This window comes from Actibacterium lipolyticum, from assembly GCF_900184935.1.
In the GTDB taxonomy this organism is placed as follows: domain Bacteria; phylum Pseudomonadota; class Alphaproteobacteria; order Rhodobacterales; family Rhodobacteraceae; genus Actibacterium_A; species Actibacterium_A lipolyticum.
In genome coordinates, this window is sequence record NZ_FXYE01000001.1 from 114,150 (window position 1) to 222,682 (window position 108,533).

General features: G+C 56.9%; 127 protein-coding genes and 2 tRNA genes (2 of these 129 cut by a window edge). 91 read left to right on the forward strand and 38 right to left on the reverse strand.

The window, feature by feature from the left end:
* On the forward strand, nucleotides 1-215 hold the 3' portion of the coding sequence (locus COL8621_RS00530; RefSeq protein ID WP_093965227.1) for a VOC family protein. 184 nt of this gene lie to the left of the window's left edge; 215 of the gene's 399 nt are visible here — the last part of the coding sequence; its start codon lies beyond the left edge, outside the window; the stop codon is at nucleotides 213-215.
* On the opposite strand, the gene COL8621_RS00535 is transcribed toward COL8621_RS00530, so the two are convergent.
* A complete protein-coding gene (locus COL8621_RS00535) occupies nucleotides 212-742 on the reverse strand; it encodes an NADPH-dependent FMN reductase (protein WP_235823670.1) in 531 nt (176 codons plus the stop codon). The genes COL8621_RS00530 and COL8621_RS00535 overlap by 4 nt on opposite strands.
* A 124-nt stretch (nucleotides 743-866) precedes the next feature.
* Between COL8621_RS00535 and COL8621_RS00540 the strand changes: the two genes are divergently transcribed.
* Nucleotides 867-2,522 carry a thiamine pyrophosphate-binding protein gene (locus COL8621_RS00540; protein ID WP_093965230.1) on the forward strand — a complete coding sequence of 552 codons (1,656 nt, stop codon included), beginning with the start codon at nucleotides 867-869 and terminating at the stop codon, nucleotides 2,520-2,522.
* Here COL8621_RS00540 and COL8621_RS00545 read toward each other — a convergent pair.
* The gene (locus COL8621_RS00545; RefSeq protein ID WP_093965233.1) at nucleotides 2,519-2,986 is read right to left on the reverse strand and encodes a GNAT family N-acetyltransferase; all 468 of its coding nucleotides are present in this window, start codon (nucleotides 2,984-2,986) and stop codon (nucleotides 2,519-2,521) included. The two genes, COL8621_RS00540 and COL8621_RS00545, sit on opposite strands and share 4 nt — an antisense overlap.
* Nucleotides 2,987-3,187: 201 nt before the next feature.
* On the opposite strand from COL8621_RS00545, the gene COL8621_RS00550 reads away from it, so the two are divergent.
* Nucleotides 3,188-3,478, forward strand: a complete 291-nt coding sequence (locus COL8621_RS00550) for a hypothetical protein (RefSeq protein WP_093965236.1) — start codon at nucleotides 3,188-3,190, stop codon at nucleotides 3,476-3,478.
* Here COL8621_RS00550 and COL8621_RS00555 read toward each other — a convergent pair.
* Nucleotides 3,471-3,944, reverse strand: a complete 474-nt coding sequence (locus COL8621_RS00555) for a GNAT family N-acetyltransferase (RefSeq protein WP_093966844.1) — start codon at nucleotides 3,942-3,944, stop codon at nucleotides 3,471-3,473. The genes COL8621_RS00550 and COL8621_RS00555 overlap by 8 nt on opposite strands.
* A 242-nt stretch (nucleotides 3,945-4,186) precedes the next feature.
* Between COL8621_RS00555 and COL8621_RS00560 the strand changes: the two genes are divergently transcribed.
* From COL8621_RS00560 to COL8621_RS00570, 3 genes are all read left to right on the forward strand, one after another.
* The gene (locus COL8621_RS00560) at nucleotides 4,187-7,642 is read left to right on the forward strand and encodes an AAA family ATPase (RefSeq protein ID WP_093965239.1); all 3,456 of its coding nucleotides are present in this window, start codon (nucleotides 4,187-4,189) and stop codon (nucleotides 7,640-7,642) included.
* Nucleotides 7,643-7,841: 199 nt separating this feature from the next.
* Nucleotides 7,842-8,027 (forward strand): hypothetical protein, encoded by a 186-nt coding sequence (locus tag COL8621_RS00565; protein ID WP_093965242.1) that lies wholly within the window; start codon nucleotides 7,842-7,844, stop codon nucleotides 8,025-8,027.
* Between the two features lie 184 nt (nucleotides 8,028-8,211).
* Entirely contained in the window at nucleotides 8,212-8,463 is a 252-nt protein-coding gene (locus COL8621_RS00570) for a PEP-CTERM sorting domain-containing protein (protein WP_093965244.1), read from the forward strand.
* Between the two features lie 55 nt (nucleotides 8,464-8,518).
* On the opposite strand, the gene COL8621_RS00575 is transcribed toward COL8621_RS00570, so the two are convergent.
* The 3 genes from COL8621_RS00575 to COL8621_RS00585 form a co-directional block, all read right to left on the reverse strand.
* Complete coding sequence (locus COL8621_RS00575) at nucleotides 8,519-9,070, reverse strand: MOSC domain-containing protein (protein ID WP_093965247.1); 552 nt, start codon at nucleotides 9,068-9,070, stop codon at nucleotides 8,519-8,521.
* Complete coding sequence (locus COL8621_RS00580; protein WP_093965249.1) at nucleotides 9,070-10,245, reverse strand: lytic murein transglycosylase; 1,176 nt, start codon at nucleotides 10,243-10,245, stop codon at nucleotides 9,070-9,072. Before COL8621_RS00580 ends, COL8621_RS00575 begins: the two co-directional genes overlap by 1 nt.
* A 62-nt stretch (nucleotides 10,246-10,307) precedes the next feature.
* A complete protein-coding gene (locus COL8621_RS00585) occupies nucleotides 10,308-11,297 on the reverse strand; it encodes a glutathione S-transferase family protein (protein ID WP_093966845.1) in 990 nt (329 codons plus the stop codon).
* A 178-nt stretch (nucleotides 11,298-11,475) separates the two neighbouring features.
* On the opposite strand from COL8621_RS00585, the gene COL8621_RS00590 reads away from it, so the two are divergent.
* Nucleotides 11,476-11,823, forward strand: a complete 348-nt coding sequence (locus tag COL8621_RS00590; RefSeq protein WP_093965251.1) for a hypothetical protein — start codon at nucleotides 11,476-11,478, stop codon at nucleotides 11,821-11,823.
* 4 nt (nucleotides 11,824-11,827) lie between these two features.
* On the opposite strand, the gene COL8621_RS00595 is transcribed toward COL8621_RS00590, so the two are convergent.
* A complete protein-coding gene (locus COL8621_RS00595; RefSeq protein ID WP_093965254.1) occupies nucleotides 11,828-12,364 on the reverse strand; it encodes a L,D-transpeptidase family protein in 537 nt (178 codons plus the stop codon).
* The gene (locus COL8621_RS00600) at nucleotides 12,361-13,533 is read right to left on the reverse strand and encodes a MalY/PatB family protein (RefSeq protein ID WP_093965257.1); all 1,173 of its coding nucleotides are present in this window, start codon (nucleotides 13,531-13,533) and stop codon (nucleotides 12,361-12,363) included. The genes COL8621_RS00595 and COL8621_RS00600 overlap by 4 nt, the downstream gene beginning before the upstream one ends.
* A gap of 97 nt (nucleotides 13,534-13,630) precedes the next feature.
* Between COL8621_RS00600 and def (COL8621_RS00605) the strand changes: the two genes are divergently transcribed.
* Genes def (COL8621_RS00605) through COL8621_RS00620 form a run of 4 tightly spaced genes read left to right on the forward strand, consistent with a single transcriptional unit; the run spans nucleotide 13,631 to nucleotide 15,825 of the window.
* On the forward strand, nucleotides 13,631-14,152 hold the full coding sequence (gene def / locus COL8621_RS00605; protein ID WP_093965259.1) for a peptide deformylase: 522 nt from the start codon (nucleotides 13,631-13,633) through the stop codon (nucleotides 14,150-14,152).
* Nucleotides 14,149-14,649 (forward strand): peptide deformylase, encoded by a 501-nt coding sequence (gene def / locus COL8621_RS00610; protein ID WP_093965262.1) that lies wholly within the window; start codon nucleotides 14,149-14,151, stop codon nucleotides 14,647-14,649. The genes def (COL8621_RS00605) and def (COL8621_RS00610) overlap by 4 nt, the downstream gene beginning before the upstream one ends.
* Complete coding sequence (gene fmt / locus COL8621_RS00615; protein ID WP_093965264.1) at nucleotides 14,649-15,548, forward strand: methionyl-tRNA formyltransferase; 900 nt, start codon at nucleotides 14,649-14,651, stop codon at nucleotides 15,546-15,548. Before def (COL8621_RS00610) ends, fmt begins: the two co-directional genes overlap by 1 nt.
* A gap of 37 nt (nucleotides 15,549-15,585) precedes the next feature.
* The gene (locus COL8621_RS00620) at nucleotides 15,586-15,825 is read left to right on the forward strand and encodes a GlsB/YeaQ/YmgE family stress response membrane protein (RefSeq protein ID WP_093965267.1); all 240 of its coding nucleotides are present in this window, start codon (nucleotides 15,586-15,588) and stop codon (nucleotides 15,823-15,825) included.
* A gap of 4 nt (nucleotides 15,826-15,829) precedes the next feature.
* Here COL8621_RS00620 and rnhA read toward each other — a convergent pair whose 3' ends face one another.
* From rnhA to COL8621_RS00640, 4 genes are all read right to left on the reverse strand, one after another.
* Entirely contained in the window at nucleotides 15,830-16,282 is a 453-nt protein-coding gene (gene rnhA, locus COL8621_RS00625; RefSeq protein WP_093965270.1) for a ribonuclease HI, read from the reverse strand.
* A 33-nt stretch (nucleotides 16,283-16,315) separates the two neighbouring features.
* The gene (locus COL8621_RS00630; protein ID WP_093965273.1) at nucleotides 16,316-16,765 is read right to left on the reverse strand and encodes a DUF3429 domain-containing protein; all 450 of its coding nucleotides are present in this window, start codon (nucleotides 16,763-16,765) and stop codon (nucleotides 16,316-16,318) included.
* On the reverse strand, nucleotides 16,762-17,712 hold the full coding sequence (gene ispH, locus COL8621_RS00635) for a 4-hydroxy-3-methylbut-2-enyl diphosphate reductase (protein WP_093965276.1): 951 nt from the start codon (nucleotides 17,710-17,712) through the stop codon (nucleotides 16,762-16,764). Before ispH ends, COL8621_RS00630 begins: the two co-directional genes overlap by 4 nt.
* A gap of 146 nt (nucleotides 17,713-17,858) precedes the next feature.
* Entirely contained in the window at nucleotides 17,859-18,431 is a 573-nt protein-coding gene (locus COL8621_RS00640; protein ID WP_093965278.1) for a LabA-like NYN domain-containing protein, read from the reverse strand.
* Nucleotides 18,432-18,539: 108 nt separating this feature from the next.
* Here COL8621_RS00640 and folK point away from each other — a divergent pair, with 108 nt between their 5' ends.
* The 11 genes from folK to recO all read left to right on the forward strand — a co-directional run bounded on the left by folK (nucleotide 18,540) and on the right by recO (nucleotide 27,293).
* Nucleotides 18,540-19,166 (forward strand): 2-amino-4-hydroxy-6-hydroxymethyldihydropteridine diphosphokinase, encoded by a 627-nt coding sequence (gene folK, locus COL8621_RS00645; RefSeq protein ID WP_093965281.1) that lies wholly within the window; start codon nucleotides 18,540-18,542, stop codon nucleotides 19,164-19,166.
* Nucleotides 19,167-19,237: 71 nt separating this feature from the next.
* Entirely contained in the window at nucleotides 19,238-19,591 is a 354-nt protein-coding gene (gene rpoZ, locus COL8621_RS00650; RefSeq protein WP_093965283.1) for a DNA-directed RNA polymerase subunit omega, read from the forward strand.
* Between the two features lie 30 nt (nucleotides 19,592-19,621).
* On the forward strand, nucleotides 19,622-21,748 hold the full coding sequence (locus tag COL8621_RS00655) for a RelA/SpoT family protein (protein ID WP_093965286.1): 2,127 nt from the start codon (nucleotides 19,622-19,624) through the stop codon (nucleotides 21,746-21,748).
* Between the two features lie 22 nt (nucleotides 21,749-21,770).
* Complete coding sequence (locus COL8621_RS00660) at nucleotides 21,771-22,418, forward strand: DUF2062 domain-containing protein (RefSeq protein WP_093966846.1); 648 nt, start codon at nucleotides 21,771-21,773, stop codon at nucleotides 22,416-22,418.
* Nucleotides 22,419-22,458: 40 nt separating this feature from the next.
* Nucleotides 22,459-23,226: a pyridoxine 5'-phosphate synthase gene (locus COL8621_RS00665; protein WP_093966847.1), complete on the forward strand. Its 768-nt coding sequence runs from the start codon at nucleotides 22,459-22,461 to the stop codon at nucleotides 23,224-23,226.
* Between the two features lie 124 nt (nucleotides 23,227-23,350).
* Nucleotides 23,351-23,752, forward strand: coding sequence for a holo-ACP synthase (gene acpS, locus COL8621_RS00670; RefSeq protein ID WP_093965289.1), 402 nt, complete (start codon nucleotides 23,351-23,353; stop codon nucleotides 23,750-23,752).
* A 58-nt stretch (nucleotides 23,753-23,810) separates the two neighbouring features.
* The gene (gene lepB, locus COL8621_RS00675) at nucleotides 23,811-24,599 is read left to right on the forward strand and encodes a signal peptidase I (RefSeq protein ID WP_093965291.1); all 789 of its coding nucleotides are present in this window, start codon (nucleotides 23,811-23,813) and stop codon (nucleotides 24,597-24,599) included.
* Nucleotides 24,596-25,285 carry a ribonuclease III gene (gene rnc / locus COL8621_RS00680; RefSeq protein WP_093965294.1) on the forward strand — a complete coding sequence of 230 codons (690 nt, stop codon included), beginning with the start codon at nucleotides 24,596-24,598 and terminating at the stop codon, nucleotides 25,283-25,285. Before lepB ends, rnc begins: the two co-directional genes overlap by 4 nt.
* Complete coding sequence (gene era / locus COL8621_RS00685) at nucleotides 25,278-26,192, forward strand: GTPase Era (RefSeq protein ID WP_093965297.1); 915 nt, start codon at nucleotides 25,278-25,280, stop codon at nucleotides 26,190-26,192. The genes rnc and era overlap by 8 nt, the downstream gene beginning before the upstream one ends.
* Nucleotides 26,189-26,518, forward strand: a complete 330-nt coding sequence (locus tag COL8621_RS00690; RefSeq protein ID WP_093965300.1) for a DUF1491 family protein — start codon at nucleotides 26,189-26,191, stop codon at nucleotides 26,516-26,518. The genes era and COL8621_RS00690 overlap by 4 nt, the downstream gene beginning before the upstream one ends.
* A 49-nt stretch (nucleotides 26,519-26,567) precedes the next feature.
* Nucleotides 26,568-27,293 (forward strand): DNA repair protein RecO, encoded by a 726-nt coding sequence (recO, locus tag COL8621_RS00695; protein WP_093965303.1) that lies wholly within the window; start codon nucleotides 26,568-26,570, stop codon nucleotides 27,291-27,293.
* On the opposite strand, the gene COL8621_RS00700 is transcribed toward recO, so the two are convergent.
* Together COL8621_RS00700 and COL8621_RS00705 are read right to left on the reverse strand one after the other, a co-directional pair.
* Nucleotides 27,284-27,700, reverse strand: a complete 417-nt coding sequence (locus COL8621_RS00700; RefSeq protein WP_235823671.1) for an META domain-containing protein — start codon at nucleotides 27,698-27,700, stop codon at nucleotides 27,284-27,286. The two genes, recO and COL8621_RS00700, sit on opposite strands and share 10 nt — an antisense overlap.
* Nucleotides 27,701-27,770: 70 nt before the next feature.
* Nucleotides 27,771-29,462, reverse strand: a complete 1,692-nt coding sequence (locus COL8621_RS00705; RefSeq protein WP_176438410.1) for an acyl-CoA dehydrogenase family protein — start codon at nucleotides 29,460-29,462, stop codon at nucleotides 27,771-27,773.
* 167 nt (nucleotides 29,463-29,629) lie between these two features.
* On the opposite strand from COL8621_RS00705, the gene COL8621_RS00710 reads away from it, so the two are divergent.
* A complete protein-coding gene (locus COL8621_RS00710) occupies nucleotides 29,630-30,400 on the forward strand; it encodes a sulfite exporter TauE/SafE family protein (protein ID WP_093965308.1) in 771 nt (256 codons plus the stop codon).
* A gap of 59 nt (nucleotides 30,401-30,459) precedes the next feature.
* Here COL8621_RS00710 and COL8621_RS00715 read toward each other — a convergent pair whose 3' ends face one another.
* On the reverse strand, nucleotides 30,460-32,058 hold the full coding sequence (locus COL8621_RS00715; RefSeq protein ID WP_093965310.1) for a phosphoenolpyruvate carboxykinase: 1,599 nt from the start codon (nucleotides 32,056-32,058) through the stop codon (nucleotides 30,460-30,462).
* Nucleotides 32,059-32,409: 351 nt separating this feature from the next.
* On the opposite strand from COL8621_RS00715, the gene COL8621_RS00720 reads away from it, so the two are divergent.
* The 7 genes from COL8621_RS00720 to COL8621_RS00750 are packed head-to-tail and all read left to right on the forward strand — an operon-like array spanning nucleotide 32,410 to nucleotide 37,809.
* Complete coding sequence (locus COL8621_RS00720) at nucleotides 32,410-33,111, forward strand: response regulator transcription factor (protein WP_093965313.1); 702 nt, start codon at nucleotides 32,410-32,412, stop codon at nucleotides 33,109-33,111.
* A 33-nt stretch (nucleotides 33,112-33,144) separates the two neighbouring features.
* Nucleotides 33,145-34,839 carry a sensor histidine kinase gene (locus tag COL8621_RS00725; RefSeq protein WP_370804539.1) on the forward strand — a complete coding sequence of 565 codons (1,695 nt, stop codon included), beginning with the start codon at nucleotides 33,145-33,147 and terminating at the stop codon, nucleotides 34,837-34,839.
* A 24-nt stretch (nucleotides 34,840-34,863) separates the two neighbouring features.
* Complete coding sequence (locus COL8621_RS00730) at nucleotides 34,864-35,292, forward strand: HPr kinase/phosphorylase (protein ID WP_093965318.1); 429 nt, start codon at nucleotides 34,864-34,866, stop codon at nucleotides 35,290-35,292.
* Nucleotides 35,289-36,218, forward strand: coding sequence for an RNase adapter RapZ (gene rapZ, locus COL8621_RS00735; protein ID WP_093965321.1), 930 nt, complete (start codon nucleotides 35,289-35,291; stop codon nucleotides 36,216-36,218). Before COL8621_RS00730 ends, rapZ begins: the two co-directional genes overlap by 4 nt.
* Nucleotides 36,215-36,607 (forward strand): PTS sugar transporter subunit IIA, encoded by a 393-nt coding sequence (locus COL8621_RS00740; RefSeq protein ID WP_093965324.1) that lies wholly within the window; start codon nucleotides 36,215-36,217, stop codon nucleotides 36,605-36,607. The genes rapZ and COL8621_RS00740 overlap by 4 nt, the downstream gene beginning before the upstream one ends.
* A gap of 9 nt (nucleotides 36,608-36,616) precedes the next feature.
* Complete coding sequence (locus COL8621_RS00745) at nucleotides 36,617-36,886, forward strand: HPr family phosphocarrier protein (protein ID WP_093965327.1); 270 nt, start codon at nucleotides 36,617-36,619, stop codon at nucleotides 36,884-36,886.
* Nucleotides 36,887-36,942: 56 nt separating this feature from the next.
* On the forward strand, nucleotides 36,943-37,809 hold the full coding sequence (locus tag COL8621_RS00750) for a lysophospholipid acyltransferase family protein (RefSeq protein ID WP_093966849.1): 867 nt from the start codon (nucleotides 36,943-36,945) through the stop codon (nucleotides 37,807-37,809).
* Here COL8621_RS00750 and COL8621_RS00755 read toward each other — a convergent pair.
* Complete coding sequence (locus COL8621_RS00755) at nucleotides 37,806-38,681, reverse strand: 3-hydroxybutyryl-CoA dehydrogenase (protein WP_093965330.1); 876 nt, start codon at nucleotides 38,679-38,681, stop codon at nucleotides 37,806-37,808. The genes COL8621_RS00750 and COL8621_RS00755 overlap by 4 nt on opposite strands.
* A gap of 167 nt (nucleotides 38,682-38,848) precedes the next feature.
* Here COL8621_RS00755 and COL8621_RS00760 point away from each other — a divergent pair, with 167 nt between their 5' ends.
* Complete coding sequence (locus tag COL8621_RS00760; RefSeq protein ID WP_093965333.1) at nucleotides 38,849-39,673, forward strand: DUF6473 family protein; 825 nt, start codon at nucleotides 38,849-38,851, stop codon at nucleotides 39,671-39,673.
* Between the two features lie 6 nt (nucleotides 39,674-39,679).
* On the opposite strand, the gene COL8621_RS00765 is transcribed toward COL8621_RS00760, so the two are convergent.
* From COL8621_RS00765 to COL8621_RS00795, 7 genes are all read right to left on the reverse strand, one after another.
* On the reverse strand, nucleotides 39,680-40,369 hold the full coding sequence (locus COL8621_RS00765) for a DUF4336 domain-containing protein (protein WP_093966850.1): 690 nt from the start codon (nucleotides 40,367-40,369) through the stop codon (nucleotides 39,680-39,682).
* A gap of 154 nt (nucleotides 40,370-40,523) precedes the next feature.
* Nucleotides 40,524-41,450, reverse strand: coding sequence for an electron transfer flavoprotein subunit alpha/FixB family protein (locus COL8621_RS00770; RefSeq protein ID WP_093965336.1), 927 nt, complete (start codon nucleotides 41,448-41,450; stop codon nucleotides 40,524-40,526).
* Complete coding sequence (locus COL8621_RS00775) at nucleotides 41,450-42,208, reverse strand: electron transfer flavoprotein subunit beta/FixA family protein (protein ID WP_093965338.1); 759 nt, start codon at nucleotides 42,206-42,208, stop codon at nucleotides 41,450-41,452. The genes COL8621_RS00770 and COL8621_RS00775 overlap by 1 nt, the downstream gene beginning before the upstream one ends.
* A gap of 170 nt (nucleotides 42,209-42,378) precedes the next feature.
* Nucleotides 42,379-42,951, reverse strand: coding sequence for a cob(I)yrinic acid a,c-diamide adenosyltransferase (locus COL8621_RS00780; RefSeq protein ID WP_093965340.1), 573 nt, complete (start codon nucleotides 42,949-42,951; stop codon nucleotides 42,379-42,381).
* Between the two features lies 1 nt (nucleotide 42,952).
* Complete coding sequence (locus COL8621_RS00785; RefSeq protein WP_093965343.1) at nucleotides 42,953-43,159, reverse strand: twin transmembrane helix small protein; 207 nt, start codon at nucleotides 43,157-43,159, stop codon at nucleotides 42,953-42,955.
* A 72-nt stretch (nucleotides 43,160-43,231) separates the two neighbouring features.
* Nucleotides 43,232-44,062 carry an SDR family oxidoreductase gene (locus COL8621_RS00790; RefSeq protein ID WP_093965345.1) on the reverse strand — a complete coding sequence of 277 codons (831 nt, stop codon included), beginning with the start codon at nucleotides 44,060-44,062 and terminating at the stop codon, nucleotides 43,232-43,234.
* Nucleotides 44,063-44,126: 64 nt separating this feature from the next.
* Nucleotides 44,127-44,669 (reverse strand): SH3 domain-containing protein, encoded by a 543-nt coding sequence (locus COL8621_RS00795; protein WP_093965347.1) that lies wholly within the window; start codon nucleotides 44,667-44,669, stop codon nucleotides 44,127-44,129.
* A gap of 139 nt (nucleotides 44,670-44,808) precedes the next feature.
* Between COL8621_RS00795 and COL8621_RS00800 the strand changes: the two genes are divergently transcribed.
* The 4 genes from COL8621_RS00800 to COL8621_RS00815 all read left to right on the forward strand — a co-directional run bounded on the left by COL8621_RS00800 (nucleotide 44,809) and on the right by COL8621_RS00815 (nucleotide 49,833).
* A complete protein-coding gene (locus COL8621_RS00800) occupies nucleotides 44,809-47,121 on the forward strand; it encodes a DNA topoisomerase IV subunit A (protein ID WP_093965349.1) in 2,313 nt (770 codons plus the stop codon).
* 36 nt (nucleotides 47,122-47,157) lie between these two features.
* Nucleotides 47,158-47,787, forward strand: a complete 630-nt coding sequence (locus COL8621_RS00805) for a hypothetical protein (protein ID WP_235823672.1) — start codon at nucleotides 47,158-47,160, stop codon at nucleotides 47,785-47,787.
* Nucleotides 47,788-47,876: 89 nt separating this feature from the next.
* Nucleotides 47,877-49,052, forward strand: a complete 1,176-nt coding sequence (gene tuf / locus COL8621_RS00810; RefSeq protein ID WP_093965351.1) for an elongation factor Tu — start codon at nucleotides 47,877-47,879, stop codon at nucleotides 49,050-49,052.
* A 148-nt stretch (nucleotides 49,053-49,200) separates the two neighbouring features.
* The gene (locus COL8621_RS00815) at nucleotides 49,201-49,833 is read left to right on the forward strand and encodes a LysE family translocator (RefSeq protein ID WP_093965353.1); all 633 of its coding nucleotides are present in this window, start codon (nucleotides 49,201-49,203) and stop codon (nucleotides 49,831-49,833) included.
* A 6-nt stretch (nucleotides 49,834-49,839) separates the two neighbouring features.
* Here COL8621_RS00815 and COL8621_RS00820 read toward each other — a convergent pair whose 3' ends face one another.
* Nucleotides 49,840-50,682: a hypothetical protein gene (locus tag COL8621_RS00820; RefSeq protein ID WP_093965355.1), complete on the reverse strand. Its 843-nt coding sequence runs from the start codon at nucleotides 50,680-50,682 to the stop codon at nucleotides 49,840-49,842.
* 99 nt (nucleotides 50,683-50,781) lie between these two features.
* Here COL8621_RS00820 and COL8621_RS00825 point away from each other — a divergent pair.
* The 9 genes from COL8621_RS00825 (at nucleotide 50,782) to rpoC (ending at nucleotide 63,560) form a co-directional block, all read left to right on the forward strand.
* A tRNA-Trp gene (locus COL8621_RS00825) sits at nucleotides 50,782-50,857 on the forward strand.
* 450 nt (nucleotides 50,858-51,307) lie between these two features.
* Entirely contained in the window at nucleotides 51,308-51,505 is a 198-nt protein-coding gene (gene secE / locus COL8621_RS00835) for a preprotein translocase subunit SecE (protein ID WP_093965359.1), read from the forward strand.
* Nucleotides 51,506-51,689: 184 nt separating this feature from the next.
* Entirely contained in the window at nucleotides 51,690-52,223 is a 534-nt protein-coding gene (nusG, locus tag COL8621_RS00840) for a transcription termination/antitermination protein NusG (RefSeq protein ID WP_093965362.1), read from the forward strand.
* Between the two features lie 103 nt (nucleotides 52,224-52,326).
* Nucleotides 52,327-52,755 (forward strand): 50S ribosomal protein L11, encoded by a 429-nt coding sequence (gene rplK / locus COL8621_RS00845; RefSeq protein WP_093965364.1) that lies wholly within the window; start codon nucleotides 52,327-52,329, stop codon nucleotides 52,753-52,755.
* 5 nt (nucleotides 52,756-52,760) lie between these two features.
* Nucleotides 52,761-53,459 (forward strand): 50S ribosomal protein L1, encoded by a 699-nt coding sequence (gene rplA, locus COL8621_RS00850; RefSeq protein WP_093965367.1) that lies wholly within the window; start codon nucleotides 52,761-52,763, stop codon nucleotides 53,457-53,459.
* Nucleotides 53,460-53,926: 467 nt separating this feature from the next.
* On the forward strand, nucleotides 53,927-54,445 hold the full coding sequence (gene rplJ, locus COL8621_RS00855) for a 50S ribosomal protein L10 (RefSeq protein WP_093966851.1): 519 nt from the start codon (nucleotides 53,927-53,929) through the stop codon (nucleotides 54,443-54,445).
* Nucleotides 54,446-54,515: 70 nt separating this feature from the next.
* On the forward strand, nucleotides 54,516-54,893 hold the full coding sequence (gene rplL / locus COL8621_RS00860) for a 50S ribosomal protein L7/L12 (RefSeq protein WP_093965370.1): 378 nt from the start codon (nucleotides 54,516-54,518) through the stop codon (nucleotides 54,891-54,893).
* A gap of 238 nt (nucleotides 54,894-55,131) precedes the next feature.
* Entirely contained in the window at nucleotides 55,132-59,265 is a 4,134-nt protein-coding gene (gene rpoB, locus COL8621_RS00865; RefSeq protein ID WP_093966852.1) for a DNA-directed RNA polymerase subunit beta, read from the forward strand.
* Between the two features lie 47 nt (nucleotides 59,266-59,312).
* Entirely contained in the window at nucleotides 59,313-63,560 is a 4,248-nt protein-coding gene (gene rpoC, locus COL8621_RS00870; protein ID WP_093965373.1) for a DNA-directed RNA polymerase subunit beta', read from the forward strand.
* 116 nt (nucleotides 63,561-63,676) lie between these two features.
* On the opposite strand, the gene COL8621_RS19240 is transcribed toward rpoC, so the two are convergent.
* Nucleotides 63,677-64,294 carry a HupA family protein gene (locus COL8621_RS19240; protein ID WP_207652068.1) on the reverse strand — a complete coding sequence of 206 codons (618 nt, stop codon included), beginning with the start codon at nucleotides 64,292-64,294 and terminating at the stop codon, nucleotides 63,677-63,679.
* A gap of 472 nt (nucleotides 64,295-64,766) precedes the next feature.
* Here COL8621_RS19240 and rpsL point away from each other — a divergent pair, with 472 nt between their 5' ends.
* The 26 genes from rpsL (at nucleotide 64,767) to rpmD (ending at nucleotide 79,949) form a co-directional block, all read left to right on the forward strand.
* Nucleotides 64,767-65,138 (forward strand): 30S ribosomal protein S12, encoded by a 372-nt coding sequence (gene rpsL / locus COL8621_RS00880; protein WP_035253348.1) that lies wholly within the window; start codon nucleotides 64,767-64,769, stop codon nucleotides 65,136-65,138.
* Nucleotides 65,139-65,150: 12 nt separating this feature from the next.
* Nucleotides 65,151-65,621 (forward strand): 30S ribosomal protein S7, encoded by a 471-nt coding sequence (rpsG, locus tag COL8621_RS00885; RefSeq protein ID WP_093965379.1) that lies wholly within the window; start codon nucleotides 65,151-65,153, stop codon nucleotides 65,619-65,621.
* A gap of 21 nt (nucleotides 65,622-65,642) precedes the next feature.
* Nucleotides 65,643-67,760, forward strand: coding sequence for an elongation factor G (gene fusA, locus COL8621_RS00890; RefSeq protein WP_093965381.1), 2,118 nt, complete (start codon nucleotides 65,643-65,645; stop codon nucleotides 67,758-67,760).
* Between the two features lie 63 nt (nucleotides 67,761-67,823).
* Complete coding sequence (gene tuf, locus COL8621_RS00895) at nucleotides 67,824-68,999, forward strand: elongation factor Tu (protein WP_093965351.1); 1,176 nt, start codon at nucleotides 67,824-67,826, stop codon at nucleotides 68,997-68,999.
* A gap of 77 nt (nucleotides 69,000-69,076) precedes the next feature.
* Complete coding sequence (gene rpsJ, locus COL8621_RS00900) at nucleotides 69,077-69,385, forward strand: 30S ribosomal protein S10 (protein WP_037209276.1); 309 nt, start codon at nucleotides 69,077-69,079, stop codon at nucleotides 69,383-69,385.
* Nucleotides 69,386-69,400: 15 nt separating this feature from the next.
* Complete coding sequence (rplC, locus tag COL8621_RS00905) at nucleotides 69,401-70,120, forward strand: 50S ribosomal protein L3 (RefSeq protein ID WP_093965384.1); 720 nt, start codon at nucleotides 69,401-69,403, stop codon at nucleotides 70,118-70,120.
* Nucleotides 70,117-70,734, forward strand: coding sequence for a 50S ribosomal protein L4 (rplD, locus tag COL8621_RS00910; protein ID WP_093965387.1), 618 nt, complete (start codon nucleotides 70,117-70,119; stop codon nucleotides 70,732-70,734). Before rplC ends, rplD begins: the two co-directional genes overlap by 4 nt.
* On the forward strand, nucleotides 70,731-71,027 hold the full coding sequence (locus tag COL8621_RS00915) for a 50S ribosomal protein L23 (RefSeq protein WP_093965390.1): 297 nt from the start codon (nucleotides 70,731-70,733) through the stop codon (nucleotides 71,025-71,027). Before rplD ends, COL8621_RS00915 begins: the two co-directional genes overlap by 4 nt.
* 179 nt (nucleotides 71,028-71,206) lie before the next feature.
* Nucleotides 71,207-71,743 carry a hypothetical protein gene (locus COL8621_RS00920; RefSeq protein ID WP_093965392.1) on the forward strand — a complete coding sequence of 179 codons (537 nt, stop codon included), beginning with the start codon at nucleotides 71,207-71,209 and terminating at the stop codon, nucleotides 71,741-71,743.
* A gap of 264 nt (nucleotides 71,744-72,007) precedes the next feature.
* Complete coding sequence (gene rplB, locus COL8621_RS00925) at nucleotides 72,008-72,850, forward strand: 50S ribosomal protein L2 (RefSeq protein ID WP_093965395.1); 843 nt, start codon at nucleotides 72,008-72,010, stop codon at nucleotides 72,848-72,850.
* Between the two features lies 1 nt (nucleotide 72,851).
* Nucleotides 72,852-73,130, forward strand: coding sequence for a 30S ribosomal protein S19 (gene rpsS / locus COL8621_RS00930; protein WP_035261069.1), 279 nt, complete (start codon nucleotides 72,852-72,854; stop codon nucleotides 73,128-73,130).
* A gap of 3 nt (nucleotides 73,131-73,133) precedes the next feature.
* Nucleotides 73,134-73,514: a 50S ribosomal protein L22 gene (gene rplV / locus COL8621_RS00935; RefSeq protein ID WP_093965398.1), complete on the forward strand. Its 381-nt coding sequence runs from the start codon at nucleotides 73,134-73,136 to the stop codon at nucleotides 73,512-73,514.
* The gene (gene rpsC / locus COL8621_RS00940) at nucleotides 73,514-74,221 is read left to right on the forward strand and encodes a 30S ribosomal protein S3 (RefSeq protein ID WP_093965401.1); all 708 of its coding nucleotides are present in this window, start codon (nucleotides 73,514-73,516) and stop codon (nucleotides 74,219-74,221) included. The genes rplV and rpsC overlap by 1 nt, the downstream gene beginning before the upstream one ends.
* Nucleotides 74,222-74,235: 14 nt before the next feature.
* Nucleotides 74,236-74,649 carry a 50S ribosomal protein L16 gene (rplP, locus tag COL8621_RS00945; protein WP_093965403.1) on the forward strand — a complete coding sequence of 138 codons (414 nt, stop codon included), beginning with the start codon at nucleotides 74,236-74,238 and terminating at the stop codon, nucleotides 74,647-74,649.
* A 122-nt stretch (nucleotides 74,650-74,771) separates the two neighbouring features.
* Entirely contained in the window at nucleotides 74,772-75,392 is a 621-nt protein-coding gene (locus COL8621_RS00950) for a 2OG-Fe(II) oxygenase family protein (RefSeq protein ID WP_093965406.1), read from the forward strand.
* A 282-nt stretch (nucleotides 75,393-75,674) separates the two neighbouring features.
* Complete coding sequence (gene rpmC / locus COL8621_RS00955) at nucleotides 75,675-75,878, forward strand: 50S ribosomal protein L29 (RefSeq protein WP_093965408.1); 204 nt, start codon at nucleotides 75,675-75,677, stop codon at nucleotides 75,876-75,878.
* Between the two features lie 12 nt (nucleotides 75,879-75,890).
* Nucleotides 75,891-76,121 carry a 30S ribosomal protein S17 gene (rpsQ, locus tag COL8621_RS00960; protein WP_093965411.1) on the forward strand — a complete coding sequence of 77 codons (231 nt, stop codon included), beginning with the start codon at nucleotides 75,891-75,893 and terminating at the stop codon, nucleotides 76,119-76,121.
* A gap of 62 nt (nucleotides 76,122-76,183) precedes the next feature.
* Nucleotides 76,184-76,552 carry a 50S ribosomal protein L14 gene (gene rplN, locus COL8621_RS00965; RefSeq protein ID WP_005621870.1) on the forward strand — a complete coding sequence of 123 codons (369 nt, stop codon included), beginning with the start codon at nucleotides 76,184-76,186 and terminating at the stop codon, nucleotides 76,550-76,552.
* A 1-nt stretch (nucleotide 76,553) separates the two neighbouring features.
* On the forward strand, nucleotides 76,554-76,859 hold the full coding sequence (rplX, locus tag COL8621_RS00970) for a 50S ribosomal protein L24 (RefSeq protein ID WP_093965413.1): 306 nt from the start codon (nucleotides 76,554-76,556) through the stop codon (nucleotides 76,857-76,859).
* Entirely contained in the window at nucleotides 76,859-77,422 is a 564-nt protein-coding gene (gene rplE / locus COL8621_RS00975) for a 50S ribosomal protein L5 (protein WP_093965415.1), read from the forward strand. Before rplX ends, rplE begins: the two co-directional genes overlap by 1 nt.
* A 20-nt stretch (nucleotides 77,423-77,442) precedes the next feature.
* Nucleotides 77,443-77,748 carry a 30S ribosomal protein S14 gene (rpsN, locus tag COL8621_RS00980; RefSeq protein ID WP_093965418.1) on the forward strand — a complete coding sequence of 102 codons (306 nt, stop codon included), beginning with the start codon at nucleotides 77,443-77,445 and terminating at the stop codon, nucleotides 77,746-77,748.
* A 12-nt stretch (nucleotides 77,749-77,760) separates the two neighbouring features.
* Nucleotides 77,761-78,159, forward strand: a complete 399-nt coding sequence (rpsH, locus tag COL8621_RS00985) for a 30S ribosomal protein S8 (protein ID WP_093965420.1) — start codon at nucleotides 77,761-77,763, stop codon at nucleotides 78,157-78,159.
* 12 nt (nucleotides 78,160-78,171) lie between these two features.
* A complete protein-coding gene (gene rplF / locus COL8621_RS00990) occupies nucleotides 78,172-78,705 on the forward strand; it encodes a 50S ribosomal protein L6 (protein ID WP_093965423.1) in 534 nt (177 codons plus the stop codon).
* Nucleotides 78,706-78,716: 11 nt separating this feature from the next.
* Nucleotides 78,717-79,076, forward strand: coding sequence for a 50S ribosomal protein L18 (gene rplR / locus COL8621_RS00995; RefSeq protein ID WP_093965425.1), 360 nt, complete (start codon nucleotides 78,717-78,719; stop codon nucleotides 79,074-79,076).
* A 111-nt stretch (nucleotides 79,077-79,187) separates the two neighbouring features.
* The gene (gene rpsE / locus COL8621_RS01000; RefSeq protein ID WP_093966853.1) at nucleotides 79,188-79,748 is read left to right on the forward strand and encodes a 30S ribosomal protein S5; all 561 of its coding nucleotides are present in this window, start codon (nucleotides 79,188-79,190) and stop codon (nucleotides 79,746-79,748) included.
* A gap of 12 nt (nucleotides 79,749-79,760) precedes the next feature.
* Entirely contained in the window at nucleotides 79,761-79,949 is a 189-nt protein-coding gene (gene rpmD / locus COL8621_RS01005; RefSeq protein ID WP_093965427.1) for a 50S ribosomal protein L30, read from the forward strand.
* A 73-nt stretch (nucleotides 79,950-80,022) separates the two neighbouring features.
* On the opposite strand, the gene COL8621_RS01010 is transcribed toward rpmD, so the two are convergent.
* Nucleotides 80,023-80,334 (reverse strand): hypothetical protein, encoded by a 312-nt coding sequence (locus tag COL8621_RS01010; RefSeq protein WP_093965429.1) that lies wholly within the window; start codon nucleotides 80,332-80,334, stop codon nucleotides 80,023-80,025.
* Between the two features lie 217 nt (nucleotides 80,335-80,551).
* Between COL8621_RS01010 and rplO the strand changes: the two genes are divergently transcribed.
* From rplO to COL8621_RS01095, 17 genes are all read left to right on the forward strand, one after another.
* Nucleotides 80,552-81,025: a 50S ribosomal protein L15 gene (rplO, locus tag COL8621_RS01015; protein ID WP_093965432.1), complete on the forward strand. Its 474-nt coding sequence runs from the start codon at nucleotides 80,552-80,554 to the stop codon at nucleotides 81,023-81,025.
* A 104-nt stretch (nucleotides 81,026-81,129) separates the two neighbouring features.
* Entirely contained in the window at nucleotides 81,130-82,488 is a 1,359-nt protein-coding gene (gene secY, locus COL8621_RS01020; RefSeq protein WP_093965434.1) for a preprotein translocase subunit SecY, read from the forward strand.
* Nucleotides 82,485-83,132 carry an adenylate kinase gene (locus COL8621_RS01025; RefSeq protein WP_093965436.1) on the forward strand — a complete coding sequence of 216 codons (648 nt, stop codon included), beginning with the start codon at nucleotides 82,485-82,487 and terminating at the stop codon, nucleotides 83,130-83,132. Before secY ends, COL8621_RS01025 begins: the two co-directional genes overlap by 4 nt.
* A gap of 196 nt (nucleotides 83,133-83,328) precedes the next feature.
* Complete coding sequence (rpsM, locus tag COL8621_RS01030; protein ID WP_093965438.1) at nucleotides 83,329-83,697, forward strand: 30S ribosomal protein S13; 369 nt, start codon at nucleotides 83,329-83,331, stop codon at nucleotides 83,695-83,697.
* A gap of 14 nt (nucleotides 83,698-83,711) precedes the next feature.
* Entirely contained in the window at nucleotides 83,712-84,101 is a 390-nt protein-coding gene (gene rpsK, locus COL8621_RS01035; RefSeq protein ID WP_093965441.1) for a 30S ribosomal protein S11, read from the forward strand.
* Nucleotides 84,102-84,212: 111 nt separating this feature from the next.
* Entirely contained in the window at nucleotides 84,213-85,229 is a 1,017-nt protein-coding gene (locus COL8621_RS01040) for a DNA-directed RNA polymerase subunit alpha (protein ID WP_093965444.1), read from the forward strand.
* Nucleotides 85,230-85,371: 142 nt separating this feature from the next.
* Nucleotides 85,372-85,791, forward strand: a complete 420-nt coding sequence (rplQ, locus tag COL8621_RS01045) for a 50S ribosomal protein L17 (RefSeq protein WP_093965446.1) — start codon at nucleotides 85,372-85,374, stop codon at nucleotides 85,789-85,791.
* Between the two features lie 340 nt (nucleotides 85,792-86,131).
* A complete protein-coding gene (locus tag COL8621_RS01050; RefSeq protein ID WP_093965449.1) occupies nucleotides 86,132-86,743 on the forward strand; it encodes a helix-turn-helix transcriptional regulator in 612 nt (203 codons plus the stop codon).
* A 60-nt stretch (nucleotides 86,744-86,803) separates the two neighbouring features.
* Nucleotides 86,804-87,391, forward strand: coding sequence for an acyl-homoserine-lactone synthase (locus tag COL8621_RS01055; RefSeq protein WP_093965452.1), 588 nt, complete (start codon nucleotides 86,804-86,806; stop codon nucleotides 87,389-87,391).
* Between the two features lie 95 nt (nucleotides 87,392-87,486).
* Nucleotides 87,487-88,869, forward strand: a complete 1,383-nt coding sequence (locus tag COL8621_RS01060; RefSeq protein WP_093965454.1) for a trypsin-like peptidase domain-containing protein — start codon at nucleotides 87,487-87,489, stop codon at nucleotides 88,867-88,869.
* A 23-nt stretch (nucleotides 88,870-88,892) separates the two neighbouring features.
* Nucleotides 88,893-90,209, forward strand: coding sequence for a replication-associated recombination protein A (locus tag COL8621_RS01065; protein WP_093965456.1), 1,317 nt, complete (start codon nucleotides 88,893-88,895; stop codon nucleotides 90,207-90,209).
* A gap of 31 nt (nucleotides 90,210-90,240) precedes the next feature.
* A complete protein-coding gene (crcB, locus tag COL8621_RS01070) occupies nucleotides 90,241-90,618 on the forward strand; it encodes a fluoride efflux transporter CrcB (RefSeq protein ID WP_093965458.1) in 378 nt (125 codons plus the stop codon).
* On the forward strand, nucleotides 90,615-91,658 hold the full coding sequence (locus tag COL8621_RS01075; protein WP_093965460.1) for an RluA family pseudouridine synthase: 1,044 nt from the start codon (nucleotides 90,615-90,617) through the stop codon (nucleotides 91,656-91,658). The genes crcB and COL8621_RS01075 overlap by 4 nt, the downstream gene beginning before the upstream one ends.
* Nucleotides 91,655-92,320: an HAD-IA family hydrolase gene (locus COL8621_RS01080; protein WP_093965463.1), complete on the forward strand. Its 666-nt coding sequence runs from the start codon at nucleotides 91,655-91,657 to the stop codon at nucleotides 92,318-92,320. Before COL8621_RS01075 ends, COL8621_RS01080 begins: the two co-directional genes overlap by 4 nt.
* 3 nt (nucleotides 92,321-92,323) lie before the next feature.
* A complete protein-coding gene (locus tag COL8621_RS01085) occupies nucleotides 92,324-93,049 on the forward strand; it encodes an ATP12 family chaperone protein (protein WP_093965466.1) in 726 nt (241 codons plus the stop codon).
* 209 nt (nucleotides 93,050-93,258) lie between these two features.
* On the forward strand, nucleotides 93,259-94,275 hold the full coding sequence (locus COL8621_RS01090; RefSeq protein ID WP_093965468.1) for an amino acid ABC transporter substrate-binding protein: 1,017 nt from the start codon (nucleotides 93,259-93,261) through the stop codon (nucleotides 94,273-94,275).
* A 131-nt stretch (nucleotides 94,276-94,406) separates the two neighbouring features.
* Nucleotides 94,407-95,198 (forward strand): amino acid ABC transporter ATP-binding protein, encoded by a 792-nt coding sequence (locus COL8621_RS01095; RefSeq protein WP_093965470.1) that lies wholly within the window; start codon nucleotides 94,407-94,409, stop codon nucleotides 95,196-95,198.
* Nucleotides 95,199-95,215: 17 nt separating this feature from the next.
* Here the strand turns inward: COL8621_RS01095 and COL8621_RS01100 are convergent, their stop codons facing one another.
* The 11 genes from COL8621_RS01100 to rpmH form a co-directional block, all read right to left on the reverse strand.
* On the reverse strand, nucleotides 95,216-95,728 hold the full coding sequence (locus COL8621_RS01100) for a SixA phosphatase family protein (protein WP_093965472.1): 513 nt from the start codon (nucleotides 95,726-95,728) through the stop codon (nucleotides 95,216-95,218).
* Nucleotides 95,725-96,378 (reverse strand): ferredoxin, encoded by a 654-nt coding sequence (locus tag COL8621_RS01105; protein WP_093965475.1) that lies wholly within the window; start codon nucleotides 96,376-96,378, stop codon nucleotides 95,725-95,727. The genes COL8621_RS01100 and COL8621_RS01105 overlap by 4 nt, the downstream gene beginning before the upstream one ends.
* A gap of 6 nt (nucleotides 96,379-96,384) precedes the next feature.
* Complete coding sequence (gene argB / locus COL8621_RS01110) at nucleotides 96,385-97,254, reverse strand: acetylglutamate kinase (protein WP_093965478.1); 870 nt, start codon at nucleotides 97,252-97,254, stop codon at nucleotides 96,385-96,387.
* A gap of 81 nt (nucleotides 97,255-97,335) precedes the next feature.
* Nucleotides 97,336-97,986 carry a ribosome biogenesis GTP-binding protein YihA/YsxC gene (gene yihA, locus COL8621_RS01115; protein WP_093965481.1) on the reverse strand — a complete coding sequence of 217 codons (651 nt, stop codon included), beginning with the start codon at nucleotides 97,984-97,986 and terminating at the stop codon, nucleotides 97,336-97,338.
* Nucleotides 97,986-98,720, reverse strand: a complete 735-nt coding sequence (locus COL8621_RS01120) for an MOSC domain-containing protein (protein WP_093965483.1) — start codon at nucleotides 98,718-98,720, stop codon at nucleotides 97,986-97,988. Before COL8621_RS01120 ends, yihA begins: the two co-directional genes overlap by 1 nt.
* Nucleotides 98,720-100,531 carry a membrane protein insertase YidC gene (gene yidC / locus COL8621_RS01125; RefSeq protein ID WP_093965485.1) on the reverse strand — a complete coding sequence of 604 codons (1,812 nt, stop codon included), beginning with the start codon at nucleotides 100,529-100,531 and terminating at the stop codon, nucleotides 98,720-98,722. Before yidC ends, COL8621_RS01120 begins: the two co-directional genes overlap by 1 nt.
* 90 nt (nucleotides 100,532-100,621) lie before the next feature.
* Nucleotides 100,622-102,157 carry a putative bifunctional diguanylate cyclase/phosphodiesterase gene (locus tag COL8621_RS01130; protein ID WP_093965486.1) on the reverse strand — a complete coding sequence of 512 codons (1,536 nt, stop codon included), beginning with the start codon at nucleotides 102,155-102,157 and terminating at the stop codon, nucleotides 100,622-100,624.
* A 79-nt stretch (nucleotides 102,158-102,236) separates the two neighbouring features.
* Nucleotides 102,237-103,106: a tRNA 2-thiocytidine(32) synthetase TtcA gene (gene ttcA, locus COL8621_RS01135; RefSeq protein WP_093965488.1), complete on the reverse strand. Its 870-nt coding sequence runs from the start codon at nucleotides 103,104-103,106 to the stop codon at nucleotides 102,237-102,239.
* A gap of 77 nt (nucleotides 103,107-103,183) precedes the next feature.
* Entirely contained in the window at nucleotides 103,184-103,444 is a 261-nt protein-coding gene (gene yidD, locus COL8621_RS01140; RefSeq protein WP_093965489.1) for a membrane protein insertion efficiency factor YidD, read from the reverse strand.
* Nucleotides 103,441-103,863: a ribonuclease P protein component gene (gene rnpA, locus COL8621_RS01145; protein ID WP_093965490.1), complete on the reverse strand. Its 423-nt coding sequence runs from the start codon at nucleotides 103,861-103,863 to the stop codon at nucleotides 103,441-103,443. The genes yidD and rnpA overlap by 4 nt, the downstream gene beginning before the upstream one ends.
* A gap of 24 nt (nucleotides 103,864-103,887) precedes the next feature.
* On the reverse strand, nucleotides 103,888-104,022 hold the full coding sequence (gene rpmH / locus COL8621_RS01150) for a 50S ribosomal protein L34 (protein WP_093965492.1): 135 nt from the start codon (nucleotides 104,020-104,022) through the stop codon (nucleotides 103,888-103,890).
* Nucleotides 104,023-104,326: 304 nt separating this feature from the next.
* Between rpmH and COL8621_RS01155 the strand changes: the two genes are divergently transcribed.
* The 4 genes from COL8621_RS01155 (at nucleotide 104,327) to COL8621_RS01170 (ending at nucleotide 108,092) form a co-directional block, all read left to right on the forward strand.
* The gene (locus COL8621_RS01155; RefSeq protein WP_093965494.1) at nucleotides 104,327-105,058 is read left to right on the forward strand and encodes a TVP38/TMEM64 family protein; all 732 of its coding nucleotides are present in this window, start codon (nucleotides 104,327-104,329) and stop codon (nucleotides 105,056-105,058) included.
* 1 nt (nucleotide 105,059) lies between these two features.
* Entirely contained in the window at nucleotides 105,060-106,475 is a 1,416-nt protein-coding gene (locus tag COL8621_RS01160) for a dihydrolipoyl dehydrogenase family protein (protein WP_093965495.1), read from the forward strand.
* 19 nt (nucleotides 106,476-106,494) lie between these two features.
* Complete coding sequence (locus COL8621_RS01165; RefSeq protein ID WP_093965498.1) at nucleotides 106,495-107,901, forward strand: sensor histidine kinase; 1,407 nt, start codon at nucleotides 106,495-106,497, stop codon at nucleotides 107,899-107,901.
* 114 nt (nucleotides 107,902-108,015) lie between these two features.
* Nucleotides 108,016-108,092 (forward strand) — tRNA-Arg (locus COL8621_RS01170).
* A gap of 184 nt (nucleotides 108,093-108,276) precedes the next feature.
* Here the strand turns inward: COL8621_RS01170 and COL8621_RS01175 are convergent.
* Nucleotides 108,277-108,533 carry the 3' portion of a MerR family transcriptional regulator gene (locus COL8621_RS01175; protein WP_093965500.1) on the reverse strand. It continues 160 nt past the right edge of the window, so only the last 257 of its 417 coding nucleotides appear in the window; its start codon lies beyond the right edge, outside the window; its stop codon occupies nucleotides 108,277-108,279.

The window sequence follows — 108,533 nt, forward strand, 5'->3', positions numbered from 1 at the left end:
AATACGACCCCAAGGCGGCGCATCCCGGCCCCGGCACCGCGGATTTGTGTTTCCTTAGCGATACGCCGCTGGATGACTGGCTGACCCATCTGGGTGGCTGGGGAATCGCGATTGAGGAAGGGCCGGTGAAGCGCACAGGCGCCATGGGGCCGATCACTTCAATCTATATCCGCGACCCCGACCGTAACTTGATCGAGATCGCGAACCCGGCTTAGCCTTTCGCGGCTTCGCGCAGCGCGTCCATCAATTGCTGCAAGAACTTAATGCTGGTCTCATTTGTCAGACGGCCATCTTCCCCGAATGCTTTTGGAGCATTGCCGATGGTGACTTCCGGCCCCATCAACAGCTGGGGGCGAAAGGACACCATGCAGTGACGCAGTGCGAACTGCGTGCGTGGGCCGCCTGCCATTCCAGATGTCGCCGATAGGATCGCGACGGGTTTGTCGTGCCACGGGTTACCTTCGACGCGGCTGACCCAATCCAATGCGTTTTTCAGCACGCCAGAGATGGATTTGTTGTATTCCGGCCCGGAAATCACCACCGCATCCGCCGCGGCGATTTGGTCTGCCAAGGTTTGGACTTCGGCCGGGATGCCCTGTGCCTCTAGGTCGCCGTCATAAAGAGGAAACCGCAGGTTGCCTTCGATGAATTCCGTCGGAGCGAACAGGCGCGCGGCCTCGTGTACAAGTTTGCGGTTGTACGACTCTTGGCGCAGGGAACCCGAAATGCCCAGTAGTTTCATATTTTCATCCTTCATCCAGTCACTTGCCAAATAGCGCAGTGCCATCAAAGGACAAAGGGTTCCTTGCCTTGCGCCGACGCTTGGCGCAGGTTGCGCAACAGATATATTAGTTGAGGGCGGGCGAATGGCGCGGCACGGCGGGCGAATTCTGGTGGATCAATTGGTGATTCAGGGCGTGAAACGGGTGTTTTCCGTTCCGGGCGAAAGTTTTCTGGCGGCGCTGGATGGGCTGCACGATGTCGGCATCCAAAATGTCGTCTGTCGCCAAGAAGGCGGTGCCGCCATGATGGCCGAGGCGCAGGGTAAGATGACCGGACAGCCGGGTGTTTTGTTCGTGACGCGGGGGCCGGGGGCAACGAACGCGTCTGCCGGTCTTCATGTTGCGATGCAGGACAGCACGCCGATGGTTGTGTTCGTCGGGCAAATCGCTCGCGGCCACCGTGACCGAGAGGCGTTTCAGGAAGTCGATTATCGCGCGTTCTTTGGCCCGCTGGCGAAATGGGCGACAGAGGTGGATGATACCGACCGGCTGCCTGAATACATCTCGCGTGCGTTTCATGTGGCCACGTCTGGCCGCCCCGGCCCCGTCGTTCTGGCCCTGCCAGAGGATATGCTAAGCGCCTTTTCAGACACACCGGATATCGCGGCCCCCGTGCCGATGCCGACAGGGGTGAGTGAGGCGCAAATCGCGGCGGTGCTGGATGCGCTTTCCACCGCTAAGCGGCCGCTGATCGTTGCGGGTGGGGCGGGCTGGTCTAGGGACGCTGCTACCAATCTGGAACGGTTCGCTGAACGGTTTGCGCTGCCTGTGGCGGTCACGTTTCGTCGGCAGGGACATATGGACAACCGGCACCCGAATTACATCGGTGATCTTGGCGTCGGGATGAACCCAAAGCTGGGTCAGCGGTTGCAGGCGGCGGATCTTGTGATCGCGCTTGGCACGCGGTTGGGGGATATCGCGACGAACGGCTATACCCTGATTGACCCGGCCCAGCCGGACAAACGGATTGTGCATATCCACCCCGACCCCGATGAGCTTGGGCGCGTCTATCGCCCTGACCCCGGTATCGCGGTAAGCGCGTCGCAGATGATTGCAGCGTTGGCGCAGGTCAATGCGCCTGAGGTCAGCCGCGGCGATTGGGTGACATCCGCGCGCGCAGAATATGATGCGTGGCGGGCCCCAAAGGAAACGCCTGGAACGGTGAAGATGGAGCGTGTCGTCAGCTGGCTTTCCGACAACCTGCCCGAGGATGCGGTGCTGACCAACGGCGCCGGAAACTATGCGGCGTTCTTACATCGTTATTATCAGTTCAAACTCTTCGGAACGCAGCTTGCCCCGACCTCTGGCTCTATGGGATATGGCTTTCCGGCAGCGATTGCCGCCAGCATCGAACACCCGGATCGCACGGTTGTCTGCATGGCGGGCGATGGGTGTTTCCAAATGACCGTTAACGAGTTTTCAACGGCTGTTCAGCATGGTGCCAAACCTATCGTGGTGGTTGCCAACAACGGGCGGTATGGGACCATCCGCATGCATCAAGAACGCCACTATCCCGGGCGCGTCAGCGGCACCGATCTGGCCAATCCTGACTTTGCGGCGCTTGCGCGTGCCTATGGCGGCCATGGAGAGGTTGTGGAGCGTACGGATGATTTCGCCGCAGCCTTTGGGCGCGCGCAAAGCTCTGGCCTGCCAGCGGTCATCGAATTGCGCCTTGACCCAGAGGCGCTTTCGACCGGCCTTACCCTAAGCGAAACGCGCGCCTTGGGGGAAGCAGGCTAAACCGCTTTGCGAAAGGTCAGGCTGGTGGGCTGTGTAAAGCCGGGGTGGGCGGTCGCGCCGGTTTGCACGAACCCCATCGCGGTAAACGCGGAATGGTTTTCCAACAGCTCAACCCGTGACTGAAGTTCTAGCGCGTGCAGGTTCAGATCGCGCGCGCGGGTTACTGCGGTTTCGACCAAGCGTCGGGCGTGGCCCGCTGCACGATGGCTTTGCGCGACGGTCAGTTTGCCAACGTAAAGCACGTCGTCGCGCGGCGTCAGAAAGATACAGGCGATGGGCTGGTTGTTTTGCTCAATCACCCACACCTCCCCATTACTGGCCTGCGCTGCGATGGCGTCGGCCGTTAGGTTCAGCATGGATGATGGCGGATCAATGCGCCCTTCCATGTACGAAAAATTCGCCCGTATCAGCCGAAGCAATGCGGGCCAATCATATGGCGCGGTCACACGGCGAAGCTTGGTCATTGTTCAACAGCCCGCCGACCGAAGTTGGATTTGTAGATACAGGTTTTCTTCACGTTTGCGAAAATGCCCGTTGTGGTGTGAGTGTCCAAGGATGGTAACAATCGGGGCGGCGGGATCAAGTCTTTCGGCATGAGGGCGTTAACCCTTGGTTTACCAATCGGGTCACATAACTTGCGTAACTTATGCGCGAAGGTGTCTGAAATGCGGATCTGGATTGCACTGATACTGTTGGCGGCCTGTGACAGTCCAAGCGTGGGTCTGATCAATGCGCCGTCCCGTCAGGTGCAAATCGAAAACAGCACGTTTGTGGTTCACTTCAACGGCGAACGGGCCGAAGCGATACGTACCAATTTCGAATTCGGAAAAGAGGCCCGTGGGGTCATGGGGCGCGGCTATCGGGCCATTGAGTTGGCAACCGGGTGCCAGATTGTTCCGCGCAGCTTTGAGGGTGATCCTGCGCTGATGAAAGCCAAGCTTGCCTGCGTCAGCTGATTGTCACCTCAATCCCGACGGCTTTTTCCATAAACAGGTTTGACGCGATATCGGGGTAATCACCGAAGGCACCGCGATCCGTGTAACCCAGCGAACGGTAAAGGCTGACCGCCTCTGCCAGTTGTTCCCCGGTTTCAAGCCTAAGATGCGTCAGGCCGATATCTTCGGCGGCGGATTCCAGCGCGATCATCAACGCTCGCGCAACTCCAATGCCGCGGGCTTTGGGAGAAACGAACAGGCGCTTTATTTCACCGTATTTGATTTGATCCACCAAAGCGACGCAGCCCATCGCGCGGCCATCAATGCGAGCCACAAGGAACTGGGTGTTCGGGGTGTCTAACTCTTCGGCCGAAAAGCTAAAGCATTCGTCGGGTGGGAATGCCTCTAGCAGTGCCGCCTGACTGGCGTCGATCAGGTTGCGACTGTCTGGCGCGATTGCGCTTTCGGTACGAATTTCGATGGCCATAACCAACTGCCCCCCAACAGGCATGTGATTCATTTTTCTGGCCTATCTCGTTAATTGTTAACCAGATGGTCAACTGGAAATTTGCGCGTGCCGGGGGCGATGGGACGGTGACAATATACAGGTTTCAGGGCGATATATTGTGGATAACTGCCGGTATTGGCGCATATTGTGTGGTCTGTGCTTGACTCATTGCCGTTCAGGCCGAAGGATTTAAGACCTATTGGAATCACGGCAGGCAAATTTTGCGCTTTAATCGGCTAAGACTGAACGGCTTCAAAAGCTTTGTTGACCCCACTGATCTTGTGATCGCCGAGGGGCTGACAGGCGTGGTTGGGCCAAACGGTTGTGGCAAGTCCAATCTGCTAGAGGCGCTGCGCTGGGTCATGGGCGAAAACCGCCCGACCGCGATGCGTGGCGGCGGGATGGAGGATGTGATCTTTGCCGGTGCGGCCACGCGGCCCGCGCGCAACTTTGCCGAAGTCAGCCTGACCATCGATAACACCGACCGGTTGGCCCCCGCCGGCTTTAATGATCAAGACATGCTTGAGGTGGTGCGCCGCATCACGCGCGATGCAGGTTCGGCCTATAAGGCGAACACCAAAGACGTGCGCGCCCGCGATGTGCAGATGTTGTTCGCTGATGCCTCGACCGGGGCGCATTCGCCTGCGCTTGTCCGGCAAGGTCAGATCTCAGAGCTGATCAACGCCAAGCCGAAAAACCGCCGCCGGATTCTGGAAGAAGCCGCCGGTATCTCCGGCCTGTACCAGCGTCGCCATGAGGCCGAACTAAAGCTGAAGGGTGCCGAAGCCAATTTGGGTCGCGTCGATGATGTCATCGAACAGCTGGCCAACCAGCTTGGCCAATTGGCCCGTCAGGCGCGCCAAGCCGCGCGGTACCGTGAAATCGGCACAGAACTGCGCCGGGCTGAGGGGATGCTGCTGTATCGCCGTTGGAAAGAAGCGGATGAAACGCGAGCCCAGACTCAGGCAGACCTGACAGAGCGTACCAAGGCCGCGGCGCAAGCTGAAACAGCCGCCCGGCAGGCCGAAAAAGCTCGGGTTGAGGCCGACGAAAAGCTGCCCCCCCTGCGTGAGGAAGAGGCGATTGCGGCCGCTGTTCTCCAACGTCTTCAGGTGCAGCGTGATACGCTGGCCGATCAAGAATCGCGCGCAAAGCAGACGATTCAGACCCTGACCGCGCGAATCGATCAGCTGACCCATGACATGGAACGCGAAGCTGGCCTGAACCGAGATGCGGGCGAAACGATTGAGCGGCTGGAGTGGGAACAGGCGCAGATCGCCAAGGCCAACGAAGGCCACGACGACGGGTTAGAGGCCGCAACCGCCGCCGCGCATGATGCCGCGCAGGTCTTGCAAGACCGCGAGACGACACTGTCGGAACTGACCGAAGATGTGGCCCGTCTGGCGGCACGCCATCAGTCCGCCCAACGTCTGCTAGAGGACGCCTCCAAGACCCTGTCCAAGAACGAGTCAGAAGCCGAACGCGCACGCATCACGGTGACCGAGGCCAGGCAGGCGCTTGAAAAACTGTCGGGCGATGTAGAAACGGCCGAGGCCGCGCAAGAACATGCGGTTCAGACCGCCGAAAACGCCGAAGATGCGTTGGTTGAGGCGGACGAGGCCCGCGCCGACGCCCAAACGCGTGAGGCGGACGCCCGCGCCGAACATTCCGAAGCCGAAGGTGAGGCCAGTGCCCTTAGGGCCGAAGTTGGCGCGCTTTCCCGATTGGTCGAACGCGACACCGCCGAAGGTGGCCAATTGCTTGACAATCTGCGGGTTGAGGCGGGTTACGAAAAGGCGCTTGGCGCGGCGCTGGGCGACGATTTGCGCAATCCGGAAATTACGGGCGACGCACCGTCCGGGTGGGCGTCGCTGCCTGGGTATTCACCGGCGCAAACTTTGCCAGATGGGATTCCCGCGCTTACCAATTATGTCTCTATGCCGGCGGTTATGACCCGTCGCATGGGTCAGATCGGGCTGATCGACGCGGCCGATGGCAACCGTTTGCAGCCGCTGCTAAAGCCCGGCCAGCGCCTTGTCAGCATCGAAGGTGACCTGTGGCGCTGGGACGGTTTTCGCGCCGGGGCCGAAGATGCACCTTCGGCGGCCGCGCTGCGATTGCAGCAGTTGAACCGGCTGGTCGAACTGAAGCGCGATCTGGAAGAGGCAAACGCCCGCGCGGTCGGCGCTGCGCAGGCGCATCAGGTTCTGACCATGCGTCTGGCGGATTTGACCGAGGCAGACAAACTTGCGCGTCAGGCGCGCCGTGATGCGGACCGTCTGGTCGCCGATACCGGTCGTGCCCTATCACGTGCCGAAGCGGACCGCTCGATCGCTGAAACCAAGTTGGAAAGCGCGCAACTGGCCGTGAACCGCCACGAAGAAGAGGCCCTTGCCGCCCGGACACGCCAGAAAGAGGCGCAGGCTGCGATGGCGGATCTTGGCGATCTGAACGCAGCACGTGCCGAGGTTGAAGACGTCAAAATGACTGTCGAGGCCGCGCGGATGACGATGCTGGCCAAACGCTCCGCCCATGATGAACTGCGCCGCGAGGGCGAGGCCCGGACGAAGCGGCGTCAGGAAATCATGAAAGAGGTCAGCGGCTGGCGGCACCGTTTGGAAACCGCCGAAAAGCGTATTAGCGAACTGGCCGAACGCAAAGAAACCTCGCAAGAGGAACTGGCAGAGGCCGCGGCGGCACCTGAAGAGATTGCCGAAAAGCGCGAAGAGTTGGTGGAGGCGATCGAAGCCGCTGAAACGCGCCGTCGTGCGTCGGCTGATGCGTTGGCCTTGGCCGATACGGCCTTGCGCGACGCGGTACAGGCGGAACGCGATGCAGAGCGCGCGGCGTCGGAAGCCCGCGAAGCACGCGCGGGCGCCGAAGCGCGTTCAGACGCGGCGCGCGAAACTGTTGCAGCCGCCGCTGAACGCATTCAGGAAGAGCAAGAAGTCACACCCGACGCATTGCTGGAAAGCCTTGGCGCGGACCCTGACAAGATGCCGCCTGCGGAAACCATCGAACATGACGTGAACCGCCTGAAACGGCAGCGCGATGCATTGGGGGCGGTGAACCTGCGGGCCGAAGAGGACTCAAAAGAGGTTCGCGAAGAGCACGAAACGCTGGTCAACGAAAAGAACGATCTGGAAGAGGCGATCAAGGCGCTTCGTACCGGTATCGCCAGCCTGAACCGCGAAGGGCGCGAGCGGCTTTTGACCGCGTTCGAACAGGTGAACAGCAACTTCTCTCTTCTATTTACGCACCTGTTTGGCGGCGGCGAGGCGAAGCTGGTTCTGGTGGAATCTGACGACCCGCTGGATGCCGGATTGGAAATCATGTGCCAGCCACCCGGCAAAAAGCTTTCGACGCTTTCGCTGTTGTCAGGTGGTGAACAGACGCTGACGGCGATGGCGCTGATCTTTGCAGTGTTCCTTGCCAACCCAGCCCCGATTTGTGTGCTGGACGAGGTGGATGCGCCATTGGACGACGCCAACGTCACGCGGTTCTGTGACTTGTTGGATGAAATGACCCGCCGCGCCAACACGCGCTTCCTGATCATCACGCACCACGCGGTTACGATGGCGCGGATGGATCGTCTGTTTGGGGTGACCATGGCAGAGCAAGGCGTTAGTCAGCTTGTTTCCGTGGACCTTAAGAAGGCCGAACAGATGGTGGCTTAAGCGCCTTGATCGCTGACCGTTGATGCCATTCAGGCAGCAATAGCACCGCTTAGCTTCCATTGTTTCAGAAATTTGGCTGTGTTGAAAAAAGCATAGCAAAGAATGGCTCGCCACATTAATGACACAATTGGGTGTGGGGCAAATGCCAGCCAGATGGCCAACGTATTTGCTTCAAAGAAATTGGTGGAGAGTCAGAAACATGACAACGAAGTTGGGCATTGCTGCCCTGACGGCTGCAACGATCTTGGGTGTGAGCGCAGCTAGCGCCGCGACAACGTCAATCGCGTTTGGCCCCGAATATACCACAACGACTGGGCCGTCCGGGCCAAGTATTAGTTTTGATGTTGCGGTTGCGACCGATGCGACCCTGCTGACGGGTTTTTGATCTGACAACGCAAGGCGATCTAAGCTGGAACGGCGGTTCAGGCTACCTCCCAGAATCACTGACGATTTCGGTAGATGGTATCGTTCTAGGTACGATCCTTGATGGTATTGACAGCAACGACCCCTTCGCATTTTCGGGCGATACGGGGAATGACTTTGGGCCCCTTCTTTCCAGCAGCGCCACGTTGGCGACTGATATCTCTGGGGCAGCGGCTGATGGGTTCCTTACGCTGACATTCCAAGGCACCTCAGAGATCAACTTCACGAACGGTGGTACCGGGGTGTTCGCCTCGCTTCCTGCGTTCTACATCGCTGTTGCGGGTGAGCTGACGTATGAAACGGCAACTGTGCCGCTTCCAGCGACTTTGCCACTTTTAGGTGGTTCGCTGGGTCTGTTCGGCCTGTGGTCGCGCCGTAAGGCAAAATCGCAAGGCTAAGCATCTGCGCGGCAAGACATTCAAGGGCGGTCCAACGGGGCCGCCCTTTTCGTTCCTAGGCTTTGCGGATCACATCATCCTTCCGGATGACTCCGGCCTGTTCCACGGCGCACAGCAACCCGCGCAGTCGCAGCGGCACGTGTTCCGGTTCCACCAGCCAATCCTTCGCCGCGTCGCCATTGCGTTTGCGCCATTTCACACAGCCGTCGTTGAACACCTCGGACACGCGCAGTACTGCCGTGCCGATTTGCAGGCGGGTGCCGGTGGGCATGTTTGACTGGGTCGTATCAAGGTCTGCGATGATCGTGTCACCGGGGTGGATGTTGCCCGCTGTGCCGCCCACGGCGGCCTTAAACACCCGCGCGCCAAGGATAGAGACCTGGATGCCGGGATGCCCGCTGCCATCGGGGTTGCGCAGCCAGGCGTGGTTCGCCCACCGTTCCCCTATGATCCCGCGATCGGGGCACAGTTCGATCTGATCGGGATAGGTGCGTTCGCTATAGCCGGGGCGAAAGCACAGGATGTCGATGGGCGCGTTGTCCTTCGGTGCATCAAGAATATGTGGCAGCGCGGCCATCAATTCATCGCGGGTCGGGTGGAAGGGCATCAAAGCTTGCCCAACAGTGCCTTTGTTGGCCACGCATCAGCGGGAAGGCCAAGGCGCTTTTGTTCGGCCTGAACCGCCGCGCGGGTTTTGGCGCCAAGGATGCCATCAACCTTGCCCACGTCATGCCCGCGTGCCCTAAGCTTTTGCTGAAGCTGCTTCATCTGCCCACCGCTTAGGCCGGGTTCAGCGTTACCCGCGTTATAAACGGGGGCACCTTCCAAACGGGTTGCGAAATAGGCGGCGGTGGTGACGTAGACGAAGCTTTTGTTCCATTCGAAATAAATATCGAAGTTCGGATAGGCGAGGAACGCTGGCCCCTTACGCCCCATCGGCAACAAGACGGACGCAGGCAGGTTACCCGCACCCAGCCCACCGGCGCGGGGTTTCACGCCCAACTTTGCCCAATCGCTGACACGCATCTTCGTGTGCAGCCCGGTTTTCGACCAGTCGAGGTTTTGAGGGACGACGATTTCCTGCAACCACGGCTCGCCCGCGCGCCAGCCCAGATCACGCAACATATTCGCGCCAGACATCAGCGCATCAGGCGGAGAGGTCTTGAGGCTGACCTTGCCATCCCCATCGCCATCGACGCCGTTTTCAAGGATGTCGCCGGGCAGCATCTGAACCATGCCAATTTCGCCTGCCCATGCGCCTGTGGTGCGGGCGGGGTCGAAGCTGCCTTTTTCGAAAAGCTCCAGCGCGGCGAAGACCTGCGGGCGGAAAAGGTCGGGGCGGCGGCAATCATGTGAAAGCGTCAACAGGGCGTTCAGCGTGTTGAAATCGCCCTGTACCGCGCCATAGTCGGTTTCCAGCGCCCAGAATGCCAACAGCACCCCACGCGACACACCATAGTTCCGTTCGATATAGTCAAAAACTTTGTCGTATTTTTTCGAGTTTCGGCGGCCGTTATCAACGCGGTTCTGGCTGATCACCCGGCGCGAGAACGTCACGAAATCAAGCTGAAACACCCCTTGGGATCGGTCGGCCTTGATCACTTTGGGATCTTGGCGCGCGGAAGACAGGAACCGATCAACCGTTGCGGGCGCGTGGCCTTTGGAAACGGCCTCTTTCTTGATGCCTGACAGGAACGAACCGAACGTGCCGCCACAGGGCGCTTTGGCCTCTGCGACAGGGGCAAGCAACAGGCTTGCGACAAGGGGCAGGGCGAAACGCATGAACAACCTCCGAAAAACAAACTCGGGCGGACAGTAACAGCCCTACGGCGGCTGGCAACCGTTCAGGCAGCTTTCAGGTGTGCCCGGCCATGTGGCGCCCACCAGTCGATTTCTGGGTTGATCGGAATAATCCGGTTCGGGCTGATCGTGTCATGGCTGTAATGATAATGGCGCACGATATGGTCGAATTTCACCGTGTCGGCCACGCCCGGCCATTGGTAAAGTTCGCGGGTATAACCCCACAGGTTGGGGTAATCGATCAGCCGCTTTTTGTTGCATTTGAAATGCAGATGATAAACCAGATCGAACCGCGCAAGGGTTGTGAACAGCCGCCAATCAGCCTCGGTCAACTGATCGCCCAGCAGATAGCGGCGCGTGCTTAGGCGTTCCTCCAACCAATCTAGGGTGTCGAACAGTGCGGTCACGGCCTCGTCATAGGCGTCTTGTTTGGTGGCGAACCCGGCTTTGTAAACACCGTTATTCACGTTGTCATAGACGCGGGCGTTCACCTCTTCGATTTCGTCGTGCAAAGCGTTAGGCCAGAAATCCTGCGTGTCACCGGTTAGCCCATTGAACGCGCTGTTGAGCATGCGGATGATTTCCGAGGACTCGTTGGACACGATCGTTTCGCGCTTTTTGTCCCACAGGACAGGCACGGTGACCCGGCCGGAAACATCTGGAACCGCCTTGGTATAGACATCGCGCATGAATGGCAGGCCATAGAGCGTATCACCCGTCGCGCCGGGGAAATCTGTTTCAAACGTCCAGCCGTCATTCAGCATGTCGGGATGCACGGCGGAAACGCTGATATGTTCTTCCAGCCCTTTCAGTGCACGGAAAATCAGGGTGCGGTGCGCCCAAGGGCAGGCGTATGAAACGTAAAGGTGGTAACGCCCGCTTTCCGCTGGGAAGCCGCCTTCGCCAGTTGGCCCGGCGCTTCCGTCTGCGGTGATCCAATTGCGAAAGCCCGCAGTGGTTCGTTGGAACCGTCCGCCGCTTTTCTTCGTGTCGTACCACGCATCATCCCAGACGCCGTTTACCAGTTGGCCCATCATGCTCTCCTTCGGTTGCTACGTGACCTAGGGCCAATGCGGGCACATAGGTAGGGATTTCTGCGCGCAGAATATATGCAGGAACGCACTATGCATAAAAACGCTTGCGCGACGAAAGGTTAGCTTGACGGTAACTTTGATCCAATTAGTTTCGGGGCAGGGAAGGGGAGTGTCTGCCATGTCTGAATTTTTGCCAAAAGAGGTCCGTGAAGGCTTGGAAAAAGCGCGCAAAGCCGCGCTGCGCAGAAAGAATCGGCTGCGTGTGCGGGCGGGCGAAGACATGTACCCGGTGTTGCGATTCTGGTCGGGCGGGTTTGCCCTTGATGCGGAAACGGCACCCCATCTGCGTGGTTTGGTCGATGTGTTTGATGGATCGCGCCACCTGTATCAGGCGCTGATCATGGCGTCGTCCGAAGAGGGCGGCGAACTGATCTTTGAATTCAAACGAAACACCGCGGCAGTCGACAAAGCGCCGCTTGATTTCGTGCGTGACAAAGACGCGCCGATTGCGCTGTTGCCGCGTTAAGCGGTTAGGGGCGAATTTCAACCTCGGTTCCAACGGGGGTTGCGGCCCAGATTTCGTTGATCACCTCATTGGCCACGGCAATGCAGCCCGCAGTCCAGTCATTGGGCAGCGTGGCGATACGGCCCAGACCGTTGGGTTGGCCATGAATGAAGATGTCCCCGCCGGGGTCGACGCCACGCGCGGCGGCTTGTTGTCTGTCTTGGGCGCGGGGATAGTCCAACCCAAGGGATAGGTGATATTTGCTGCGCGGGTTACGCCGGTCGATCTTATAAACCCCTTCTGGCGTGCGCCCATCGCCCTGCTCTGTCTTGTGCCCGGCAGGTGCGAAGCCAAGCGCAATTTTGTATTCGCGCACGGGCGTGCCGTTCTGGAACAGCGTCATTCTGCGATTGGCTTTTTCGATCAGAATCTTGTCGATCTGACCAGTGATGGGCGCAAGGGGCGGCGGTGGTGGCAGGCGGCTTTGAAGATAGATCGCCCCGGCCACCAGCAAAGTAACCAGTGTTAGTGCCGAAAACAGCCGCCCCAGCAACTTTGTCATTGAAGGTCGGCGAAGGCTTCTTGCAAACGCTCAACCGCCTCGGCCACGACGGATTTGGGCGTGGCAAAGTTGAAGCGCAGGAAGTTTTCGCCCCCCTTGCCGAAAGTCGGGCCGTGGTTCGCGGCGATCTTGGCCGTGCTTTGCACGCGGCGGGTCGTTTCGGCCATATCCATGCCCGTGCCGGAAAAATCGACCCAAGACAGATAGGTCGCCTGCAGCTGCATCGCCTTGACCCCGGGGATGGCGTTCACGCCGTTTTCAAACAGGCGGCGGTTTTCATCAAGATAGCTGACAAGCCCGTCCACCCACGCGGCACCATCTGGGGAATAGGCGGCTGTGGCCATGAACACCCCAAACGAATTGGCCGAAATCCCAAGGGCGGCCATACGCGCCGCGAATTTCGCGCGCAGCTTTTCGTCGGCGATAATCACGTTTCCGGAATGGCTTCCTGCGATGTTGAAGGTCTTTGTCGTGGCCGTCATCATGACCAGCCGATCATGGATGCTTTCGTCAACCAGCGGCATCGGAAGGTGCGTTTGGCCGGGGAACACCAGATCATGGTGAATTTCATCCGACACCAAAATCAGATCATGGCGTTTGCAGAAGTCAGCGACGCCCTGAAGTTCGTCCCGTGTCCATACGCGCCCGCCGGGATTGTGGGGGGAGCAAAGGACAACCATCTTTTCCGCCCCGGTCATCTGTGCGTCGTAGGCTTCGAAATCCATTTCATAGCGGCCATCGTTGTTGACCAGCTCGCATTCCACGATGTTTCGACCGGCGGCTGAAATGACGCGGGCGAAGGCATGATAGACGGGTGTGAACAGGACCACGCCATCACCGGGGGCGGTGAATGCATCCACGCACATGGCGGTGCCGTTGACCAAGCCGTGTGTGGTAAAGATCCATTCCGGTTCCACGACCCAGCTGTGGCGCGTGCCCATCCACCACCGGATCGCCTCTTTGTAGGCTTTGTCGTCACCGAAATAGCCATAGACGCCGTGATCAACCATCGCCTGAACCGCATCGGAAACGCATTGCGGCGGGCGGAAGTCCATATCGGCGACCCACATCGAAATGCCATCGTCCGCGGAAACGCCATACAGCTTTTCCATCATGTCCCATTTTGCTGAATGGGTGCCACGGCGGTCGATGACTTCGTCGAAATTCATGCGGGTCTCCTTTTTTCGTCAGGCTAACCAACCGCAAGCCGGGTGCAAGCATTAAGGAACGTTGCGAAACAGCGCGCCTTGGCCTAAATGCCATGGCATGACAATTCGACCGATCCTGATACACCCCGACCCGCGCCTGAAAAAGGCAGCAGAGCCCGTAGGCGACATCACTGATGAGATGCGCGCGCTGGCCGATGACATGCTGGAAACCATGTATGACGCGCCGGGCATCGGCCTTGCCGCGCCGCAGATTGGCGTGATGCTGCAGCTTCTGGTCATGGATTGCGTCAAGGAAGAGGGCGAAGCGCACCGCCCGATGGCCATGTTCAACCCGGAAATCATCTGGGCGTCTGACGAAATGAGCACCTACGAAGAGGGCTGCCTTTCCATCCCCGATCAATACGCAGAGGTGGATCGCCCCGCGGAAGTTGACGTGCGTTGGACCGACGTCAACGGCGAGGTCCAGGAAGAGCGGTTCAAAGACCTGTGGGCGACCTGCGTCCAGCACGAGATTGACCACCTGAACGGCAAGCTGTTCATCGATTATCTGAAGCCGCTAAAGCGCCAGATGATCACGCGGAAAATGCAAAAGCTGAAACGCGAAAGGGCGCGGGCGTGACGACCCGTCCTTTTGTCGCGTATCCCGACAAGCGCCTGAAAACGGCCGCCGCCCCAGTGGATGAAATCACTGACGAGGTTCGCGGCATTTGGAACGATATGGTTGAAACCATGGATGCGATGCCCGGCTACGGCCTTGGTGCGCCGCAGATTGGTGTGATGCTGCGCCTTGCCGTTGTGGATTGTTCCGATGAACGTGGGCAGGCTGTGAAAATGGCCAATCCCGAAATCCTTCATGCCTCTGCTCAGATGCGCGAACACGAAGAGGCAAGCCCGAACCTGCCCGGTGTTTCGGCTGTGGTGGAACGCCCCCGCGCTGTGACGGTTCGTTTCTTGAACGAACAGGGAGAGGTTGAGGAACGTGATTTCGTAAGTCTGTGGGCCACCTCTGTTCAGCACCAGATCGATCATCTGAATGGCAAAATGTATTTCGATAACCTGTCAAAGCTAAAGCGCGACCGGTTGCTAAAGCGCGCCGCCAAGTTAGGGGGCCGCTGATGCGTATCGTCTTTATGGGAACGCCAGAGTTTTCGGTGCCCGTTCTGGACGCGCTGGTTGATGCTGGTCATGACATCGCATGTGTCTATTGCCAGCCCCCCCGCCCGGCGGGCCGTGGCAAGAAAGAGCGCCCCAGCCCAGTTCAAGCCCGCGCCGAGGCGCTGGGCCTGCCTGTGCGTTATCCCGTTAAGCTGCGTGATGCAGAGGCGCAGGCCGAATTCGCTGCGCTGAACGCCGATGTCGCGGTGGTGGTGGCCTATGGCCTGATCCTGCCGCAACCCGTGCTGGACGCCCCGAAACACGGCTGCCTGAACATCCACGCATCGCTTTTGCCGCGGTGGCGGGGTGCGGCACCTATTCACCGGGCGATTATGGCGGGCGATGCGGAAACCGGCGTCTGCATCATGCAGATGGAAGCCGGGCTGGATACCGGCCCTGTGTTGCTGCGCGAAGCGACACCTATTGGCGCCGAGGAAACGACCGCCGTGCTCCATGATCGGCTTTCGGATATGGGCGCGCGTCTGATCGTAACGGCGCTGGGTCAATTGGACGAACTGGAGCCGACCTCGCAGCCCGACGATGGCGTCACCTATGCCGAAAAGATAGACAAGGCCGAGGCGCGCATCGACTGGGCGGAACCGGCAACTGTGGTTGATCGGAAAATTCGCGGCTTGTCTCCGTTCCCGGGCGCATGGTGCGAGGTGGGCGGAGAGCGTGTGAAACTGCTCGCTTCGCGTATCGGTGCAGGAAGCGGCGCGCCGGGGCAGGTTCTGAACGGGCTAACGATTGCCTGTGGCGAAGGTGCGGTTGAGGTGCTTAAGGCGCAGCGGCAGGGCAAGCGCGCGATGGATGCCGAAGAGTTTTTGCGCGGCACCGAATTGCCCGACGTTCTAAGCTGACTTCCCAAATGGAATTCCACCGGGCATAGTCGGGCCTATGCATGTAATATTTCTTATCATTATTGGGGCTGCTGCCGGGTTCATCGCGACGCGCATGATGAAGGTCGAAGCCAACGTCGTTGTCACCATCGCGATCGGCATCGCCGGTGCGTTGATCGGCGGGTTTGTCCTGCGGTTCCTGTTGGTCCTTACCGGCGTCGCCGCCGGATTTGTTGGGGCGATCCTTGGGGCGGTTTTGCTGATCTGGCTGTACCAGACCTATATCGCCAAATCCTAAACCGTTATGGTTTAAACGGTGCCATACCGGCACGTGCCAATTCGTCGGCCCGTTCGTTTTCCGGATGACCCGCGTGGCCCTTTACCCATTTCCAAGTGACCTGATGGCGCTTTTGCGCCTCGTCCAGCCGCTGCCACAGCTCAACATTCTTAACGGGCTTCTTGTTGGAGGTTTTCCAACCGTTCCGCTTCCACCCGTGAATCCAGCTGGTGACACCGTTCTTCACATATGCGCTGTCCGTGACGACTGTGATCGTGCTGGGGCGGGCCAAGCTTTCAAGTGCGTGAATAGAGGCTAACAGCTCCATGCGGTTGTTGGTGGTGTCGGCCTCTCCGCCCTTAAGCTCGCGCTCTTTGATGACGGTTTCGCCCTCAATCGCTTGCAGCAACGCGCCCCACCCGCCGGGGCCGGGGTTTCCACTGCAGGCACCATCGGTATAGGCGTATAGATCAGGCATAGACACTCGCGCAGTTAAGATGTTTCGCCCGGCTTAAAGCAGGCTGAGGGCAAGGGAAAGCACGACAACCCCGGTCAGGCCAGCACGTAAGGGCAACCACCAGCGTGGGGCAAGCCCGCGCGACCAAAACAGCCAGTCGATCCCCAACAGGCCAAGAAAGCCAGCGATCAGGTAAATGATCGCGCTGGTCGGGCCGCCGCCGACAAAGAAAAAGGCCCAGATGGCGGGCACGACACTTAGCACATAGCCAAGCGATGCAACGGGTTCATCCGCCTTGGCCGCGAACCCCCACAAAACGCCGGACATGAACGACAGGATCACGGTGCCATAGAAGATCTGGACATATGGCCCAATATAACGCGGGCCAAATTGGGCGACGCCGAAACCTGCCGCGCTTTCAGACATCAGCGTGACTGTTCCCCAGACAAAGGGCACAAGACCCGCAACGCCAAGCCAAAGCGCGGTACGTGGGATTTGCGTCATGCGGTTTCGCGCAACACGCGCGGGACTTTGAACTCAACGTTCTCTTTCGCGGTCTCAACGATTTCCAGCGTCACGTCGAAACGGTCGCGGAAGGCATCGATGACCTCGTTGATCAGAACCTCGGGGGCGGATGCGCCCGCTGTCAGGCCAAGTGCGCGGATGCCTTCCAGCGCGCGCCAATCGATTTCGGCGGCGCGTTGCACCAGCTGTGAATACTTGCACCCCTCGGCGCTGGCGACTTCGACCAAACGGCGCGAGTTGGAAGAGTTCGGCGCGCCGATCACCAGCATCGCATCGACGTTAGGCGCAATCGCCTTGACCGAGGCCTGCCGGTTCGTGGTCGCATAACAGATGTCTTCTTTATGCGGGCCAACAATTGCGGGGAAGCGCGCCTTTAGCGCGGCGACGATGCCAGCCGTGTCATCGACCGAAAGTGTGGTCTGCGTAATGAAGGCCAGTTTCGCCGGATCACGCACATCCAGATCGGCAACGTCATCGGCTGTTTCCACCAACAACACCTCGCCGTCGGGCAATTGCCCCATCGTGCCGATTGTTTCGGGGTGGCCAGCGTGACCAATCATGACCATTTGCAGCCCGTTCTGATGGTGGCGTTCTGCTTCGATGTGGACCTTGCTGACCAGCGGGCAGGTCGCATCAACATAAATCATCTCGCGCCGCGCGGCCTCTGCGGGTACGGCTTTGGGCACGCCATGGGCGGAAAAGATCACCGGACGATCGTCAGGGCATTCTTCCAGTTCTTCGACAAACACCGCGCCTTGTTCGCGCAGGGCGTCCACCACGAATTTGTTGTGCACAATCTCGTGCCGTACAAAGACGGGGGCGCCCCATTTCTGCAGGGCCATCTCGACGATCTTGATCGCACGGTCCACGCCCGCGCAAAAACCGCGCGGCGCAGCAAGGTATAGGGTAAGGGGCGGCTTTTGCATCGGCACTCTCCTGTCTGCAGAGAGGTAAGACGAAGCGCGCGCGGCGTCTACCCCCAGCCAAAGATCATCAGATGTTCAACTGTGCGTGTGAATATCACGCGGGGCAGTGCGCCAAAAAAAACCGGAGCACTTGGCTCCGGCTTTTATCATTCGTCTGTCGCGTATTCCATCGGCTGGTCAGCACGTGGTTCACGCGGCGGGCGGCCAAGAACATCTTTCAACTCGTCCAGTTCGATGAAGTTATCGGCCTGGCGGCGAAGTTCGTCGGCTATCATAGGAGGCTGAGAGCGGATCGTCGAAACGACGGATACGCGCACGCCTTGGCGCTGCAGGCTTTCGACAAGCGGGCGGAAATCACCGTCGCCAGAGAAAAGCACAATGTGGTCCACATGTGGGGCAAGCTCCATGGCATCGACGGTAAGTTCGATATCCATGTTACCTTTTACTTTACGCCGGCCTTGGCTGTCTGTGTATTCCTTGGCCGGTTTCGTCACCATGGTGAAGCCGTTGTAGTGCAGCCAGTCAACCAGTGGGCGAATTGGAGAGTAATCGTCATTCTCCAATAGTGCGGTGTAGTAAAAAGCACGAAGAAGCTTGCCACGACGCATGAATTCCTGTCGAAGCAATTTGTAATCGATGTCGAAGCCGAGCGCTTTTGCCGCTGCATAAAGGTTCGAACCATCAATGAACAGCGCCAGCCGTTCGTCTCTGTAGAACATTAATAATCCTTCCGGTAATGCGTTCTGCGATGCGTGAGTGGTGTTTGTGAGTGGTGTAAGAAGTAGTATTTACACGCAGAACACACCTGAGTTAGGGGAATTTTTGGCATGTCGCAACCCTCGCGCCGTCACCAAAACGACATACTATCCAATGGAAATTTAGACCTATCCTTAATAGCTATAGGTTCTAACGTAACGTCACTACTTGGCAATCCCGAAGATTTGGTTTTAGGCGCCGTGACTTCCCTTCCGTCAGATTCTATCCGTCTGATTGCCATCAGCTCCCTCTACACAACCCCAAGCTTTCCGGCGGGCTCTGGCCCCGATTTTGTGAACGCGGCCGCAGTGATCGAGTCGGATTTATCCGCGCATGAACTCCTTTTGCGGTTGCACGAAGTTGAACATAATTTTGGCCGATCAAGGGATGTTCGATGGGGCGCGCGAACGATTGATATGGACCTACTGGCTTGTGGTTCTTCGGTTTTTCCCGATGTTGAAACCGTCCGCAAGTGGCAGGACATGCCGTTGGAAGAACAGATGACAGTTGCCCCTTCGGAACTGATTCTCCCTCATCCGCGGATGCAGGATCGGGGGTTCGTTTTGGTGCCTTTGGCCGAAATTGCACCCGATTGGGAGCACCCAATACTGCATCGCAGCGTGTCTCAGATGCTTGATGCGCTTCCAGATAGGGAAAAAGCGCCTATTCGCAGGCTTTCATCGGCTAATTTGGGCTAATCTGCCCTTGTCAAGAAGTTTGCGACTCAATAGATAGAGCTTTCCACCTTCCAGATGGATTGGAGAATTTCATGGCCCGCGTGACGGTTGAAGATTGCGTTGACAAGGTTCCTAACCGGTTTGAACTGGTTATGCTTGCCGCCCATCGGGCGCGTGAGATCGCTGCTGGTGGGGCGCTCACCGTAGATCGTGATAACGACAAAAACCCTGTCGTTTCCCTGCGTGAGATTGCGGATGAAACACAGTCGGCTGACGAACTGCGCGAGCGCATGATCGAAAGCAACCAGACCCAGATCGAAGTTGACGAGCCTGAAGAAGACTCGATGGCACTTCTTATGGGTGGTGAAGCTGACAAACCCGCCGATGACGATATGTCGGAAGAGAAACTGCTGCGCGCTCTGATGGAAGCGCAGGGGCAAAAGTAAGGGGTTAACCCCCGATTGGATGCGGACCGAATGCCGAGGATCGATGTCGAAGACCTGATCTCGCTGGTCCGCAACTATAACCCAAAGACAAACGAACAGTTGCTGCGCACCGCCTATGACTATGGCGAGCGCATGCATGACGGCCAGCTTCGTCAATCGGGTGAGCCGTATTTCACCCACCCTGTCGCTGTCGCTGCTATTCTGACGGAAATGCAGCTGGACGATGCGACGATCATCACCGCGCTTCTGCACGACACGATCGAAGATACCAAATCCACCTACAGTGAAATCGCCTCCATGTTTGGGGACGAGGTTGCCGAACTGGTGGATGGTGTTACTAAGCTGACCAACCTTCAGCTGTCTTCGTCCGAAACTAAGCAGGCCGAAAATTTTCGTAAGCTGTTCATGGCGATGTCCAAAGACCTGCGGGTGATTTTGGTGAAGCTGGCGGACCGTCTGCACAACATGCGCACGATCAAATCGATGCGCGCGGAAAAGCAGGCGCAAAAGGCGCGCGAGACGATGGATATCTACGCCCCGCTTGCCGGGCGCATGGGTATGCAGTGGATGCGCGAAGAGCTGGAAGATCTGGCCTTTCGCGTGCTGAACCCAGAAGGGCGCAATTCGATCATCCGCCGCTTTATCACGCTTCAGCGCGAAACCGGCGATGTGGTTCACCAGATTACTCAGGACATCCGGACAGAGCTGGAAAAGGCCGGGATCGACGCCGACGTGTTTGGCCGCGCGAAAAAGCCTTATGCGATCTGGCGCAAGATGCAGGAAAAGAACCAAGGCTTTTCCCGTCTGTCCGACATCTATGGCTTCCGGGTGATTACGCGGAACGAAACTGACTGTTATCGTGTGTTAGGCTCTATTCACCGCCGCTGGCGTGCTGTGCCCGGCCGGTTCAAGGATTACATCAGCCAACCCAAGACCAACGGCTATCGTTCGATCCACACAACTGTTTCGGGTCGTGACGGTAAGCGGGTAGAGGTGCAGGTTCGCACCCGTCAGATGCACGAAGTTGCCGAAGCTGGCGTTGCCGCGCATTGGTCATACCGTGATGGTGTGCGCGCTGAAAACCCGTTTGCGGTTGATCCGGCGAAATGGTTGGCGGCCCTGAACGAACGGTTTGGCAACGCTGAAGACCATGATGAGTTTCTGGAACACGTCAAACTAGAGATGTATTCCGATCAGGTCTTTTGCTTCACCCCAAAAGGCGACGTGGTGAAGCTGCCCAAGGGGGCGACGCCGCTGGATTATGCCTATTCGATCCACACGCGGATCGGCGACAGTTGCGTCGGGGCTAAGGTCGATAACATCCGGGTTCCCCTGTGGACCCGTCTGAAAAACGGCCAGTCGGTCGAGGTTATCACGGCCGAAGGTCAGCGGCCTCAGGCCACTTGGATCGACATCGTGGTGACCGGGCGTGCCAAGGCGGCGATCCGCAAGTCCCTGCGCGAAGAAGACCGCGAGCGGTTTATTAAGCTGGGCCGTGAACTTGCCCGGGTCGCATTTGAACATGTGGGCAAAAAGGCGACCGACAAGGCGCTGAAAACCGCCGCCAAGACGCTGGGTATTGAAGACGCGTCCGAGATTTTGGCGCGGCTTGGCAGCGCAGAAATGCGTGCGCAAACCGTCGTTCAGGCGCTTTATCCTGATCTTGTCGCCAATACCGATGACGAGGTGGACGCGGAACGGGCCGTTGTTGGCCTTTCCTCGGATCAAAGTTTTACGTTGGGCAAGTGTTGCCAACCCGTCCCGGGCGAGCGCATCGTGGGAATCACCTACCGCGGCCGTGGCGTTGTTGTGCATGCTATCGATTGCCCCGGTCTTGCAGAATACGAAGAACAGCCAGATCGCTGGGTCGACCTTCATTGGGATGCGGGGAAACATTCCGCGTCTCATACCGTTACAATGAACGTGACGATCCGTAATGATGCGGGTGTGTTGGGGCGAATCTGTACCCTGATTGGCGAGCAGAAAGCCAACATTTCCGATCTGCACTTTGCGGATAGAAAACCGGATTTTTACCGCCTGTTGATCGACGTCGACTTAAGAGATGTGGAGCACCTGCACACGGTCATGACCGCGCTTGAGGCCGACACTGATGTCGCGGCCATCGAACGCTTCAGGGATGCGGATCGCAAGCTCTGAACTGCCAAAAGGAACCTATGGCTTGGTATTCAAGCGCCGAAATAAACCCTCTTTGATGCAATCCGTTCTGGGTTTCATCTATCCGCGCGGCGGATGGGGGCGGGCGTTTCATTACATTCGGCATAGGGTTCATCGGTTGCCAGACAGCCCCGAACGCATCGCGCGTGGCATTTTTGCCGGGGTCTTCACCGCATTCACGCCGTTCTACAGTCTGCATTTTCTGGTTGCCGCTGTGATTGCACGGCTGATGAACGGGAATATCCTTGCGGCGCTTGCGGGGACGTTTTTTGGAAACCCGCTGACCTATCTTCCGATCGGGGTGGTGTGCCTTAAGGTTGGTCACTTCATGCTGGGAACCGAGTTTGAGGGGGAATTGGACGAATCCCTGATCGACAAGTTCTTTGGCGCGGCGGATGACCTGTTTGAGAATTTCTTGGCGCTGTTCACCGACGCAGAGGCGAACTGGTCCAACCTGTCACGCTTTTATGACGAGGTGTTCATGCCCTATCTGGTGGGCGGCATCATACCGGGCATCGTTGCGGGGCTGATTGCGTATTACCTTAGTGTGCCGGTGATCACGGCCTATCAAAAACGTCGTCGCGGTCGCATCAAACAAAAGCTTTCCGAGCTGCGCGAAAAAGCAGCCGGGAAGGTTGATGAAGGCGCGTGAACCCTGTCTAACTGCGCGGGCAACGGTAGGGGCTGGGAAGATGGCTGAAAACGTAAAAGCGCCGCTTGGGCAATTGCGCCTTGGGGTGAATATCGATCACGTCGCAACGGTACGTAACGCACGGGGAAGCGAATATCCCGATCCCGTGCGCGCCGCAAAGATCGCAGAGCAGTCGGGTGCTGATGGTATCACGGCGCATTTGCGCGAAGATCGCCGGCACATCTCGGACGCGGATATCGAAGCACTGATGGATGCGCTGACCCTGCCGCTGAACTTTGAAATGGCGGCGACGGCGGAAATGCAGGCCATTGCGCTGCGCCACAAACCTCATGCGGTGTGCATCGTCCCCGAACGCCGTGAAGAGCGTACGACCGAAGGTGGGCTAGAGGTCGCGCGCGAAGAAAACAGTCTTGCGCATTTCATCGCCCCCTTGCGCGATGCGGGGTGCCGGGTTTCCATCTTTATTGCCGCCGATCAAAGCCAGATCGAAGCGGCCGCCCGTATTGGTGCTGCGGTGATTGAGCTGCATACAGGCGCGTATTGCGATGCCCATGCCGAAGGCCGGTTTGATGATCGTGATAACGAACTGGCACGCTTGCGCGACATGTCGGCCTTTGCGCATTCCCTTGGGTTGGAGGTCCACGCAGGCCACGGCCTGACCTATGATACGGTCAAGCCAATCGCGGCGATCCCCGAGGTGATGGAGCTGAACATCGGTCACTTTCTAATCGGAGAGGCGATCTTTCTGGGGCTTACCCCGGCCATTCATGAAATGCGTCGTCTTATGGATGAGGCGCGGGCAGAATAAGCGCCGCGCGGGTGCACGGGCCGGTCTGCCTTGCGATGGTTTGCCCAAGCTGGCAGTTTGCACGATGAAATCAGGCGAATGCTGACACTCGTTGAACGGCGGCCTCTGTGGGAAACATCCTTTTATGATCCTTGGTATCGGCACCGATCTGGCGAACATCGAACGTATTCAGCGTGTGCTTGACCGACATGGCGACAGGTTCCGCAATCGTGTGTTCACCGACGAAGAACAGCGCAAGGCTGAACGCCGTGCCGATACTGCGGGAACCTATGCCAAGCGGTGGGCCGCGAAAGAGGCGTGCTCTAAGGCGCTTGGCACGGGGCTTCGCATGGGGATTGCGTGGAAAGACATGGCAGTGTCGAACCTAGAAACCGGTCAGCCTGTGATGGCGGTAACCGGCTGGGCGGCAGAGCGTTTGGCGGAAATGACGCCCGCGGGCCACGAAGCCATTGTTCACGTCACTTTGACGGACGATCACCCATGGGCACAGGCATTTGTGGTGATCGAAGCACGGCCGCTTACTTGACTCCCTACCGCTGCCCGCTCATGTAGCGGGGAACATCTAATTTGTCAGGGCAGGGTTCATGACCAGCGATGAAAAGACGGACGGCGGTATCGTCGAAACGATTAAGACGGTTGTCTATGCTCTGCTGATTGCAGGCATCTTTCGCACGCTGTTTTTTCAACCCTTCTGGATTCCGTCTGGCTCGATGAAAGACACCCTGTTGGTCGGTGACTTTCTGTTCGTGAACAAGATGGCCTATGGCTATTCCCAATACTCTTGCCCGTTCAGCGTTTGCCCCATCGAAGATCGCCTGCTTGGCTCAGAACCAGAGCGCGGCGATGTCGTTGTGTTCCGTCACCCGGTGAACGGATCTGACTTTATCAAGCGCCTGATCGGTCTGCCCGGTGACACGATCCAGATGATCGACGGTGTGCTGAACATCAACGGAGAGCCGGTGAAGATGGTGGCCGAAAGCCCATTCATCGAAACCTTCACCAAGCAGGGGCCGCTTGGGTACTATCCCAAATGTTCCAACGGGCCCGTTGGGGAAGGCGGCACTTGCGAAAAAGAACGCTTTACCGAAACGCTTCCAAACGGCGTAAGCCACAGCACCCTTAACGTTCGCGATGGTCTGTTTTCCGACAACACCAAGGTGTTTTCGGTTCCCGAAGGCCACTATTTCTTCATGGGTGATAATCGCGACAATTCAGAAGATAGCCGGTATTCCCAAGTCAGTGGTGGCGTCGGCTTTGTGCCTGCGAAGTATCTGATTGGCCGCGCTGATCGTATCATGTTCTCGTCCGCCGGGCGTTCGCTGTTCTATTTCTGGACGTGGCGCGCGGACCGTTTCTTCAAGGCTGTTGAGTGAAACTATCTGCCGATCTTCAAGACTTCGCCAAACGGCTTGGGCATCGCTTTGCGAAGCCTGAACTGTTGGTGCGTGCGGTAACGCATTCGTCCATCTCATCCCCCACGCGGCCCGATAACCAGCGGCTGGAATTTCTGGGCGACCGGGTGCTTGGTCTTGTGATGGCCGAGGCGCTTTTGGTCGCTGACACTGGTGCCAGCGAAGGGCAACTTGCACCGCGGTTCAACGCGTTGGTACGCAAAGAAGCCTGTGCCGAGGTCGCGCGCGAGATTGACCTTGGTGCCGTGCTAAAGCTGGGCCGTTCAGAAATGATGTCGGGTGGTCGCCGCAAAGAGGCGCTTCTTGGTGACGGGATGGAGGCAGTGATTGCCGCCGTCTATCAAGACGCTGGGTTTGAGGCGGCGCGTGATGTTATCCTAAAGCTGTGGGGCCAGCGGGTAACCACCGTTGATGCCGACGCACGAGACGCAAAGACCGCGTTACAGGAATGGGCACAGGCGCGGGGCCAACAGCCGCCGCGCTATGTCGAAGTTTCGCGCGAAGGGCCGGATCATGCTCCGGTTTTCCAAATTGCGGCGCGGCTGGAATCTGGCGAAGAGGCGCAAGCCTCTGCTGGGTCAAAGCGCCAAGCAGAACAAGCCGCGGCAAAAGCGCTGCTGGATAGAATGGAGGCCGGGAATGGCTGACACACGCGCGGGCTTTGTTGCCCTGATTGGTGAGCCGAACGCAGGCAAATCCACCCTTTTGAACCGCATGGTCGGGGCGAAGGTTTCAATCGTTACGCATAAGGTGCAAACCACGCGGGCCCGTATTCGCGGCGTCGCGATGGAAGGCGATGCGCAAATCGTGTTTGTCGACACGCCGGGCCTGTTCCGCCCGCGCCGCCGGCTTGATCGTGCGATGGTTGCCGCCGCTTGGGGCGGTGCAGCCGACGCTGATATCGTCGTGCTTTTGATCGAAGCGCACCGGGGTATCACCGAAGGCGTCGAAGCCATTCTGGACGCGTTGAAAGAACGCGCGACCGAAAATCAGATCGTGGCTTTGGCGATCAACAAGATCGACCGGGTCAAGGCAGAGGTGCTGCTGGATCTGACCTCAAAACTGAACGAAGCCTATCCGTTCGCCCAAACCTTTATGATTTCCGCCGAACGTGGCCACGGCGTGGATGACCTGCGTGAATGGCTTGCGGCACACCTGCCCAAGGGCCCGTGGCTGTACCCCGAAGATCAGATCGCTGACCTGCCGATGCGTATGATCGCGGCCGAAATGACGCGCGAAAAGCTGACGCTGCGCCTGCACCAAGAACTGCCTTACCAGCTGACCGTAGAGACAGAGAAATGGGAAGAGCGTAAAGACGGCTCTGCCCGGATTGACCAGATCATCTATGTCATGCGGGATGGGCACAAAGGAATCGTGCTTGGCAACAAGGGCGAAACGATCAAGGCCGTCAGCCAAGCCGCCCGTGCCGAGATTACCGAGTTTCTGGGCCGCCCCGTTCACTTGTTCCTGCAGGTGAAGGTGCGCCCGAACTGGCTGGAAGAGTCAGAGCGGTATTCCGAAATGGGCTTGGATTTCAAAGACGGAAATTCATGACGCGGCTAACGGCCGAGTTTTGGGTTCAAGCCTATTTGGCACGGCTTCGTTTGGTCGATATCCCTGCCTTTGTGACGTCCCGCGGTGATAACAGTGCGGGCGCGGTTCTGGTGAAACTGAACACGCTTGATGGCAGGGCGCAGGCGTTTCAGCGTTCGTTTGACCTGATGACGGGAGAGCGCGCCTGGGTCACGCTCGCAGAGGGCGATGAAGCAGACGTTGACGCCTCAATCGCGAAACAGGCCAGCTTTGACCCCGACCTTTGGGTGATAGAGGTCGAAGACCGTCAGGGGCGTCATTTGCTTGATGAACAGGGCCTTTCGTGACTTTCTAGCCCATGGTGGCAAATTCATTGCGAATTGGGGGTAAGACCCGATGGAATGGCGGGATCAGGGTGCGCTGTTAAGCGTGCGGCGGCACGGAGAGACTTCGGCGATTATCGAAGTGTTCACACCGCAGCATGGTCGCCACGCGGGTGTGGTGCGTGGGGGAACCAGCCGAAAGATCGCGCCGATTTTGCAGCCCGGCGCGCAGCTTGATCTGACGTGGCGCGCGCGGCTGGACGAACACATGGGCAGCTTTACGGTCGAACCCATCCGATCCCGCGCGGCATCGGTGATGGGTGATCGCCTGTCACTGGCTGGGCTGAACGCCGTCACCGCGATGCTGCTGTTCACCTTGCCCGAGAGAGAGGCCCACCCCGCGCTTTATGCGCGATCGATCACGATGCTCGATTTGTTGGGGCATGCTGATGCGTGGCCCTTGGCCTATCTGCGGTGGGAGGTGGCGTTGCTGGAGGAAATGGGTTTTGGCCTTGATCTGACCCGCTGTGCCGTCACGGGCAGCCGTGATGATCTGGCCTATGTCTCGCCCAGAACCGGGCGGGCGGTCAGCGCCGAAGGGGCCGGGGAGTGGGCTGATAAATTGCTTCCGTTGCCGATGTGCCTGTTGGGGCAAGGCCCGGTAGAGGCCGACGAAATTCGGGACGGGCTGCGCACGACAGGTCATTTCCTAGGGCAATGGTTGGCGCCGTCCCTTGGGAACAAGCCGTTGCCAGAAGCGCGTCAGCGGCTGATCGACCTGCTGGATCGTCACTTCTGAGCGGTGAACACCATCTCTGCGCCAGCTTCGTTTGATAAGATCAGCGTGTCGCCCTGCACTTCGGCCAAAGTCATTTCGCCAAGGGCGCTAAAAAAGGCCTGCTCTTGCTTTAATTCGGGACATGCGCGTTTGGTTGAGGTCAGCGGCCCGGTTCCAAACCACGGATACGGTTTGGTCTGACTGCCCATAAACACGTTGCAGGGCGCGCGACCGGAAATCCGGCCTGGTTCGGGAAACGAAAGCGTGGCGTTTGCGGAAAATGTATCGCCGTTCAAAGAGGTGAGTACATAGATCGCGCTGCGGTCCGCATAGCCCGAAATGGTTTCATCCGCTTGGCACGCGGTCAGCCATAGCAAAGAGAAAAAGATCACACGCAGCATTGGCGAAATATGCCAAACGTCAATCATTCCGGCAAGCGCTGGGGTGAATGCAAAAAGGCCGGCCCGATGAAGGCCGGCCTTTGAAAATGTGGTTCGCTTAACCCAGTACGCGGCGCGCGATGACCTGAGCCTGGATTTCAGCAGCCCCTTCAAAGATGTTCAGAATACGCGCATCACACAGGATGCGGCTGATCTGATATTCCAGCGCGAAACCGTTGCCGCCGTGGATTTGCAGCGCGTTATCTGCGCAAGCCCACGCCACGCGAGCCCCCAACAGTTTCGCCATACCAGCCTCGAGGTCACAGCGGCGGTCGTGGTCTTTTTCCCATGCGCTGAAATAGGTCAACTGACGTGCAACCATGATTTCCACAGCCATCATCGCCAGCTTGCCGCCCACACGGGGGAAGTTGATCAGTGACTTGCCAAACTGTTTGCGGTCCAGCGCGTATTGCATGCCGACCTCAAGCGCGTTTTGGGCAACGCCGACAGCGCGGGCGGCTGTTTGGATGCGCGCGCTTTCGAAGGTTTGCATCAGCTGCTTAAAGCCTTGGCCTTCAACGCCGCCCAGAAGGTTTTCACCCTTAATTTCGAACCCGTCAAAGGCCAGTTCGTATTCCTTCATGCCGCGATAGCCCAGCACCTCAATCTCGCCGCCGGTCATGCCGGGGGTGGGGAAGGGGTCGGCGTCGGTGCCCGGCGTTTTTTCAGCCAAGAACATCGAAAGACCTTTGTAATCGGTCGTGTCCGGGTCAGTCCGCGCAAGCATTGTCATCACATGGGTGCGGGCCGCGTGGGTGATCCATGTTTTGTTACCAGTGACTTTGTAATCGTCGCCCTCTTTCACAGCGCGGGTACGCAGGCTGCCAAGGTCGGACCCGGTGTTGGGTTCGGTGAAAACGGCAGTTGGCAGGATTTCGGCGCTGGCCAGTTTGGGCAGCCAGTTGGCTTTCTGTTCGTCCGTGCCGCCGCACAGGATCAATTCGGCGGCGATTTCCGAACGCGTGCCCAATGAGCCAACACCGATGTATCCGCGCGAAAGCTCTTCTGAGACGACCACCATCGAGGCTTTGGACAAGCCGAAGCCGCCGAACTCTTCGGGGATGGTCAGGCCGAACACGCCCAGTTCGGCCAGCTCTTCGATGATTTCCATCGGGATCAGTTCGTCCTTCAGGTGCCATTCATGGGCATTGGGGACGACGCGTTCATCCGCGAAACGGCGGAACTGTTCGCGGATCATTTCAAGTTCTTCGTCCAGCCCGGTAGAGCCAAAGGTGGCGTGGCCGTGGTTGTCTTGCATCAACTCAACCAATCGCATGCGCGCGACCGAGGTGTTGCCGCCGTCGCAAAGCGCGGTGATTTCAGCGGTGTCCAACACCGACTGTTCGGTGCGGGAAAGGCCCATGTCTTGAAGGCGGGCCATTTCGCCTTGGCTCATCGGGATGCCGCCCTGAATCTGGGTCAGGTATTCGCCGAACGCGATTTGAAGCAACAGTTGCTCCATCTCTCCGAGTTGGCCGTCGGTGTTCAGCTTGTTGGCCCAAGCGTGCATCTGGCGCAGGGCTTCGACATAGGTCGCCAGCCATGCCAACGCATGCGCACCGTGCTGTTCAGCCTCCAACGCGGCACCGGATACGCGCCCATCGACGGTCAGCGCTGTGCGCATCTTTTCGGTGGCAGTGGCAAGCAGAGCCTCGACCGGGCCGACGGCGGCACCAGTCAGTTTCAGAAGGTCGGGAAGAATTGCGTTCTTTACGTCGTTCTGGGGCATGTCCTGTCCATCATGTGGCATGGTGAGGCTCCTAATTTCTTGGTTCAGTCTGGCATATTCACTTTGCAGGTGCAGCGCAACAAAAATTCAACACAGGCAGTGGTTTTGAAGCAATGTGTCGCGCCCATATTTGCGGTGCAGCATGATCTGATCCACGATATAGCGGTAAAAACAGAAAAGGCTGCCCGATGGAGACTGTAATTTTCGGACTGCCGCTGGCGCTTTTTGTCGCGGCGATCATCGTATCCGTCTTCGCGGGATTCGTGAAAGGCGCCGTGGGATTCGCGATGCCGATGGTCATGATCTCGGGGTTTTCGATGTTTCTGCCCGCGCAAACAGCACTGGCCGCTTTGATTTTCGCCACGGTGCTAACGAATGTTGCACAGGCATTTCGGCAAGGCCCGCGGGCGGCAATCGATTCCCTAGTGAAGTATAAGCGCCTGATCGGGGTGTTGGTGGTGTTCATCTTCATCAGCGCGCCGTTGGTAACGATCCTTCCGGCGTGGCTTTTGTATTTGCTGCTGGGTGTTCCGATCCTGTTGTTTGCCGTCACGCAGTTGATGGGGCGGCAGCTGACCCTAAGCGCGGAACGTCGAAACCGGGCAGAGGTCTTGATGGGCGCGGTCGCCGGGTTTTTCGGCGGCATTTCCGGGGTCTGGGGCCCGCCGATCGTTGCCTATCTTTTGTCGTTCAACACCGAAAAGGCCGAAATGGTTCGTGTGCAAGGCGTTGTGTTCTTGATCGGCGGCGTTGTGCTGTTGGGCTCGCACCTGACGTCGGGCGTGTTGAACGCGCAGACGATTCCGTTGTCGGCGGCGCTGATCATACCTGCGTCGGTGGGGATGTGGTTGGGGTTTCGGGTGCAAGACCGGCTTGATCCGGTGAAGTTCCGAAAGGCAACGCTGGCCATTCTGGCGATTGCCGCGCTGAACTTGGTTCGAAAGGGCCTGATGGGCTAAGAAAAACGCCCCGGTCGATTTGACCGAGGCGTTCCAATTCTTACCAACGATTGTGTGCGTTAGCCGATAGCGGCGGCTTTCACGTCTTCGTCGATGAACGGCACGTATTGGGCAAAGTTTTCGGCGAACATGTTCACCAGCTTTTTCGCCTGCGCGTCGTATTCTTCGTTCACTGACCATGTGCGGCGGGGATCCAGCAGAACCTCGGCCACGCCATCAACGAACACTGGAACTTGGAAGCCAAAGTTCGGGTCTTTGCGGAACTCTGCGTTGTTCAGCGAACCGTCCAGCGCCGCAGTCAGCAACGCACGGGTGGAACGGATCGGCATACGCGAACCAACGCCATAGGCACCGCCGGTCCAACCGGTGTTTACCAACCAGCAGGTCGCGCCGTGCTTGGCGATCTTTTCACGCAGCAGGTTGCCGTAAACTTCGGGGCGGCGTGGCATGAATGGCGCGCCAAAACAGGTAGAGAACGTCGGCTCTGGTTCGGTCACACCTTTTTCGGTGCCTGCTACTTTGGACGTGAAGCCCGACAGGAAGTGGTACATCGCCTGTGCCGGCGTCAGTCGCGCGATTGGAGGCAGCACACCAAACGCATCACATGTCAGCATGATGATGTTCTTAGGGTGCCCACCAAGAGAGTCGCCCGACGCGTTCGAGATATATTCCAGCGGGTACGCACAACGCATGTTGGCGGTCAGGCTGTCGTCTTCGAAATCCAGTTCCTTCGTTTCCGGGTCGAAAACCATGTTTTCGATCACAGTCGCGAATTTCTGGGTTGTCGCGTAAATCTCGGGCTCGGCTTCTTCGGAAAGGTTGATTGTTTTGGCGTAACAACCCCCTTCGAAGTTGAACGTGCCACGGTCGGACCAACCATGTTCGTCGTCACCGATCAGAACGCGCGATGGGTCAGCCGAAAGCGTGGTTTTCCCGGTGCCGGACAGGCCAAAGAACACGGCCGTATCGACAGGGTTGTCGATCGCGTGGTTGGCAGAGCAGTGCATCGCCATGATGTCTTTGCCTGGCAGGATGTAGTTCAGCAGAGTGAAGACGGATTTCTTGTTTTCACCGGCGTATTCTGTGCCACCGATCAGGATGACCTTCTTGTCGAAGTTCAGCGCGATCACCGTGCCGGAACGGCAACCATGCTTTGCCGGGTCGGCGGTAAAGCTTGGGCAGTTGATGATGGTGAATTCTGGCGCGAATGTATCCAGCTCTTCGCGCGACGGGCGGCGCAGAAGGTGGCGGATGAACAGGCCGTGCCACGCCAGTTCGGTAACCATACGCACATCAAGGCGATGTTCGGGGTCGGCACCACCGTAAAGATCCTGAACGAAATATTCGCCGCCCTTCATGTGATCCAGCATGTCGGCGTGAAGTTGGTCGAACGCTTCTGGCGTCATTGGGGCGTTGTTTTCCCACCAGATGCTGTCTTCGACAGAAGGGGTGCGCACAACAAACTTGTCTTTGGGGGAACGGCCGGTGTGTTCGCCGGTAGACACAAGGAATGTACCGCCATTGCCCAGAGTTCCTTCATCACGCTTCAGCGCGGCTTCCACCAGCGCCGGTTCCATGAGGTTATAATAGACCTGGCCCAGCCCCGTGATACCTTGATCTTCCAGGCGCTGTTTGGGGTTTACCCGTCCAGTTGTCATATGTCTGCTCCCGACACCGATCCGCGTTTGGCGGACCGTTTAATCTTGCCACAGCAGCGGGTCATGGCTGCCGACCCTCCCCGGTCAGGGCGGGTGGCACCTCTTAACATGTCGTTTCTGTTAGGGAATAGGTCACCTTTGATAGGTTAGCGCAAAACCAACGAACCGTTAGCGCAACCGGTCCGGGCAAGTGATGTAATTTCGCCGCGCAGAGCCATTTTCAGGGGCAATACTAGGCGGCATTCGTGCCTGATTCGCCGAATAAAGTTGATTCCACTTGGGTTAGTCGGAAAAATCTGTCAAAAATCATGCGTTAAGCAGAGTATTGGCACAGCAGAAGGTAGCGACTCCATGTCACGGATTGCGCTCGTTGATGATGACAGGAATATCCTGACTTCGGTTTCTATGACTTTGGAAGCCGAAGGCTTTGAGGTTGAGACCTATAATGACGGCCAGTCGGCCTTGGACGCTTTTAACAAGCGTCTGCCAGATATGGCGGTTCTCGATATAAAAATGCCTCGGATGGATGGCATGGATTTGCTGCAGCGTTTGCGGCAGAAGACATCGATGCCGGTTATCTTTCTTACGTCAAAAGACGATGAGATTGACGAGGTTCTTGGCCTGCGTATGGGGGCCGACGACTATGTGAAAAAGCCGTTTTCACAGCGTTTGCTGGTTGAACGCATTCGCGCGCTGCTGCGCCGCCAAGAGGCACTGGATGCCGACGAAGGCGCGCCGCCCGAAGACGCAAAAGTCATGGAGCGCGGAGAGCTGACGATGGATCCGCTGCGCCATTCCGTTTCTTGGAAAGGTCGCGATGTTTCGTTGACCGTGACAGAATTTCTGCTGCTTCAGGCGCTGGCTCAGCGTCCGGGTTTTGTTAAAAGCCGCGATCAGTTGATGGATGTTGCTTACGACGATCAGGTCTATGTGGATGACCGTACGATCGACAGCCACATCAAGCGCCTTCGCAAGAAGATGCGCCAGTCCGATCCGGAATTCTCTGCGATCGAAACGCTTTATGGCATCGGGTATCGTTACAACGAAGAATGATGCTTCTGCGGCGTTTGCGAAAGGGACCAATTGTTGCGTGATACACGATCATCTAGTGACGGCCTTGTCGTATTGGGCGAAGACTGGGTAATTCCAGACGACGCCGATACGGAGATTCACGAACGCCGCCGCAAGCGTAATTTCGTATCGCTTAACCGTTCGCCTTTGGCGCGGAAAATTATCACGTTTAACCTGTTGGGCCTGATTATTCTGGTCGCTGGCGTTCTGTATTTGAACCCCGGCCGCGATAACCTTGTGAAACAGAGAGAGTTCGCATTTCTGACTCAGGCAGAGCTGATCGCAGATGTGTTTGAAGCGCAGCTGCCAGACTTCGGCCCTGTCAGTTACACCGCCAGCGATGGCGTGGACGCCGGTGGAACCCTGTCAGAGCTTGACCTTGCGCCGGGCGTAGAAGTGTTTTTGTTCGACACCTCGGGCGCGCTGGTTGTGTCCACCGATGGGTTCGAACAGCGCATCGATGTCAGTATCAGCACCCAAGGCAAATCGACGATCATCACTGATTTTCTGAACTCGATCTGGGAAGGCGCATCGGGTGTCTTCTCTCGCGGAGAGGAAGAATACAGCGAAGTCACATCCATTGATCACGCACGCGGGCTGGCAAGGCTGGCGCGCAATGGCACGACGGTTGCACAAACCGGCAGCGATAGCGCAGGCAATACCATCTTTTCAGTTGCCAGCCCGGTCGTTCGCACCGGCGAGGTGATGGGCGTTGTTGCGGTAACCTCGGCTGCGGGTGAAATCGACTGGCTCGTCCGGTCCGAGCGGGAACAGGTTTTGCAGATGTTCGTGGTCGCAATCTTGGTGTCGATCGGCCTGTCGCTGGTTCTGGCCAGCACGATTGCGAACCCAATTTCTGATTTGGCCGCTGCCGCCGAAATCGGCGGAGAGCATGGCGCGCGGAAATTCAGCCCGGCCCGTGTGCGTATCCCCGACCTTTCTGGCCGCCCCGATGAAATTGGCCGCCTGTCTGCCGCGATGCGTGGCATGGTTGCCGCGCTTTATGATCGCATCGATGCGAACGAACAGTTTGCCGCTGACGTTGCCCACGAAATCAAGAACCCGCTTGCGTCTTTGCGGTCTGCAGTTGGGACGTTGCATGTGGCCAAGCGGGACGATCAGCGCACGAAACTTCTGGATGTCATCGAACATGACGTGCGCCGGCTTGACCGTCTGGTCAGTGACATTTCAAACGCTTCGCGTCTGGATAGTGAGCTGGTCAAAGAAGAAGAAGAACGTTTCAACCTTCTTAAGCTGCTCGATAATTTGTCCGAATATCTTGGGCAACAGGCCAGCGAAAAAGGCGTTGATTTCATCTCGGACCTGCCTTCCGGTGATATCGAAATTCAGGGTCTAGAGCCGCGCTTGGCGCAGGTTTTCGTGAACCTTATCACCAATGCGATTTCGTTTTGCGAAGATGGCGATGCGGTTCGTATCTGGGCGCGTCGCCGATCCAACCGTGTTCTTGTCGTGATCGAAGATACCGGCCCAGGCATTCCCGAACAGGCGCTGAACAAGGTCTTCAACCGCTTTTATTCAGAGCGTCCCGTCGGCCAGTTTGGCGACCACTCGGGCCTGGGGCTCGCGATTTCGAAACAGATCGTCGAAGCACATGGCGGTGTTATCTGGGCTGAAAACATTCGCCCGACGGATGCCGATCTTATGTCTGACCCGCTTGGTGCGCGATTTGTTGTCGGCCTTCCGCTCTAATCCCATCAATGGCGGGGTTCTGAATTGACCCCACCCGAACCCCTTCTTGTTCATGCAAGCACAGTTGCCTTAGAGGGCCGCGCTGTTTTGATCATGGGCGCATCGGGGGCTGGAAAGTCGTCGCTTGCGTTAAAGCTGATGTCCCTTGGTGCAACGCTTGTTTCGGACGACCAGACGTGGCTGAACCTCAGGAACGGCAGTTTGATCGCCTCGGCTCCGGAAACGATCAAGGGATTGATCGAAGCACGCGGCGTGGGTTTGCTGCGCGCCGATACGGTTGAAAGCGCCGCGGTGGCCTTGGCCATCGACATGGATCAACCCGAAACAGAGCGTTTGCCCATACGTCGTGAAATCGCCCTGCTTGGCCTTTCAGTCAACTTGCTTCACAAAGTAGAACATGACCATTTCCCCGCAGCCATTCTGCAATACCTAAGAGCAGGGAGAGACGCATGAGCGACACTGACACCACGCAACGGCCTGATGTACCCGGTTACCGACTGGTGCTGGTGACTGGCCCTTCGGGTGCCGGACGCTCAACCGCGCTGAATGCGTTGGAGGATCTGGGCTATGAGGTGATTGATAACCTTCCTCTGTCGCTGATCCCACGCCTTCTGAGCGGGCCGATGGCCGGCCCGCCCTTGGCTCTGGGGGTGGACACCCGAAACCGGGATTTCAGCGCGGCAGCATTGGCGGACTTGATCGCCCAGCTAAAGCGCGAGCCGAACGTTCAGGCTGAAACGCTTTTTCTGGACTGTTCTGCAGATGTGCTGGTGCGCCGCTTTTCAGAAACCCGTCGCCGTCATCCAATGGCCCCGGCCGAAAGCCCCGCCCAAGGCATCGCCCGCGAGATGGACTTGCTGGCACCAATCCGAAACCTTGCTGACGTTCTGATTGATACGTCCGAACTGACCCTGCACGATCTAAGGGCGGAACTTGCCGGGTGGTTCGGGCAGCAGGACGGCGCGCGGTTGGCGGTTTCCATCCATTCGTTTTCCTACAAACGAGGCATCCCACGGGGGGCGGATATGGTTTTTGACTGTCGGTTCCTGCGCAACCCCTATTGGGAACCCGCATTGCGCAGCCTGAATGGTCAATCAGCCGAGGTTGCCGCCTATGTCGCCGCCGATGACCGCTTTCAGGCGTTCTTTGACAAGGTCTATGAACTGACGGATTTGTTGCTTCCTGCCTATCTGGAAGAGGGGAAATCGCACCTTTCCATCGCTTTTGGCTGCACAGGCGGACAGCACCGTTCCGTCACAGTGGCAGAAAAACTGACTGATGCGCTTGCGGACGCCGGGTGGCGGGTGTCTAAAAGACATCGTGAACTAGAACGGCAGGCCCAAGCGGCCACGGCATCCAATACGGAGAAGACCGCGTGATCGGCATCGTGATCGTTGCGCATGGAGGACTGGCCAAGGAATACTTGGCTGCCATTGAGCATGTCGTGGGCAAACAGGATGGCATCATCGCCATTTCCATCGAACCCGACCATGATCGCGCCGCCAAAAAGGCCGAGATCAACGCCGCCGCGGATAAGGTGGATGACGGTTCTGGCGTCGTCGTTGTTACGGATATGTTTGGCGGGTCACCATCGAACCTTTCCTTGAACGCTTGTAACAAGGCTGATCGGAAAATCCTCTATGGCGCCAATCTTCCGATGCTGATCAAATTGGCTAAATCGCGCCACTTGAACGTTGATGATGCGGTATCCTGTTCGCTGACGGCTGGACGCAAGTACATCAACAGCTTTGACGGTAACACAGAATAAAGGGTCAGTATGGCAACGCGACAGCTAAGTATAATAAACGAAAAAGGGCTGCATGCCCGCGCGTCTGCAAAATTCGTTGAAACGGTTGAAGAATTCGATGCTAATGCCGAAGTTCGCCGTGATGGGCTCAGCACATCCGGGGATTCCATTATGGGGCTTTTGATGTTGGCAGCTTCTAAGGGAACCTCTATTGAGGTCGAAACCAGTGGCACGGACGAAGAACCACTGATGGAGGCCCTTGCAGCGCTCGTTGCTGACAAATTCGGCGAAGAGTTCTGAGACTGAAAAAGCAAGGAGAACCACGCCCCTTGGTTGAAAGCTATCAGCATAAGACGATGTCAGTTGATGCAACTGATTCTGACGGCCCGTCGCTGGCTGAACAGCCCTATGAAAAGGGCCGCCTGTCTTATGCGAACACTTTTACCAACCCGTGGAAGGCAAACACGATCCGGGTGATGGAATGGACAACGGGCAAGATTCGCCTGTTGCGTCTGATCCGTCGGTTCGAGGCAATGGGCGCCCCACACGGTCAGGCGTTTTGGCAACAAGCGCTTGGCGTAATGGGCATCTCGCTTGAAACGCCCTCCGATCAAATTTCCAACATTCCGGCCGAGGGGCCAGTTGTGATTGTGGCCAACCACCCACATGGTTTGGTTGATGGCATGGTTCTGGCGGAATTGGTTGGCCGGGTGCGGACTGACTACAAAATCCTGACGCGTTCTTTGCTGACAGGCGTTCAGGAAATTGATGAATTCATGATCCCGGTGCCGTTCCTGCACGAAGAGGACGCGCTTAAGAAAAATCTGGAAATGCGTAAGCGGGCGATGGATCACCTGAATGCGGATGGCGTTGTCATCCTGTTTCCATCAGGTGTTGTCGCATGTTCCGAAACGATGTTCGGCCCCGCGATCGAGGCCGAGTGGAACCCGTTCACCGCCAAGATGATCCAGCGTTCAGGTGCCAAGGTCGTGCCGATTTACTTTCCCGGGCAAAACTCGCGCTATTACCAAATCGCGAACCGTCTATCCGCGACCCTGCGCCAAGGTCTGCTGTTGTACGAAGTTGTTCATTCGTTGAACCGGCCACAGGCACCTGTCGTAGGCGAACCGATTGACCGCCCAGAAATCGAAGGCTGGGCAGGCAATCCGCGTGGTTTCGTCAACTGGCTGCGTGAGCGGACCCTTGCGCTGAAGGGCGGTTAACGGGTCGGCACGGGCGCGTCACCGCGATAGTCGTAGAACCCGCGCTTGGATTTACGGCCAAGCCAGCCAGCCTCAACATATTTGGTCAGCAGCGGGCAGGGGCGATATTTCGTATCGGCCAAGCCGTCATGCAACACGTTCATGATCGCAAGGCACGTATCCAGCCCGATAAAATCTGCCAGTTCCAGCGGACCCATCGGATGGTTCGCGCCCAGTTTCATCGATTCGTCGATTGATTTGACGGACCCCACGCCTTCGTACAGCGTATAGACGGCCTCGTTTATCATCGGCATCAGAATGCGGTTAACGATGAAGCCGGGAAAATCTTCGGCGCTGGCGGCGGTTTTTCCAAGCGACTCTACGACCTTCAGGCAGGCGTTATAGGTTGGCTCATCCGTCGCGATACCGCGGATCAGTTCCACCAATTGCATCACTGGAACCGGGTTCATGAAGTGAAAGCCCATGAAACGTTCAGGGCGATCAGTGCGCGATGCAAGCCGCGTGATCGAGATGGACGAGGTGTTCGACGTCAGGATCGTTTCGGGTTTTAGGTGTGGTAGCAGATCTTCGAAGATCGCGGCCTTGACGGTTTCACGTTCGGTCGCGGCTTCGATGATCAGGTCCGTCGGGCCAAGGTCGGGAAGGGCGGTTGTTGTTTTAATCCGGCCAAGCGCAATCGCGCGCTCATCTTCCGAAATCTTTTCACGCGACACTTGGCGCTCAAGGTTCTTGTCGATCAGAGAGAGCGCCTTGTTCAGGCTTTCCTCTGAAATGTCATTCAGTAAAACATCGTAACCGGCCAAGGCCATGACATGGGCAATCCCGTTGCCCATCTGCCCCGCGCCGACAACTCCCACCGTTTTGATATCCATCGGATGCCCCTTAAGCCTGACGGGCCGACCATATGCCCCGGATTGCTGCGGGTGCAAGCCAGAACGACCTGATCAATTCACCTCAAATGCCAAGCTTAGCCATTTGGAAAGGTTCGCAAGGGAATCTGAACATGGGTGAGTTGATATCAAAAAAGGTGGGTGGAAGAATGTATGAACATCCCGGCACAAGTGCCATTAACTATTTTCCGTGCCGATACGGCAAATCAAAGCTGCTGTTTCGGGGCCCGAAACGCATGACGGTCGCGCCTTTCTGCGCTGTGTTAGGCGGCACCGAAACGTACGGCAAATTCATCGAACGGCCGTTCCCGCAGCTGTTGGAAGAACAGTCCGGAATCAGGGCGGTGAACCTAGGCTGCGTGAACGCGGGCGTAGATGTCTTTGTGAATGACCACACGATCATGGAGCTGTGTGGCAACGCGGGCGTGACGGTCGTTCAGGCGCTTGGCGCGCAGAATATGTCGAACAGGTTGTACGCGGTGCACCCGCGCCGAAACGATCGTTTTTTGCGGGCCTCGCCAACAATGAAAACCTTGTACAGAGAGGTGGATTTCACCGAATTCAATTTTACGCGGCACATGTTGACGACGCTAAAGCGGTTGGCGCCCGACAAGTTCGGGGTCGTCGAAGCGGAGCTGAAATCAGCGTGGGTCGCGCGGATGCGTTTGCTGGCCGAGCGATTGCAGGGAAAGACCGTGCTTTTGTTGCTGTCCAACCTAACTAGCGGAGTTCGCGGCCAAGATGATCTTGGGCCAGAGCCTTTGTGGATAGATGAAGATATGGTGGCGGAATTGGACGGGTGTTTCACCGAAGTTGTGCATGTTCGGGCAAGCGATGCGTCCCTGCAGCAGGGCACCATGGGAAAGGTCTTTTCGCCGTTGGATGAACCCGCAGCTGCAGAAGTACCCGGCCCCGCGGTCCATCAAGAAATCGCGCAGGCGTTGGTACCCGTGGTGACGCGCTTGATGGGCTAAGGGGCGTTACAGCAGCCAGCCAAACGCGCGCCGAAGGAATGCAGGGCAATCTTGTGCCACCGGGGTGCCGTGGGCCATCAGAACCTTCTGAGCGGGCCACGCAAGAATCCGACCTGCGGCCTGACGCGCCGTGTTTCGGTCGGTAAATGCCAGCCGGAATTTGCGCGGCACCGATGGTTCGGCGCCGGTCATAAGGTCCAGTTTCGCGATAACAGCCCGCCAGCCGGAAAACCAGTTGGCGGGAAGCTGTTGCAGCAGGTCGGCGAACAGCACAGTTCCGCTTTTTGTGTGAAAGAAAACGACTTCGGTCGTGATGCGGTTGCCTTGCATGACGACCTGATCGATCTGTCCGGCCCAATCAGGGTCAGCGGTATCCCCAAGGTCAGCATCGAAGGAAATATCGGCGCGCTTCTTGCGCAACCCCGGCGCGGCGTGAACCGCGGCGGCGGGATAGGCCTGCGCCCATTCGGGCAGAAACAAGTGATGCAGCGAATTGGGTGCAACGATGTGCCGGACGGGGCCAAGGGCGCCTATTTGGGCGGCAAGCTGATCTGTCAGGTGCACCGGGGACCATACAAACAGGCCGCCATCTGAAAGACGTATCACGGCCATTCTGGTGGGGTAATGAAATCCGGCGAATGCGTCGACATCCGGGCCGTCGACTATCCAGAGTTCGTCGCCAAAAAGCTTTAACATGACGGATCCAATATCGCTGATCTGACGGGTAATTGCCCGCTGGGCCAAGCGTATGTGGAAGAAATCGTACCGGCAAGACACGTGACAGGTGGCCAAGAAAAAGGCCCGCCGATTGGGCGGGCCTTCCAAAATTTGGACTGTATCCGATACCGGATTACAGTTTTTCGATCAGCTCTGGCACTGCGTCGAACAGGTCGGCGACCAAGCCGTAATCAGCAACCTGGAAGATTGGTGCCTCTTCGTCTTTGTTGATCGCGACGATGATCTTGGAGTCTTTCATACCTGCAAGGTGCTGAATCGCGCCCGAGATGCCGACAGCGACATAAAGATCGGGTGCAACAACTTTACCGGTCTGACCAACCTGCCAGTCGTTCGGGGCATAGCCCGAGTCAACGGCAGCACGCGATGCGCCAACGGCCGCGCCCAGCTTGTCAGCCAGCTTTTCGATCAGCGCGAAGTCGTCTTCGGAACCAACGCCACGGCCACCGGATACAACGATGCCAGCGGATGTCAGTTCTGGGCGGTCGCTTTCGGCAACCTTGTCTTCAACCCATTCAGACAGGCCGGGGTTGCCCGCAGCGCCGATGGTTTCAACAGCGGCAGAACCGCCTTCACCAGCTGCGTCAAACGTGGAGGTGCGAACCGTCAGAACCTTTTTCGCGTCAGAGGTTTTCACCGTCTGGATCGCGTTACCAGCATAGATCGGGCGTTCGAACGTTGCGCCGTCAACCACGCCCGAAACGTCGGACAGGATCATGGAATCAAGCAGCGCAGCGACGCGTGGCATGATGTTTTTCGCGGATGCGGTGGCGGGGGCTACGAAGTGTTCGTAATCGCCAGCGACCGATGCGATCAGATCAGCGATTGGTTCAGCCAGACCGTTGCCATAGGCAGCGTCGTCTGCGCACAGAACTTTGGAAACACCGTCCAGCTTGGCAGCAGCTTCTGCCGCGCCGCCGCAGGATGCGCTTGCGCACAGAACGGTAACTTCGCCCAGTGCCTTCGCAGCGGTCAGTGCTTTTGCAGTTGCGTCAACGGCCAGTTCGCCGCCGGATACTTCAGCAAGAAGAAGAACAGCCATTATACAGCCCCCGCTTCCTTAAGTTTCGCCACAAGCTCGTCAACCGAGCCAACGATTTCACCGGCCTGACGGGCCTCTGGCTCTGTGGTTTTGACAACCTCAAGCCGTGGTGTGACATCCACGCCGTAGTCGGCAGGTGTCTTTTCATCCAGCGGCTTTTTCTTCGCCTTCATGATGTTCGGCAACGAAGCATAGCGCGGTTCGTTCAGGCGAAGGTCAACAGTGACGATGGCAGGCATCTTCACTTTGATGGTCTGAAGACCACCGTCAACTTCGCGGGTCACGATCGCGCTGTCGCCTTCGACCTTAACTTCGGACGCGAATGTGGCCTGGCTCCAACCCAGAAGGGCGGAAAGCATCTGACCGGTCGCATTCATGTCGTTATCGATGGCTTGCTTACCGGCCAGAACAAGGCCTGGCTGCTCTTCGTCGACGATCCCTTTCAGGATTTTCGCAACGGCCAGCGGTTCGATGTCGGTGTGAACGTCGTCAGCGGCAACCACCAGAATGGCGCGGTCAGCGCCCATGGCAAGTGCGGTGCGCAGGGTTTCTTGCGCTTGCTTGACCCCGATCGAAACGGCCACGATTTCCGTTACGACGCCGGCTTCTTTCAGGCGAATAGCCTCTTCCACCGCGATTTCATCAAAGGGGTTCATCGACATCTTCACGTTGGCAAGATCGACACCGCTTCCGTCCGCCTTAACACGAACCTTCACGTTATAGTCGATCACGCGCTTAACAGGCACAAGAACCTTCATTTGCGTGTCTCTCCTTGGGTATTAATCAAGCGTTGGATGTTTGTTAGCGAGTCCCGGCGCAGGAAAACAGGTCAAAATCGACGCGTAGCATTCTTTCGACGCCGCGTTCTTTTCTTTTCGGATGTTTCGCGGGGCAGTTCTAACGCTAACGTCTAAGGGAATGCTTTCGGTTAACGATTTGCGCCCGGAACCCACAACACATCATCCTTGCCGTTGTTGTTGGCCACACGGCCAGCGGCAAAGAACCAATCCGACAGGCGGTTCAGATATTTCACAGCAGCGGGGTTGATGGTTTCGGCGGTGGCCAGCTCGACCGTCAGGCGTTCGGCGCGGCGCGATACCGTGCGGCAAAGGTGCAACTGTGCCGCCAAGGCAGACCCGCCGGGCAAGATGAAGCTGCGCAGAGGTTCAAGCGCGTCGGTCATCGCGTCGATTTCGGTTTCAAGCCGTTCGACTTGGGCGGAGGTGACGCGCAGGGGCGGATATTCGGCATCTGCGTCTTTTTCCATGTCGGGGCGGCACAGGTCGGCACCCAGATCGAAAAGGTCGTTCTGGATGGCGGCAAGCCGGGCGTCCATTTCCCCGTCGGCGTGAAGGCGGGCCAGACCCACCGTCGCGTTGGTTTCATCAACGGTGCCATAGGCGTTGACCCGGGCGGAGTGTTTGGCAACACGCGCGCCGTTGCCCAATGCGGTTTCGCCTGCGTCGCCGGTTTTGGTGTAGATTTTGTTGATGACAACCATATCAGCCACCCATCCTGCGGAGGAATACGAATGCCAAAATCAGCGCCACTGCCACGGCTTGCGCGATCAGGCGATAACGCATCACGCGGTTGGCGTGCTTTTTGTTGAAATCGCCACCCTTGGCAAAGCCACCGATGCCCAGCAACAAAATGCCTGCTACGGCAAGGCACGCCACGGCGACGAGGATGAAAAGCGGATCGTTGAACATACCGGTTTCCTTTATCTGCTGTGTGGGACATAGCGGCCCGTTTGATAAAAGCGAACCGGTATTTCGTCGCGCCTATGCCTTGGCCAGTACCCAATCCAACAGGCGTGTCGGCAGGATACGCCGCAGGATGTTCATCGCATAGGTCGGCGTCGTCACGAAATAACGCGCGTGGGGGCGGCGGCTTTCCAGTGCGTGAACCAGCTTTTTCGTGACCGCGCTGGCGGGAAGTTCGAACGTGTCCTTGCCGCCGTCTTCATACAAGCGTTTCAACAGCGTGGCTTTGTATTGCTCGGCCCGCGGCGAGTTTTTCCAGTCGATCCATTTGCTGAAATGCGGGATGGAGTTAACCCGGATGTTTGACGTCACCGGGCCGGGTTCGATCAGGATCACCTCTATTGGAGTGTCGCGCATTTCAAGACGAAGGGTATCTGTCAGCCCCTCCATCGCGAATTTGGTCGAATTATACGCCCCGCGCCATTTCAGCGCGACCAGCCCTAACACGGAAGAGCAGTTGATGATGCGCCCATGCCCTTGTGCCCGCATGATCGGAATCACCCGGCGGGTAAGGTCATGATAGCCGAACAGGTTCGTTTCAAAGATTTCCCGCAAGGCCTCGCGCGGCAGATCTTCGATCGCGCCGGGGCAGGCATAGGCACCATTGTTGAAAATGGCGTCCAACGTGCCGCCAGTGCGCGACAAAGCCTCGGCCACGGCCGATTCGATGCTGGCTTCGTCGGCATAGTTTAGAACAAAGCTTTCAAGGCCTTCTTTGCGAAGGCGGGCGCAGTCGCGCTCTTTCCGGCAGGTGGCGAACACGCGCCATCCGCGCGCCTTTAGGCCATGCGCAGCGTCATAGCCGATACCGGATGAACAGCCGGTAATTAGGATAGATTTTTCAGCCAAATGCCTGCCCCAAGCCTATTTGTTTGGTCGCAGGCTAGGGTATCGCGGCCTTTGCTTCAATCGCTCAGGATGCGGGGGCGGTGAAACGTTCAGCCATAAAGCCGTGCAAGCCGGTTTCTAGGTCCTTCAGTTCGACCCAGCCGTTTGCCGGGCGGCCAACAACCTCTGCCTTGGTGCCGCGTGTCAGTTGGCCAACAACCGATTCATTCGTCGATGGGCCAGCGCGCAGGTTCACTCGGCTGCCAGTGATTGCAACAATCTGGCCGTCGGACGCCGGGGCAGTGGCCTTAGCTGTTGGCGCTGTCTTGGAGGTGTAACCCTGAGGCGCGTCGCGGCTGACAACCTCAACAAGTCCGGTTGTCGGCGCTGTGCCAAAGCTGACTTTGGAAATCGACGCGTCGGTCGTCGTTGCGGCGTCGGCCGATTCTTTTGCGATCACCGCGGAAGCGTCAGCTAAAAGAACCGGCTCTGCCTTAATCGACACCACATCGTGGGGTGCTTCGGGTGTAGGGACGAAGCTAGCCGCCTGCATGGATGTTGCAGGCTTGTCGGTTAAACTCATTACTGCGAACAGGCTGGCGCACAGCCAGAAACTCATACGAAACATGTCACTTCCCCAAGTGGTGCGATTATCAACAAATTAACGTTTAAAGATCGCCGACGGTTCCCGATAAGGGAAAAAGAAAGCCTCGTTCCCCGCTCTTGTCTGCTTGCCGGGGCAATCTGGCGCGGCTATCACCAGATCTATGAGCGATATGACCGACGAGCCTATTGATAGGCCAACCGACCCTTCCGAACCTTTGCGCCGCGCCATTGGTGAACGCTATCTGACTTATGCGCTGTCCACGATCATGGACCGCGCCCTGCCAGATGCGCGCGATGGTCTGAAGCCGGTTCACCGGCGAATCCTTTACGCGATGAGCCGCCTGCGGCTTGCGTCGGGCGGTGGGTTTCTGAAATCGGCCAAGATCAGCGGCGACACGATGGGTGATTTCCACCCGCATGGCGATGCCGCGATCTATGACGCGATGGCGCGACTGGCGCAGGATTTCAACGTGCGCTTCCCGCTGGTCGATGGTCAGGGGAATTTCGGTAACATCGATGGCGATAACCCCGCCGCCAGCCGATACACAGAAGCACGGATGACCGCTGCTGCCGAGGCGTTGCTGGAAGGGATGGCGGAAAACGCTGTCGATTTCCGCGACAACTATGATGGTCGTTTGACCGAGCCGGTGGTTCTGCCTGCATCGTTCCCTAACCTTCTGGCCAACGGTTCCACCGGTATCGCGGTGGGCATGGCGACCAATATCGCACCCCACAACATCGAAGAGCTGATCAATGCCTGTCTGCATCTGATCAAATCCCCGAACGCGCGGGATGAGACGCTGATCGACTATGTTCCGGGCCCCGACTTTCCGACGGGCGGCGTGATCGTCGAGCCGAAAGAGAATATCATCGAAGCCTATCGCACCGGGCGCGGGTCCTTCCGCCTGCGCGCGAAATGGGAAGTCGAAGATCTGGGCCGTGGTCAGTGGCAGGTTGTCGTGACCGAAATTCCCTATCAGGTGCCAAAGTCCCGCCTGATCGAAAAGATCGCAGAGCTGATCCAGCTTAAGAAAATCCCGATCCTTGCCGATATCCGTGACGAATCCGCCGAAGACATCCGCATGGTGTTCGAACCGCGGACCAAGAATGTGGACCCCGAGGTGCTGATGGGTACCCTGTTCCGCCAATCGGACCTAGAGGTTCGGTTCAGCCTGAACATGAACGTGCTGATCGACGGTCGCACGCCGAAGGTTTGCAGCCTGAAAGAAGTGCTGCGTGCGTTCCTTGATCACCGCCGCGAGGTTCTGATCCGACGGTCGCAATACCGGATGGAAAAGATCGACCACCGGCTCGAGGTGTTGGAAGGTTTCATCATTGCCTTCCTCAACCTTGACCGGGTGATTGATATCATCCGCTATGACGAAGACCCCAAGGCCGCGTTGATGCGCGAAGACTGGTCGCTGGAACGTGGCCGTGCCGCGGACGAGGCCAGTTATGTCTCTCCGCTTGACCTAGGCGATGGCGAAGGTGAACTGACCGAGGTTCAGGCCGAAGCGATCCTGAACATGCGCCTGCGCAGCTTGCGCAAGCTGGAAGAGATGGAGCTGCTGCGCGAGCGTGATGCGCTGATGGAAGAACGCGCATCGTTGGAAGACCTGCTGGAAAACGAAGACGTCCAGTGGACAAACATTTCTGACCAGCTTCGCGAAACCCGCACCAAGTTCGGCAAAAAGACGATCGAAGGCGCGCGCCGGACCCAGTTCGCAGAAGCGACCGAGGTTGAAGAGGTGCCGCTGGAAGCCATGATCGAGCGGGAGCCGATCACCGTGGTCTGTTCCAAAATGGGCTGGATTCGCGCGATGAAGGGCCACGTGGCGCTGGATTCGGCGTTGAAGTTCAAAGATGGCGATGAAGGCCGCTTTGTCTTCCATGCAGAGACCACCGACCGGCTGTTGATGTTCGGGACCAACGGGCGTTTCTATACGCTGTCCGCGTCGCAGCTTCCTGGTGGGCGTGGCATGGGTGAACCTGTGCGCCTGATGGTCGATCTGCCAAACGAATCCGACATCGTTGATCTGTTCATTCTTAAGCCGGGCGTGAAATTCCTTGTGGCCTCGTCCGCGGGCGACGGGTTTATCGTTCCGTCTGACGATGTCGTTGCGCAAACGCGGACCGGTAAACAGGTTCTGAACGTGCGCGGCGATGTGCTGGCCAAGGTTTGCAGAACCGTTGTGGGCGATAGCGTGGCGTGCGTGGGCGAGAACCGTAAGGTTCTGGTGTTCGCAGTCGATGAGCTACCCGAAATGGTGCGCGGCAAGGGCGTGCGTTTGCAGAAATACAAAGATGGCGGGCTAAGCGATGCCACCACCTTTGCTCTGGAAGAGGGGCTTTCGTGGAAAGACCCTGCCGGACGCACCCGCACGGAAACCGAGCTGGCCGAATGGACCGGAAAGCGCGCAAGCGCCGGGCGGATGGCTCCGCGTGGGTTTCCACGGGATAACCGTTTCAACTAAGGTCTGAAAAGTACTGTCCGAGGGATTGGGGAAGACATGAAGCCGTTTTTGAAGCTTGCTCGTTTGGTGGTCTGCATCGCCGGCATCGCGATTGTTGCGGGCTGTACGACCAGCCAAGACATCCCCGAAACGCCCGAACCGTTGGGTGACTTCGCGCTTGGGTTCAATATCGTCGTTGCCAAGAACGCCCAGCTTATTCCGCCGTCCCGCAAAGCGGAACCGGAAGAATGGGAAGCTTCGATCAAGTCGGCCATTGATCAGCGGTTCGGCCGCTATGAGGGCGACAAGCTGTATCACCTCGGCGTGTCGGTCGACGGATTCGCGCTTGCCGTTCCGGGGATCCCGGTCGTTCTGTCACCCAAATCGGCGCTGGTCGTGACGGTAAACATTTGGGACGACGCGGCGCAGGCCAAGTTGAACGAAAAGCCCAAACAGTTGACGGTGCTGGAAAGCCTGTCGGGCGATACCGTGCTTGGTTCTGGGCTGACACAATCGCGCGAAAAGCAGATGAAAAATCTGTCTTTCAACACCGCGCGTCTGATCGAACGCTGGTTGGTTGAAAACCGGGCAGAGTGGTTTGGAGAGCTTGAGGCACCCGAAACCAGCGATGCCGAGGCTGCTTTGGAAGGCACATCCGTTGCCCAGCTTCCTGAAACAAGCAACTGACGCTTGATTTTTCTCCCAACTGCCAATAATTAGCGCGCGTTGTTGAATCGGGCCTTTCCCGGCCCCCTAATCCATGAGGCGCCAGAGGAATGGCTAAGGAAAAGTTTGAGCGTACCAAACCGCACGTCAACATTGGCACGATTGGCCACGTTGACCACGGCAAGACGACGCTGACCGCAGCGATCACCAAGTACTACGGTGATTTCAAAGCCTACGATCAGATCGACGGCGCACCCGAAGAAAAAGCACGTGGTATCACGATCTCTACCGCTCACGTTGAGTATGAGACTGAAACCCGTCACTACGCGCACGTCGACTGCCCGGGCCACGCTGACTATGTTAAGAACATGATCACGGGTGCTGCGCAGATGGACGGCGCGATCCTGGTTGTTAACGCTGCTGACGGCCCTATGCCGCAAACGCGTGAGCACATCCTGTTGGGCCGCCAGGTTGGCATCCCATACATGGTTGTCTACATGAACAAAGTTGATCAGGTTGACGACGAAGAGCTTCTTGAGCTGGTTGAGATGGAAATCCGCGAGCTTCTGACTTCTTACGACTACCCTGGCGACGACATTCCAGTGATCCCTGGTTCGGCTCTGGCCGCTCTGGAAGGTCGCGATCCTGAGATCGGCGAAGAGTCGATCAAAAAGCTGATGGAAGCTGTCGACACATACATCCCGACCCCAGCACGTGCAGTTGACCTGCCGTTCCTGATGCCGATCGAGGACGTCTTCTCGATCTCTGGTCGTGGTACTGTTGTTACGGGCCGTGTTGAGCGTGGCGTGATCAATGTTGGCGACGAGATCGAAATCGTTGGCATCAAAGACACTTCGAAAACGACCTGTACGGGCGTTGAAATGTTCCGCAAGCTGCTGGACCGTGGTGAAGCTGGCGACAACATCGGTGCGCTTCTGCGTGGTGTTGACCGTGAAGGCGTTGAGCGTGGTCAGGTTCTGTGTAAGCCGGGTTCGGTTACACCGCACACCAAGTTCGAAGCTGAGGCTTATATCCTGACGAAAGACGAAGGTGGCCGTCACACGCCTTTCTTCGCGAACTATCGTCCTCAGTTCTACTTCCGCACGACGGACGTGACCGGCATGGTTACGCTTCCTGAAGGCACCGAGATGGTGATGCCAGGCGACAACCTGAAGTTCGAAGTCGAACTGATCGCCCCAATCGCTATGGAAGATGGCCTGCGTTTCGCTATCCGTGAAGGCGGTCGTACCGTCGGCGCAGGCGTCGTATCCAAAATCCTCGACTAATTCTTAGTCGCATGACTTTCGAAAGGCCGTCCTTCGGGGCGGCCTTTTTTGTTGTCTGATGCTTGGCGCGGTTGGCAAAGATGGCGCTTTACGATTTTGGTTTCCTGTGGCTGGCTGTTTCGGAACTGGTTTGTGAAAGGGCACCCGCATGGAATTCGAACTCTGGCTTGCATTTGTCGCGGCATCGATGGCGCTTTTGCTGATCCCCGGACCAACGGTTTTGCTGGTGCTAAGCTATGCAATAAGCCAAGGGCGGCGTGTGGCCCTTGCGACCGTTGCGGGGGTGGCGCTTGGTGACTTGATTGCCATGACGGCTTCGCTGGCCGGGTTGGGCGCGGTTGTCCTTGCGTCGGCGACGCTGTTCACGGCGTTGAAATGGGTCGGCGCGGTCTATCTGATCTATCTTGGCATAAAGCTGTTTCGCAGCGCGCCTAACGCCTCGCTTGGGGAACTGGCGCAGGTTGCAGAAACGACGCCCGCCAACGTGTTTGGCCATGCGGCGGCCGTAACGGCGCTGAACCCCAAGTCCATCGTGTTTTTCATTGCCTTCGTTCCGCAGTTTATCAGCGCGAAGGCCCCGCTGTTGCCGCAGTTTTCGGTGCTTGTTGCGACATTCGTGGGATTGGCGGCGATCAACGCGCTTGCCTATGCGATCTTGGCAGACCGGCTGCGCCATCGCATCGCGCGCCCTTCCGTCTTGGCGATGTTTTCGCGGCTGGGGGGCAGTGCGCTGATCGCGATGGGAGTGGCGACGGCGGCGTTCAAGCGATCTTCGGCATAGCGGCGTCTATGGCCGTTGGAACCGCCAAGCGGTGCGTTCCTTTGGGTTGGCGCGGATTGCTTTGATCATTTCGTCAAACTGTTGCGCCTCGACGAAAGCGCTTAGCGTGTGTTTTGCTTTCTCAAGCAGGGATATCAACGCATCGTCGCTAAGCCCACCGACTTGCGCGCCCTTTAGCGCCTTAAGGGTCGGGACCTTCGTGCAGCCGTAAACGATGGTACTGTCGCGGCAGAACGCCAGCGGGGTGAAATACTCCGATAACAGTTCCATCTGCGCGGCGATCCAAGGTTGGCTCCAGTGCATCAGGTCTTGTTGAACCAGCAGGGACTGGCCCGCGATCAGGTGCGGGAAGAAGATTTCGGCCATGTTATCGGCGGAACTTGCGGTTTTGGAGGCATCCATCACCAGCAGTTCGATGGGTTCGTTCCATACCGCATGTTCGATTTCGCCGGGATGGAGGGTAATGCGGTCGGCCCAACGCCCCAATAGCGCGGTGGCCAAGGGCAGCGTGTCATGGCCTTTGAAAACTTCGATGCCCGCCGGGTAAAGCAGCTTTTTCTTGGTCTGCTCGTCCGAAGTGAAGCGGTCGAAGGCGTGAATTTTCGAAGCTAATCCCGCTGCCGCATGCCCCGCCGCCAAGCGCGCCGTGGAGCCGCCGACAAAGCAACCCAGATCGACGATCGCGCCCGAGCCTTCCGCCCAAAGCGACGTTAGCCAGAAGTAGAGTTGCTGTTCTTCTTCGCGCAACATGGTCGGGACGTGGTTAGCGTCGGCCAAGGCGCGTGGCAGCAAAAGCCGCCAAGGTGATTTATCGAAAACGCTGTAAGAGCGGGGTACTGAACTGAACATTTTGATTTTGTAACATCGGCACTTTTGCAAAACCAGACGAAAGGCTGAAATGTGCTCTTGATTTCAGGCGCGCTGTGCCGTAGTTCGCAACGTGGTCCTAGGGGTGTAGCTCAGTTGGTAGAGCATCGGTCTCCAAAACCGAGGGTCGTGGGTTCGAGTCCCTCCGCCCCTGCCAGACCGTTTTTTTAGCAAGTCCATTTTTTTAGGGCTGATGCTTATTATAGAGACGGCCTTTTTGTCGTCACATCTTGGTAAGACACTCAGCCTATACGAATAAAATTTTAGATTAAGGCACGAGGAACCATGATTCGTCGGATTCTGTTGTTTCCCATACTAGCGTATTTCGCTTTGGCGGTTTTTGTCGCCAGTGTTGTTGTCCTTCTCGTCACAAGCATCTTCGTTTCAATTCGGTTTGTACTGGAGCTTTTCAGGCCCCAGAGAGACCCTGAAAGCCGTCAAGCTGCCGCTTATCGTGGCACGTTCCCAGAACAACCGGTTTTTCGTAAATTGAAGCGCGGGCAGAGCTATCTGTTTAAGGGGCAATCGCGCTAGCGTGAACTGTCCCTTGTAAACGCGGGTTAGAAAGCGTATCTCCCAGCCGTTGTCAGGAAGATCGAGACGTTACATGGCGAAAGCTAACCCACTTCAGTTCGTTCAGCAGACTAGGTCTGAAATCTCTAAGGTTGAGTGGCCGACTCGGCGTGAGGTGATGTTGACGACCGTGATGGTTGTTGCGTTGTCAGCCGTAATGGCGATCTTGTTCTCGATCGTGGATTTGTTGATCCGCACGGGGCTGGCCACAGTGCTGGGCTTTTTCGGCTAAGCTTTTTCAGCGACAAGCTCTTGAAAATTTGGGGCTAGGCCGGTAATGCGGGCAGACCTTCAATAACCGGCGTGCATCGATTCGGGTTGCGCGCTGTTTTTTGTTTAGGTCGCTAGCGGGATGACCGCTTGATTTTATTGAATGTTTCGGCCGCAGTGCCGAAAGACGCGAGGTAACTGGCAAGATGGCGAAGCGGTGGTATTCGGTGAGCGTGCTCTCGAACTTTGAAAAGAAGATCGCTGAGCAGATCAAGACGGCCGTTGCTGAGAAGGGTCTTGAAGATCAGATCGAAGAAGTGCTGGTGCCCACCGAAGAGGTGATCGAAGTGCGCCGGGGCAAGAAGGTGACGGCAGAGCGGCGTTTCATGCCCGGCTATGTGCTGGTGCGCATGGAGATGAGCGATCAGGGCTATCACCTTATCAACTCGATCAACCGCGTGACTGGTTTCTTGGGCCCGCAAGGCCGCCCGATGCCGATGCGCGACGACGAAGTGAACGCGATCCTCAACCGTGTTGAGGAAGGCGAGGCTGCGCCACGCTCGTTGATCATCTTCGAGATCGGCGAACAAGTTAATGTAACCGACGGGCCGTTCGAAGGCTTCGCTGGTATGGTCGAAGAAGTTGATGACGAAAATCAGCGTCTGAAAGTGACCGTTTCGATCTTTGGCCGGGCAACCCCGGTTGAACTGGAATTCACGCAGGTTTCGAAAGAAGTCTGAGTGCTGCACGTGGGAGGTGACCGGGCGCGCCCGTAATCCGAACCACTAAACCGAAGCGCCGCCCTCGCGTGGGAACGGCGTGGTGATATGAAGGAGAGGCCAAATGGCCAAGAAGCTCGCAGGCACGATGAAACTGCAAGTGCCAGCAGGTCAAGCAAACCCGTCCCCCCCCGTGGGTCCGGCGCTTGGTCAGCGTGGTATTAACATCATGGAATTCTGTAAGGCGTTTAACGCTAAGACACAGGATCTGGAGCCCGGTGCGCCGTGCCCAACCGTGATCACCTACTACCAAGACAAATCGTTCACGATGGACATCAAGACACCTCCGGCGTCTTATTTCCTTCGGAAGGCTGCAAAGGTTAAGTCCGGCGCAAACAATCCCGGTCGTGATGTTGTTGGTTCTGTATCTGCTGCTCAGGTGAAAGAAATCGCCGAAGCCAAGATGAAAGACCTGAACGCAAACGATATCGAAGCCGCGATGCAGATCATCCTTGGTTCTGCCCGTTCGATGGGTATCGAGGTTAAAGGATAATCGTCATGGCAAAACTCGGTAAACGTACACGCGCTGCGCGTGAAGCATTCGCTGGCAAAGAAGACGTAACAGTTGAAGAAGCTGTTGCTCTGGTTAAAGGCAATGCAAAGTCCAAGTTCGACGAGACCGTTGAAATTGCGCTGAACCTTGGTGTTGACCCACGCCACGCTGACCAAATGGTTCGCGGTGTTGTGTCCCTGCCAAACGGCACAGGCAAAACCGTTCGTGTTGCTGTATTCGCACGTGGCCCTAAGGCTGACGAAGCCAAGGCGGCTGGCGCGGATATCGTTGGCGCGGAAGACCTGATGGAAATCATTCAGGGCGGCAAGATCGAATTCGATCGTTGCATCGCTACGCCTGACATGATGCCGATCGTTGGTCGTTTGGGTAAAGTGCTTGGTCCACGTAACCTGATGCCAAACCCAAAAGTTGGCACCGTTACTATGGATGTCACTGCGGCTGTTGAAGCTGCCAAGGGTGGCGAAGTGCAGTTCAAGGCTGAAAAAGCCGGTGTTGTACACGCTGGCGTTGGCAAAGCATCGTTCGATGAGGCCAAACTGGTCGAAAACGTTCGTGCTTTTGTTGAAGCTGTAAGCAAGGCCAAGCCTGCTGGTGCCAAGGGCGCCTATATGAAGAAGGTTTCCCTTAGCTCTACTATGGGCCCAGGTGTTTCGATCGACGTTTCGAACGCAACTGGCAACTAATCAGTTACGAAGGGCGCCACAAAGTTGGCGCCCTTTTTCTTACTTTCAGGGGGTGTATTCCCCCTTGGCTTCGCCCCTGCCAGAAAGGCTTAACAGCCGGGTAGGGTTGGGCGTTTTAAGCCACTGCAAAACGGCGCATTGCGGCCATTTTCGATCATTTCCCCACAGTCTGAATCCGGCGTCGCAAAAAAGTTTTTCGTTTGGGCTTGGAAAACCTTCGTTTTCTGAATAGGACACGAGTTCGCACATAAGCGCGCGATTCGTCGTGCGCTTATGTGTTTTTCGTCCAAGACGGTGGGTGGATCCAGCTGGATCCTTAATTTCCTGCCTGAGACGGGAGACGACCAGAATGACCGAGGGTTTCCTCGGGCGGTTTTGGCTCAGACCCGTTAGCGGACCTGAACGCTGGCCTTTGGTCAGCAAATACGAGCCGGAAGGTGAGAGCCTTCCTGAATTGGAGTGAAACTGTGGATAGAGCCCAGAAAGAGAAATTGGTCGAAGAGCTCGGCCAAATCTTCGAAAGCTCTGGCGTAGTCGTGGTCGCACGCTATGCAGGAATCACGGTTGCTGAGATGCAAGACCTGCGCGCTCAAATGAGCGAAGCTGGTGGGTCTGTACGTGTCGCCAAGAACAAGCTCGCCAAGATCGCCCTAGACGGAAAGCCTTGCGCAAGCATTGCCGACCTTCTTTCGGGCATGACCGTTCTGACCTACTCGGAAGATCCTGTGGCAGCTGCCAAGATCGCCGAGAAGTACTCCAAGGAAAACGACAAGTTCGAAATCCTTGGTGGTGCAATGGGTGAGACCGCTCTGGACCCTGCTGGTGTTAAAGCCGTGGCCGCCATGCCGTCCCGCGAGGAGCTTATTGCCTCCATCGTTGGCTGTATCGGTGCCCCTGCTTCGAACATCGCTGGTGCCATTGGCGCGCCTGCTTCTAACGTCGCGAGCATCCTCTCGACTATCGAGGAGCGTGCGGAAGCCGCTTAAGCAACACGGAGCCTGTGTGGGGTTGAACTTCCCTACGTTGGAACACATCTGAAAGAACGGAAACAGTATAATGGCTGATCTGAAGAAACTTGCCGAAGAGATCGTTGGTCTGACGCTTCTCGAAGCACAAGAACTGAAAACCATCCTGAAAGACGAGTATGGCATCGAGCCAGCTGCCGGTGGCGCTGTAATGATGGCTGGTCCTGCTGGTGGCGACGCTGCTGCTGCTGAAGAGCAGACAGAATTCGACGTGATCCTGAAAGCCGCTGGCGCTCAGAAAATCAACGTCATCAAAGAAGTCCGCGGCATCACTGGCCTGGGCCTCAAAGAAGCTAAAGAGCTGGTCGAAGCTGGCGGCAAAGCCGTTAAAGAAGGCTGCGACAAAGCAGAAGCTGAAGACATCAAAGCCAAGCTGGAAGCAGCTGGCGCAGAAGTCGAGCTTAAGTAATCGGCTGCGGCCTTGGCCGCGACCATTTGAAAAGGCTGGGTCCGAGTTTTCGGGCCCAGCCGAACCTGTCTTAGAAAGGGCTTGTTGTACGAGCTTTTTCTAAGGCGCGGTTTAAGGTTCGGGAGCAGCCGGTGGGACGGCATGCAAGAATTGGACCTTACCTCCTTCATTCGTGAGCGGTGCGCAGCCGGAGCCCGACGGCATGGCGCGACGCGACAGACGAAAGGTGATGACGCACATGGCGCAGACGTTTGTTGGCCAGAAACGACTCCGCAAATTTTACGGTAAAATCCGTGAAGTTCTGGAAATGCCGAACCTGATTGAGGTTCAAAAATCTTCCTACGACCTGTTCCTGAAGTCAGGCGACCAGCCTGCACCTTTGGACGGCGAAGGCATTCAAGGTGTTTTCCAGTCGGTATTCCCGATCAAGGATTTCAACGAAACCGCGGTTCTGGAGTTCGTTCGTTACGAGCTTGAGAAGCCGAAATACGATGTTGAGGAATGTCAGCAGCGTGACATGACCTACAGCGCGCCTTTGAAGGTGACGCTGCGACTGATCGTGTTTGATGTCGATGAAGACACAGGCGCGAAGTCGGTTAAAGACATCAAAGAACAAGACGTGTTCATGGGCGATATGCCTTTGATGACGCCAAACGGTACGTTTGTTGTAAACGGTACAGAGCGTGTGATCGTTTCCCAGATGCACCGTTCGCCCGGCGTGTTCTTTGACCACGACAAAGGTAAAACCCATTCTTCGGGTAAGCTTTTGTTTGCTTGCCGCATTATCCCATACCGTGGCTCTTGGCTGGACTTTGAGTTTGACGCGAAAGACATCGTGTTTGCTCGTATCGACCGCCGTCGTAAGCTGCCTGTGACCACGCTGCTTTATGCGCTGGGTCTGGATCAGGAAGGCATCATGGATGCCTATTACGACACGGTTGATTACAAGCTTCAGAAGGGTAAAGGCTGGGTCACCAAGTTCTTCCCCGAACGTGCACGTGGTACGCGTCCTGCTTTCGATCTTGTTGATGCGAAAACAGGCGAAGTTATCGCCGAGGCAACCAAAAAGGTTACCCCGCGCGCGGTTAAGAAGCTTATCGACGAAGGCGCTGTTACCGATCTGTTGATCCCGTTCGATCAGATCGTTGGCAAGTTCGTAGCCAAGGACATCATCAACGAAGAAACTGGCGCGATCTATGTCGAAGCCGGTGATGAGCTGACTTGGGAACTGGACAAAGAAGGTGAAGTAACCGGTGGTTCGCTGAAAGAACTGTTGGATGCTGGCATCACCGATATTCCGGTTCTGGACATCGATAACATCAACGTCGGCCCGTACATCCGCAACACGATGGCGCAAGATAAGAACATGGGTCGCGACACCGCGCTTATGGATATCTATCGCGTTATGCGTCCGGGTGAACCGCCCACCGTCGAAGCTGCGTCGGCTCTGTTCGACACGCTGTTCTTCGATTCCGAGCGGTACGACCTGTCGGCTGTTGGTCGCGTGAAGATGAACATGCGTCTGGCTCTTGATGCGCCTGACACACAGCGCACCTTGCGCCGTGACGACATCATTTCGTGCATCAAAGCGCTGGTTGAACTGCGCGACGGCAAGGGCGATATCGACGATATTGACCACCTTGGTAACCGCCGTGTTCGTTCCGTTGGCGAACTGATGGAAAACCAGTACCGTGTTGGCCTGCTGCGTATGGAACGCGCGATCAAAGAGCGTATGTCCAGCGTCGAAATCGACACTGTCATGCCTCAGGACTTGATCAACGCGAAACCGGCTGCGGCTGCTGTACGTGAATTCTTCGGCTCTTCGCAGCTGTCGCAGTTCATGGACCAAACCAACCCGCTGTCCGAAGTTACCCACAAGCGCCGCCTTTCGGCGCTTGGCCCAGGTGGTCTGACGCGTGAGCGTGCTGGCTTTGAGGTTCGCGACGTTCACCCGACCCACTATGGTCGGATGTGCCCGATTGAAACGCCGGAAGGGCCAAACATTGGTCTGATCAACTCGTTGGCCACTTATGCCCGCGTGAACAAATACGGCTTCATCGAAACACCGTATCGTAAAGTTGTGGACGGTCAGGTCACTGACGAAGTGAACTACATGTCCGCGACCGAGGAAATGCGCCACACTGTGGCTCAGGCCAACGCCAACCTCGACGAAGACGGCCGTTTTGTGAACGATCTGGTTTCGACACGTCAGTCTGGCGAATACATGCTTCAGCCTAACGCGAATGTTGATCTGATCGACGTTTCGCCAAAACAGCTGGTGTCTGTTGCTGCCTCGCTTATTCCGTTCCTTGAAAATGACGATGCTAACCGCGCCTTGATGGGTTCGAACATGCAACGTCAGGCCGTGCCACTGCTTCAGGCCGATGCTCCGTTCGTGGGTACCGGTATCGAAGAAGTTGTTGCGCGTGACTCGGGTGCGGCGATCATGGCGAAACGTGCGGGTGTCATCGACCAAGTCGATGCGACACGTATCGTTGTGCGCGCCACCGAAGATCTGGAACCGGGCGATCCGGGCGTAGACATCTATCGTCTGCGTAAGTTCCAGCGTTCGAACCAGAACACTTGTATCAACCAGAAGCCTTTGGTGAAGGTTGGTGACAAGGTTGGCAAAGGCGAAGTTGTTGCTGATGGCCCGTCCACAGACAACGGCGAGCTGGCGCTTGGTAAGAACGTGATCGTCGCGTTTATGCCTTGGAACGGTTACAACTACGAAGACTCCATTCTGATCTCTGAGCGGATTGCCCGTGACGACGTCTTCACCTCGGTTCACATCGAGGAATTCGAAGTCGCCGCACGTGACACGAAGCTGGGCCCAGAAGAAATCACTCGTGACATCCCGAACGTTGGTGAAGAAGCGCTGCGCAACCTCGACGAGGCTGGCATCGTTTACATCGGCGCAGAGGTTGGCCCGGCTGACATTCTGGTTGGTAAGATCACACCGAAGGGCGAAAGCCCGATGACGCCAGAAGAAAAGCTTCTGCGCGCTATCTTCGGTGAGAAAGCCTCGGACGTTCGTGACACATCCCTGCGTGTACCGCCGGGTGACTTCGGTACGATCGTTGAAGTACGCGTCTTTAACCGCCACGGCGTGGAAAAAGACGAACGTGCGCTTCAGATCGAACGCGAAGAAGTTGAACGCCTTGCACGTGACCGCGACGATGAGATGGTCATTCTGGAGCGCAACATCTATGCGCGTCTGAAAGGCATGATCCTTGGCAAGGTTGCTGTAAAAGGTCCGAAAGGCGTTAAGCCGAATTCGGAAATCACCGAAGAACTGATGGACATGCTGTCCAAAGGTCAGTGGTGGCAGCTTGCACTGGGTGACGAAGCCGACGCCGCACAGGTCGAAGCATTGAACGGTCAGTTCGAAGCACAGAAGCGTGCGCTGGACGCGCGGTTCGAAGACAAGGTTGAAAAGGTTCGCCGCGGCGACGATCTGCCTCCGGGTGTGATGAAGATGGTAAAAGTCTTCATCGCTGTGAAGCGTAAGCTTCAGCCGGGCGATAAGATGGCCGGTCGTCACGGGAACAAAGGTGTTATTTCGCGGGTTGTACCCATGGAAGACATGCCGTTCCTTGCCGATGGTACGCCGGTCGATTTCTGTCTGAACCCGCTGGGTGTGCCTTCGCGTATGAACGTTGGTCAGATCCTTGAAACCCACATGGGTTGGGCCGCACGGGGTCTTGGTCTGAAGATCGATGATGCGCTGGGTGAATTCAAACGCTCAGGCGATCTGACACCGGTTCGCGAAGCGATGCGCAACGCGTATGGCGACGATGTCTACGAAGAAGGCATCGCCGGCATGGATGAAGATCGACTTCTGGAAGCTGCCGGTCACGTTGTGAACGGTGTTCCAATCGCGACGCCTGTTTTCGACGGCGCGAAAGAGGCCGATGTCAACGACGCGCTGCTGCGTGCTGGGTTCTCTGAATCTGGCCAGTCGGTGCTTTATGATGGCCGTACAGGTGAGCAGTTCGCCCGCCCTGTAACGGTCGGCGTGAAGTACCTGCTGAAGCTGCATCACCTGGTCGATGACAAAATCCACGCACGTTCGACTGGCCCATACTCGCTTGTTACGCAGCAGCCGCTGGGTGGTAAGGCGCAGTTCGGTGGTCAGCGCTTCGGTGAGATGGAGGTCTGGGCCTTGGAAGCCTATGGCGCCGCTTACACCCTGCAAGAGATGCTTACCGTCAAGTCGGATGACGTGGCGGGCCGTACGAAAGTCTATGAATCCATCGTCAAAGGCGAGGATAACTTCGAGGCTGGCGTACCAGAAAGCTTCAACGTGCTGGTGAAAGAGGTCCGCGGCCTCGGTCTGAACATGGAACTCCTGGATGCGGAGGACGAGTAGGGCGTTCGCGCCCTTCTCAACCCATCCCCTGACGTAAGGAATACGCAATGAACCAGGAATTGACGACAAACCCGTTCAACCCGCTGACTCCGCCGAAGCAATTCGACGAGATCAAGGTTTCCCTTGCCTCGCCAGAGCGGATCCTCAGCTGGTCCTACGGTGAGATCAAGAAGCCCGAGACGATCAACTATCGTACGTTCAAGCCTGAACGCGACGGTCTGTTCTGTGCTCGTATCTTTGGCCCGATCAAAGACTACGAATGTCTCTGCGGCAAATATAAGCGCATGAAGTATCGCGGCGTTGTCTGCGAGAAATGTGGTGTTGAAGTAACGCTCCAGAAGGTGCGCCGCGAGCGTATGGGCCACATCGAGCTGGCCTCGCCCGTTGCACACATCTGGTTCCTGAAATCGCTGCCATCCCGCATCGGCCTGATGCTGGACATGACACTGCGTGATCTGGAACGCGTGCTGTACTTCGAAAACTATGTGGTTATCGAACCCGGCCTGACGGACCTCACCTACGGTCAGATGATGACCGAAGAAGAGTACATGGACGCCCAAGATGCCTTCGGCATGGACGCGTTCACCGCAGGTATCGGCGCCGAAGCCATTCGCGAAATGCTGAGCCAGATCGATCTGGATGCCGAAGCTGAGCGTCTGCGCGAAGAGCTGAAAGAAGCCACAGGCGAGCTGAAACCCAAGAAAATCATCAAGCGCCTTAAGGTGGTTGAAAGCTTCTTGGATTCCGGCAACCGCCCTGAATGGATGATCCTGACCGTTGTGCCAGTCATCCCACCAGAGCTGCGCCCGCTGGTTCCACTTGATGGCGGCCGCTTTGCGACCTCGGACCTGAACGATCTGTATCGCCGGGTGATCAACCGGAACAACCGTTTGAAGCGCCTGATCGAGCTTCGCGCGCCGGACATCATCGTTCGGAACGAAAAGCGGATGCTTCAGGAATCCGTTGATGCGCTGTTTGATAACGGCCGTCGCGGCCGCGTTATCACGGGTGCAAACAAGCGCCCGCTGAAATCGCTTTCCGACATGCTGAAGGGTAAGCAGGGTCGTTTCCGTCAAAACCTTTTGGGTAAACGGGTCGACTTCTCTGGTCGTTCGGTGATTGTGACCGGGCCTGAACTGAAACTGCATCAATGCGGTCTTCCCAAGAAGATGGCGTTGGAGTTGTTCAAGCCGTTCATCTATTCCCGTCTAGAAGCCAAAGGTCTGTCTTCCACAGTGAAGCAAGCCAAGAAATTGGTTGAAAAGGAACGTCCCGAGGTTTGGGATATTCTGGACGAGGTGATCCGCGAACACCCAGTCATGCTGAACCGTGCGCCAACGCTTCACCGCCTTGGTATTCAGGCGTTCGAACCCACGCTGATCGAAGGTAAAGCCATCCAGCTTCACCCGCTGGTCTGCTCGGCGTTTAACGCTGACTTTGACGGTGACCAGATGGCTGTTCACGTTCCGCTGAGCCTTGAGGCCCAGTTGGAAGCCCGTGTTCTGATGATGTCGACGAACAACGTTCTGTCCCCTGCAAACGGTGCGCCTATTATCGTTCCGTCGCAGGATATGATCCTTGGTCTGTACTACATCACCATGGAACGTAAGGGTATGCAGGGCGAAGGCATGGTCTTCGGTTCGGTCGAAGAGATCGAACATGCGTTGAACGCTGGTGAAGTTCACCTTCACGCGAAGATCCAAGCCCGTGTTAAGCAGATCGACGACGAAGGCAACGAGGTGTTCAAACGCTTCGAAACCACGCCGGGTCGTGTTCGTCTTGGCGCGCTTCTGCCGCTGAACGCGAAAGCACCGTTTGATCTGGTGAACCGTCTTCTGCGGAAGAAAGAAGTGCAGCAGGTCATCGATACCGTTTATCGTTACTGCGGCCAGAAAGAGTCCGTCATCTTCTGTGATCAGATCATGACCATGGGCTTCCGCGAAGCGTTTAAGGCGGGCATTTCGTTCGGTAAGGACGACATGCTTATCCCAGATACCAAATGGGATATCGTCAACGGCGTTCGTGATCAGGTTAAAGAATTCGAACAACAGTACATGGACGGCCTGATCACTCAGGGCGAGAAGTACAACAAAGTTGTCGATGCCTGGTCGAAGTGTTCCGACGAAGTTGCGGGCGCTATGATGGACGAAATCTCGGCGGTTCGCGTTGATGACGCGGGTGCAGAGAAAGAGCCAAACAGCGTTTACATGATGTCCCACTCTGGTGCGCGTGGTTCCCCTGCTCAGATGAAGCAGCTGGGCGGTATGCGTGGTCTGATGGCTAAGCCTTCTGGCGAGATTATCGAAACGCCGATTATCTCGAACTTTAAAGAAGGTCTGACCGTTCTCGAGTACTTCAACTCTACGCACGGTGCCCGTAAGGGTCTGGCCGATACGGCGCTTAAGACGGCTAACTCTGGTTACCTGACACGTCGTCTGGTTGACGTGGCGCAGGACTGCATCGTTCGTATGAAGGATTGCGGAACTGAAAACGCCATTACAGCCGAAGCCGCTGTGAACGACGGTGAAGTTGTTTCGTCGCTGTCCGAGCGCCTGCTGGGTCGTGTTGCTGCCGAAGACATTCTGCGCCCCGGCACAGATGAAGTCATCGTCAGCCGCAACGAGTTGATCGACGAACGCAAATCCGACGCTATCGAAAAAGCTGGCCTTGCCACTGTTCGCATGCGTTCGCCGCTGACTTGTGAAGCGGAAGAGGGCGTTTGCGCCATGTGTTATGGTCGTGACCTTGCACGTGGTACGATGGTGAACACCGGCGAAGCCGTTGGTATCATCGCGGCGCAGTCGATTGGTGAACCTGGTACACAGCTGACGATGCGGACGTTCCACATCGGCGGTATTGCGCAGGGTGGTCAGCAGTCGTTCCAAGAAGCTAGCCAGGCTGGTAAGGTTGAATTCCGCAACACGAACCTGCTTGAAAACGCGAGCGGCGATCGCATCGTTATGGGCCGTAACATGGTCATGGCGATCATCGACGAAAACGGTGTTGAGCGTGCCAGCCACAAGCTGGGCTACGGCACAAAGGTTCACGTCGAAGACGGTGCTTCTGTTAACCGCGGCGACAAGCTTTATGAATGGGATCCTTACACGCTTCCAATCATCGCTGAGAAAGCCGGTATCGCTAAATTCGTTGACCTTGTGAACGGCATCGCCCTTCGTGAGGAAACCGATGACGCGACTGGCATGACCCAGCGGATCGTGACCGATTGGCGCGCTGCGCCGAAAGGCAACGATCTGAAGCCTGAGGTGATCATCGTTGATCCTGCAACGGGTGAGCCTATTCGCAACGATGCTGACAATCCGGTAACTTACCCAATGTCGGTTGACGCTGTTCTGTCGGTCGAAGACGGGCAAGAGATCAAAGCCGGTGACGTTGTTGCGCGTATCCCGCGTGAAGGTGCCAAGACGAAAGACATCACCGGTGGTCTGCCGCGTGTTGCCGAACTGTTCGAAGCACGTCGTCCGAAAGATCACGCTATCATCGCGGAAATCGATGGTTACGTGCGCTTTGGCCGCGACTACAAAAACAAGCGTCGGATTGCGATCGAGCCTGCTGATGAGAGCATGGAAACCGTCGAATACATGGTGCCTAAGGGCAAGCACATTCCTGTTCAGGAAGGTGACTTCGTCCAGAAGGGCGACTACATCATGGACGGTAACCCAGCGCCTCATGACATTCTGTCGATCATGGGTGTAGAGGCTTTGGCCGACTACATGATCGACGAGGTGCAGGACGTTTATCGACTGCAGGGCGTTAAGATCAACGACAAGCATATCGAAGTCATCGTGCGTCAGATGCTCCAGAAATGGGAAATTCTGGACAGCGGTGAAACGACCCTTCTTAAGGGCGAAAATGTGGACAAGGCCGAGTTTGACGAAGCAAACGCCAAGGCGATTTCCAAAGGCGGCCGTCCTGCACGGGGCGAACCGATCCTGCTGGGTATCACCAAAGCATCGCTTCAGACACGCTCGTTCATCTCTGCGGCCTCGTTCCAGGAAACGACACGTGTTCTTACCGAGGCTTCGGTTCAAGGTAAGCGCGACAAGCTTGTCGGCCTGAAAGAGAACGTGATTGTTGGTCGTCTGATCCCAGCCGGTACAGGTGGCGCAACACAGCGCGTTCGCCGTATCGCGGCAGAGCGGGACCAGACCGTTCTGGAAGCGCGTCAGGCAGAGGCACAAGAAGCCGCAGCCCTTGCCGCGCCGATGGAAGATGTTGTTTCGGATGGGGGCGAAGATTTCGGCCTGGTCGAGACACCGGAAAGCCACAACGAATAAGTTCGCCTTCTAAAGGCCATGAAAATGAAAACCCCGCCAAGTTGGCGGGGTTTTTTCGTTGTAGTGGAAGCGTCAGCTGCCGTACGCGGCCCTAAAGGAACCGGGTAGGCAGACCGTTACTTGATGCCGTAGAATAGGGCCTGATCCAGCGTTATTGCGACACCATTGACCGTACCCCCGGTCATCGCGCCATTAACGGCCGTGGGTGTACCCGATGGGCCAAGAAACACGCCAAACATTTCAAGTCCAGTATCCGAAGAAACCGACGCGCCAGTCGCTGTCGGCAGCATCAAGGCACCGGTTGCGCTGGCCTGAATGTCGGAGCCAGCAAACGCGCCATCAATGGTAAGTTCGCCGCCAACGTCGAAGACGTCGGCCCCATCGGACGCGACAAGCTCATCAATCGTGCCCGAAATGGCCAAGCTGTCAAACTGCGCAGTCATCGACATGTCGCCCAGCAGGCTGCCGGTGATGTCGCCGGCATAGTCAGCGCTTACCCGACCGTTATAGGTCGCACTGCCGCTTGTCGGTATGTTGGTGGCCTGCGCGCGGTTGGCCACGTTCAGAATGGTGGCGTCAAACTGATCGGCGCTATCCGCGAATTCTTGGACAGAGGTGATGCTGGGCGTTGCGGGCGTAACGCTTTCTTCCGGTGTGGGCTCACTGCCCCCGCCGCCGCCACCGCAAGCGGCAAGCAGAAGCACGGAAAAGACGCCGACAATTTTCATACTCATTGGTCACCTTCAGATGATATTTCGCGCAGCTTACGTGGATCCTTCAGGTACCTCAATCTAGCACTTACCGGGGCCTACGGTGTTCGCAATATCCCGCGCTCAGTTCGACCTTTGTCGGCGATGGGGGGCTGGCGCCCGCCGCGCAACCGTGTGATAGCTATCGGCACGGTTCTGTCGGCGCTTCCACTCATGTGCTGTGTTTTATGCTCTGTGTTGACAACTATGCCGACTCTCCATATACCGCGCCCACTCAGGCAGGTGTGGTAATCCCTCATTTGGCCTGAAATCAGAATTGAAGTGGTCAAGATCCGGGTTTAACTGCCCCGATCCTCTGTAATTCCACCGCGTCGTTCCCGCGAACGAGGGAACGCATGCGGTATTGGTGTTTCTGCAAGTGTGCAGAGCACCGTCGAGAAGCGGCGTCCCCGGTTTTGGGGGCGAGTATTGACAAAGTGCAACACGAGGAACGTGCATGCCAACGATCCAACAGCTGATCCGCAAGCCGCGGCAGCCCAAAGTAAAGCGCCAGAAGTCCATGCACCTGCAGGCTTGCCCGCAGAAGCGTGGCGTATGTACGCGCGTATACACAACAACACCTAAGAAACCGAACTCGGCTATGCGTAAGGTTGCCAAAGTGCGCCTGACAAACGGCTTCGAGGTCATCAGCTATATCCCAGGTGAAAGCCACAACCTTCAGGAACACTCTGTGGTTCTGATCCGTGGCGGCCGGGTAAAAGACCTTCCGGGTGTTCGTTATCACATCCTTCGCGGTGTTCTGGATACCCAGGGCGTCAAAGACCGTAAGCAACGCCGTTCGAAGTACGGCGCGAAGCGTCCTAAGTAAGGAGAGACTGGAATGTCCCGTCGTCACGCCGCCGAGAAGCGCGAAGTCCTGCCTGATGCCAAGTTTGGTGATCGGGTTCTGACAAAATTCATGAACAACCTGATGATCGACGGCAAAAAATCTGCCGCCGAGCGCATCGTATACAACGCGCTGGACCGCGTCGAAGGCAAGCTTAAGCGCTCGCCCGTCGAAGTTTTCCAGGAAGCGCTGGACAATGTTAAGCCTTCGGTTGAAGTCCGTTCCCGCCGTGTTGGTGGTGCGACTTACCAGGTGCCCGTCGAAGTGCGCCCAGAGCGCCGCGAAGCACTTGCAATCCGTTGGTTGATCAACGCGTCCCGTGCGCGGAACGAAAACACGATGGAAGAGCGTCTGGCCGGTGAGCTGATCGACGCTGTTCAAAGCCGTGGTTCCGCCGTTAAGAAGCGCGAAGACACTCACAAGATGGCCGAGGCTAACAAAGCCTTCAGCCATTACCGCTGGTAACTCTGGCCTAGGACCGAACCAATGGCACGCGAATACCCACTCGACAGATACCGTAACTTCGGCATCATGGCGCACATCGATGCAGGTAAAACTACCTGTTCCGAGCGTATCCTTTTCTACACCGGTAAGTCCCACAACATTGGTGAGGTGCACGATGGTGCGGCCACCATGGACTGGATGGAGCAGGAGCAGGAACGCGGGATCACCATCACCTCGGCTGCGACGACCACTTTCTGGGAACGCACCGAAGATGGCAAAAACGCCGAAACTGAAAAGCACCGTCTGAACATCATCGACACCCCCGGCCACGTTGACTTCACCATTGAAGTTGAGCGTTCGCTGGCGGTTCTTGATGGCGCGGTTGCTGTTCTTGACGCCAACGCTGGTGTTGAGCCTCAGACTGAGACCGTATGGCGTCAGGCTGACCGCTACAAAGTTCCACGTATCGTGTTCGTCAACAAGATGGACAAGATCGGCGCTGACTTCTTCAACTGCGTTCACATGATCGCAGATCGTACCGGCGCACGCCCATGCCCGATCCAGCTGCCTATCGGCGCTGAGACCGAGCTGGAAGGCATCGTTGATCTGGTGACCATGCAGGAATGGGTTTGGGCCGGCGAAGACCTTGGTGCTTCGTGGGAACTTCGTCCAATCCGCGCTGAGCTGGCTGACAAAGCTGCTGAAATGCGCAACGAGATGGTCGAAATGGCCGTCGAAATGGACGACGACGCGATGGAAGCTTACCTTGAAGGTAACGAGCCTGATATCGCAACCCTGCGCAAGTTGATCCGCAAGGGCACCTTGTCGATGACCTTCGTTCCAGTTCTTGCTGGTTCGGCGTTCAAAAACAAAGGTGTTCAGCCTCTTCTCAACGCTGTTGTTGACTACCTGCCCAGCCCGCTGGACGTTGTTGACTACATGGGCTTTAAGCCTGGTGACGAGACAGAAACACGTGACATCCCGCGTCGTGCGGACGATGAAATGCCGTTCTCTGGCCTTGCATTCAAAATCATGAACGACCCCTTCGTTGGTTCGTTGACCTTCACACGTATCTATTCGGGTACTCTGGCCAAGGGCGGCACTATGCTGAACTCGACCAAAGGCCGTAAAGAGCGTGTTGGCCGTATGATGATGATGCACTCGATCAACCGCGAAGAGATCGAAGAAGCATTTGCTGGCGACATCATCGCGCTTGCTGGTCTGAAAGACACCACCACAGGTGACACGCTTTGCGCCGTCAACGATCCGGTGGTTCTGGAAACGATGACTTTCCCCGATCCCGTTATCGAGATCGCGGTAGAGCCAAAGACCAAAGCCGACCAAGAAAAGATGTCTCAGGGTCTTGCCCGTCTGGCAGCTGAAGATCCATCCTTCCGTGTGGAAACTGATCTGGAATCCGGTCAGACCATCATGAAAGGTATGGGCGAACTTCACCTGGACATTCTGGTTGATCGTCTGAAGCGTGAATTCAAGGTTGAAGCTAACATCGGTGCGCCTCAAGTGGCTTACCGTGAGACCATCGGCCACGAAGCTGAAATCGATTACACCCACAAGAAACAGTCGGGTGGTTCGGGTCAGTTCGCGCGGGTCAAAATGGTTATCACGCCGACAGAAGCTGGCGAAGGTTACTCGTTCGAGTCCAAAGTTGTTGGTGGTAACGTTCCTAAGGAATACATCCCCGGCGTTGAAAAAGGCATCAAATCGGTTATGGATAGCGGCCCATTGGCTGGCTTCCCCGTGATCGACTTCAAAGTTGCCCTGATCGACGGTGCATACCACGACGTTGACTCCAGCGTTCTTGCCTTTGAAATCGCGGCACGTGCAGGTATGCGCGAAGGTCTGCGTAAAGCTGGCGCGAAACTGCTGGAACCCATCATGAAGGTCGAAGTTGTGACCCCGGAAGAATACACCGGCGGCATCATCGGCGACTTGACCTCTCGTCGTGGTCAGGTTCAGGGCCAAGAGACACGCGGCAACGCGATCGTCATCAACGCCTTCGTTCCACTGGCAAATATGTTCGGCTACATCAACACGCTGCGTTCCATGTCTTCGGGCCGCGCGAACTTCTCGATGCAGTTCGATCACTATGACCCAGTTCCGCAGAACATCTCGGACGAAATTCAGGCGAAATACGCCTAATTCAGAAAACGCGGTGTTGCGCGGTCAGGCGCAGCACCGTTTTAAGAACAAGAGGAGGCCATCATGGCTAAGGAAAAGTTTGAGCGTACCAAACCGCACGTCAACATTGGCACGATTGGCCACGTTGACCACGGCAAGACGACGCTGACCGCAGCGATCACCAAGTACTACGGTGATTTCAAAGCCTACGATCAGATCGACGGCGCACCCGAAGAAAAAGCACGTGGTATCACGATCTCTACCGCTCACGTTGAGTATGAGACTGAAACCCGTCACTACGCGCACGTCGACTGCCCGGGCCACGCTGACTATGTTAAGAACATGATCACGGGTGCTGCGCAGATGGACGGCGCGATCCTGGTTGTTAACGCTGCTGACGGCCCTATGCCGCAAACGCGTGAGCACATCCTGTTGGGCCGCCAGGTTGGCATCCCATACATGGTTGTCTACATGAACAAAGTTGATCAGGTTGACGACGAAGAGCTTCTTGAGCTGGTTGAGATGGAAATCCGCGAGCTTCTGACTTCTTACGACTACCCTGGCGACGACATTCCAGTGATCCCTGGTTCGGCTCTGGCCGCTCTGGAAGGTCGCGATCCTGAGATCGGCGAAGAGTCGATCAAAAAGCTGATGGAAGCTGTCGACACATACATCCCGACCCCAGCACGTGCAGTTGACCTGCCGTTCCTGATGCCGATCGAGGACGTCTTCTCGATCTCTGGTCGTGGTACTGTTGTTACGGGCCGTGTTGAGCGTGGCGTGATCAATGTTGGCGACGAGATCGAAATCGTTGGCATCAAAGACACTTCGAAAACGACCTGTACGGGCGTTGAAATGTTCCGCAAGCTGCTGGACCGTGGTGAAGCTGGCGACAACATCGGTGCGCTTCTGCGTGGTGTTGACCGTGAAGGCGTTGAGCGTGGTCAGGTTCTGTGTAAGCCGGGTTCGGTTACACCGCACACCAAGTTCGAAGCTGAGGCTTATATCCTGACGAAAGACGAAGGTGGCCGTCACACGCCTTTCTTCGCGAACTATCGTCCTCAGTTCTACTTCCGCACGACGGACGTGACCGGCATGGTTACGCTTCCTGAAGGCACCGAGATGGTGATGCCAGGCGACAACCTGAAGTTCGAAGTCGAACTGATCGCCCCAATCGCTATGGAAGATGGCCTGCGTTTCGCTATCCGTGAAGGCGGTCGTACCGTCGGCGCCGGCGTCGTATCCAAAATCCTCGACTAAAAGACCTCCGGGTTCGAAGTGGGGCGGGGAATGACCCTCGCTCCACCTATCAACTCTAAGCCGCGAAAGGCACCGACATGCAGTCGCAAAACATTCGCATCAGGCTGAAGGCCTTCGATTACCGTGTGCTGGATGCCAGCACGCAGGAAATCGTGAACACTGCCAAGCGCACCGGCGCTCAGGTACGTGGCCCGATCCCGCTGCCGAACAAAATTGAAAAGTTCACGGTTCTGCGTGGTCCCCACGTAGACAAGAAATCCCGTGATCAGTGGGAAATCCGCACGCACAAGCGGCTTCTCGACATCATCGACCCAACACCTCAGACTGTGGACGCGCTTATGAAGCTCGACCTGGCTGCTGGCGTTGACGTCGAGATCAAGGTTTAAGGAGGGCACCAGCAGATGCGCTCTGGAGTAATCGCAAAGAAAGTCGGCATGACCCGGCTTTTCATGGACGACGGGAAGCAGATTCCTGTGACGGTCCTTCAACTCGAGAACCTGCAGGTTGTCGCACAGCGTACTTCTGAAACAGACGGTTACACCGCTGTTCAGTTGGGTGCCGGCACAGCCAAAGCTAAGCGGGTATCGGCCCCTATGCGTGGGCATTTCGCTAAGGCCTCTGTTGCGCCTAAGCGGAAGATCGCGGAATTCCGCGTTGCCCCGGAAAACCTGATCGGCGTTGGTGAAGAAATCACCGCTGACCACTACTTTGCTGGTCAGTTCGTTGATGTTTCCGGTACGTCCATCGGTAAAGGCTTCCAAGGTGCTATGAAACGGCACAACTTTGGCGGTCTGCGTGCGTCGCACGGTGTTTCGATTTCGCACCGTTCGCATGGTTCGACTGGTCAGTGTCAGGATCCTGGTCGCGTTTTCAAAGGTAAGAAAATGGCTGGTCACATGGGTGCTGCCCGCGTGACAACTCAGAACCTTCAGGTTGTTAAGACCGACGCCGACCGTGGCTTGATCATGGTTAAAGGCGCCGTTCCTGGCTCCAAAGGTGGCTGGGTCACGGTTAAAGACGCGGTGAAGAAGCCGACGCCTGACAATCTGGTTCTGCCTGCTGCTCTGCGTTCGGCCCAAGCTGCCGCTGCAGAAGCTCCCGCTGAAGGAGATGCAGAATGAAACTTGATGTAATCAAACTGGACGGCGGCAAAGCCGGTTCCGTTGAGCTGGGCGAAGAGATCTTTGGTCTTGAGCCTCGTGCGGACATTCTGCACCGTGTGGTTCGCTGGCAGCGCAACAATGCGCAGCAGGGTACCCACAAGGTAAAGACACGGTCCGAGACCAGCTACTCGACCAAGAAGATCTATCGCCAGAAGGGCACCGGCGGCGCACGCCACGGTGACCGTAACGCGCCGATCTTCCGCAAGGGTGGTATCTATAAGGGTCCAACCCCTCGCAGCCACGGCCACGATCTTACGAAGAAATTCCGTAAGCTTGGCCTGAAGCACGCTCTGTCTGCCAAAATGGCAGCGGGTGAGCTGGTTGTGATCGACACGGCAGACGCAGATGGCAAAACCGCCGTTCTTGCAAAAGCCGTGAAGAACCTGGGCTGGAAACGCGCGCTGGTTATCGACGGTGCTTCGGTGAACGAAAACTTCGCCAAGGCAGCACGTAACATCGAAGGTCTGGATATCCTGCCATCGATGGGCGCAAATGTTTATGACATCCTGAAGCGTGACACACTTGTGCTCACGAAGGCGGGTGTTGAAGCACTGGAGGCTCGACTGAAATGAGCGCTAAGGCAGAACATTACGACGTGATCCGCAAGCCGATCATCACCGAGAAAGCCACTATGGCGTCTGAAAATGGCGCGGTTGTTTTCGAAGTAGCGATCGACGCGAACAAACCACAGATCAAAGAGGCGGTTGAAAACCTCTTTGGTGTGAAGGTGAAGGCCGTGAACACGACCATCACCAAAGGTAAGTCCAAGCGGTTCCGCGGCCAGTTGGGCAAGCGGAAAGACGTTAAGAAGGCTTATGTTACCCTCGAAGAAGGTAACACAATCGACGTGAGCACTGGTCTCTAATCGAAAGCTGATAGAATGAAGAAGGCCCTCGCAATTGCGGGGGCCTTTTTGTTTCGCTAGGGCTGATTGTCCGTGTGGGGAAGATCCGCCTGTTAAGTTCATTTCAGAGGACAGGCAAAAGCGGATCGTAAGTCAGCCGCCCACATTGACCGCTGTGTCGCCTTCGGTAAGCTTGTTGGATGGCAGGGAGAGTAAATCGACAGGCTTTGAGGGATGAACTAGTCCGTCTTTTAAAGGGACTGGATTTTTACCGCGCGTGGCGAATCTCGTGCATAAAGCGCGATCAGGAAGCGGTTAGCGAAGAGGACATTAATCAGATTGTCGTCGTTCCGGGCTCTTTTTTCCTTCAGCTTTTTGACGACACAAAAGACAGCCAATGCGCGCAAATTACCGAAGAAGTCCAGCGGTGGTATTCACATACGTGGAGCGATTTGTCCTATATGGCGAGGTCGGCGGAAGGAGGCCTAGAGGCCGATGTCCGTCAATTTCTGACGGATTTCCGAAATGAAGTTGGGTTTGATTTCCACACCAAGACGGGGCTTTTAAAGAAAACTGCCAACAAGGTTCTCAAGCGACGCGAGATTGCAAACGAATTGGAGTATTATTCGCTTAAGGAACTTGAGCATGACCTTACCCAATCGGTTTTAAGCGCTGAAGAGCTGACGAAACTCGCGGATCTGCTCCGTAAATTTGAAAACGACCCAATGACATCGTGAACGGGCGCGTTGCAAGGATAGACGGCAGCAGGTCAATTCATGTCGCCTTGAACGGCCAGCCCGAAAACCATCGTCACTCTATAGACACCCCCCAGCCCCTCTGTTAGTACGCGCGGATGGTTCTCGGCCTCAGATTCGTTCTGGGGCCGCTTAACTTTGTTAAAATACACTTGGGACCTTCGGGGCCCTATACACTCGGCCACCTACGGGGGGCTAATCACATAGGCAGGTTTACCTGTCGCAGCTAAACGGAAGACAGAAAGCATGGCACTTAAGTCGTATAAGCCGACGACGCCTGGCCAGCGTGGGCTGGTTCTGATCGACCGTTCGGAGCTTTGGAAAGGGCGTCCGGTCAAATCTCTTACTGAGGGTTTGACCAAAAAGGGCGGTCGGAACAACACCGGACGGATCACTATGCGCCGCCGCGGCGGTGGCGCGAAGCGTCTCTATCGCGTTGTCGATTTCAAACGTAACAAATTCGACGTTTCCGCAACTGTGGAACGTATTGAATATGACCCCAACCGCACAGCCTTCATCGCGTTGATCCGCTATGAAGATGGCGAGCAGGCCTACATCCTGGCCCCGCAGCGCCTTGGCGTTGGCGACTCGGTCATTTCTTCGGCAAAAGCTGACGTGAAGCCCGGCAACTCCATGCCCTTCACCGGCCTGCCAATCGGTACAATCGTACACAACATCGAACTGAAAGCAGGCAAGGGCGGTCAGATCGCTCGTGCGGCTGGCACATACGCCCAGTTCGTTGGTCGTGACGGTGGCTACGCTCAGATCCGCCTGTCTTCGGGTGAACTGCGTATGGTTCGTCAGGAATGCATGTGCACCGTTGGTGCGGTGTCCAACCCTGACAACAGCAACCAAAACCTTGGTAAAGCTGGCCGTAACCGCCACAAGGGCATCCGCCCATCTGTTCGTGGTGTTGTTATGAACCCGATCGATCACCCGCACGGTGGTGGTGAAGGTCGTACATCGGGTGGTCGTCACCCAGTGACCCCGTGGGGTAAACCCACAAAGGGCGCCCGCACCCGCAACAAGAACAAGGCGTCGAGCAAGCTGATTATCCGCTCGCGTCACGCCAAGAAGAAGGGCCGCTAATATGTCGCGTTCTGTTTGGAAAGGCCCCTTCGTTGATTCCTACGTTCTCAAGAAAGCTGAGAAGACTCGGGAATCGGGCCGCAACGAAGTTATCAAGATTTGGTCGCGCCGCTCGACGATCCTGCCCCAGTTCGTGGGCCTGACGTTCGGCGTTTATAACGGTCAGAAGCACATTCCGGTTAACGTGTCCGAGGACATGATTGGCCAGAAGTTCGGTGAGTATGCACCGACGCGCACCTACTATGGTCACGCGGCTGATAAAAAAGCGAAGAGGAAATAAGCCATGGGTAAGGAAAAGAATCCCCGCCGCGTGGCCGAGAATGAGGCCTTTGCAAAAGCAAAGATGCTTCGCACCTCGCCGCAAAAGCTGAACCTGGTTGCTGCGATGATCCGCGGGAAGAAAGTTGACAAGGCTCTGGCCGACTTGACGTTCTCCAACAAGCGTATCTCGGCTGACGTGAAGAAATGCCTTCAGTCGGCTATCGCGAATGCTGAAAACAACCACAACCTGGATGTTGATGAGCTGATCGTTGCTGAAGCCTATGTCGGTAAGAACCTGACCATGAAGCGCGGTCGCCCGCGTGCACGTGGCCGGTTTGGCAAGATCGTAAAGCCGTTCTCGGAACTCACCATCAAGGTGCGTCAAGTTGAGGAGCAAGCGTAATGGGTCATAAGGTCAATCCGATCGGTATGCGCCTGCAGGTCAACCGCACCTGGGACAGCCGCTGGTACGCTGATACTAAGGACTTCGGTGATCTCCTCCTCGAGGACATCAAAATCCGTGAGTTCATCAAAGAAGACTGCAAGCAAGCTGGTGTTAGCCGCATCATCATCGAGCGTCCGCACAAGAAGTGCCGTGTGACTATTCACACTGCGCGTCCTGGCGTGATCATCGGTAAAAAAGGCGCTGACATCGAAACGCTGCGCAAAAAGCTGGCGGCTATGACCGACAGCGAGCTGCACCTGAACATCGTCGAAGTGCGCAAGCCCGAGCTGGACGCCCAGCTTGTTGCTGAAAGCATTTCGCAGCAGCTTGAGCGTCGTGTTTCGTTCCGCCGTGCAATGAAGCGTTCGGTACAGAACGCGATGCGCATGGGCTCGCTCGGCATTCGTGTAAACGTTGCTGGCCGTCTTGGTGGTGCCGAAATCGCGCGTACTGAATGGTACCGCGAAGGTCGCGTTCCGCTGCACACGCTGCGTGCCGACATCGATTACGCACATGCCGAGGCTAAGACGCCTTACGGTATCATCGGTATCAAAGTCTGGATCTTCAAAGGCGAAATCATGGAGCACGATCCTGCTGCTCGTGATCGTCGTCAGCAAGAACTCCAGGAAGGTCCCGCGCCCCGTGGCGCCGGCGGCCGTCGCTAAGGAGTAGATGAGAGATGCTGCAACCAAAGCGTACAAAATTCCGCAAGATGCACAAAGGCCGTATCCACGGTCAGGCAAAAGGCGGTTTTGACCTGAACTTCGGGACTTTCGGCCTGAAAGCAACTCAGCCTGAGCGTGTGACTGCACGTCAGATTGAAGCTGCACGTCGTGCCATGACCCGTCACATGAAACGTCAGGGCCGGGTCTGGATCCGGATCTTCCCAGACACCGCAGTTTCCTCCAAGCCTACCGAAGTTCGGATGGGTAAAGGTAAGGGTTCCGTGGATTTCTGGGCCTGCAAGGTTAAGCCTGGTCGTGTGATGTTTGAAATCGACGGCGTCGCCGAAGATATCGCACGCGAAGCGCTGCGTCTGGCTGCGATGAAGCTGCCGGTCAAAACCCGCATCGTGGTTCGCGAAGACTGGTAAGCCCGGTCAACGCACCTAAGAAATTAGCCCCCGCTGAGAAATCGGCGGGGGCTTTTTTGTTATCCCCTGGTCGGCGAATTGTCCCTCTCGCCTTGCGTGGATTCGTGGGGTAATAGATGCCCATGTCACAGATCAAATCTCTCTTCGTCACTCGCCTTTACCGCGCTGCTTTGTCCGAGCAGGGCGTTGCCATTGATGCCAATGAGTTGGAGGCCTCGTGCTATTCCATTGCTGAGGATGATGAGGCCGGACAGGATTGGTGCGAGGAGAACGGGTATCCCGGTTACACGAGCTATGCCTCGCTGACCGATCTGCCTTGGCGGTTTCCGATCTTTCAGGATGTTGTCACAGCGCTCGATAAGCATGTTGCGGCGTTTGCCGAAGACCTTGAATTCGATCTGGGAGACAAAGAGCTGAAGCTTGAGGATATCTGGATCAACATCCTTCCTCCCGGCGGTGTGCATTCATCCCACATTCACCCGCATTCGGTGATCAGCGGCACCACCTATGTCGCGATGCCCGAAGGGACCAGCGCGCTGAAGCTGGAAGACCCGCGTTTGCCGATGATGATGGCCGCACCGACGCGCCGCAAAGATGCGCGGGAGGAGCTTCGCAGCTTTGTCTATGTCGCGCCGGAAGTGGGCGAGGTGCTGTTGTGGGAAAGTTGGCTGCGCCATGAAGTGCCGATGAATATGACCGACGAAGAGCGGATAAGCGTTAGCTTCAACTACGCTTGGGGCTAGCGCCGTTAGCGGCCGTGCTGCCGATGAACCCGGGCCGGCCCGGGGCATCTGAGGATCCGGCGAATGCATTCTTCGCGGCCTCATGCTGGCACGCTATCACCGCGTGCAGGGGAAATGCTGACGCATAAGGAAACTTTCCCTTGCCCCCTAGGCGACTCCCTCCTATAGAGACCCATCTCGCGAACCCGGGTCACCGGGATTCGTGTGTTTGTCATTCATCCACCAGGTCACGGGTGACCCGAAACGGGGGCTCGCTGGTGTTGTGAAAAAGGAAGAAGAGCAATGAACGCTCAAGAACTGCGTGACAAGACGCCAGACCAGCTTCGTGAAGAGCTGGCCAACCTGAAGAAAGAAGCATTCAACATGCGCTTTCAGCAGGCAACTGGTGCCATGGAAAACACCGCACGCATGCGTACCGTCCGTCGTGACGTTGCACGTGTAAAGACGGTTCTGAACCAAAAAGCCGCTGAAGCGGCGGCTGAATAAGGAGCACGACACATGCCCAAACGCATCCTCGCAGGCACCGTGACGAGCGACCAGAACGAGCAAACCATCACGGTTTCCGTTGAACGCCGCTTTACGCATCCGGTTCTGAAGAAAACGATCCGTAAGTCCAAGAAATACCGGGCTCACGATCCGAAGAACGAATTCAAAGTTGGTGATAGCGTTCGCATCCAAGAATGTTCGCCAATTTCGAAAACGAAACGCTGGGAAGTCGTCGCTAACTAAGCGACTGCTTTGCAGTTTGAACGAAACCCTGGGGGAAGTCCCCAAAGGTCGGGAGAAACCACATGATCCAGATGCAGACCAATCTGGATGTAGCTGACAACTCCGGCGCTCGCCGGGTGCAGTGCATCAAGGTTCTGGGTGGTTCCAAGCGTAAATACGCATCCGTAGGCGACATCATTGTCGTTTCGGTTAAGGAAGCCATTCCACGCGGTCGTGTTAAGAAAGGTGATGTCCGTAAGGCCGTCGTCGTTCGCACCGCGAAAGAAGTCCGTCGTGAAGATGGCACAGCGATCCGTTTCGATCGCAACGCAGCTGTTATTCTGAACAACAACAACGAGCCTGTAGGTACACGTATCTTCGGCCCAGTTGTTCGCGAACTGCGTGCCAAAAACTTCATGAAAATCATCTCGCTTGCACCGGAGGTGCTGTAAGATGGCTGCTAAATTGAAGAAGGGCGACAAAGTCGTCGTTTTGACTGGCCGCGATAAGGGCAAAGAAGGCGAGATTTCGTCTGTTGACCCAAAGGCTGGCAAGGCAATCGTTGAAGGCGTGAACATGGCGATCCGCCACACACGTCAGTCCCAGACCAGCCAAGGTGGTCGCGTTCCTATGGCAACGCCGATCCAGCTGTCGAATCTGGCACTTTTGGACACGAATGGTAAAGCGACCCGCGTTGGCTTCCGCATGGAAGACGGCAAAAAGGTACGTTTCGCCAAATCCACAGGGGAGGCCGTCTAATGCTTGACGCTGCAACCTATACCCCGCGCCTGAAAGCAGAGTACAAGGACAAGATCCGTGCTGCTCTGAAAGAAGAGTTCGGCTATTCCAACGACATGATGATCCCTAAGCTCGACAAAATCGTGCTTAACATCGGTTGTGGTGCTGAAGCGGTTCGTGACTCCAAGAAAGTCAAATCTGCAGAAGCTGATCTGACGGCAATCGCTGGGCAAAAATCCGTCATCACGAAAGCCAAGAAGTCCATCGCTGGCTTCCGCGTTCGTGAAGAGATGCCGCTGGGCACGAAAGTGACCCTTCGCGGTGACCGGATGTACGAATTCCTTGATCGCCTCGTGACTGTTGCAATGCCTCGTATCCGCGACTTCCGCGGTGTTTCGGGCAAGTCGTTCGATGGTCGTGGTAACTATGCAATGGGCTTGAAAGAGCACATCGTTTTCCCAGAGATCGAGTACGACAAAGTCGACGAAGTCTGGGGCATGGATATCGTAATTGCCACCACCGCGAAAACCGACGCGGAAGCTAAGGCGCTGTTGAAAGCTTTCAACATGCCCTTCAATAGCTGATCGCGGGAGGAGTAGAGAACATGGCTAAGAAAGCAATGGTCGAACGCGAACTGAAGCGTCAGAAGCTGGTGGAAAAATATGCCACTAAGCGTGCTGCGCTGAAAGAAATCGCGAACAACGAAGATCTGCCGATGGAAGAGCGTTTCAAGGCGCGCCTTAAACTGGCGAAACTGCCGCGCAACAGCTCTGCAACCCGTCTGCACAACCGCTGTCAGCTGACCGGTCGTCCTAAGGCTTACTACCGTAAGCTTAAGGTTTCCCGGATCAAGCTGCGGGACTTGGCCTCTAACGGTCAGATCCCCGGTATGGTTAAATCGAGCTGGTAAGGAGGATTTTGAATGTCTGTGAATGATCCTCTCGGCGATATGCTCACACGTATCCGCAACGCGCAGATGCGTGGCAAGTCCACCGTACGTACACCTGCTTCCAAGCTTCGCGCTTGGGTTCTGGATGTACTGCAGGACGAGGGCTATATCCGTGGCTACGAGAACGCGACAAGCGCGCTCGGCATGCCGGAAATCGAAATTAGCCTCAAGTATTACGAAGGTACCCCAGTGATCCGCGAACTTAAGCGCGTTTCCAAGCCGGGCCGCCGCGTATACATGAACGTTAAGGAAATCCCTTCGGTCCGTCAGGGCCTTGGTGTTTCGATCGTCTCCACGTCCAAGGGCGTGATGTCGGATGCAGCTGCACGCTCTGCCAATGTTGGCGGCGAAGTGCTCTGCACGGTCTTCTAAGGAGTTTGGCGAATGTCTCGTATTGGTAAAAAACCGGTCGAGCTGCCGTCGGGTGTTTCGGCGTCCGTCTCCGGCCAGACCATTGAAGTTAAGGGCCCTAAGGGTGCTCGTACCTTCACCGCGACTGACGATGTAACAATCGGCGTGGAAGATAACATTGTATCCATCACTCCCCGCGGGTCGTCCAAACGGGCGCGCCAGCAGTGGGGCATGTCCCGCACCATGGTTCTGAACCTGGTAACTGGCGTGACAGATGGTTTCAAAAAAGAGCTTGAGATCCAGGGCGTTGGTTATCGTGCTCAGATGCAGGGCAACACCCTGAAACTGAGCCTTGGCCTGTCGCACGATGTGAACTTCGAGGTTCCTGCTGGCGTAACCGTCACAGCCCCGAAGCAAACAGAGATTGTGGTTGAAGGCATCGATCAGCAGCTCGTCGGTCAAGTCGCGGCAAACATCCGCGAATGGCGTAAGCCAGAGCCCTATAAGGGCAAAGGCATCCGCTACAAAGACGAGTATATCTTCCGCAAGGAAGGTAAGAAGAAGTAAGGACGCGAAAAATGGCAAACAGCAAACGAGACCTGTTCTTGAAGCGCCGCCTGCGCGTTCGGAACAAACTGCAGAAAATGGCAAACGGACGTCCGCGTCTGTCTGTTCACCGCAGCAACAAAAACATCAGCGTGCAGCTGATCGACGATGTGAACGGCGTAACGCTGGCATCCGCTTCCACTTTGGAAAAGGATCTGGGTGTTATCGGCAAGAACAACGTCGAAGCAGCAGCAAAAGTGGGCGCGGCAATTGCCGAGCGCGCGAAAAAAGCTGGTGTCGAAGAGTGTTTCTTCGATCGCGGTGGTTTCCTCTTCCACGGCAAAGTGAAGGCTCTGGCCGACGCTGCGCGTGAAGGTGGTCTGAAGTTCTAAGACTTTGTGGGAGGCGGCAACGCCTCCCCGATGATCCGGGATGGGCTTTGTCCGTCACTTGGATCGGTATCAACGGCGTGAAGCAGCGCCACGATGAAAAGGAATGCCTTCATGGCAAGAGATGACAACCGGGGCCGTCGCGATCGTGACGAAACGCCGGAATTCGCTGATCGCCTAGTTGCGATCAACCGTGTGTCCAAGACCGTTAAGGGTGGTAAGCGTTTTGGCTTCGCCGCACTTGTGGTTGTGGGTGACCAAAAGGGCCGTGTCGGCTTCGGCAAAGGCAAGGCCAAAGAGGTTCCTGAGGCAATCCGCAAAGCTACGGAACAGGCTAAGCGCCAGATGATCCGTGTGCCTCTGCGCGAAGGTCGTACGCTGCACCACGACATCGACGGTCGCCACGGCGCCGGTCGTGTGGTCATGCGCACAGCTCCACAGGGTACTGGTATCATCGCCGGTGGTCCAATGCGTGCTGTGTTCGAAATGTTGGGCGTTCAAGACGTGGTGGCCAAGTCGGTCGGCTCTCAGAACCCTTACAACATGATCCGTGCTACTATTAACGGCCTTACCAAGGAAAGCTCGCCCCGTCAGGTTGCGCAGCGTCGTGGTAAGAAAGTTGCCGACATCCTGAAAAAGGATGACGCACCGGCAACTGAAAAAGCCGAAGCGTAAGGAGAGCGGACAATGGCAAAGACCATCGTAGTAAAGCAGATCGGTTCCCCGATCCGCCGCCCCGCCATCCAGCGTCAAACGCTGATCGGCCTGGGCCTTAACAAGATGCACCGCGTGCGTGAGCTGGAAGATACACCAGCGGTTCGCGGTATGATCCGTAAAGTCTCTCACATGGTAGAGATCGTCGAAGAGCGCGGCTAAGCGTTTCTGAGATTAGGAACAAGAACGCCCCGGTGGAAACACCGGGGCGTTTTCTTTTCCGCTGTCGGGTAAACTACTTCGTGTTTTGAATTCGGGTGTAAAACCCAGCCCAGCCCGCAGGTTCTGGATTTTTGACGCAATAGTTTGTTTGTTCTTCGCGAGACAGCTTTTTAAACCAATCGTGAAAGTCCAAAAAGTAGTCTTCTCCGGGCCCCATTCTCCAGCCGATGCTACGCGGAGGTATTGTGGGAAATTGGCCCCATGGCGCAACCATCGGGTCAGGATAGTTCTGACGGATTTCGTTTGAGCGCTCGATCAGTGTTTCAAGATCCTGCCGAAGGTCAGCAGGAATGTGTCCATCAATGATCTTCCAGCTCTTTTCCAAAAAAACGCTCCGTACGGTTCGTGCAACAAGCCTAATGAAAGTGTTCCTTGGTGCAACGATTACCGAGACAGTATAGCAGCCTCCACGCCTGTTGCAACGCTGTTGGATAACGTCTATACGCCCCCGGTGGCCCCCTTTGGGTCTAGAATCAAAATCAAGAAACGCCGTGTTTGCCTCGTCCGTCGCTGGGAGGTAGTTCCGGCATAGGAGAAGCGACATGAAACTGCACGAACTGCGCGATAATGATGGCGCAACAAAATCCCGTAAGCGTATCGGCCGTGGTGCCGGTTCCGGCACTGGTAAAACCGGTGGCCGTGGTATCAAAGGTCAGAAATCCCGTTCGGGTGTGGCGATCAAAGGTTACGAAGGCGGCCAAATGCCTTTGTACCAACGTCTTCCTAAGCGTGGCTTCAACAAGCCAAACCGCAAGAAGTTCGCGGTTGTGAACCTGGGCCTGATCCAGAAATTCATCACCGAAGGCAAACTGGACGCGAAATCGGACATCAACGAAGATGTACTGGTTGCAAGCGGTCTGGTTCGTCGCAAGTTGGACGGTGTTCGCGTTCTTGCGAAGGGCGATTTCAACGCAAAAGTTACACTGAACGTCACTGGCGCTTCTAAGTCCGCTATCGAAGCGGTCGAGAAGGCTGGCGGCTCTCTTTCGGTCACGACTGCAACTGCGGCTGAATAAGAGGTTGTGGGCGGCGCTTTCGCCGCTTACATCATTCTACGAGTTTTCCAAGTGCCGCTAAACCGGGAAACGGTTTGGCGGCGCTTTCATGAAAGAGACAGGGTATGGCATCTGCAGCAGAGCAAATGGCCGCAAACATGAGCTGGGGCGCCTTTGGTAAGGCGACCGAGTTGCGGCAGCGCATTTTCTTCACTCTCGGCCTTCTGATTGTATATCGGTTGGGGACATTCATTCCGGTCCCCGGTATCGATGGTCAGGCGCTGCGTGATTTCATGGAACAGGCCTCTGCCGGTATCGGTGGCATCCTGTCTATGTTCACGGGGGGCGCGTTGGGTCGAATGGGCATTTTTGCCCTTGGGATCATGCCCTACATTTCGGCCTCGATCATCGTTCAGCTTTTGACGGCGATGGTTCCACAGCTTGAAAGCCTCAAGAAAGAGGGCGAACAGGGCCGTAAGAAAATCAACCAATACACCCGCTACGGCACCGTGCTGTTGGCAACATTTCAGGCGTATGGCCTTGCCGTAAGTCTGGAATCCGGTGGTTTGGTGACGGAAGGCGGTTGGTATTTCCGCGCTGCCACAGTGGTGACGCTGGTTGGCGGTACGATGTTCCTGATGTGGCTGGGTGAGCAGATCACCGCGCGCGGCGTCGGTAACGGTATCTCTCTGATCATCTTCGTCGGTATTATCGCTGAAATTCCCGGCGCTTTGGCCCAGTTCCTAAGCCAAGGTCGCAGCGGCGCCATTTCCCCTGCTGTTATCATTGGGGTGATATTGGTGATGATCGCGCTGATTGCCTTTGTGGTGTTCATGGAACGCGCCCTGCGTAAGATCCATATTCAATACCCGCGCCGTCAGGTCGGCATGAAGGTATATGACGGCGGTGCAAGCCACCTGCCTGTCAAAGTGAACCCAGCGGGCGTTATCCCTGCGATCTTTGCGTCGTCGCTCCTGTTGATGCCGACAACGATCGCGACGTTCTCTCAGTCGCAGTCCGGCCCAGTCATGAGCACGATCCTTGCCTACTTTGGCCCGGGTCAGCCGCTTTACCTGTTGTTCTTCACTGCGATGATCGTGTTCTTCACGTATTTCTACACGTTCAACGTTGCGTTCAAAACGGATGACGTTGCCGATAACCTGAAGAACCAGAACGGCTTTGTTCCGGGTATTCGTCCCGGTAAGAAGACCGCTGAATATCTTGATTATGTCGTCATGCGTATTCTGGTTTTGGGCTCCGGTTACTTGGCGCTTGTCTGTCTCTTCCCCGAGATCCTCCGCGCCCAATTGTCCATCCCCTTCTACTTTGGTGGCACTTCGGTCCTGATTGTGGTTTCCGTTACTATGGATACGATCAATCAGGTTCAGTCTCATTTGCTGGCACACCAGTATGAAGGACTGATCGAAAAATCTCAGCTACGGGGCAAACGCCGTGGCAGCAAAAAAGGGACAGCTCGTCGATGAACATTATCCTTCTAGGCCCCCCGGGCGCAGGTAAAGGCACGCAAGCACGGAAACTGGTTGATGAGCGTGGTATGATCCAGCTCTCAACAGGCGACATGCTTCGCGAGGCTCGTAGCTCGGGCACAGAAATGGGCAAGAAGGTTGCCGCGATCATGGACGCTGGTGAGTTGGTCACCGATGAGATCGTTATCGGCCTGATCGAGGAAAAGCTGAACGGCGAACAGGGCGGCGGTTTCATCTTTGATGGTTTCCCCCGGACACTGGGTCAGGCAGACGCGCTTGGCGCGCTGCTTTCCAAGGTTGGTCAGACGCTTGATTCCGTCATCGAAATGCGTGTCGATGACGAAGCGCTGGTGGCCCGTATCACGGGCCGCTTCACATGTGGCAATTGTGGAGAGGTTTTCCACGATGCGACGAAGCCGACCAAGGAAGACGGAAAGTGTGATGTTTGTGGTTCCACAGACCTGAAGCGCCGCGCGGACGACAACGAAGAAAGCCTGCGTACGCGTCTGATGGAATACTACAAAAAGACCTCGCCGCTGATTGGTTATTACTATGCCAAGGGTGATCTTTCGACGGTTGATGGCTTGGCCGAGATTGACGCGGTTGAAGCGTCGATCAAGGCGGTCCTTGACAAAGGGTAAATCCAACTATTGACCTTATTCGAGAAACGCCCTACGCACGGCATCTCGTATGAGAATCAACTTGTTTTCTTTTGGGGCGGCCGCCCCGGGCGATAACAAGGCATTAGATTGATGGCTCGGAGGCGGAAAGCTTTCGGGCCTCAGTTGTGAAAAAAGGTTCTGGGGCTACGGAACCGCAACGAAAGGAAAGTCCGTCTTGGCACGTATTGCTGGCGTAAACCTCCCGACGGGGAAACGCCTCCCCATCGCACTCACTTACATCCACGGGATTGGCCCGGCTGCTGCTGCTTCTATCTGTGAAGCTGTTGGCGTTGAGTCCACTCGCCGTGTAAACGAACTGTCCGACGCCGAAGTTCTGGCTGTTCGTGAACACATCGACGCAAACTTCACCGTTGAAGGTGACCTGCGTCGTGAAGTTCAAATGAACATCAAGCGTCTTATGGACCTGGGTTGCTACCGCGGCCTGCGTCACCGTCGCAACCTTCCTGTACGCGGTCAGCGTACGCACACCAACGCTCGCACGCGCAAAGGCCCTGCAAAGGCCATTGCTGGCAAGAAGAAGTAAGGGAGGCTTGATCGATGGCACGTGAAAAGACGCGCATGAAGAGAAAAGAGCGTAAGAACATCGCAGCAGGCGTTGCGCATGTGAACAGCTCGTTCAACAACACAAAGATCCTGATCTCTGACGTACAGGGCAACGCCATTTCTTGGTCGTCTGCTGGTACGATGGGTTTCAAAGGCTCTCGTAAGTCGACCCCCTATGCTGCTCAGATGGCTGCTGAAGACGCAGGCAAGAAAGCACAGGAACACGGCGTGAAAACGCTTGAGGTCGAAGTGCAGGGTCCGGGTTCCGGCCGTGAAAGCGCACTGCGTGCTTTGGCTGCTGTTGGTTTTAACATCACATCTATCCGTGACGTTACGCCGATCGCACACAACGGCTGCCGCCCGCCGAAGCGTCGTCGGGTCTAATAATACTATGTTGCTCGGGTCGTGCATTCGCACGGCCCGAGTTCGTCATTTTTTACCTCGGGCGTTTGTTGCTTAGGACATGGGCCGCAAACAAGGATTGAGGAGACACGCATGATCCATAAAAACTGGCAAGAATTGATCAAGCCAACTCAGTTGGAAGTGAAGCCGGGCAACGACCCAGCGCGCCAAGCCACTGTAGTTGCTGAACCGCTTGAGCGTGGCTTCGGCCTGACGCTTGGCAACGCGCTGCGTCGCGTTCTGATGTCGTCGCTTCAGGGCGCCGCAATCACCAGCGTTCAGATTGATAACGTTCTGCACGAGTTTTCCTCTATTGCCGGTGTGCGTGAAGACGTGACCGACGTCGTTCTGAACCTGAAGGGCGTTGCAATCCGCATGGAAGTCGAAGGGCCAAAGCGCGTTTCGATTGCTGCAAAAGGTCCAGCTGTTGTGACCGCCGGTCACATCTCGGAAAGCGCGGGCATCGAGGTTCTGAACAAGGACCACGTGATCTGTCACCTTGACGATGGCGCTGACCTGTTCGTCGAGCTGACCGTGAACACCGGTAAAGGCTACGTTGCTGCCGACAAAAACCGCCCCGAAGATGCGCCAATCGGTCTTATCCCGATCGATGCAATCTATTCGCCGGTTAAAAAGGTTGCTTACGACGTTCAGCCGACCCGTGAAGGTCAGGTTCTGGACTATGACAAGCTGACGCTGAAAATCGAAACAGACGGTTCGATCACGCCAGACGACGCTGTGGCCTATGCTGCGCGTATTCTGCAGGATCAGCTTTCGATCTTCGTCAACTTCGATGAGCCAGAACAAGCTGGCCGTCAGGACGAAGACGATGGTCTGGAATTCAACCCGCTTCTGCTGAAGAAGGTTGATGAACTGGAACTGTCCGTTCGTTCGGCAAACTGCCTGAAGAACGACAACATCGTTTACATCGGCGATCTGATCCAGAAAACCGAAGCAGAGATGCTGCGCACGCCGAACTTCGGCCGCAAGTCGCTGAACGAGATCAAAGAAGTGCTTTCCGGCATGGGCCTGCACCTTGGCATGGACGTCGAGGAATGGCCGCCAGAGAACATCGAAGACCTGGCCAAGAAGTTCGAAGACCAGTTCTAAGATCTAAAGAATTCGGGGGCGGCCACGGCGGCCCCCGTAAAATGCCCGCAATGGCGGGGAAAATAAGGGCTTAAGCCCCAAGGAGAGTGGCGCCAGGACCAGGTGCTGCCAGACAAAGCAAAACGCGAATAGGAGAAATGACATGCGTCACGCTAAAGGATACCGCCGCCTCAACCGCACGCACGAGCACCGTAAGGCGCTGTTTGCGAACATGGCAGGCTCGCTTATCGAACATGAGCAAATCAAAACCACGCTTCCAAAAGCCAAAGAACTTCGTCGTATCATTGAGAAGCTTGTTACGCTTGGTAAGAAGGGTGATCTTCACTCTCGCCGTCTGGCCCGCTCGCGCCTGAAACAGGACGCATATGTTGCGAAACTGTTCGAAGTGCTTGGCCCACGCTACAAAGACCGCAACGGTGGTTACGTTCGCGTGCTGAAGGCTGGCTTCCGTTACGGTGACATGGCGCCAATGGCGATCATCGAATTCGTCGACCGTGACGTTGATGCGAAAGGCGCTGCTGACCGTGCACGCGTTGCGGCGGAAGAAGCTGCAGAAGAATAAGTTTCGGGCTTAGGCCCAAACAAAAAAGCCCCGCCAAATTTGGCGGGGCTTTTTCTTTTGAAAAGGTACTAATCAATTAACGAGCGAATGGTCCTGCCACCCGTTCGAATGGTCCAGCCGTTGTGACAACTCTTCAATCATCTGGCGAAGCTGCTCGTCGACCACAGGGGTGGCTCCGAGAAACTCCAGCAGATCGGCACGAACGCCGGCTGGGAAACGCATCACTTGCGTAAATAGATTTGGGTGTATCGCTTTCACGAGCTATCCAGTCTTTAAAACACTACAGGTCACACCCTCAATTTAAGGTTGACTGGATTCTTCGCAACTTGTCTAAAAAGACATGGCTATAAAGTTAGAATTAGATACCGCATTACGAGATTTGGGCACAATTTCGCCCGAGGGATACTATATAGGCGTACATATTCGTGTTGCCGCACCGTTGATGACCTTCAACACGTATCCCCAACCTTGGATCGATCATTATACGCAGCAGGCGTTCGCCTTGCGCGATCCTACGACGGCTTGGGGGTTTTCGTGCATCGGTGCGACACGGTGGAGTGCGATGGATATACCGGACCCGTTCGGGATCCTGACGCAAGCTGCCGATTTTGGTTTGAAGTATGGGGTTACAATTTCTGCCGGCGAGATTACATCGCGAACAATCGGCTCGGTTGCGCGCTCGGAGAGTGAATTCACCGATGATGAGATTGCGCGGATTGAAGCCATTGTTAACCGGCTTCACGTTATTACGGAGCCGCCCGAAGACCTGACTAAAGCCCAGACTCAAGCCCTGCAGCTTATCGCGGCAGGAGACCGTCACGCTGCTGCCGCTGCCAAACTCGGAATCTCCGAAAGTGCGCTGAAAGCCAGGCTGACATCCGCGCGCAGGCGATTAATGGCGCGAACGACAGCCGAAGCTATTCAGCGCGCGAAAGACTACAGGCTGCTTTAAGCGTTCAGTCTCCTTCCATGCAGGGTTGCCAAGTTCCTCAACCCAACTGGAGACTATACCATGCAGACAACCACACTTTCGTTCGCCAACATGCACAACCATGGCGAGCTTTTTGCGAACCTTCTTCGCGCTCGCAAAGAGAGTTTCATAACCCAAAAGAAATGGGATTTGCCCGAAGCTTTGGGCATGGAATACGATCAATATGACACCCCAGCGAGCCGTTGGATTGCGGTGCACGACTTTACCGATGTTTTGGCGGGTATTCGGCTGACGCCGACGACCGCCACATGTGGCATCTATTCTTACATGATCCGCGACGCGCAGCGCGGTCTGTTAGGGACGATCCCCCGTGACCTGTTGGAAGCCGAAGCACCCGTCGATGACAATGTTTGGGAGTGTTCACGTGTGTTTGTCTCGAACAAGACCCCGCTGGCAAATCGCCTGAAAATCCATTCCGCTATGATCATGGCCATGACCAAATCGGCACGAGAGTTGGGCGCATCGAAGATTATTGCTTTGACGGCGGCAAGCTGGCCGATGTGGACCAAACGCTGCGGATTGGAAACCGACGCCATTGGCCGGAAGGTTTTCATCGACGATGGCGACTATCAGTGCGTGTCGATTAACCTAAGCGACAACCTGCATTGATTTCGGCGGGAGGAGCGAAAGAAAGCATCGGCGGGATTGGTTGAACTTGTGGTGGGAGGAACGCATATCGTTCTAATCGACCATTGGAGCGATTGATGACCCGGTTTTTACCAATCCTAGCCATTTTGCTTTTCGCCGTGTCGGCACAGGCTGAAACGACTGTGCCCGGCAGCAAGGCGGAAATTTCGTTAAGTTTTGCACCGGTTGTCCGGCAGGCCGCACCAGCGGTTGTTAATATTTATGCTAAAAGGGTGGTGGCCACGCGGGTCAGCCCCTTTGCTGATGATCCCTTTTTCCGCGAACTTTTCCGTGGGCAGGGGCGTACCGTGCCGCGCGTTCAGAATTCGCTGGGGTCCGGTGTTATCTTGTCGTCCGACGGAATTGTCGTGTCGAATTATCATGTTGTCGGGCAGGCGACCGAAATTCGGGTGGTTCTGAACGACAGGCGCGAATTTGATGCAACGGTTCTGTTGGGCGACGAAGAGGCCGATCTGGCGATCCTTCAACTTAACGATGCGCGCGACCTTCCTACGTTGGAGCTGCGTGATTCCGATGACGTCGAAGTCGGCGATCTGGTGCTGGCCATCGGCAACCCGTTCGGCATCGGGCAAACGGTTTCATCGGGCATAGTATCCGGTCTTGCCCGTTCGGGAGTGTCGGTCGGCAGTGGCCGTGGCTATTTCATTCAAACAGATGCGGCGATTAACCCGGGCAATTCTGGTGGCGCGTTGGTCGATGGGCGGGGGCGTTTGGTGGGTATTAATACCGCGATCCTGACACGCTCGGGCGGGTCAAACGGTATTGGCTTTGCGATCCCGGCCAACCTTGTGCAGCGCTTCGTCGAACAGGCCGCCGCGGGTTCATCACAGTTTGCGCGGCCATGGGCCGGCATCGGCGGGCAAGCAGTTGACGCGGCTTTGGCCGAAGGGCTTGGCATGGGTTTACCCGTCGGCGTTGTTGTAAGCGAGCTGCATGCAGAAAGCCCGTTTCGGGAAGCCGGGTTAAAGGTTGGGGATGTGATCCTGACTTTGGACGGTACGCCGGTAAACACGCCTCAGGAAATGATTTTTCGGATGGCGTCACGTGGGATCGGCGACACATTATCAATGACTTACCTTCGGCGCGGCGTCGAAGTAGAGGGGCAAGTGGCGCTTGTCTTGCCGCCGGAAACACCTGCGCGTGCACAGGTTGTTATCTCTGAGCGAAGCGTGCTGAGTGGGATGACGGTTTTGAACATAAACCCGGCTGTAGCGTCAGAGTTCGGGTTGGGCGTGACAAGCCAAGGGGTCATCGTAAGTGACCCCGGCACAGTTGGCGCGCGCGTTGGGTTGCGCGCGGGTGACATTCTGCTGCGCGTCAACAAGACCACGATCAAAGATACGGACGATGTTGCCACTGCGGCCGAGAATGCCGGGCGGTCGTGGCTGATTGAATACATCCGTGGTGGCCAGCGCGGCGTGTTGCGCTTTCGTGTTTGATGTGGATGCAATAGGCTTTGCCCATGTCAGACCTGTTTGATCAATCGCCAGCCACTGGCCCCGCGCGTGATGCGCCCCGTCCGCTGGCCGATAGGCTGCGCCCCAAAGCGCTGGACGAGGTGATCGGCCAGCAGCATGTGCTTGGCCCAGAGGGGCCGCTTGGCGTAATGCTTGCATCGGGCAGTTTGTCGTCGTTGGTCTTTTGGGGGCCGCCGGGCGTCGGCAAAACCACCATTGCACGGCTGCTTGCGGACGAGACGGATTTGGCCTTTGTTCAGATCAGTGCCATTTTCACCGGCGTGCCCGAACTGCGCAAAGTGTTTGAGGCTGCGAAGATCCGGCGATCAAACGGGCAGGGCACCTTGTTGTTTGTGGACGAGATTCACCGTTTCAACAAAGCCCAACAGGATGGGTTCCTGCCGCATATGGAGGATGGGACGATCCTTTTGGTCGGCGCGACGACCGAAAACCCCAGCTTTGAGTTGAACGCCGCGTTGCTGTCGCGGTCACAAGTGCTGGTTCTGCAACGGCTTGACCTTGTGCATCTGGAACTGCTTGTACAACGCGCCGAAAAAGAACTGGGTCGTGCGCTGCCCCTAACGGGTCATGCCCGCGAAACCCTGCTTGAGATGGCCGATGGCGATGGCCGCGCTTTGCTGAATTTGGTGGAACAGGTCGCCGCGTGGAAGGTGGACAAGCCGCTTGATCCTGATGCGCTTTCGACCCGCCTGATGAAGCGCGCCGCGAAATACGACAAGTCGGGGGACGAGCATTACAACCTTATTTCCGCGCTGCATAAATCTGTGCGTGGGTCCGACCCGGACGCCGCGCTTTATTGGTACGCTCGGATGTTGGAGGGGGGCGAAGACCCGCGTTTTCTGGCCCGGCGCCTGACCCGTATGGCAGTCGAAGACATTGCACTGGCCGACCCGCAGGCGCAGACCATCTGCCTGCACGCATGGGAAACCTATGAACGGCTGGGCAGCCCCGAGGGGGAGTTGGCCTTGGCGCAGGCGGTGATTTACCTAGCGCTGGCACCGAAATCCAACGCGGGCTATGCGGCGTATAAGGCCGCGCGGGCTGCGGCAAAGAAAACCGGATCCGAACCACCGCCCAAGCACATCCTGAACGCCCCGACCAAGCTGATGGCCGAACAGGGCTATGGCGAAGGTTATGCCTATGATCATAATGCCGAAGACGGCTTTTCAGGTCAGAACTATTTCCCCGAAACCATGAAGCACGGTGTTTATTACACACCGGTCGAGCGCGGATACGAGCGAGAGCTGAAACGCCGCGTCGATTACTTCGCCAAGCTGCGCGCAAAGCGGCAGGGCGGTTGACAACCACGCCTGACCGGATGACAGAGGCCCCATGACCTGGACATTAGCACAAGTAGCACTTGGCGGCGCGTTTGGCGCGTGTTGCCGTTATCTGACTGGCGTTGCAACTTTGCGCGCTTTTGGCAGCGGTTTTCCGTTGGGAACGCTGGCGGTGAATGTCGTCGGCTCTTTCCTGATGGGCGTTATCGTTGTGGTGCTGGCCGAAAAAGGGGGCACGCGATATGCGCCGCTTTTGATGACTGGCATGTTGGGCGGGTTCACCACGTTTTCAGCGTTTTCGCTGGATGCGATGACGTTGTTTGAACGCGGGCAGCATTGGTTGGCGGCGGGCTATGTAGCGGCGTCGTTGATATTGTCGCTTGTGGCAATTGTAATTGGCCTGACGGCCGCGCGGGGGTATTTCGCATGAGTGGCGTTCAGATGTTGGAAGTAACGGCCGACGAGGGCGATCAGCGGCTTGACCGTTGGTTCCGCCGCCGGTTCCCGCATATCGCGCAGGGCCGCATCGAAAAGATGTGCCGCAAAGGTGAAATCCGCGTGGATGGTGGCCGCGCCAAACCTGCGACGCGGGTTGAGCAGGGCCAGCAAGTTCGGGTTCCGCCCCTTCCAGAACCGGGAGAGGTGTCCTCGCAACCCAAGCCAACGGTCTCGGACGCGGATACAAAGCTGATCCAGTCCTGCGTGCTGTATCGTGATGATCATATCATCGCGCTGAACAAACCGCCTGGGCTGCCGACGCAGGGCGGGACGAAACAGTTCCGTCATATTGATGGCATGGCTGACGCGCTGCGCTTTGGGTATGACGAAAAGCCACGCTTGGTTCACCGGCTTGATAAAGACACATCTGGTGTTTTGCTGTTAGCCCGTACCCGCGCGGTTGCCGCGTCGCTGACCAGTGCGTTTCGCGCCCGTGATACCCGCAAGATTTACTGGGCCGCTGTCGCTGGGCAGCCGTTTCCGCAGATGGGTACGATCCGCTACGGTTTGATCAAAGCCCCGGGTCACGGCGCCAAGGGCGAAGCGGAAAAGATGCTATGCATCCATCCCAACGAGGTTGATAAAACCCCCGACGCGAAGCGCGCCACAACGGATTATGCGGTGCTGTCGTCGCTTGGTAAGCGCGTGTCGTGGGTTGCGCTGGTGCCGATCACCGGGCGCACCCATCAGCTTCGCGCGCACATGGCCGAGCTTGGTCACCCGATCATTGGCGACGGTAAATACGGCGGTTCTGGTCAGGAAAACCTTGGCGATGGCTGGGGCGCACAGCTGGGCGGAGAGATCAGCCGCAAGCTGCATTTGCATGCGCGCTCCATCTCTCTTCCGCATCCGGTGACGGGGGCTACGTTGAATATTACTGCGCCACTGCCCGAACATATGCAGAAGACGTGGAAGACGTTTGATTGGCATGCCTCAGACGTACCTGCCGACCCGTTTGAGGACCTTGCATGAGCGCACTCAGGCTTGTGATCTTTGATGTCGACGGCACGTTGGTCGACAGTCAGGGGCACATCAAGGCAGCGATGGAAACGGCCTTTCAGGCGGAAAACCTGACCCCACCGGCGCCAGAAGCAGTTCTGGGGATTGTTGGCCTGTCCCTGAATGTCGCGATTGCGCAGCTTGCGCCAGAGTTGGATGAAAAAGCCGTTGGGCGGATCGTCGAGGCCTATAAGGGATCGTTTTCCACCATGCGCGCGGCGGATATGCCTTCGCCATTGTACCCCGGCGCGCTGGACGTGCTGGAAGGGCTTGCGCAGAACGATGATGTTCTGATGGGCGTGGCGACGGGCAAATCGCGCCGCGGACTGGATCATATCTTGGACGCGCACGGCCTGAAACGGTTTTTCGTGACGGAACAAGTGGCGGATCATCATCCCTCAAAGCCGCACCCGTCGATGGTGCAGGCGGCGTTGGCCGAAACGGGCGTGTCTGCCCGTGATGCCGTGATGATTGGCGACACCAGCTTTGACATGGACATGGGGCGCGCTGCTGGCGTGGGCACAGTCGGTGTTGGTTGGGGATACCACGGGGTTGAACGCCTGACGGCTGCGGACCATGTGATCGATGAATTCCAAGCGTTGCCCGGCACGCTTGAGCGGATATGGAGTGTTTGAGCCATGAGCGGATGGAAAAACAAGCGGTTCTGGAAAGAGGCCACCTGTGCTGAAGTCGAAGGCGGTTTCGCCGTGCATCTTGATGGCCGTGTCGTAAAAACGCCGGCCAAATCTGCGCTGACGGTGCCAACGCTGCCGATGGCGCAGGAAATCGCCGCAGAATGGGATGCGCAAGGCGAAGAGGTTGATCCGCTTTCTATGCCGGTGACCCGTTCGGCGAATGCCGCGATTGACAAGGTCACCCCGCAGCACAGCGAAGTCGCCGAGATGATCGCGGCCTATGGCGGCACTGATCTTTTGTGCTATCGCGCCGAAAGCCCGGTCGAACTTATTGCCCGTCAAGCGCAGGCGTGGGACCCGTTGCTAAAGCGCGCCGAACGCGAATTCGCCGCGCCGCTAAGCGTTACGGCAGGTGTGATGCATTGCGCGCAACCAGAAGACAGCCTGCGCGCCTTGTCCAAGCGAGTGTCCGATATGACTCCGTTTGAACTGACCGCGCTGCATGATCTGGTTGCCCTTTCGGGGTCTTTGATCATCGGCTTGGCCACCATGGAAGGCTGGGAAAAGCCCGAAGAGCTTTGGCGTATCTCGCGGCTGGATGAAACCTGGCAGGAAGAGCAATGGGGCCCTGATGACGAGGCGACCGAGCTTGCAGAAACCAAGCGCGAAAGCTTTTTTCACGCGTTTCGGTTTTACAATCTGGCGCGAACCCCGGCATCGTCGAACTGACGTCGCGATAACGGATCACGAAACGATGATCTGTCCAAATGCCGTGAAAGTGCTATTCCCAAAGGGAATTGGCGACACTGCACTTGACGTTTTTGTGTGAATTTGCCCAAACTTACCGTGCGAAACGAGCAGCTTCTTGTTTGGCACAGCCCGTGAGGTTGGGTTGTAAAAATACACCCGAATGGGTGGAGTTTCTGGAAGAGGTAAACATGAAAAAAGCCGTAATTCTTGGCGCGTTGACTGTCGTAGGCCTAGTGCCCGGCGTTTGCGTTGCCGCCACGGCAGACGACGTAAAAGCGCGGGGGAAGCTGAACTGTGGCGTCGTCGACGAATTGGTCGGCTTTGCTGCTGAAGATGCGAACGGCGTTTGGGACGGTTTTGATGTTGGCATGTGTCGCGCGGTTGCCGCGGCAGTGTTGGGCGACCCTACGGCCGTTGAATTCGTGCGCACCACCGGAAAGACAAGCTTCGCCGCGCTGGCCGCTGGCGAAATCGATTTGCTTGCGCGTAATACCACGTGGACATTCTCACGCGATGTCGGTCGAAAGTTCGATTTCGTCGGCGTGAACTATTACGATGGTCAGGGCTTCATGGTTCCCAAGGATCTTGGCGTGTCCTCGGCGAAAGACCTGAACGGCGCGGCCGTTTGCGTCGAAATGGATACCACCTCTGAGCTGAACCTTGAGGATTTCTTCCGGTCCAACAACATCAGTTATGAACGTGTCGCAGTTGAATCCAACACCGACGCGCAAAAGCAGTATCTTGCCGGAGCCTGCGAGGTTTACACCACCGACGCATCCGGGCTTGCGGCAACGCGGGCGACATTCGAAGACCCATCCGCGCATATTCTGCTGCCCGAGATCATTTCGAAAGAGCCGCTTGGCCCACTTGTTCGGCACGGCGACAACGAATGGGGCGACATTGTTCGCTGGACATTGAACGCGCTTATTTCGGCGGAAGAGCTGGGGATTACCTCGGTTAATATCGCTGATCTGTCCGAGGGGACCAATAACCCCGAAATAAACCGCATTCTGGGAACGGAAGGCAGCCTTGGCGAAATGCTTGGTCTGTCTGCTGACTGGGCCAAAAATGCGATTATGGCTGGCGGGAACTATGGCGAGTTGTTCGAAAAGAACATTGGCGTGTCCTCTCCGATTGGGTTGGCGCGCGGGCTGAATGCGCAATGGGTCGACGGCGGGCTGCTTTACTCTCCTCCGTTTCGATAGGTTTTTGGTTTAGGGCGCGGAAATCTTGCGCCCTAAACCTGCGGGCCCTCTTTTGCTGGCGCCAAGATTCGGCGGTGGGCGATCATCGCCCGATATGCGGTTAAGCGCGTGGCAAACGGAGTGGCCTAGGAATGCCCCAGCGATCATCAGATGCCACATCCAGCACTGCCGATGTGGGGCCGTCAGCTAAGGTCGCCATTCAGATTAGTGGTTTGAACAAGTGGTACGGCAAGTTCCATGTTCTGCGCGACATCAATCTGACAGTGCATGAAGGCGAGCGGATCGTCATTGCGGGGCCGTCAGGGTCGGGCAAGTCCACACTGATCCGTTGCATCAACCGGCTTGAACAGTATCAATCGGGTCGGATCATCGTGGATGGGACTGAACTGACATCCGACACAAAGAACATCGATAAAATCCGGTCAGAAGTCGGCATGTGCTTTCAGAACTTCAACCTGTTTCCGCATCTAACGGTTCTGGAAAACTGCACGCTTGCGCCGATCAAGGTGCGAAAGGTTTCCCGCAAAGACGCCGAAGTGGCGGCCATGCATTTCCTTGAAAAGGTGAAAATCCCCGAACAGGCCGATAAGTACCCCGACCAACTTTCCGGTGGTCAGCAACAGCGCGTGGCGATCGCCCGCGCGCTTTGTATGAAGCCACGCATCATGCTTTTTGACGAGCCGACCTCGGCACTTGACCCCGAGATGATCAAAGAGGTGCTGGATACGATGATCGAGCTTGCCGAAGAGGGGATGACGATGCTTTGCGTTACCCATGAAATGGGCTTTGCCCGTAAGGTCGCCAACCGCGTGATTTTTATGGACGAGGGCCAGATCGTTGAACAGGACGAACCCGAAGCGTTCTTTAACAACCCAAAATCGGAACGGACAAAACTGTTCCTAAGTCAGGTGCTTGGTCACTGATCATCGGGTCGGGCGGGTCATTTCGCGATATCCAATTCACCGGGAACAATGAAATCAACCGCCGTACCGGTGCCAAACCGAACATCCGCCCAATCATCAGCGTCGAAATCAACCACGAGGGTCGCACAGGTGGGGTATGCGCCAAAGCGTGGATGGTCAGGCCGTGCCGACAGCAAACGAGTGGCAAAGTCTCCGATACCCGGGTTGTGGCCTAGCATCAGCACAGGGCTGGCCGCAGATTGCCGCAGCACCTCCATCATGCGCTCTGCCGGGGCATGATAAAGCGCGGGGTCGCGGCGCATCACCGTGCCTTGAGGAAAAGAGGGCGCCATTCTCTCCCAAGTCTCTACGGTGCGGCGCGCGGTGGAACTGACCACTTCGGCCGGTAGATACCCCAAGTTTGACAACCATTCAGCAATGGCCGGCGCTGCGCGCTGTCCGCGCTTGTTCAGCACGCGATCATGATCATCCTGAAAAGGATCGTCCCAGCTGGACTTGGCGTGGCGCACAAGGATCAACCGCAAGGTCATGGGTGAAATGCTGCCATGTGGAACGCGGACTGTTCCGGTTTCCGGTCATAGGATTGGCTGATAGGGCATGCGCGGCGCACGTTGCAGCCCTGTGTCATGCAATCGTTCCCATCGGGGGTGTCCAAAAACGTGTGGCAGGTGTCCAACGCATAGCCGGGGCCCGACATCGCCCCAGCAGGGCAGGCATCGCGGCATGGCTGCTCTATGCAGGTGTCGCAGGGGCGCGCAGGCAATGGAGGCAGGGCGATACGCTCTGGCAGGGCAAGCGCCCCCCGATAAGAGGCAAACAGCCCCGCAACATCATGAACAAGCAAGGATACCGGCGACGGCCACGCACGGCCTGATCTGTTGGCCCAACGGATGAAAGGTTGGAACGGCGGCCCGCCAAACGGGAACAAGGGTGTTGCGCCGAATTCATCCGCCATTTTGGAAATCACACGCGTTGACCAACGATCCAAGCGGTTGCAACAGCCATCAAGATATTCGGGTGACGCAGTGAAATGCGGCCAAAACCCAGGTTCGTTTGGCCCCAGCAGGATAAGCGTTCCGCAGCCTTCCGGCGCATGATCGCCGGGGGAGGGATGAAATGCACCGAAAACCGTAAGCGCGTCTGTGAGGGCGCGATCGCAGATATCAGCGTAGGTCACCATCAGGCATCACCGCGGCTGGCGGATAAGAGAACCCGCGCCATGTTCGGTGAAAAGCTCTAGCAAGCAGGCGTTGGGTGCGCGACCGTCCAGAATAACGACCGCGCGAACGCCACCGTTGATCGCGTCAAGTGCGGTTTCCGTTTTCGGAATCATGCCGCCGGCGATGACGCCCTCTTCGGTCATTTTGCGGATCTGGTCTGGGGACAGTTCAGTAACGACCTCTCCGGTTTGGTCTTTAACGCCCGCAACGTCGGTCAGCAGCAAAAGGCGATCAGCCTTCAGCGCCGCCGCGATCGCGCCAGCCGCCGTATCACCGTTCACGTTATAGGTTTCGCCATTTCGCCCGGCACCAAGTGGCGCAACAACCGGGATCATTTCAGCGGTGAACAGTTGGCGCAGAACACCGGGGTTCATTTCAACCGGGGTGCCGACATAGCCAAGGTCAGGATTTGTCTGCTCGCAGATCATCAGGTTGGCATCTTTGCCCGACAGGCCCACGGCTTTGCCGCCTTGGCTGTTGATGGCTTGCACGATGCGCTTGTTCACAAGACCGGACAGAACCATTTCAACGACCTTAACGGCCGCTGCGTCGGTCACGCGTTTGCCGTTCACGAATTCGGATTTGATATCCAGCTTGTCCAGCATCTCGTTGATCATGGGGCCGCCGCCATGCACGATCACAGGGTTCAAACCGACCTGTTGCATCAGCACGATATCCCGGGCGAAGCTTTCCATCGCTGCGTCATCGCCCATCGCGTTGCCGCCGAACTTTATCACGACGGTCGCGTCATCGTAGCGCTGCAAGTAAGGAAGGGCTTCCGAAAGGGTTCGGGCGGTGGCGATCCAGTCGCGGTTCATAGCTGTCTGCTTCTTCATGGTCGGTCCTTGGGTGCTCACCCGTGGTAAACCGGTGCTGGGGCTACGGCAAGTGTTCTGCGATTGCCGCGCGGTGACTGGTTATTCAAGCGTGGCGATGATGGATCGCAATGTGGGAATGCCGTCGCCTTTTTCAGAGCTGGTCAGCACGATTTCAGGATAGGCTGCCGGGTGTTTGGACAACGCGCCACGAACCTGATCCAACACTTTGCCGCGGTCTTTGTCTTTTACCTTGTCGGCCTTTGTCAGAACCGCCTGAAATGTGACCGCGGATTGATCAAGAAGCTTCATGATCTCTTCGTCTACGGGTTTTACGCCGTGGCGGGCATCAATCAGCACAAAGGCACGTCGCAGGGTCTGACGGCCGGAAAGATAGGCTTTCAGCAGGCGCTGCCACTTTTCCACGACAGGCAGTGGCGCTTCGGCGTAGCCATAGCCGGGAAGGTCGACCAGATAGTGGCTGTCGGCCAGCGTGAAGAAGTTAATCTCTTGTGTGCGACCGGGCGTGTTCGACGCGCGCGCCAGTCCCTTGCGGCCTGTTAGCGCGTTGATCAACGTGGATTTGCCCACGTTAGAGCGGCCTGCGAAACACACCTCTAGGCGGTCAGCGGGCGGCAGGCCGTCCATGGCGACGACGCCTTTTAGAAAGTCGGTTTCGCCGGCAAAAAGTTTGCGGCCAATTTCAGATGTCGCGTGATCGGGCGTTTCTGCTTCGGGGAAGGGAAGTTGCATTACAGGACCTTTGCCATGTCGTTCAGGCGTACGGTTCCGCCAATTGTTACTGTTGCCTTCAGGCCGAAATCGGTGTGACCCCAGCCGTCGCGCAACGCTTTTAGGGTGTCGGCGTCGCGCTCTCCGGTTTCGGGGTTCGCTTCGGTCGCGCGGCAGCGTTTGATGCGCTCTTCGACTTTCAACTCTACGTCGCCGATGCGAACGGTCTTTCCGACCCAAGCCAGCTCTTCAAACGGGGCAAGCCCGTCCAACCAAAGGTTTCCACGAAAGCGACGTGGGTCAAGCGTTTTCCCCAACTTTTCAGACAGCGCCTGAAGCGAGGTCAGGCTAAGAATCGCAACAGACGCGAAGTCGGCGTCGGCCATTCCGATTTCTGGGGCCGCGATCAACTGGCGCGGTGCGGGGCGTTCGGCGGGATAGAGCGGCCCAAGCCACGACACCAGTTTGGCACCGTCGGTACGTGGGTTGATTGAAAGCGGGGGGCGATTGGGGTGCGACAGCGTGATGATGTCGCCAGCGGATTGCGCGCGCACCGCCATCAGGGCTGGGGCATAACAACCACGCGCGAAGTTGCGGCAGGGCTGCCATTCACCGGTGTCAGGTGTGTCACCGGTCAGAACGGCCCACGCCCGGTCGCCGGGCAAAGGGCGGTTCGGGGTCAGGGCCACATCTTTCAGCGGCTCTGCCCCGATCCCTTTAATCGGATGGCGCCATATTTGCGCCAGCCGTTCCATTACTTGCTGTCCGTCTTGGGTTTCTTGCGGAACCCGGACACGATGTTGCCGATGATGTCAGGCTTGTACCCTTGGCTGCGCATGATCAGGTACTGCTGCGTGAACGTGATCGTGTTGTTCGCGATCCAGTACAGCACCAGGCCAGATGCAAAGCTGCCCAGCATGAACATGAACACCCACGGCATCCAGGCAAAGATCATCGCCTGTGCCGGATCTGTGGGCGCAGGGTTCAGTTTCTGCTGCAAGTACATCGAGATGCCAAGGAAGATCGGCAAGATGCCCAGCGACAGGATTTGCAGGATGCCAAGATCTGGCACGGCAAATGGCAGAAGCCCAAACAGGTTGAAGATCGACGATGGGTCCGGCGCGGAAAGGTCGCGAATCCAGCCCAGCCACGGCGCGTGCCGCAGTTCGATCGTTACAAAGATCACCTTATAGAGCGAGAAGAAGATCGGGATCTGCAGAAGGATCGGCAAACAGCCCGAAGCTGGGTTCACTTTTTCCTTCTTATAAAGCGCCATCATTTCCTGCTGGAGCTTCTGGCGATCTTCGCCCGCTTTCTCTTTGATCTTCTCCATCTGCGGCTGAAGCTCTTTCATCTTCGCCATAGAGACGTAGGACTTATATGCCAGCGGGAACAGAAGTGCCTTGATCAACAGGGTCAGTGCGATGATCGACCAGCCCATGTTGCCAATCAGGCCATTCAGCCAGTGCAGAACCGCGAAGATCGGCTTGGTCAGGAAGAAGAACCAACCCCAGTCAATGGAATCGATGAACCGATAGATGCCGGCCTTGTTCTCATAATCGCGAATTTCTTCCCATTCCTTCGCACCGGCAAACAGCATTGTGTCTGCTTGGGCGGATGCGCCGGGCTCTACCGCGATGACGGGTAGGCGGGATTCGACCTGATAGATGTCAGCCTGTGCCACATATTTTGCTACCGATGTGAACGATTGGCCGGGGGCGGGGATAAGCGTGGTCATCCAGTATTTGTCGGTAAAACCGATCCAGCCGTTTGTTTCTACCTGTGCGACTTCGGCACGGGCACCTTCGCGTTCAACAAAGGTCATATCGGGCATGTCGCCGTATGAGATTTCTTCAAGTTCCTTGTCGGACTGGCGCACAACGCCTTCGTGCAGGATGAAGAACTTTGTCTGCTCTGGCTCGCCATGGCGGGCAACGATGCCATAGGGGGCCAACCGAACCGCCGCGCCGGTGTTGTTCTTAACCGATTGCGTGACAGAGAACATATAGTTCTGGTCGATCGAAATCTTACGGTTGAAGACCAAGCCATTGCCGTTGTCCCACGCCAAGACGATTGGCGTTTCAACGGTCAGGTCTTTGCCTTCTGCCAAGGACCATTCGGTTTGAGGGCCAGGAACCGCGTCATTTGCCAGATCACCAGCGGGTGCCCAGCCATACAATGCGTAATAGGGGCGATCGCTGCCAACGGGGGCGAGCAAGTTCACAGTAGGCGAGTCAGGCTCTTGTGTTTCTTGGTAATCGCTTAGGGCCAGCGTATCGATCCGGCCGCCCAGCAAAGAAATGGAACCTGACAGGCGTGGGGTTTTCACCGCTACGCGTGGTGCGTCTGCGGCAGGTTTTGCAAGTGCCGCAGTTGATGCCGCGCCATCGGTCGCGCCAATAACAGGAGAGGGCGGTGTCGGCGCAATGCCGTTCGTCGCCCCAACCGTCATCTGATCTTGCGGGATTTGTGCTGGTTCCTCTGGCGGGAAAAGGATGAACCAAACGAGGATCACCAAAAAGCTAAGCGCCGTTGCGAGGATGAGATTTTTGTTCTGATCGTCCATTCGTGGCCGCCATCCGTCCTTTTGAAGGTGATGGAGGTTCAACAGAAGGCCGCACCGAAGGTCAAGCGCTTTTCCCCCCACAGGCCAAGGTTACCCGGTATGGCGGCCCAGACTTGCCGTTTGAGCCAGCTTTTCGCCGTGTTTTTGGATCCAGGCGATCGTATCTTCGAATGGCATCGGGCGTGCGATGCCGAACCCTTGAACATGGCCACAGCCCAGTTGCGAAAGCATTGCATGCTCTCCGACGGTTTCGACGCCTTCGGCGATGGTGGCTAGGTTCAGCCGTTCGGCCATCGTCAGAATTGCGGCCACCATGTCTTGTTGCGCGCGATCCTGATCCAGCCGCGCCACGAAAGAGCGATCAATCTTCAGTCGTGCGATATCAAACCGGCGGATCGAAGCGAAAGACGCCTGACCGGTGCCGAAATCATCCAGATCAACGCCGCAGCCCAACGCCGAAAGTGCGGCGATGTTGCGCGACACCATCCCGTCAGATGCCCCTGCGACGACGGTTTCCAAGACTTCGATGGTCAGGCGGTCTGGCGTCAGGTCGAACCTGTCCAACTCCCACTCTATCTTGTCGACCAGTTTGGGGTTGCGCAGTTCCGCACTGGAAAAGTTCACTCCGACCGAGGGAACAGTCAGCCCCGCACGGTCCCAGCTTCGCAGGGCGGAAAAAGCGTTGAACAAGATTTCTTCAGTCAGACGCTCTGACAGGCCGCATTGTTCAATCGTTCCCAGAAACTGATCCGGTGGAATCAGGCCCCGTTGCGGATGACGCCAGCGTGCCAGAGCCTCAAAACCGGACACTTTTCCAGTGTCGGTGCACAGCTGGGGTTGAAACCATGAAACGATCTGTCCGGTTTCCAACGCGTGCGAAATTTCACCTGAAAGATCGCTGTCTACCGCGACATGAGCCTTCATGTCCGGCGAAAATGACCGGATCGTGCCGGGGCCAGTTTGCTGGGCTTCGTGTAACGCGGTCTCCGCGGAAGCCAAGATCGCTTCGCCATCCACGGTTGATCCGCGCCCTGAAATGCAGAAACCGATAGAACAGCTTAGATAAACAGAGGTCGCGTCAATGCTGATCGGCTCTTTCACAGCATCCTGAAGCCGCCCGGATATTTGCAGTAGCGTTTCAAGATCCGCGCGGTGCATCGGTGCCAGCGCGATGGCAAGTGATGCGTGCCCAAGCCGCCCCACAACATCGCCGTTGCGCAGCGCGACCCCCAAACGTTCCGCGACACGTTCCAACGCCTTGTTCGCGGCTTGCGTGCCAAATTCGCCTTCAAGGTCATCCAAGCCTTCGATGGAAATGGCCAAAGATGCGGTTTGCTTGCCCGTTTTGGCGTATTCGGCTTGCGCGTCGGTCAGGGCGGTGACGATTGCGGGGCGCAGGCACAAACCGGTTTGGGCATCAGTGCTGCCAGACGTGTCGTCGGAAAAGCGTGTGATCGCGCCATAGGCTGCGCACAAAACCGGTGTAATGATCGCAGCGGTGACAAGCGCTGTTTCACCAAGGTGCCAGAACGCGGCAAGCAAGGTGCCCGGTAATATCGCAATGCCCACCGATGACATGAATGACGGGCGCAAGCGAAGCAGAGTTGGGCCGATGGCGCGGTTCATTAGAAAAGCGTCCTTGTCTGTTCCGAGGCAGGAGGCCACCGGTTCAGAAGGACGCTAAGAAGTTAAGGTCAGCGAAATGTTAACGTAGCTTCGGAATTTCAGACGTATTTTCAACAGTTTCTACATTTTCCCGTATCAGGCCCGCAAAATCGAACAGCTTTGGGTCAAGCAAGTGCGATGGCCGCGCGTTCATCAGGGACCGGAACATAACCTGACGGCGACCGGGGCTGTTTGCCTCCCAACCATCAAGGATCTGTTTGACCTGTTGGCGTTGAAGCCCATCCTGACTGCCGCACAGGTCGCAGGGAATGATCGGGTAGTTCATGGAACGCGCGAATTTTTCACAATCGGCTTCGGCCACGTGGGCGAGGGGGCGATAGACGAACAAGTCGCCCTCTTCATTCACCAGTTTCGGGGGCATGGTGGCAAGCCGCCCGCCGTGGAACAGGTTCATGAAAAACGTTTCAAGGATGTCATCGCGGTGGTGGCCCAGCACGACCGCGCTGCAGCCTTCTTCGCGGGCGATACGGTACAGGTTGCCACGGCGCAGGCGTGAACACAGCGCACAATAGGTCCGCCCTTGGGGGACCTTATCCTTCACAATCGAATAGGTGTCTTGATATTCGATCCGGTGCGGGACCTGCATCTTTTCCAAAAATGCCGGAAGCACGGTGGCCGGGAAATTGGGCTGCCCTTGGTCAAGGTTGCAGGCCAGCAGGTCAACCGGCAAAAGCCCGCGCCATTTCAATTCGTACAAAACCGCAAGCAGGGTATAGCTGTCTTTACCGCCCGAAAGGCAGACAAGCCAACGCGCGCCGCGTTCGATCATGCCGTATTGTTCGATCGCTTCACGCGTGTAGCGCACGATGCGCTTGCGAAGCTTTTTGAACTCGGTCGTCGAGGGCGCGCCGTGGAACAGCGGGTGAATTTCGTCTGTATCGTCAAGCATGTCTGAACGGCTCTGACCAAAATGCGCGGGCTGCGCCCGCAAGTGATTGTGTATTTTACGTACCTGCCTGTCAGGGATCAATCAGGCGATGGTGGCTGCGACGCGGATCGGGATTTGGGGTCTGGCACTGGATCATAGCCTGTGGAGCCGAAAGGATGGCATCGCAAGATGCGCCGGGCCGCCAGCCAGCCGCCTTTTATGCCACCGTGTTTTTCCAACGCTTCCAGCGCATAAGCCGAACATGTCGGCTGATAGCGGCAATTGTGCCCAACCCAAGCGGAAAACACAGCCCGATAGGCGCGTACGGGTAGGGAAAGAAGGAAGGCGAGGGGGCTCAAGTCTGATTCCCGTGGATTTGCTTCAGGGCGCGGCGCAGGTCATTCTGAAGTTCAATATAGGGGCGCGTCGCGGTGGAGCCAGCGCGACCGATAAGCACATAATCCCACCCCGGAACGCCATCCTGACGCAATATATCATGTGCAATCGCACGCAGGCGGCGTTTGGCGCGGTTGCGCGCGACGGCATTGCCCACCTTTTTGGAACACGTGTATCCGATACGGATCGCGCTTGGCTGATCCTCATCAGCGCCGCGTTTGCGGGCCTGAAGGACAAAGCCCTTGGTCGCTTGCCGCTGGGCCCGCGCTGCGCGCAGAAAATCCGCCCGCTTGGTCAGGGTATGCAGACATGCGAAAACCGCCGGTGGGGTGTCCGCAGCGTTCGGCTGTTTGCCTGCCACGTTTACCTCCGGCGGTATCATGTGCCTAATGCCTTACGGCAGGGCTTATGCGCAGAGCGACTTCCGGCCCTTCGCACGACGTGCGTTAAGGATCTTGCGGCCGGCCTTGGTGGCCATACGCGCGCGGAAGCCGTGACGGCGCTTGCGAACAAGGTTGCTCGGTTGGAAAGTGCGTTTCATCGCTGTGGCTCCGTGTGGTCAGGCCCAAACCCCGCATGGATTCGAGGGCCGTTAATGTTCGAAGCCCGTCCTTTAGGGGTAACCAACGGGTAAGTCAATTCGCAGTTAGCGGGTTTTCTGCAACAAATCGGCCATAAGTGCGCCGAACAACCGGGGCGATGTTACAGAAGACGCGAATTTGGCCCTAGTTCTGCAACATTGGATCACCCTAGATCAACCCGTTGTGAATACCCTGTCGCCCGCCGCCGAAGCACCGCATGTTAGGGCAAGACCTGAGGACAAGAGCGGAATGGAAAAACCCCCAATGAGCGACGCGACAGAAACACCGGAAACGGGCGCTTTGCGCCATGTGCCCCTAATTGCGATTCTATTGGTCGCGATTGTTGGGGCGTTCACATTGCGGGATTATTTGTCTTTTGATGCGCTGGCCGAGCATCGCGAAGCGCTTATTGCGTTTCGGGACGCGCATTACCTGTTAACGGCGCTGGGCTTCATGGCGGTTTACATCCTTATCGTCGCCTTTTCGTTGCCCGGTGCCACGATCGCGACATTGACGGGTGGTTTCTTGTTCGGGCTGTTTCCAGGGGCCTTGCTGAACATCACCGGGGCAACAATCGGGGCTACGGCAATTTTTCTGGCTGCGCGCTGGGGTATGGGCGCGAAACTGGCCGCCAAGATGGATGCCAGCGGTGGCATGGCCGGACATCTAAAGGACGCGATTCGCGAGAATGAGCTTTCGGTTCTTTTCCTTATTCGCCTTGTCCCTGCGGTGCCTTTCGTTGTGGCAAATATTATTCCTGCGCTTGTTGGTGTTTCGCTGTCGCGTTTTGTGTTCACCACATTCTTCGGGATTATTCCGGGCGGTGTCGTCTACACATGGGTCGGCGCCGGGCTGGGAGAGGTATTCGCCCGCGGCGAAACGCCCAACCTTGGCATTATATTTGAGCCACAGATCCTTGGGCCGATCCTTGGGCTGTGTGCGCTGGCCGCCTTGCCGATCGTAATAAAGGCAATCCGCCGCAAAAAGGATATCTAAGATGAACCGGATCAAGACAGACCTCTGCATCATTGGTGCGGGTTCCGCTGGGTTGTCGCTTGCTGCGGGTGCCGTGCAGATGGGTGCGACGACCGTTCTTGTCGAAGGGCACAAGATGGGCGGCGATTGCCTGAACTATGGTTGCGTGCCGTCCAAGGCGCTGTTGGCCGCCGGGAAAAAGGCCCAAGCCATGCGTGATGCGGGTTTCGGCGTGACCGGTGTGGAGCCGACGGTGGATTATGCCGCCGCCAAGGATCACGTTGCGAAGGTCATTGCGACCATTGCGCCCCATGACAGCGAAGAGCGGTTCGAAGGCTTGGGCGTGAACGTTATCCGCGAATACGGAGAGTTCATTTCCGAAACCGAGCTTCGCGCAGGCGATACGGTGATCGAAGCACGCCGGTTTGTGATTGCCACGGGATCGTCCCCTTTCGTGCCACCCATTCCGGGGATCGAAGGTGTTCCGCACCACACGAATGAAACCATCTTTGATCTGCGTGAAAAGCCTGAACACCTGATCATTATCGGTGGTGGGCCAATCGGCATGGAGATGGCGCAGGCGCATCGGCGCCTAGGCTGCAAGGTCACAGTTATCGAAGGTGCCAAGGCGCTGGGCAACGATGACCCGGAATTGGCTGCCGTCATTCTGGAAAACATCCGTGCAGAAGGTGTTGAGGTCGTTGAAGGTCAGCAAGCGGCGAAAATTTCGGGGGCCGAGGGCGCGATCACTGTGGAAACAGCGGATGGTACGGTTTTCACCGGCACCCATCTTTTGATGGCGGTTGGCCGCAAACCTAATATCGACCGTCTGAAACTAAGCGCGGCTGGCGTTGAAACCACGCGGGCTGGGGTAAGCGTTGGCGCAGACATGCGTTCCACGAACCGGCGCATCTATGCGATCGGGGATGTGGCGGGCGGGCTGCAGTTCACCCATGTTGCGGGGTATCATGCGGGCGTCGTCATACGCTCCATCCTGTTGGCGCTGCCTGCGAAGGCGCGGACCGATCACGTTCCTTGGGTCACTTATACTGACCCCGAATTGGCTCAAGTTGGGCTGACCGAAGCACAAGCCCGCGAAAAGCACGGTGATAAGCTGACCGTCGTGCGCTTTGATTACAGCGGGAATGACCGCGCGATTGCGACCGGTAAAACGGTGGGCCTTATTAAGGTGATGATCGTGAAAGGGAAGCCGGTTGGTGCCTCTATCGTGGGGGCGGAAGCCGGGGAATTGATTGGCATTTGGGCGCTGGCCATCGCAAATGGGCTGAAGATGAGCGCGATTGCCAACATGATTGCGCCCTATCCGACCCTGGGGGAGGTTAACAAGCGTGCCGCGGGTGCCTATTTCTCTCCGAAGCTTTTTGATAACCCTTGGGTGAAACGGGCGGTTCGTATCGTCCAAAAGGTATTACCCTGATCCGCCTTTAGGGGGGCGTATGGCTCTTAATTCTCTCTCCGGCCGGTTTTTGATGCTGACGATTGCTTTTGTCATGCTGGCCGAAGTGCTGATTTTTGTGCCGTCCATCGCACGCTTTCGCGAAGACTTTCTTTTGTCGCGGCTTGAACGTGCGCAAATCGCCTCTCTGGCGCTTTTGGCCGCTGAAGACATGCTTGATGAAGAGCTGGAGGCCGAGCTGCTGCAAAATGCGGGTGTGTTCAACGTCGTGCTGCGACGGGACCAGTCGCGCCAGCTTGTTCTATCTTCGCCAGTGCCCGGCCCGATCCAAAAAAGCTTTGACCTGCGCGACGCGACGCCATGGCAATTGATGCGCGATGCCGCCGCGCGGCTGATCGATACCGAAGACCGGATTATCCGGGTCATGGGGGATCCGGTAAAGGAAGCCGGGTCATTGATCGAAGTCACAATGGCCACTGCGCCCCTGCGGATGGCGATGATTGATTATGGCCTGCGGATTCTGGCGTTGTCTGCGGTTATCTCTGTTATCACTGCGCTGATGCTGTTCCTTGCCGTGCGCCGCATTCTGGTGACGCCAATTAGGCGGGTGGTGGATGCAATGCAAAGCTATGCCTTCGCCCCTGAAGACGCCCGCCGGATTATCGTCCCCAGCTCCAGCGTGGCAGAACTGCGCGAGGCAGAGATCGCCCTGCAAACAATGGAAACTCAGCTTACCACCGCCCTGCGCCAGAAAGAGCGTTTGGCCCAGCTTGGCGGTGCCGTGGCAAAGATCAGCCACGACCTGCGCAATATCCTAACCACGGCCCAACTGTTCGCCGACCGGATGGAGGGCAGCGAAGACCCCACCGTTAAACGCGCCGCGCCAAAGATCGTTGGCTCTATCTCGCGGGCAGTGAACCTGTGTGAAAACACGTTGGCCTTTGGTAAGGCCGAAGAACCCGCGCCCATGCTGAACCGCGTTGCCTTGGCCGTCATCATCAACGAAGTGGTCGACAGCGAACGACTGGCCACCGTGGATCACGACATCAGCTTCAGCGAAGATGTGCCCGCCGGAATGGTTTTGCGCGCAGATAGTGAGCAGCTGTTCAGGGTCATTTCAAATCTGATCCGTAATGCGCGTCAGGCGATCGTCGCCAGTGGCAAGACGGGTGAAATCTGTATTCACGCCGACGAGGACGCCCAAAACTGGACGATCCAGATCAGCGACACCGGGCCGGGCCTTCCGCCCAAGGCACGCGAACATCTGTTCCAGCCATTTCAAGGCGGCACACGCAAGGGCGGCACCGGCCTTGGCTTGGCGATTTCGGCTGAACTGATCCGCGGCCACGGCGGGCGACTAGAGCTGTTGGCGACGGGGGAAGAGGGGACAGTCTTTAAAATCACCCTGCCCAAGGAAGTGGACGACTTTGAAGAGGCCGCTCAGTAGCGCCGCGTTTGCAAAGGGATTTCCTTACAAATTTCGCCCGTGTGAAAATTCCGAAAAAACTTGTCGCTTTCCTACTTGCAAACCCCCAAGGTCACCGTTAAATCACACCTCCACGCGCTGGTAGCTCAGTTGGATAGAGTACTTGACTACGAATCAAGGGGTCGGGGGTTCGAATCCTCCCCAGCGCGCCATTACCCTCTTTTCCCGGTTGTTATGTGTCTGTCTTCGGCCATTGAGCCAAGGCTTGCATTGCTGCCGGATGACCCATCGATGCGGGCATTGGCCGTTTGCGCAGCAATTCTAAGAGGGCAATAAAGGGTGCGCGGGGCAGACCCTTCGTTCGATGCCGTCGAGCGAACGTCCGCAAAGTGATTGTTAGTGTTCCTGATCACATAGCCCATGGTCAGCCAAGGACGCTAACACGTAGCAATCCTCAGACATTCCATCGCCATCGCAGCCCTTCGATATCCGGCTAAGCTCTTTTTCGAGGGTCTTCAGCCGCTTTATCTTTGCGCGTACGTCGGCCAGTTGCGATGCCGCGATGTCGGTTGCCGCCTCGCACGAACGATCAGGGTGATCCTGCAATTCGATCAGCGATGATATGGCTTCGATGGAAAATCCCAAGTCACGGG

Excerpts from the sequence above, each read along its gene's own strand:
- COL8621_RS19240 (WP_207652068.1), bottom strand. The coding sequence starts at position 64,294 with ATGAGTATGAAAATTGTCGGCGTCTTTTCCGTGCTTCTGCTTGCCGCT.
- rapZ (WP_093965321.1), top strand. The coding sequence starts at position 35,289 with ATGAGCGACACTGACACCACGCAACGGCCTGATGTACCCGGTTACCGA.
- rplX (WP_093965413.1), top strand. The coding sequence starts at position 76,554 with ATGGCTGCTAAATTGAAGAAGGGCGACAAAGTCGTCGTTTTGACTGGC.
- COL8621_RS01160 (WP_093965495.1), top strand. The coding sequence starts at position 105,060 with ATGAACCGGATCAAGACAGACCTCTGCATCATTGGTGCGGGTTCCGCT.
- COL8621_RS00785 (WP_093965343.1), bottom strand. The coding sequence starts at position 43,159 with ATGTTCAACGATCCGCTTTTCATCCTCGTCGCCGTGGCGTGCCTTGCC.
- ispH (WP_093965276.1), bottom strand. The coding sequence starts at position 17,712 with ATGCAAAAGCCGCCCCTTACCCTATACCTTGCTGCGCCGCGCGGTTTT.
- COL8621_RS00770 (WP_093965336.1), bottom strand. The coding sequence starts at position 41,450 with ATGGCTGTTCTTCTTCTTGCTGAAGTATCCGGCGGCGAACTGGCCGTT.
- rpsE (WP_093966853.1), top strand. The coding sequence starts at position 79,188 with ATGGCAAGAGATGACAACCGGGGCCGTCGCGATCGTGACGAAACGCCG.
- COL8621_RS00815 (WP_093965353.1), top strand. The coding sequence starts at position 49,201 with ATGGAATTCGAACTCTGGCTTGCATTTGTCGCGGCATCGATGGCGCTT.
- COL8621_RS01120 (WP_093965483.1), bottom strand. The coding sequence starts at position 98,720 with ATGGAACGGCTGGCGCAAATATGGCGCCATCCGATTAAAGGGATCGGG.
- def (WP_093965259.1), top strand. The coding sequence starts at position 13,631 with ATGACAATTCGACCGATCCTGATACACCCCGACCCGCGCCTGAAAAAG.
- rpsQ (WP_093965411.1), top strand. The coding sequence starts at position 75,891 with ATGCCCAAACGCATCCTCGCAGGCACCGTGACGAGCGACCAGAACGAG.
- rpsG (WP_093965379.1), top strand. The coding sequence starts at position 65,151 with ATGTCCCGTCGTCACGCCGCCGAGAAGCGCGAAGTCCTGCCTGATGCC.
- rplP (WP_093965403.1), top strand. The coding sequence starts at position 74,236 with ATGCTGCAACCAAAGCGTACAAAATTCCGCAAGATGCACAAAGGCCGT.
- COL8621_RS00620 (WP_093965267.1), top strand. The coding sequence starts at position 15,586 with ATGCATGTAATATTTCTTATCATTATTGGGGCTGCTGCCGGGTTCATC.
- COL8621_RS01050 (WP_093965449.1), top strand. The coding sequence starts at position 86,132 with ATGGCTATAAAGTTAGAATTAGATACCGCATTACGAGATTTGGGCACA.
- COL8621_RS00920 (WP_093965392.1), top strand. The coding sequence starts at position 71,207 with ATGGCAGGGAGAGTAAATCGACAGGCTTTGAGGGATGAACTAGTCCGT.
- COL8621_RS00705 (WP_176438410.1), bottom strand. The coding sequence starts at position 29,462 with ATGCCACATGATGGACAGGACATGCCCCAGAACGACGTAAAGAACGCA.
- COL8621_RS00655 (WP_093965286.1), top strand. The coding sequence starts at position 19,622 with ATGCCGAGGATCGATGTCGAAGACCTGATCTCGCTGGTCCGCAACTAT.
- COL8621_RS00540 (WP_093965230.1), top strand. The coding sequence starts at position 867 with ATGGCGCGGCACGGCGGGCGAATTCTGGTGGATCAATTGGTGATTCAG.
- nusG (WP_093965362.1), top strand. The coding sequence starts at position 51,690 with ATGGCGAAGCGGTGGTATTCGGTGAGCGTGCTCTCGAACTTTGAAAAG.
- rplA (WP_093965367.1), top strand. The coding sequence starts at position 52,761 with ATGGCAAAACTCGGTAAACGTACACGCGCTGCGCGTGAAGCATTCGCT.
- fusA (WP_093965381.1), top strand. The coding sequence starts at position 65,643 with ATGGCACGCGAATACCCACTCGACAGATACCGTAACTTCGGCATCATG.
- ttcA (WP_093965488.1), bottom strand. The coding sequence starts at position 103,106 with ATGCTTGACGATACAGACGAAATTCACCCGCTGTTCCACGGCGCGCCC.
- COL8621_RS00755 (WP_093965330.1), bottom strand. The coding sequence starts at position 38,681 with ATGGATATCAAAACGGTGGGAGTTGTCGGCGCGGGGCAGATGGGCAAC.
- lepB (WP_093965291.1), top strand. The coding sequence starts at position 23,811 with ATGACCAGCGATGAAAAGACGGACGGCGGTATCGTCGAAACGATTAAG.
- COL8621_RS00780 (WP_093965340.1), bottom strand. The coding sequence starts at position 42,951 with ATGGTTGTCATCAACAAAATCTACACCAAAACCGGCGACGCAGGCGAA.
- argB (WP_093965478.1), bottom strand. The coding sequence starts at position 97,254 with ATGAAGAAGCAGACAGCTATGAACCGCGACTGGATCGCCACCGCCCGA.
- rplE (WP_093965415.1), top strand. The coding sequence starts at position 76,859 with ATGCTTGACGCTGCAACCTATACCCCGCGCCTGAAAGCAGAGTACAAG.
- COL8621_RS00805 (WP_235823672.1), top strand. The coding sequence starts at position 47,158 with ATGAAGCCGTTTTTGAAGCTTGCTCGTTTGGTGGTCTGCATCGCCGGC.
- COL8621_RS01155 (WP_093965494.1), top strand. The coding sequence starts at position 104,327 with ATGAGCGACGCGACAGAAACACCGGAAACGGGCGCTTTGCGCCATGTG.
- COL8621_RS00690 (WP_093965300.1), top strand. The coding sequence starts at position 26,189 with ATGACGCGGCTAACGGCCGAGTTTTGGGTTCAAGCCTATTTGGCACGG.
- COL8621_RS00800 (WP_093965349.1), top strand. The coding sequence starts at position 44,809 with ATGAGCGATATGACCGACGAGCCTATTGATAGGCCAACCGACCCTTCC.
- rplL (WP_093965370.1), top strand. The coding sequence starts at position 54,516 with ATGGCTGATCTGAAGAAACTTGCCGAAGAGATCGTTGGTCTGACGCTT.
- COL8621_RS01095 (WP_093965470.1), top strand. The coding sequence starts at position 94,407 with ATGCCCCAGCGATCATCAGATGCCACATCCAGCACTGCCGATGTGGGG.
- COL8621_RS00595 (WP_093965254.1), bottom strand. The coding sequence starts at position 12,364 with ATGACAAAGTTGCTGGGGCGGCTGTTTTCGGCACTAACACTGGTTACT.
- rplN (WP_005621870.1), top strand. The coding sequence starts at position 76,184 with ATGATCCAGATGCAGACCAATCTGGATGTAGCTGACAACTCCGGCGCT.
- COL8621_RS01040 (WP_093965444.1), top strand. The coding sequence starts at position 84,213 with ATGATCCATAAAAACTGGCAAGAATTGATCAAGCCAACTCAGTTGGAA.
- rpmH (WP_093965492.1), bottom strand. The coding sequence starts at position 104,022 with ATGAAACGCACTTTCCAACCGAGCAACCTTGTTCGCAAGCGCCGTCAC.
- rpoC (WP_093965373.1), top strand. The coding sequence starts at position 59,313 with ATGAACCAGGAATTGACGACAAACCCGTTCAACCCGCTGACTCCGCCG.
- secY (WP_093965434.1), top strand. The coding sequence starts at position 81,130 with ATGGCATCTGCAGCAGAGCAAATGGCCGCAAACATGAGCTGGGGCGCC.
- rplR (WP_093965425.1), top strand. The coding sequence starts at position 78,717 with ATGGCAAACAGCAAACGAGACCTGTTCTTGAAGCGCCGCCTGCGCGTT.
- COL8621_RS00580 (WP_093965249.1), bottom strand. The coding sequence starts at position 10,245 with ATGCGTTTCGCCCTGCCCCTTGTCGCAAGCCTGTTGCTTGCCCCTGTC.
- COL8621_RS00550 (WP_093965236.1), top strand. The coding sequence starts at position 3,188 with ATGCGGATCTGGATTGCACTGATACTGTTGGCGGCCTGTGACAGTCCA.
- COL8621_RS00700 (WP_235823671.1), bottom strand. The coding sequence starts at position 27,700 with ATGATTGACGTTTGGCATATTTCGCCAATGCTGCGTGTGATCTTTTTC.
- COL8621_RS00555 (WP_093966844.1), bottom strand. The coding sequence starts at position 3,944 with ATGGCCATCGAAATTCGTACCGAAAGCGCAATCGCGCCAGACAGTCGC.
- COL8621_RS01060 (WP_093965454.1), top strand. The coding sequence starts at position 87,487 with ATGACCCGGTTTTTACCAATCCTAGCCATTTTGCTTTTCGCCGTGTCG.
- COL8621_RS01090 (WP_093965468.1), top strand. The coding sequence starts at position 93,259 with ATGAAAAAAGCCGTAATTCTTGGCGCGTTGACTGTCGTAGGCCTAGTG.
- rplK (WP_093965364.1), top strand. The coding sequence starts at position 52,327 with ATGGCCAAGAAGCTCGCAGGCACGATGAAACTGCAAGTGCCAGCAGGT.
- secE (WP_093965359.1), top strand. The coding sequence starts at position 51,308 with ATGGCGAAAGCTAACCCACTTCAGTTCGTTCAGCAGACTAGGTCTGAA.
- rpmC (WP_093965408.1), top strand. The coding sequence starts at position 75,675 with ATGAACGCTCAAGAACTGCGTGACAAGACGCCAGACCAGCTTCGTGAA.
- era (WP_093965297.1), top strand. The coding sequence starts at position 25,278 with ATGGCTGACACACGCGCGGGCTTTGTTGCCCTGATTGGTGAGCCGAAC.
- COL8621_RS00760 (WP_093965333.1), top strand. The coding sequence starts at position 38,849 with ATGTATGAACATCCCGGCACAAGTGCCATTAACTATTTTCCGTGCCGA.
- COL8621_RS01130 (WP_093965486.1), bottom strand. The coding sequence starts at position 102,157 with ATGAACCGCGCCATCGGCCCAACTCTGCTTCGCTTGCGCCCGTCATTC.
- rpsL (WP_035253348.1), top strand. The coding sequence starts at position 64,767 with ATGCCAACGATCCAACAGCTGATCCGCAAGCCGCGGCAGCCCAAAGTA.
- COL8621_RS00915 (WP_093965390.1), top strand. The coding sequence starts at position 70,731 with ATGAGCGCTAAGGCAGAACATTACGACGTGATCCGCAAGCCGATCATC.
- COL8621_RS00720 (WP_093965313.1), top strand. The coding sequence starts at position 32,410 with ATGTCACGGATTGCGCTCGTTGATGATGACAGGAATATCCTGACTTCG.
- yihA (WP_093965481.1), bottom strand. The coding sequence starts at position 97,986 with ATGCAACTTCCCTTCCCCGAAGCAGAAACGCCCGATCACGCGACATCT.
- rplQ (WP_093965446.1), top strand. The coding sequence starts at position 85,372 with ATGCGTCACGCTAAAGGATACCGCCGCCTCAACCGCACGCACGAGCAC.
- rnhA (WP_093965270.1), bottom strand. The coding sequence starts at position 16,282 with ATGCCTGATCTATACGCCTATACCGATGGTGCCTGCAGTGGAAACCCC.
- recO (WP_093965303.1), top strand. The coding sequence starts at position 26,568 with ATGGAATGGCGGGATCAGGGTGCGCTGTTAAGCGTGCGGCGGCACGGA.
- rpsC (WP_093965401.1), top strand. The coding sequence starts at position 73,514 with ATGGGTCATAAGGTCAATCCGATCGGTATGCGCCTGCAGGTCAACCGC.
- COL8621_RS01075 (WP_093965460.1), top strand. The coding sequence starts at position 90,615 with ATGAGTGGCGTTCAGATGTTGGAAGTAACGGCCGACGAGGGCGATCAG.
- COL8621_RS00640 (WP_093965278.1), bottom strand. The coding sequence starts at position 18,431 with ATGTTCTACAGAGACGAACGGCTGGCGCTGTTCATTGATGGTTCGAAC.
- COL8621_RS00600 (WP_093965257.1), bottom strand. The coding sequence starts at position 13,533 with ATGAATTTCGACGAAGTCATCGACCGCCGTGGCACCCATTCAGCAAAA.
- rpsK (WP_093965441.1), top strand. The coding sequence starts at position 83,712 with ATGGCACGTGAAAAGACGCGCATGAAGAGAAAAGAGCGTAAGAACATC.
- COL8621_RS00630 (WP_093965273.1), bottom strand. The coding sequence starts at position 16,765 with ATGACGCAAATCCCACGTACCGCGCTTTGGCTTGGCGTTGCGGGTCTT.
- tuf (WP_093965351.1), top strand. The coding sequence starts at position 67,824 with ATGGCTAAGGAAAAGTTTGAGCGTACCAAACCGCACGTCAACATTGGC.
- COL8621_RS00775 (WP_093965338.1), bottom strand. The coding sequence starts at position 42,208 with ATGAAGGTTCTTGTGCCTGTTAAGCGCGTGATCGACTATAACGTGAAG.
- COL8621_RS00950 (WP_093965406.1), top strand. The coding sequence starts at position 74,772 with ATGTCACAGATCAAATCTCTCTTCGTCACTCGCCTTTACCGCGCTGCT.
- COL8621_RS01055 (WP_093965452.1), top strand. The coding sequence starts at position 86,804 with ATGCAGACAACCACACTTTCGTTCGCCAACATGCACAACCATGGCGAG.
- rpoB (WP_093966852.1), top strand. The coding sequence starts at position 55,132 with ATGGCGCAGACGTTTGTTGGCCAGAAACGACTCCGCAAATTTTACGGT.
- COL8621_RS00820 (WP_093965355.1), bottom strand. The coding sequence starts at position 50,682 with ATGTTCAGTTCAGTACCCCGCTCTTACAGCGTTTTCGATAAATCACCT.
- COL8621_RS01100 (WP_093965472.1), bottom strand. The coding sequence starts at position 95,728 with ATGACCTTGCGGTTGATCCTTGTGCGCCACGCCAAGTCCAGCTGGGAC.
- rpsJ (WP_037209276.1), top strand. The coding sequence starts at position 69,077 with ATGCAGTCGCAAAACATTCGCATCAGGCTGAAGGCCTTCGATTACCGT.
- crcB (WP_093965458.1), top strand. The coding sequence starts at position 90,241 with ATGACCTGGACATTAGCACAAGTAGCACTTGGCGGCGCGTTTGGCGCG.
- rpsH (WP_093965420.1), top strand. The coding sequence starts at position 77,761 with ATGTCTGTGAATGATCCTCTCGGCGATATGCTCACACGTATCCGCAAC.
- COL8621_RS00765 (WP_093966850.1), bottom strand. The coding sequence starts at position 40,369 with ATGTTAAAGCTTTTTGGCGACGAACTCTGGATAGTCGACGGCCCGGAT.
- COL8621_RS01065 (WP_093965456.1), top strand. The coding sequence starts at position 88,893 with ATGTCAGACCTGTTTGATCAATCGCCAGCCACTGGCCCCGCGCGTGAT.
- COL8621_RS00710 (WP_093965308.1), top strand. The coding sequence starts at position 29,630 with ATGGAGACTGTAATTTTCGGACTGCCGCTGGCGCTTTTTGTCGCGGCG.
- COL8621_RS01105 (WP_093965475.1), bottom strand. The coding sequence starts at position 96,378 with ATGGTGACCTACGCTGATATCTGCGATCGCGCCCTCACAGACGCGCTT.
- tuf (WP_093965351.1), top strand. The coding sequence starts at position 47,877 with ATGGCTAAGGAAAAGTTTGAGCGTACCAAACCGCACGTCAACATTGGC.
- COL8621_RS00565 (WP_093965242.1), top strand. The coding sequence starts at position 7,842 with ATGACAACGAAGTTGGGCATTGCTGCCCTGACGGCTGCAACGATCTTG.
- COL8621_RS00590 (WP_093965251.1), top strand. The coding sequence starts at position 11,476 with ATGTCTGAATTTTTGCCAAAAGAGGTCCGTGAAGGCTTGGAAAAAGCG.
- COL8621_RS00795 (WP_093965347.1), bottom strand. The coding sequence starts at position 44,669 with ATGTTTCGTATGAGTTTCTGGCTGTGCGCCAGCCTGTTCGCAGTAATG.
- COL8621_RS00750 (WP_093966849.1), top strand. The coding sequence starts at position 36,943 with ATGTCAGTTGATGCAACTGATTCTGACGGCCCGTCGCTGGCTGAACAG.
- COL8621_RS00545 (WP_093965233.1), bottom strand. The coding sequence starts at position 2,986 with ATGACCAAGCTTCGCCGTGTGACCGCGCCATATGATTGGCCCGCATTG.
- rpsS (WP_035261069.1), top strand. The coding sequence starts at position 72,852 with ATGTCGCGTTCTGTTTGGAAAGGCCCCTTCGTTGATTCCTACGTTCTC.
- COL8621_RS00585 (WP_093966845.1), bottom strand. The coding sequence starts at position 11,297 with ATGGGCCAACTGGTAAACGGCGTCTGGGATGATGCGTGGTACGACACG.
- COL8621_RS00715 (WP_093965310.1), bottom strand. The coding sequence starts at position 32,058 with ATGACAACTGGACGGGTAAACCCCAAACAGCGCCTGGAAGATCAAGGT.
- COL8621_RS01085 (WP_093965466.1), top strand. The coding sequence starts at position 92,324 with ATGAGCGGATGGAAAAACAAGCGGTTCTGGAAAGAGGCCACCTGTGCT.
- folK (WP_093965281.1), top strand. The coding sequence starts at position 18,540 with ATGTCGCAACCCTCGCGCCGTCACCAAAACGACATACTATCCAATGGA.
- rplB (WP_093965395.1), top strand. The coding sequence starts at position 72,008 with ATGGCACTTAAGTCGTATAAGCCGACGACGCCTGGCCAGCGTGGGCTG.
- rnpA (WP_093965490.1), bottom strand. The coding sequence starts at position 103,863 with ATGATACCGCCGGAGGTAAACGTGGCAGGCAAACAGCCGAACGCTGCG.
- COL8621_RS01080 (WP_093965463.1), top strand. The coding sequence starts at position 91,655 with ATGAGCGCACTCAGGCTTGTGATCTTTGATGTCGACGGCACGTTGGTC.
- rpoZ (WP_093965283.1), top strand. The coding sequence starts at position 19,238 with ATGGCCCGCGTGACGGTTGAAGATTGCGTTGACAAGGTTCCTAACCGG.
- rplV (WP_093965398.1), top strand. The coding sequence starts at position 73,134 with ATGGGTAAGGAAAAGAATCCCCGCCGCGTGGCCGAGAATGAGGCCTTT.
- COL8621_RS01025 (WP_093965436.1), top strand. The coding sequence starts at position 82,485 with ATGAACATTATCCTTCTAGGCCCCCCGGGCGCAGGTAAAGGCACGCAA.
- rpsN (WP_093965418.1), top strand. The coding sequence starts at position 77,443 with ATGGCTAAGAAAGCAATGGTCGAACGCGAACTGAAGCGTCAGAAGCTG.
- rplO (WP_093965432.1), top strand. The coding sequence starts at position 80,552 with ATGAAACTGCACGAACTGCGCGATAATGATGGCGCAACAAAATCCCGT.
- acpS (WP_093965289.1), top strand. The coding sequence starts at position 23,351 with ATGATCCTTGGTATCGGCACCGATCTGGCGAACATCGAACGTATTCAG.
- yidC (WP_093965485.1), bottom strand. The coding sequence starts at position 100,531 with ATGGACGATCAGAACAAAAATCTCATCCTCGCAACGGCGCTTAGCTTT.
- COL8621_RS00665 (WP_093966847.1), top strand. The coding sequence starts at position 22,459 with ATGGCTGAAAACGTAAAAGCGCCGCTTGGGCAATTGCGCCTTGGGGTG.
- rplF (WP_093965423.1), top strand. The coding sequence starts at position 78,172 with ATGTCTCGTATTGGTAAAAAACCGGTCGAGCTGCCGTCGGGTGTTTCG.
- COL8621_RS01165 (WP_093965498.1), top strand. The coding sequence starts at position 106,495 with ATGGCTCTTAATTCTCTCTCCGGCCGGTTTTTGATGCTGACGATTGCT.
- fmt (WP_093965264.1), top strand. The coding sequence starts at position 14,649 with ATGCGTATCGTCTTTATGGGAACGCCAGAGTTTTCGGTGCCCGTTCTG.
- COL8621_RS00575 (WP_093965247.1), bottom strand. The coding sequence starts at position 9,070 with ATGCCCTTCCACCCGACCCGCGATGAATTGATGGCCGCGCTGCCACAT.
- COL8621_RS00535 (WP_235823670.1), bottom strand. The coding sequence starts at position 742 with ATGAAACTACTGGGCATTTCGGGTTCCCTGCGCCAAGAGTCGTACAAC.
- COL8621_RS00745 (WP_093965327.1), top strand. The coding sequence starts at position 36,617 with ATGGCAACGCGACAGCTAAGTATAATAAACGAAAAAGGGCTGCATGCC.
- rpmD (WP_093965427.1), top strand. The coding sequence starts at position 79,761 with ATGGCAAAGACCATCGTAGTAAAGCAGATCGGTTCCCCGATCCGCCGC.
- rplC (WP_093965384.1), top strand. The coding sequence starts at position 69,401 with ATGCGCTCTGGAGTAATCGCAAAGAAAGTCGGCATGACCCGGCTTTTC.
- rplD (WP_093965387.1), top strand. The coding sequence starts at position 70,117 with ATGAAACTTGATGTAATCAAACTGGACGGCGGCAAAGCCGGTTCCGTT.